Here is a 115,343-nt window from a genome sequence, read left to right on the forward strand (position 1 = left end):
AGGCGATGGGTATGAACGTGTTCTACTACGACGTGGAAACCAAACTGCCGCTGGGTAATGCCGTACAGGTCCGTACCCTGGAAGCACTGTTTGAAATGGCGGATATCATCTCCCTGCACGTGCCATCTACCAAGACCACGGCCAATATGATCAATAAAGAGACGCTGAAATATGCCAAGAAGGGCGCAATCTTCATTAACTACGCCCGCGGCGAAGTGGTGGAACTGAACGACCTGAAAGATGCATTGAGCAGCGGACAGCTGTCAGGTGCGGCCATTGACGTATTCCCGGTGGAGCCGGAAAAGAATGGCGCTGCTTTCTCTACGCCGCTGCAGAAGCTGCCTAACGTGATCCTGACACCGCATATCGGTGGTAGTACGGAAGAAGCACAGCACAATATCGGCCTGGACGTGAGCGCCAAAATGCTGAACTACCTGGAAAAAGGCGCCAGCTTCGGTTCTCATACCATTCCAGCTATCAGTGTACCGGCTGTTGACCATACACACCGTATCCTGCACATTCACCAGAACGTGCCTGGGGTACTGTCAGAGATCAATACGCTGTTATCTCAGAATAAGATCAACATTCTGGGGCAGTACCTGAAAACAAACGATGCCATTGGTTATGTGGTATTGGATGTGGACAGCAAATTGTCTAAGGAAGCATTCTCCTTACTGAAGGAAGTGAACCATACGATCAAGACGAGACTGTTGTACTAATCGGAACCGTCTTAAAAAAATATAAGGGTGTCCCGCTGTTCGGCGAGACACCCTTTCTTTTTGATGCTGTTTAAGGATTCACTTATTCAGCCTTCTGTACTTTTACTCGTTGATGATAGGTACCGCTGGAAATGTCCAGGATGTACATGCCTCTTGGCAGGCTGCTTACGTTCAGGGAATAGGTAGATTGTTTAGACTTTACCACAGCACGCAGTACTGGCCTTCCGGAAAGGTCATAGATCGCAACACTGTGGGAAGTGATCTTAGCCGGCAGGGTATAGTTGAGCTGTGTGCCGAAAGGATTCGGATACACAATTCCTGCGGTTGGCTGTGCTGATTCCACCGGAGCGGATACTGCCAGTGTAGCAGCGGAGGTCACAGGACCCACAATAGTGAAATTGAATTTCTCCCATCCGTCAATGGTAGGACGGTTACAGTTCATCGCCTGCTCTCCGTTTTCAGAAGATACATACATGCTGTTGTTACCTCTCAGTGAAATGGTGCCGTCAGCATTGGTGATCCAGTCGAATGCCTCATAGGTAGCCGCTGTCGCGCGGTTACAGTTCATTGCTTTGGTACCGTTTTCGGAAGAAACGAATTTACCCATGCTGCGCAGATTTACTTTACCGTTGCCGGCGTCCAGTACGGAAAACTGTTCCCAGGTCTGCGGAGCAGTTCTGGTGCAGGTCATGGCCTTAGTGCCGTTCTCACCACTTACATACATGCCGTTGCTACCTTTCAGGGTAATCACCTGGCCGATAGGAATAACTGATGGCGGATTGCTGGCAGAAGTGAAACGGATCCAGTTCAGATTAAAACCGGCAGTGGCCACCTGCACACGCAGTGTCTGTTCACCTGCTGCCAGGTCAACGGAGGTATTCACTGTGGTCCAGGTCTGCCATGCACCGGTAACCGGTACAGTGACATTGCCCAGTACAGCACCGTCTTTTCTCAGTTCGATAGCGCCACCGGCAGTCTGGCTGGCTACCCTGAATTCTACATTGTAAGTGCCCGCAGTCTGGACATTCACTTTGTAATCAAGCCAGTCGCCTGCATCGGTGTAGCCGATGTTTAATCCGCCGCCTGCATCGGTGGTCGCCTCGGTTTGGATACCGCTCATGGTGGTGTAGTTCTCCGCCTGTACCGTACCAGGGATCGGAATGGCAGGAGCAGGGCCTGCATCAACACCGCCCAGCCACAGCAATCCGTCAATGATAAACCTGTTCTGCATCTCACTGGCGAACGTAGAAGACGTAGCCGTGTTGGTAGAATAGTTCATCGCGTCATGACCGAAGTTGGCATACAGCATTTTGTAGTTCTTGTTGGTCCACATGATGGGATAGTAGCCGCTATACCATGACTGGTTAGGATCTGTTCCCAGCGGGAAGCTCACAGGATCTACAGATGTGAGGATCTTAATGTTGCTGTTGTTGCGCAAGTCATTTGACCAGCTATACCATTCGCTGACAGCGGAGGTATAGGTAGTTGGCAGACGCTTTGTGCTGGGATGCGTATTGTCTTCTACACGCAGCGTAGCGCTTGTAGGTCCCCAGGTGTTGGTCTGGAAATTACCGCTACCCAGGAAGGTGTTGTAATACCAGCTCCAGCCGGCAGCATTGTCTGTGTACGCAGAAACGTGGAAGCCCATCCAGCCGCCGCCATTCTGCATGTATTGCTGAAATGCGGAGCGCTGTGCGGGATCGGTAGGCGAATCATCCAGGAAGAGCACTACCTGGTACTGCGACAGGAAACTGGGGTTCAGATTACTCCAGTTTGTGGTGGCTTCGTAAGAGAAATTGTACTGGGCTGCGATAGCCGGAAACCATTGGTTTGCCTCTTTACAGAAGGCAATGTGAGCCGCATCATAGGTACCGTGGTAGAACGCGATGACCTTGAAACGGGGCGTTTGCGCCTGGACGTGGAATGCTGCAGACAGCAGCAACATGACGAATAATGCGAACATGCGCATTACCCGCTTGTAATGGAAATTGCAGGTTGTCATGAGGGACAATTTAATAGTTATTACGAGGGTGGTATAGGTACCTATCAGGTCCAAATTAACTAAAATTAACATATCAGACAAAAAGAAAGGCGCCCCGGAATAACCGGGACGCCTTTGCCTATTGTACTTTACACTTCTACTATCTGATAGCGGTTACTTCACCTTTCACGATATTCACTGCACCACCGAGTACCTTCTTGTAGCTCAGCAACCAAACGTAAGTACCATTTTCAACCAGGGCGCCTTTGTATCGGCCATCCCATCCGTTCTTCTGGTCTTTACTGAGGAAGATCAGTTCACCCCAACGGTTGAAGATACGTAAGTCGTAATCATACATCGGACCTCTCACGACTGGTTTGAAGACATCGTTATGTCCGTCACCATTCGGCGTGAAGCCGGTTGGGAAGTGTGGCTCAGCCTCACATGGTTTGTAGCTTACTACAATCTGGTCAGATACGGATCCGCATTCGTTAGACACTGTTACAGTGTAGGTTCCGGGACCGGTTACCTTGAAGGTAGATCCAGTAGAACCATCCTGCCAGCGGATTGTGTTACCAGCGCCGCCATTTACTTTCAGTGTCAGGTCTTCACCGATACACAGTGTGGTGTCACGACCCAGGAGTATGTCAGGAATACCAGCCACAGTTACATTCACACTATCCATGGTTATTCTTGAACAGAACCTGTCCATAACAGACACTACATATTTACCAGGCATTACTATTTCTCTGATCGGAGTGGTTTCACCATCATTCCAGAGGTAAGAGATCGCATCAGGGTTGCTGGCATCTACTACCACGCGTCCACCGGTACAGAACTCTCTGTCTGGTCCGAGATCAATATTCAGATCAGGTCTTTCAGTTACAGTCACCTTATCGTTCACCACACAACCATCGCGTGTTACGGTGACGTCATAGGTGCCTGCTTTCGTTACAACAATTGAAGTAGTGGTTTCACCAGTGCTCCAGCGTACGCTACCACCGTCTGGTTCAACGGTCAGCAGCAGGGTTTCATTCGGACAAATCTCTGTATCATCAGTCAGCGTGATCACAGGAGGCGTACCTACTGTTACAGTTGCTTCTTCATGAGTAGTACAGCCTTTCAGTGTAACGTCTACACTGTAAGTGCCCGACATGTTCACCACAATGGAAGCGGTGGTTTCACCAGTGCTCCATACATAGGTAGCACCCTGTACGTAAGCGTTGAGTTTCACGGACTGGCCTTCACAGATCGCAGTATCCGGGATGTTCACGACAGGAGGTATATTCACTGTTACATTGATCGCATCTGAAGTAGTACAGATACCATTTGAAACAGTTACGGTATAAGTGCCGGCCGTTGTTACGTCGATGGTCTGGGTAGTTGCACCTGTTGACCAGCGGATACCGTAAGCGGCGTTGGCGATACCAGCATCCAGGGTAATGCTGCTTCCTTGACAGATAGCGACATCAGCACCCAGATCAACCACTGGTTTGGTTACATACTGCAGGTCGTAAGTGATCGGATCAGAAACACAACCTGTTACACCGTCGGTTACGATGAAGGTAGCCTGTGTAGCACCGTTCAGGTCGAACACGTTGCTGGTTTGAGTCAGCGGTGTGCTTACTGCGGTAGCAGGAACTACGCTCACCAGGGTGAATTTAGGCTTGCTCACCTTGTTCTGCAGCATGATGGCAAACTTGGTGTTGTTAGAACAGTTAGCAGGCAGTTGAGGATCCAGTGCCGGTTTAGGACAAGGATTCACAGTGATTGTCTGCACACGCTCGATCGCCGCATTGCCACATGCATCGGAGATGGTCCATCTTCTTGTGATGGTATAACCGGCACACAGGTCAACTGTAAACGGATCCTGTGTCATAGTTGCCTTCTTAGGGAAGGTAGCATCACAGTTGTCACGTGCATACAGGGTAGCAGCAGCAGGGACAGCATCACCACAATTCAGTGTTACGTTTGCCGGAGCAGGATCGATCACTGGTTTGGTAGTATCCGTTACTGTTATTACCTGCTGGATGGTAGCGGTATTGTTACATTGGTCCTTAGCAGTCCAGATGCGGATCAGGCGGTAGTTGCTTGCGCATGCACCAGCGATGGTTTCGCGTGTCTGGGTGTAAGAGATCTTCACAGCGCTGCAATTGTCTGTAGCCTTCAGGTTTGTTGGCGGAGCAGGAACTGCATCACAGCTTACTGTGGTATCGGCAGGAGGTATTACGGTGAATACCGGCCTTGTTGTATCCTGTACAGTGATCACCTGTTGCATAGTGGCAGTGTTACCACAATTGTCGATGGCTGTCCAGGTACGTGTTAATCTATAGTTGCTGGTACATACAGAAGAGAGGAACTCTTTCTTCTCAGATACCTTCACTGCTACGGAAACAGTACAGTTGTCTGTGGCTGTTATAGCGGCTACTGCTGGTACTTTATCGCAATCAACAGTGATAGCCGGAGGCAGTGACATAGAGAATCTAGGCTTGATCGTATCCTGTACAGTGATGGTCTGCGTCAGTACGGCTTTGTTACCGCAAAGGTCAGTTGCTGTCCAGGTACGGATGATCTGGTAGTTGTCAGTACATCTGCTACCGGAGATATTCTTACGTACATCAACCGGTGTTACAGTGATAGTACCAGGCGTACAGTTGTCTGTAGCGGTCAGCGGTTGGCCTGCAGGTACCTTATCACAATCAACCGTGATATTGGCAGGAGCAGGGTTGGTGAACACAGGAGGTGTCATATCCCTTACGGTGATCACCTGTCTGAGTGTATCGCTGGCATTACCGCATGCATCCACAGCAACCCATTTACGGATCAGCTGATAATTGCTTGCACATGCACCTGGCTGATCAACTCTTACTTCGATCGGAACGATATTCAGTATACCGGTACAAGCATCGTTTGCTGTCAGGTTTACTGCCACAGGTACTTTATCACATTCTACAGTGACGTTGGCAGGAGCTGTACTTGTGAATACAGGTGCAGTTCTGTCTACCACTGTGATGGTCTGCTGTGCCTGAGTGGTCAGACCGCAACGGTCAGTTGCTGTCCATGTACGCATGATCGTGAACGTACAAGCGTCAACAGTTACAGTTACATCGTTATGCGTTACGCTCAGTGGCTCGTTGTTATAAGGAGCGTGACTGAATACCGGCGTACCGAATTTGGTAGTGTAGTCAGTACCCTGTACGCAATCCACTGTCAGCGGACCAGGTACGGATATCACAACAGGCGGAACGTTCATCAGGGTCAGCATGACTGCGTTGCTGATGTTGCCTGTACATGCACCTGACATTACCACACGTCTGTACCAGGTATTCTGTGTGATCATTGGAGGAGTAAAGGTTGCATTTGTGCCGTTGGTAGCCACATTTACGAAGCCGGTAGTAGCATTTGTGGTGCTTACCTGCCATTGGTAAGTGAAGGTACCGTTACCACCACTCAGGGTAGCGCCCTGCAGGGTAGCAGGAGTCTGGTTAGCACAAAGCAGCTGATCTGCGGTGATGGTGTTACCCAGGATTGCACCCTGGTTAGTCAGCACCACATCATCAGGAACTGAAGTACATGTTCCGTTAGTGATCGTCCAGCGGAGGGTTACTGTACCACCGGCAGGTACTGTCACTTTCGTAGATGCGCTGTGTATATCAGCGATAGTAGCCGTACCACTTACAATGGTCCATGTACCGGTAGCGGTAGCAGGAGAAGGCATATTAGCCGACATTGTAAAGTTTGGATCGTCACAATGAGTCTGATCTGCACCTGCAGCCGCGTTAGACGGCATCTGGTGGTTGGTCAGTATCACATTGTCCGTTGTGGTACAAGTACCGTTTTTGATAGTCCAGGTAGCTGTTACAGTTACACCCGCAGGTACTGTAATGACAGCATTCGGATTGTTCCAGTCGGTAGCAGCGATGCTTGCAGTTGTACCTGCAGGCAGGCTCCATGTACCGGTACCAACAGAAGGAGTGTTGGCAGCCATTACGAAACGGTCGTTATCACAATGTGTCATGTCACCACCAGCGTTAGCAGCAGTTGGCTGTGCGTAGTTGGTCAGCACAACATCATCGGAAGTTACACAGGTACCATTTCTGATAGTCCAGGTAGCTATTACCGTTACACCGGCAGGTACATTGATCGCAGCATTTGGATTAGTACTGTCGGATACAGCGAATGAAGCAGTAGTTCCGGCAGACAGGCTCCATTTACCCACACCTACAGATGGTGCGTTAGCAGCCATTCTGAAGGCTGGCGTGTTACATTGTTCCTGGTCAGGACCAGCAGCAGCAGCCGTTGGTTGCTGATAGTTGGTCAGTGTTACGTTATCGGTGGTTGTACATACTCCGTTGCGGATAGTCCATGTAGCTACTACGGTTACACCGGCAGGTACATTTATTACAGCATTCGGGTTAGTACTGTCTGCAACCGCGAAGGAAGCAGTAGAACCAGCAGGCAGGCTCCATTTACCTACACCTACAGATGGCGTGTTGGCAGCCATGGTGAAAGTAGGAGTGTTACACTGTGCCTGGTCAGGACCGGCAGCAGCAGGAGCTGGTGCAACGTAGTTGGTCAGTTTTACAGTATCAGCAGTGCTACATACGCCGTTGGTAATCGTCCAGATAGCCTGAGCTGATTGACCCGCAGGTACGTTGATCACCGCATTTCTGTTAGTGCTGTCAGCCACAGCGAAGGAAGCTGTAGATCCAGGTACCAGGCTCCATTTACCCACGCCTGCAGATGGTGCAGCAGCAGCCATCGTGAAGGTTGGTGTGGCACATTTTTCCTGGTCAGGACCAGCAGCAGCAGGAGCTGGTGCTACATAGTTGGTCAGTACTACATCGTCAGTAGCCACACATGTACCATTTGTGATAGTCCAGCGGAGTGTTACCGTAGTACCGCCATTTATGGTGATGGTAGCGCTTGGGTTGTTTATACCAGCCGCAGGGAAAGTGAATCCTGCAGGAGTAGAAGAAACAACGCTCCATGCACCTGTTCCTACAGTTGGCGCGTTAGCAGCCAGCGTGAAGGAAGGAGTATTACATTTTGCCTGATCCGGGCCGGCAGCCGGCGTTGTTGGCAGCGCATTGTTAGTCAGCACAACATCATCGGTAGAAGTACATATACCGTTAGTGGTAGTCCAACGCAGTGTTACCGTAGTACCGGCAGGTACTGTGATGGTCGCAGTCGGGTTGTTTACACTAGCAGCAGGGAATGTAAATCCGGCAGGAGAAGAAGAAACTACGCTCCATGCACCTGTTCCAACAGTTGGTGCGTTAGCAGCCAGTGTGAAGGAAGGCGTATTACATTTTATCTGATCAGCACCAGCAGCAGCAGTTGTTGGCGGCGCATCATTTTTCAGTACTACATCGTCAGAGAGAGAGCAGGTACCGTTAGTGATAGTCCAGCGCAATGTTACTGTTGCACCAACAGGTACAGTGATGGCAGCAGTTGGGTTATTCACGCTCGCCGCAGGGAAAGTAAATCCGGCAGGAGTAGAAGACACCACGCTCCATGCACCTGTTCCTACAGTTGGCACATTAGCAGCCAGTGTGAAGACAGGAGTGTTACATTTTGTCTGATCAACACCAGCGTTCGGAGTGGTTGGCGTCGCATCATTCTTCAGTATTACCGCATCGGAAACGCTACAAGTACCATTTACCACTGTCCATGTAGCAGTTACAGTTACACCGGCAGGAACATTAATTACTGCGGTTGGGCTGTTCTGCTGACCAGCAGTGATGGTAGCAGTAGAACCAGCAGGCAGTGTCCAGGTACCTGTCTGACCAGCAGCAGGCACATTGGCCGCCATGGTGAAGGCAGGTGTGTTACACTTGGTCTGGTCTGCACCAGCATTAGCAGTTGGCAGTGCGTCGTTCTGCAGGATCACCTGGTCAGAAACGCTACAAGTACCATTTACTACTGTCCATGTAGCTGTTACGTTTACACCGGCAGGAACATTGATTACAGCGGTTGGGCTGTTCTGCTGACCAGCGGTGATAGTAGCAGTAGTACCAGCAGGGAGTGTCCATGTACCAGTACCTACGGCAGGTGTATTAGCCGACATGGTAAAGGCAGTAGTGTTACACTTAGTCTGGTCTGCACCTGCGTTAGCAGTTGGAAGTGCATCGTTAGTTAATATCACTGCATCAGAAGTGGTACAAACACCGTTTGTGATCGTCCATGTAGCTGTTACGGTTACACCGGCAGGTACATTTATTACCGCATTCGGGTTAGTACTGTCTGCAACCGCGAAAGAAGCAGTAGAACCAGCAGGCAGGCTCCATTTACCTACACCTACAGATGGCGTGTTGGCAGCCATAGTGAAGGTGGTAGTGTTACACTGTGCCTGGTCAGGACCGGCAGCAGCAGGAGCTGGCGCAACATAGTTGGTCAGTTTTACAGTGTCGGCAGTGCTACATACGCCGTTGGTAATCGTCCAGATAGCCTGAGCTGATTGACCCGCAGGTACGTTGATCACTGCATTTCTGTTAGTACTGTCAGCCACAGCGAAGGAAGCTGTAGATCCAGGTACCAGGCTCCATTTACCCACGCCTACAGATGGTGCAGCAGCAGCCATGGTGAAGGCAGGTGTGTTACAGTTTTCCTGGTCAGGACCAGCAGCAGCAGGAGCTGGCGCCACGTAGTTAGTCAGTATTACATCATCAGAAGTTACGCATGAACCATTTGTGATAGTCCATGTAGCAGTTACAGTCACACCCGCAGGTACGTTGATCACTGCATTCGGATTAGTACTGTCAGCCACAGCGAAGGAAGCAGTGGTGCCTGCAGTCAGGCTCCATTTACCTACGCCTACAGATGGTACGTTGGCCGCCATAGTGAAGGCTGGCGTATTACATTTTTCCTGGTCAGGACCCGCAACAGCAGGTGATGGCATTTCATCATTTGTCAGCAGCACGGTGTCAACAGAAGGACAGGTACCATTGGTGATGGTCCAGATAGCTGTTACAGTAGCACCTGTTGGTACATTGATCACAGCATTTGGTTTGTTTTCATCACCCGGAGTGATAGTACCAGGAGATCCTGCAGCCAGTGTCCAGGTACCGGTAGCACCAGGAACATCAGGAGCGTTTGCTGTCATAATGAATGTAGGAATGTTACAATCACGCTGATCAGGGCCTGCATTAGCAGGAGATGGTGTCAGGAAGTTGGTCAGTGTAACTTCATCGAAGTTCTCACACAGACCGTTTTTCATAGTCCAGCGGAGGACAGCAGTAGCACCGTTTGCAACAGTGATATGCGCCGCAGCCAGGTTCTCTTCACCGGCCTTGATTGTAGCTGCACCGCTGATTACGGTCCAGGTACCTACAGCTCCAGGCACAGTTGGTGTATTTGCAGCCGTTACGAAGTCACTACCAGCACATTTAGACTGGTCAGGACCTGCATCAGCTACATCAGGTTCTGCGAAGTTGGTCAGCACCACATCATCGCTAGTAGTACATACCCCATTGGTGATAGTCCATCTCAGTGTCAGGACAGTACCCGCAGGGATGCTGAGACTTGCAGCAGGGTTATTCACCTGAGCTGCAGGGAAAGTAAAGCTGGCAGGGGATACTACAGTCCATGTGCCGGTTGCACCAGCTACAGACGGAGCATTGGCCGCCAGGGTAAAGGTCGATGTATTGTTACATTCCTGTTGGTCAGGACCTGCATTAGCGGCAGCCGGAGCAGCATCGTTAGTCAATATCACATCGTCGCTTAACGTACAGGTACCGTTGGTGATCGTCCAGCGCAATGTTACCGTTGTACCGGCAGGTACATTGATAGTTGCGGTTGGGTTGCTCACACTGGCAGCAGGGAAAGTAAATCCGGCAGGAGTGGAAGATACCACGCTCCATGCACCTGTTCCAACAGTTGGCGCGTTAGCAGCCAGTGTGAAGGAAGGTGTATTACATTTTTCCTGGTCAGGACCAGCAGCCGGAGTAGTTGGCTGCGCGTTGTTGATCAGGATAACATCATCTGTAGAAGTACAGCTTCCGTTGGTGATCGTCCAGCGCAGGGTCACAGTAGTACCGGCAGGTACGGTGATGGTAGCAGTAGGGTTGCTTACGCTCGCAGCAGGGAAAGTAAATCCTGCAGGAGTAGAAGATACCACGCTCCATGCACCTGTTCCAACAGTTGGTGCGTTAGCAGCCAGCGTGAAGGAAGGATTATTACAGTTTTCCTGGTCAACACCAGCAGCAGCCGTTGTTGGCGGAGCATCATTTGTCAGTACCACATCGTCTGTGAGAGAGCAGGTACCGTTAGTGATAGTCCAACGCAGCGTTACTGTTGAACCAACAGGAACAGTGATAGCAGCAGTAGGGTTGTTCACGCTCGCCGCAGGGAAAGTAAATCCTGCAGGAGTAGAAGATACTACGCTCCATGCGCCCGTTCCTACAGTTGGTGCATTAGCAGCCAGTGTGAAGGAAGTGTTGTTACATTTTGTCTGATCAGCGCCAGCATTCGGAGTTGTTGGCGGCGCATCGTTTGTCAGTGTTACAGTAGAAGAAACGCTACAAGTACCATTTACCACCGTCCATGTAGCTACTACAGAAGTACCAACAGGTACATTGATCACAGCAGCTGGGCTGTTAGCCTGACCAGCGGTGATGGTAGCAGTAGAACCGGCAGGCAGTGTCCATGTACCGGTCTGACCGGCAGCAGGCGTGTTAGCCGCCATGGTGAAGGTAGTCGTGTTACACTTAGCCTGGTCAGGACCAGCAGTAGCGGTTGGCAGTGCGTCGTTCTTCAGCACTACAGCAGAAGAAACGGAGCAGGTACCATTTACGACAGTCCATGTAGCAGTTACAGTTACACCAGCAGGAACGTTAATTACTGCGGTTGGGCTGTTCTGCTGACCAGCAGTGATTGTAGCAGTGGAACCACCAGGTAATGTCCAGGTACCAGTCTGGCCAGCAGCAGGTGTATTAGCTGCCATTGTGAAGGCAGTGGTATTACACTTGGTCTGGTTAGGACCAGCTGTAGCTGTTGGTAGTGCATTATTAGTTAATGTTACCTGAGATGAAGTGGTACAAACACCATTGGTGATGGTCCAGGTAGCCACGACGGAAGTACCGGCAGGAACATTGATTACTGCGGTAGGGCTGTTAGCCTGACCGGCAGTGATAGTAGCGGTAGAACCAGCAGGCAGTGTCCAGGTACCGGTACCTACGGAAGCAGCATTAGCCGCCATCGTGAAGGCTGTGGTGTTACACTTGGTCTGGTTAGGGCCTGCATTGGCTGCAGTTGGCGCTACATAGTTGGTGAGTATTACATCATCAGTAGATGTACAGCTACCGTTAGTGATGGTCCAACGCAATGTTACCGTAGTACCAGCAGGTACGGTGATAGCCGCTGTTGGGTTGTTTACACTAGCAGCAGGGAAAGTGAAACCAGCAGGAGAAGAAGAAACTACGCTCCATGCACCTGTTCCTACTGTTGGCGCATTAGCGGCCAGCGTGAAGGCAGGTGTGTTACACTGAGACTGGTCAGGACCAGCAGCAGCTGTAGTAGGAGGAGCATCATTTGTTAATACAACATCGTCAGTCAATACGCAGGTACCGTTAGTGATCGTCCAGCGGAGTGTCACAGTAGTACCGGCAGGTACGGTGATGGTAGCAGTTGGGTTGCTTACGCTCGCCGCAGGGAAAGTAAATCCTGCAGGAGAAGAAGAAACAACGCTCCATGCACCTGTTCCAACAGTTGGCGCGTTAGCAGCCAGTGTGAAGGAAGGTGTATTACATTTTTCCTGGTCAGGACCAGCAGCCGGAGTAGTTGGCTGCGCGTTGTTGATCAGGATAACATCATCTGTAGAAGTACAGCTTCCGTTGGTGATCGTCCAGCGCAGGGTCACAGTAGTACCGGCAGGTACGGTGATGGTAGCAGTTGGGTTGCTTACGCTCGCAGCAGGGAAAGTAAATCCTGCAGGAGTAGAAGATACCACGCTCCATGCACCGGTTCCAACAGTTGGTGCGTTAGCAGCCAGCGTGAAGGAAGGATTATTACAGTTTTCCTGGTCAACACCAGCAGCAGCCGTTGTTGGCGGAGCATCATTTGTCAGTACCACATCGTCTGTGAGAGAGCAGGTACCATTAGTGATAGTCCAACGCAGCGTTACTGTTGAACCAACAGGAACAGTGATAGCAGCAGTAGGGTTGTTCACGCTCGCCGCAGGGAAAGTAAATCCTGCAGGAGTAGAAGATACTACGCTCCATGCGCCCGTTCCTACAGTTGGTGCATTAGCAGCCAGTGTGAAGGAAGTGTTGTTACATTTTGTCTGATCAGCGCCAGCATTCGGAGTTGTTGGCGGCGCATCGTTTGTCAGTGTTACAGTAGAAGAAACGCTACAAGTACCATTTACCACCGTCCATGTAGCTACTACAGAAGTACCAACAGGTACATTGATCACAGCAGCTGGGCTGTTAGCCTGACCAGCGGTGATGGTAGCAGTAGAACCGGCAGGCAGTGTCCATGTACCGGTCTGACCGGCAGCAGGCGTGTTAGCCGCCATGGTGAAGGTAGTCGTGTTACACTTAGCCTGGTCAGGACCAGCAGTAGCGGTTGGCAGTGCGTCGTTCTTCAGCACTACAGCAGAAGAAACGGAGCAGGTACCATTTACGACAGTCCATGTAGCAGTTACAGTTACACCAGCAGGAACGTTAATTACTGCGGTTGGGCTGTTCTGCTGACCAGCAGTGATTGTAGCAGTGGAACCACCAGGTAATGTCCAGGTACCAGTCTGGCCAGCAGCAGGTGTATTAGCTGCCATTGTGAAGGCAGTGGTATTACACTTGGTCTGGTTAGGACCAGCTGTAGCTGTTGGTAGTGCATTATTAGTTAATGTTACCTGAGATGAAGTGGTACAAACACCATTGGTGATGGTCCAGGTAGCCACGACGGAAGTACCGGCAGGAACATTGATTACTGCGGTAGGGCTGTTAGCCTGACCGGCAGTGATAGTAGCGGTAGAACCAGCAGGCAGTGTCCAGGTACCGGTACCTACGGAAGCAGCATTAGCCGCCATCGTGAAGGCTGTGGTGTTACACTTGGTCTGGTTAGGGCCTGCATTGGCTGCAGTTGGCGCTACATAGTTGGTGAGTATTACATCATCAGTAGATGTACAGCTACCGTTAGTGATGGTCCAACGCAATGTTACCGTAGTACCAGCAGGTACGGTGATAGCCGCTGTTGGGTTGTTTACACTAGCAGCTGGGAAAGTGAATCCAGCAGGAGAAGAAGAAACTACGCTCCATGCACCTGTTCCTACTGTTGGCGCATTAGCGGCCAGTGTGAAGGCAGGTGTGTTACACTGAGACTGGTCAGGACCAGCAGCAGCTGTAGTAGGAGGAGCATCATTTGTTAATACAACATCGTCAGTCAATACGCAGGTACCGTTAGTGATCGTCCAGCGGAGTGTCACAGTAGTACCGGCAGGTACGGTGATGGTAGCAGTTGGGTTGCTTACGCTCGCCGCAGGGAAAGTAAATCCTGCAGGAGAAGAAGAAACAACGCTCCATGCACCAGTTCCCACAGTTGGCGCGTTAGCAGCCAGTGTGAAGGATGGAGTATTACACTTGGTCTGATCAGCACCAGCGTTCGGCGTCGTTGGCAGTGCATTGTTTGTCAGTACCACATCGTCAGTAGAAGTACATGTACCGTTAGTAGTAGTCCAACGCAGTGTTACCGTAGTACCGGCAGGTACAGTGATGGTAGCAGTTGGGTTGTTTACACTAGCAGCAGGGAATGTAAATCCGGCAGGAGCAGAAGAAACTACGCTCCATGCACCTGTGCCTACAGTTGGCGCGTTAGCAGCCAGTGTGAAGGAAGGTGTATTACATTTAGTCTGATCAGCACCAGCAGCAGCAGTTGTTGGTGGCGCATCATTTGTCAGTACCACATCGTCTGTGAGAGAGCAGGTACCGTTAGTGATGGTCCAACGCAATGTTACTGTTGTACCAGCAGGTACAGTGATGGCAGCAGTTGGGTTGTTCACGCTCGCCGCAGGGAAAGTGAATCCTGCAGGAGTAGAAGACACCACGCTCCATGCACCTGTTCCTACAGTTGGTGCGTTAGCAGCCAGTGTGAAGGCAGATGTGTTACATTTCGTCTGGTCTGCACCAGCGTTTGGCGTGGTTGGCGGAGCATCGTTCTTCAGTGTCACGACGTCAGAAACGCTACAAGTACCATTAACCACTGTCCATGTAGCTACTACAGAAGTACCAACTGGTACATTGATTACTGCGGTTGGGCTGTTCGCCTGACCGGCAGTGATAGTAGCAGTAGAACCACCAGGCAGTGTCCATGTACCGGTCTGACCGGCAGCAGGCGTGTTAGCCGCCATGGTGAAGGTAGTCGTGTTACACTTAGTCTGGTCAGGACCAGCAGTAGCAGTTGGCAGTGCATCGTTCTTCAGCACTACAGCATCAGAAACGGAGCAGGTACCATTTACGACAGTCCATGTAGCTGTTACGGTTACACCGGCAGGTACATTAATTACTGCGGCTGGGTTGTTCGCCTGACCAGCAGTAATAGTAGCTGTTGACCCACCAGGCAGTGTCCAGGTACCGGTACCTACAGCCGGCGTATTGGCTGCCATGGTGAAGGCAGTAGTGTTACACTTAGTCTGGTCAGGACCAGCAGCAGCTATTGGCAGTGCATTATTAGTTAACGTTACCTGAGATGAGGTAGTACAAACACCATTGGTGATGGTCCAGGTAGCTACCACAGTTACACCGGCAGGCACATTAATTACTGCGGCAGGGTTGTTCGCCTGACCGGCAGTGATAGTAGCGGTAGTACCACCAGGCAGCGTCCATGTACCGGTACCTACAGAAGCAGCATTAGCCGCCATTGTGAAGGCGGTAGTATTACACTTGGTCTGGTTAGGACCTGCATTGGCAGCAGTTGGCGCTACATAGTTGGTCAGAATAACATCATCAGTAGAAGTACAAGTACCGTTAGTGATGGTCCAACGCAGTGTTACGGTTGTACCGGCAGGTACAGTGATAGCAGCGGTTGGGTTGTTTACACTGGCCGCAGGGAAAGTGAAGCCAGCAGGAGTAGAAGAAACTACGCTCCATGCACCGGTTCCAACAGTTGGCGCGTTAGCAGCCAGCGTGAAGGCAGGTGTGTTACACTGAGACTGGTCAGGACCAGCAGCAGCTGTAGTTGGCGCAGCATCATTCTTTAATACAACATCGTCAGTTAATACGCAGGTACCGTTAGTGATGGTCCAGCGGAGCGTCACAGTAGTACCGGCAGGTACGGTGATGGTAGCAGTAGGGTTGCTTACGCTCGCCGCAGGGAAAGTAAATCCTGCAGGAGCAGAAGAAACAACGCTCCATGCACCAGTTCCCACAGTCGGCGCGTTAGCAGCCAGCGTGAAGGAAGGTGTATTACATTTAGTCTGATCTGCACCAGCGTTCGGCGTTGTTGGCAGCGCGCTGTTAGTCAGAATAACATCATCAGTAGAAGTACAAGTGCCGTTTGTGGTAGTCCAACGGAGTGTTACCGTAGTACCGGCAGGCACAGTGATGGTAGCGGTTGGGTTGCTTACGCTCGCAGCAGGGAAAGTAAATCCTGCAGGAGCAGAAGAAACAACGCTCCATGCACCTGTTCCAACAGTTGGCGCGTTAGCAGCCAGTGTGAAGGAAGGTGTATTACATTTAGCCTGATCAGCACCAGCAGCAGCAGTTGTTGGCGGCGCATCATTTGTCAGTACCACATCGTCTGTTAAAACACAGGTACCGTTAGTGATGGTCCAACGCAGTGTTACTGTTGTACCAGCTGGTACAGTGATGGCAGCAGTCGGGTTGTTCACGCTCGCCGCAGGGAAAGTGAATCCTGCAGGAGTAGAAGACACCACGCTCCATGCACCTGTTCCTACAGTTGGTGCGTTAGCAGCCAGTGTGAAGGCAGATGTATTACATTTAGTCTGGTCTGCACCAGCGTTCGGCGTAGTTGGCGGTGCATCGTTCTTCAGAGTTACGGTAGAAGAAACGCTACAAGTACCATTTACCACTGTCCATGTAGCTACTACGGAAATACCGGCAGGTACATTAATTACTGCGGTCGGGCTGTTCGCCTGACCAGCAGTGATGGTGGCAGTAGTACCACCAGGCAGTGTCCATGTACCGGTCTGACCGGCAGCAGGCGTGTTAGCCGCCATGGTGAAGGTAGTCGTGTTACACTTAGTCTGGTTAGGACCAGCGTTCGCCGTTGGCAGTGCATCGTTTTTCAGCACTACGGCATCTGAAACGGAGCAGGAACCATTTACCACAGTCCATGTAGCTGTTACGGTTACACCGGCAGGTACATTAATTACTGCGGCTGGGTTATTCGCCTGACCAGCAGTGATAGTAGCTGTTGACCCACCAGGCAGTGTCCATGTACCGGTACCTACAGCCGGCGTATTGGCTGCCATGGTGAAGGCAGTAGTGTTACACTTAGTCTGGTCAGGACCAGCAGCAGCTGTTGGCAGTGCGTCGTTTTTCAGTATTACCTGATCGGAAGTTGTACAAGCACCATTGGTGATGGTCCATGTAGCAGTTACCGTTACACCGGCAGGCACATTGATTACTGCGGTTGGGCTATTCGCCTGACCTGCAGTGATAGTGGCAGTAGTACCACCAGGCAGTGTCCAGGTACCAGTACCTACCGAAGCAGCATTAGCTGCCATGGTGAAGGCCGTGGTGTTACACTTGGTCTGGTCAGGACCTGCATTGGCAGCATTAGGTGCCTGGTATACGGTTACAGTAGCGCTCGCACAGGTTGTGTTAGAACATGATCCCGTAGTTTCCGCGCGTACATAATAAGTAGTGGTAGCACTCACCGCTACAGTAATGGTTGTACCGGTACCGATTGGGGCACCTACACCACAACCTCCGGCATACCATACCCATGTTCCGTTTGGTGTACCGTCAGCTTTCTGTCCCAGGCTTCCACCCACAACAGTCAGCGTGCTTGTACCGGAAGTACAGATATTAGGTGAACCTACTGTTATTCCCGTAGGAGCTACAGGAGGCGTTTCTACGCTCACAGAGAATGGAACGGTAGAATCACAACCTGCATTCAGGCTATTTTTGTAGCTCAGGTTGAAGTTATATACGCCAGCGGCAGTACCCACAGGATAGTTCACTACTATTGGCCATATAGTGATTGGCTGGTTGGTAACAGCAGTAAATCCTGGAAGGGCAGGAGTACCGGCAGCAATACTGTAAGTGTCGGGGTTACCTGTTGTAGACACGGTATCAATTGAGAAAGTACCGGATGAGTTACAGGTAACTACGGCAGGCTTAAGTACGACTGACGGACGAGCCGTTTTATGCAGTACAACAGTATCTATACTTGGCGTACAATTCGCAGCATTCGTGATAGACCATGTCAGCACGATATCCTGGGGATTTGCCAGAGAGGTTACAGTTGTATTATATGCATGAATGTTTGCGATGGTGGCACTACCGGAGATGAGTTTCCATGTACCGGTTTCCGCATACGGGCCGGTCAATGTTCCATCCGGTTTGCTGGCATTCATCGTAAAGACGTTGCTGGCACACATTGTAGTATCGCGACCTGCATCACTGAAGGTTGGATCATACAGCAGTGTTACTTCAACAAAATCGCTGCTTGAGCAGGAAGTGTTGGCTGTAGCCTTCACAGTCCACTTGAACCTTACTGTGATACCACCTTTTTTCAGTGTCACCCTTGTTTTCGCAAGGTTCGGGAACTGAATGGTCGCATAATCTTTGAAGTTAGCAGCAGTAAGCGCCGGATCAGCACCAGGTCCCCACAGGGTATCTATCGTCCATACACCGCTTTCGCCGGCATTCAGCGTTGCAGCCATGGTAAAGAGACCGGAAGGGTTCGTGCTGGCGCAGGCCAGTTGATCTGGTCCGGCATTAGCAACCGGCACAGGTGTTACATTAACAATGAATGGAGCAGATTGTACCTGGCAGACATTACCTGGGTCTTTTACAATTACAGTAAAGACGCCTTGTGCAGGTGTGTTGATCTGTACCTGTGTCAGCTCGGTCATACCATCGTACTGAGGCAGCGGTGTAAGTACACCTCCCGCATCAGGACCCTGGTACCAGTTAATTACCTGTCCGGCCAGTGCGTCATTGATACGGATATCAACAGAAGAACCGGCACAGATATTCTGTGAAGTGGAAATTACGTCTACAACAGGTTTATCAATAGAACTGATAAACGCTTTGTTTGAGTCCACACACGTATGTCCGTCCGCATAATCCACATAACCATACACCATAATAGTGGTGTCACCGGTTACCTGGATGGTACGGGTAGCGCCTACATATCCTGGCAAGTCTCTCCAGGTGAACCTGTCGAAACCTCCGGATGCCTGTAATTCAACAAATGCTCCCGCGCAGACCTGGCTCTTCGTGAGGTACAGCGTCGGCATCGGTAGTATCGTCAACCGGACGTATTCCGAGGGCGAGGCACACGTGACGGCGTCACTTCCCGCTTCGTAAATTCGGACACGGAAACGGTAAGACGTAGGAACGGTCCTGGTACCTTTCAGCTGACCCGGACCGATTACGAGATCTTTGGCAGTATTAGTACCAAAAGGTACGTTGACCCATGTGAGACCTTCGTCATCACTCATCTCCCACTGGTAGTTCGGATTTACGAAGTAGTTGGCGGGAGTATAATTGGAAGTAAGTGTGATCGGAGCGCCTTCGCAGACAACCTCCGCCAGGTTATCAGTTTTACCTTTAATGGAAGCTGTGATAGTCGGGCTACAATATGCAAATTCGATATCGTCAATCGCGATATCGTTACCACAACCACCAGGCTTGTTATTAATGATAAGTACTTTAACTGAGTCGATGCTGGGAGGAACGGTAAATGATCCTCCGTATTTCTGCCAGGACGACTGAGGAACACTCAGGTCCATTGACACGTTATAAGTAGGAAAGTTGGCCAGAATCTGGCTTGGGTTGGCGGCATTCACCACCTGGAAGGTTACCCCGGCATATTGATAACCGGATACGCAACCACTTTCAAAAACGCCGATGGGGTTGATATTTATCAACCACGCACTAAAATTATAAACCGAACCTTTACAAAGGCCGGTAACGGTTTTTTGATAAAATTTGCTTGGCTGGTAAGCGGAGTTGGCCACCAACATACCGCCCCGGGTATTACCGGTGTGGTCCGTGTTGTTGACCCAGTCGCCTTTGAGCTGTGTGTTATTGGATATTGAATAATAGTTATCCGCCAGGTCTCCGGTACCCTGATAGGCGTAGGTCACCACGCCATTAACTGGGTAGGGTTGACGAACAATACCAGAGCCGGGCATTGTTCCGAAGTTCTCGAAAAAGCCCGGTTTGTCATTCGCTTCGTTGGAACCGCATGTACTAATAGTACAATCCATTGCAACGATCTTCTTGACCTGAGTGGAGGTTTTGGCGACCCCGTTATCCGTGTAAGGAAGGGTGATCGTAAGGGTATAGGTACCCGGTACGAGAAACTGCAAGGTCAGCGACTTGGTCTTTGTCAGTTTATCCGACTTCAAGACTGCAGACGAATTCCCTGTATAAAGAACTTCATAGTCAGCTGCACTACCTGTCGGGCCGGCTATGGCCCACGAGGCTTGCTGCGTTACCTTATATCTATTAGAGGTAACGACCATTGCGTTGACGCTGAGATACTTGGTCTGCCCCGCCGTACTACTGGCGGTTGAGATACAGACCGTATCCGGTGTGTTAACATATATGGTCTGCGCCTGCACTATTCCGATAGCGCAGCACATCATCATATATAATAGGATTAGAATCTTTTTCATCAGTAGGTGTTTTGTGAAAAGAGTATCAGAAATGAGGTGATCAGACGTCACGCCAACTGACAGATTTACAATGTCTTACCGATCGATAGGATTTCCAATCCTGCACCGGAATGGCTTTTTGAGAAGTGTAAAGTGTTTCCATAGGCTTGATCATTTTTTTTACTTGATATGGCTAAGAAATGAGACTATTTTAAAATTAAAATTAGAACTAATATAGGAAATATAAAAAATGTGTATATATTCTAAAGCGATAATTGGAAGAATAATTGGAAATAAGAGGGTGGGGGGAATTTGATATTCAGTATCTTAACAGGGTGAAAAAAAAGTTTAATCAATCGTATAAAAGTTATCCACACCCTTAGGACGTTAATAATTATTTTATATCGGCCGTTTGTTGTTTAAAATAATTACCTACCTTTGCAGACCAAATTTGATGTAAGATGCCCAAAGTAAAGACTCATTCCCGGGCGAAAAAAACCTTTAAGGTGACCGGGAGCGGACAGATTAAGCGGTATAATGCCTTCAAAAGTCACCTGTTGACCAAGAAGTCTACCAAAAGAAAACGCCACCTGAGAGGTAGCAGCCTTGTTAGTTCAGCTAACCTGGACCTGGTAAAAAGAATGCTTGCTCTCAGATAATGAGATGTGGTGTTGTAATTAATTATTAACCTGATCAAAAAGCACTATAATGCCTCGTTCAGTAAATGCAGTTGCTTCCCGGGCCCGCAGGAAGAAAATATTAAAGCAGGCCAAAGGCTTCTACGGTAAAAGGAAAAATGTATATACCGTAGCCAAGAACGTATTGGAGAAAGGTCTTACATATAGCTATGTAGGCCGTAAACTCAAGAAAAGAAACTACCGTCAGCTGTGGATCGCTCGTATCAACGCTGCTGCAAGAGCAGAAGGTATGACTTACTCTGAGTTTATCCATAAATTGTCTGAGAAGAATATCGACCTGAACAGGAAGGTATTGGCTGATCTGGCAATGAATGAACCAGCAACTTTCAAGAGCCTGATCGCTTCCGTTAAATAAGCGATCAAGATTGTAAGATAAATACTTTGTAGCCGGTGTTGAGTGCAATGCCGGCTATCTTGTTTTTAGGAATCACCCCAGGCTACAAACAAATGATCCCGGGGTTATCACCCCAGGCTACAAACAAATGGACTCCTACGGAGTCCTATTGACGCGAGTGATTTAGTCATGATGATTGCATGATATTCTAGTCCTATAGTACGTATTGAAGCGCTTATAGCTTTCGTAAAATAATTCTATCGCGACTGGAAGATGAATATTCAAATGTCAGGGGCTTCCGTGAGATGGGGGCATAACGATTATAAGATAAATACTTTGTAGCCGGTGTTGAATATAATGCCGGCAATTTTATTTTTAGGAAAGATCCCTACAAATGCCGACCCGCTTCCACTCATGGTCGCATATACCGCACCTTCTGCATATAATTTATCTTTAATGGCTGCCAGCTCAGGATGAGCCTCCAGCACAGGCGCTTCAAAATCGTTTGTGATCGTATGCCGCCATGTTTCCACCGGTTGTAGTATGTTTTCCCGTAAAGATAACGCCGGCACCATCGGTGTAATACGGCTAAACGCCCAGCCCGTATTGATGTGGACGCCCGGATATACCAATACAAAAGACCAGCCGGACAGATCCAGGTCGATCGGTGTCATGATCTCACCTCTGCCAGTCGCGTAACAAGGTTTGTTCTGAATAAAGAAAGGACAATCGCTTCCTAGCTGCGCGGCATAACGTAGTAACTGCTCCTCCGTAATACCCAGCTGAAAGCGGCTGTTCAGCAATTGCAGCATAAACGCAGCATCTGCAGATCCTCCGCCTAATCCAGCCCCGATAGGGATATCTTTATGCAGATGAATGTCAACCTCCGGAAGGGCAGGGAAGTCCTGTTTTAGCAGGTGCCAGGCCTTCAGGCAGAGATTATCTGCACTGTTGCCGGGAACTGCAATACCGCTGGTGGCAAACTGCAGGTTACCGGGACTGATCACCTCCAGGGCATCTGTCAGCGGTAGCGGATAAAACACTGTTTCCAGCTCATGGAAGCCGTCAGGCCGTTTGCTGACTACATGCAGGCCCAGGTTGATCTTACAGTTCGGGAAGACGATCATGGTATAAAAAACCATAAACCATAGGAGCACTATGGTTTATGGATCGTTTATTTTGTAATAGTAAATGCAAGAATATTTATCAGCGGCTCTTACGGCTGTTGATCTCGTCGCGGATAGCGATGGCGCGGATGTAATCTTCCTGTTCCAGCACTTCCTGCAACAGCTGTGTAAGCTCGTCCAGGTTCAGAACTTTGAGGTCGTCTTCCGCTCCTTTTTCATGTTCTGAGATGGTGGGAGTAACGGGCTTTACACCGCTCTTCTTACCGGCAGGATCATCGAGCAGGATACCTGCGCTGTTAAGGATATTTTCGTAAGTAAAGATCGGACAGCCAAAACGTACAGCCAGTGCGAGGGCATCGGAGGTACGGGAGTCTATCTCTATGGTTTCTTCATTACTATAACAGATCAACTTAGAATAAAAAATTCCTTCCTGCAGGTTACTGATCACCACTTCATGCAGCTCTATATTAAAAGCATTCATAAAGTTTTTCATCAGATCATGTGTAAGTGGGCGGCTGGGTTGCATTTTTTCTAACGCCACAGCGATGGCTTGTGCTTCAAACCCGCCAATTACAATAGGGAGGCGGCGCAAACCGTTCACCTCTCCTAATACTACGGCGTAAGAATGTGTTTGCGTAATGCTGTGCGATAAAGCAACTATTTCCAGTTCTATTTTTCTCATATCTGTCCTGCGTTGTCGCTGAATATTTTATAAGAACGTGAAGTTAGAAAAAATATTCCTTATCTAAAAAACAGATAATAAGTAAGCGCTAGTTAGCACCTTACTTACTTCATTTGCTTTATGGCCGCAGTTAATTTCGGAACTACCTCGAAGGCATCCCCTACAATACCATAATCAGCTGCTTTAAAGAAAGGCGCTTCGGGGTCTTTATTGATGACCACGATCACTTTACTACCGTTTACGCCAGCCAGGTGTTGGATAGCGCCGGAGATACCGATCGCAATATATAGATTGGGGCGTACGGTTAACCCTGTTTGTCCTACGTGTTCATGATGCGGGCGCCAGCCGGTATCTGCAACGGGTCTGGAACATGCGGTAGCTGCACCCAGTGATTTTGCCAGGTCTTCTACCAGTCCCCAGTTTTCCGGTCCTTTAAGGCCCCGGCCGCCGCTTACTACAATGTCGGCTTCTGTGAGTGGCACCTCGCCGCTTACTGTTTCCACACTGCTTACTTTCACCTTGAAATCAGCATCGCTGATAGCAGGGGAGAAGGTTGCTACTGCCGCTTTTGCAGCTGTTGGTTCCAGTGCAAAGGTGTTGGGCATAACAGCGATCACCTTCACTGCGGTATTGATACTGACGTTGGCAAATGCCTTGCCGGAAAATACGCTTTTCTTTACCACAAAACCGTTGCTGGTATCGGGCAGTGAAACTGCTCCGGATACAAAGCCGGCCTTCAGGCGTGCAGCCACACGAGGTGCTACCGCTTTGCCATCAAAATTATGTCCGAATATCACTACCTGCGCAGCTTCCTGTGCTACTGCATCGGCGATGATCTTAGTAAATACGGTTCCTTCCACTTCATTCAGCCGGGCATCTGCAACATGTAATACTTTGGCTGCGCCATAATTACCCAATGCCTCCAACTCTTCGTTAGCTGCTGTACCCAGCACCAGCGCAGTAGCTGTAGTGCCCAGTTGCTGTGCTACTTTCGCGCCATATTGTACTGCTTCGAATGCTACTTTTTTTATCTTACCGTGAGCCTGATCTGCGAATATTAAAACTGACATGTGTTGACGTAGAATTTAAATACTTAAAAATAGAGCTTAAAAGAAAGGTTGTTGCATGCGGTTCAGCGATCAGATCACTTTTGCTTCGTCATGCAGTAATTTTACCAGTTCATCCACATTATCGGGGCTGATGAGCTTTACGCCTGCTTTTGCCGGTGGCAGTTCAAAACTGCTGACGGTAGTCAGTGTATCAGCTGCAACAGGTTCTACTACTGCCAGCGGTTTAGTGCGGGCCGCCATGATACCACGCATACCGGGAATGCGCTGCTCAGCCATTCCTTTCTGACAGGATACAACAACGGGCAGTGTTACTTTTACGACCTCTTCTCCGCCTTCTATTTCACGGTTGATCGTTGCTTCAGTACCATTCAGCTCGAATTTTGCTGCGATAGATACATAGGGAAGATCCAGCAGTTCAGCTACCATACCTCCGATGGCTGCGCCGTTATAATCGATGGTTTCCTTTCCTGTAAAGATCAGGTCATAGGCCTGTTTGCGGGCATGTTCCGCGATCTGTGTGGCGATATAGAAACTATCCTGGCTATCTGTATTGATACGGAATGCTTCGTCTCCGCCCAATGCCAGTGCCTTGCGGATGATTGGCTCCGTATCGGCTCCGCCGGCGGTTACCAGGTGTACGGTAGCTCCCAGGGTTTCTTTCAATTCCAAAGCACGGACCAGGGCATACCATTCATCGTAGGGGTTAATGATGAATTGTACACCCGCTTCATTGAATTTCGTGTTGTTGTCTGTGAAAGCTATTTTTGCAGTCGTGTCCGGAGTTTTACTGATACAAACTAAAATCTTCATGGCCTAAACTGTTTGGTTTTTAAAAGCGGTATGAGCAAATATATTTAAATAATGGATAGAATAGCCAGGATAAAGGAATTTCTTAAAGACAGCCCGAATGACAGCTTTCTTAAGCATGCGCTGGCCCTTGAATACATCAAGATCGGCGATGACAGCGCCGCCAGGTCGCTGTTTGAAGAGCTGCTGGCATATGAACCAGGCTACGTAGGCTCCTATTATCACCTGGGCCGCCTGCTGGAACGGGCGGGCCTTCCACAGGAGGCCATTGCCGTATTTGAGAAAGGCATGCAGATGGCGAAAGAAGCCAATGACAGGCATGCCTATAACGAATTACAAGCTGCATTGGATGATCTCATTTAACCACCCGTACATGGATTTACTCACAGGTTTTACTGCATATATAGAAAAGGAAGAGCTGTTTACGCGCGATCATTCCATGCTGCTGGCCGTCAGCGGGGGAGTGGACTCCGTGGTGATGGCCCACCTTTTCAGGGCCGCGGGCTTTACCTTCTCCATCGCTCATTGTAACTTTCAGCTGAGGGGAGAAGAGTCCCTCCGGGACGAAGCCTTTGTAGAAGACCTGGCAGCACGTCTGCAGGTGCCCTTCTATAAAGTACGCTTTGATACCCTGGCCCACACTACGACGCATCGTGTATCCATCCAGGTAGCCGCCCGTCAGCTGCGTTATGAATGGCTGGAACAGACCATGGTGAAGACTGGCTGCGACTTTATCGTAACAGCCCACCATATGCAGGACAGCGCAGAGACGGTACTGATGAACCTCAGTAAAGGCACCGGTATCGCTGGCCTGCACGGTATTTTGCCTAAACAGGCATACCTGGTGCGCCCCCTGTTGTTTGCCCAGAAAGCAGATCTGCAGGCCTATGCCGACGAACATGATATCAGCTTCGTTGAAGACAGTTCGAATATTACCGTCAAATATACACGCAATTTTTTCAGGCATAAGGTGATTCCCGTCATACAGGAAGCTTATCCTGGTGTGGTAGCTAACATCGCAGGCAGCATCATTCGTTTTCGCGAAGCAGAGATACTATATGCACAGGCGGTCGAAAAACATATCAAAAGACTGGTAGAGCAAAAAGGTAACATGTACATGATACCCGTGCTGAAACTACAGAAAACAATCCCTATGGAAACCGTTGCCTGGGAAATATTCAGGCAATATGGCTGCACACCCGCACAACTGCCACAGGTACTGGAACTGCTGCAAAGCAGCTCAGGAAAACTGGTGGAGACAGGTTCACACCGTATTATACGCGACAGGCAATGGCTGCTCGTTACACGGTTGGCAGAAGAAGAAGAAGCGTCGGTCATTGTGATCGAAAAAGACCGTACTGCCGTAGCTACAGCAAACGGTTTACTCAGGCTGAAGACGGGCGAAAGAAAAGAGACTGCGGGCATCCCCACAGCTTCCAATATCGCCTGCCTGGACAGGCATTCGCTGCAGTACCCTTTAATACTCAGAAAATGGAAACAGGGTGATTACTTCTATCCTTTAGGTATGCGGAAGAAGAAGAAGCTGAGCCGTTTTTTTATCGACCAGAAATTATCACTCCCCCAGAAAGAGCATACCTGGGTTTTGGAGTCGGCAAAGCGGGTAGTATGGATAGTAGGATTGCGGATAGACGATAGGTTTAAGATCACCGATCAGACAAAAGAATTGCTGACGATAGAATGGGAGGCCTTATAACGGCTTCTCTTTTTATTTGAAATTGTTAATGAGACTATTGAATTCCGGGAAGGAATGTTTCTTTAGACAGAAATCATAGAAATGCTGCGCTGACAAGAGGTACTCCTCATACGTAAATGGTTTTACCATATATGATAAAGCGCCCAGCTGTTTACACTCATGCATTTCTATTACATTCAAAGAAGACGAGAATATAATCACCGGAATGTCCTTATAAGCATCCTTGCTTTTCAGTTCCCGCAAGGTTTGCGTGCCACTGAGTCGTGGCATATTCAGATCAAGCACCACAAGAGAAGGCATAACGCCTGCGCTTGCATGGGTATCAGCAAGATACTCCAGTGCCTTTTCTCCATCTTCCACCAGAAGAGGAACCTCTGAGAGATTGATCGCAGCAAAGGCATCCTGCATGATGAAGCGGTCTTCCATATCATCATCTGCCAGTAATATCTTCACAATATTCTTCATAACTGATAAATTCTTCCTTTAGATAAAAACTAATGTTGCCGCTACGCTACCAATGGTAAGGTCAGAATGAACTTTGCACCTCTTCCCGGTTCACTGCTGGCGGTAATGAATCCATTGTGCAGATCAGCGATCTTCTTACACATCGCCAGTCCTATACCGGTACCGGCATATTTCTCGCGCGAATGCAGGCGTTGGAATAAGCTGAACATTTTATCCAGATATTTCTCTTCAAATCCCACTCCATTATCTTCAAATATCAATTGTATCTGTTTTCCTTCCATTGTTGCGTACACCTTCACTTCTGGTGGCCGCTGTTCATCAGAGAACTTGATCGCGTTGGACAGCAGGTTGTGGAACAACTGCCGCATCTGCATCGGATACACGGACAACATCGGCAGCGGTGCTACATCTATATGTACGCTTTTCGCTTTTATTGCTATCTCCAGGTCATTCATGGCTTCCTCCGCCAGTGCATTCATGTCTGTTTTTACGAGATGAAGGTTGTCACGGTAGATCGTTGAAAAGTTCAGCAGATCATGGATCAGTTGTGTCATTCGCTGACTGGCGCCTATCATATTGTTGAAATAAAGTTTACCCTTTTCATCTATTTCTTCTATATAATACCTGCTCAGATAGTCACTGTAGTAAACGATCTTCCGCAATGGCTCCTGTAAGTCGTGCGATGCCGCATAGGCAAACTGCTCCAGTTCCTGGTTGCTGCGGTTCAGCTCTTTGATCTTTTCCTCGAGCAGCAGCTTTGTTTCATGCAATTCCTTGTTGTCCCTCAATGCCTGCTCCATGACCTTTTGTGCATGAATATCCACCAGGGATCCTATCCAGTGCGTTGTTTCTCCATTTTCACTGACGATAGGGGCCAGGGAAAGCAAGTGCCAGATATATTCCTGCGTGACATGACTCTTCAGTTCCAGTTCCTTTTTTAAGGGCCTGTTTGTTATCCGGTGTAGTTGCCAGTATTCCCAGGCGCTGGTGAAGAGCTCTTTACGGATCACCGGGCGCCATTTGCTGTCGTTCAGTTCCTGGATATCATAACCGGTAAATGATTTCATCCAGCTATTGGCGTAGATGACCTTACCTTCATAGTTCACACTGAATATCATCAGCGGCAGAGCATTGGTTACTTCCCTGTATTGCGTTTCACTTTCCTTTAGCCTTTCCGCCAGTTCCTGCAACTGTCTGTTCTTACGTTTTATTTCATCATACGGAGAGGCTGGCAGCTCCATGCTGAAAGACGATATCCATTTCCGGATCTTGCTGCTATGGATCTTTTGAATGCCGGGGATCCTGTATTCCAGCATAATTTCGAGCCCCTTATCTCCACATTCGAGTGAGAAGCGGTCAACGAGTCTTCTGGCATATACCAGGTTCTCATTAATTTTCTCTGTAAGGTTAAGATTGCCGTCCAGCACTTTTGCAATGAGATACTGCTCTGGTTCCTTTATATCAGTGCTGACGGCGAGTATAAGAACGGCATTGTAGCCATATTCTAGGACATGTCGCGAAACCTCAGACACGGCTGTTGCAAAGGTGGTCTGTGATGCAAGTGATAGTTCTGCCAGTTCTCCCAGTTTCATAATACGTTTGTGCACCAGTACCAGGTCCATATCAGTTTCCAGCGTGATCCGGGTTATTTCCTGCATTGCGGCTATTTTACTTTAACAATTACTACCGACATATCATCTGTCTTACGCGCATTATCTTTATAGATGGCGGCAGCCAATACAGACATATCATACCTGAAAATGGCCGGATACTTCATCATGTCCCAACGGGTCTTTATGCCGTCGGAGCATAAAATGAGTACCTGTTCTTTCCCAGCTTCATGTACAACTTCCTGCTCGTTAATAGTGCGGGGAATGTTATGCCCGATAATCCCATTGTATGGAAGATGGGTCCTCGAAGTGGAAGCTGTCAGCATACGTGTATGTATATTTCCCACGCCACAGATCTTCCATGTCTGGGCCTTATTACTATATACAGCTATAGTGCCAACCAGACCACGGGTACGTTTTACGTCATCATGCATTTGCCGTAATACCTCGCCAAGGTCGGAGAGCATACAGTAACGAAAGGAATTGACAGCAGCCGCAGCTGCTTTGTTTGCTTCTACGCCGTGCCCGAGTCCGTCTCCCAGGAATATCCTTATGCCGGCTCTGTCAGCGTGGACATAAAAGGCATCACCGCACACCTTCTCACCTGGTTTTGGTACCAGCAAGGTCCTGATCTCGGGGCCAGGTTTGGGAGGATACTGTTCTGCTGGTTTGATAAAGAACCTTGCTAAGAGTATCGTGCCCCATCCTTTTACAGAATAGACCTGCAGGAAGTCAGAGAGGCGTTTTACAGCTCCCAATCCGTGGCCGAGTGTTCTGCTTGTTGATATTCCATCCTGCATCATTCTCGCGAGGTCTGTAATTCCGGGGCCGCTGTCTATCGCTATTATCTCAATAGCTGGTTGGGGATTATCTGTAAGCATGACCAGCACTTCTCCACCTCCTGCATGTTTGATGATATTGGATCCTATTTCGGCAACAACGATATCGATCTCTGCTACCTTCTTTTCCGTCAGTCCGCATTGTATAGAAAGACGATGCACTTCACGTTTCAGAATGGCCAGATAGCTTCTGTCATCCAAATTAAAACTAATATGCCGTCCGGTTACCCATTCTTCCATTTGATGATTGTGATGGTAGTTCCTTTGCCTACAGTGCTTTTAATGTCAAAATCGCTCACCAGGCGTTTAGCTCCCGGCAGGCCCAGTCCCAGACTTTTACCGGTAGAAAAGCCGTCTTTCATGGCTTTATCGATATCGGGTATGCCGGGACCTGTATCTGAAAAAGTGAGGCGTAATCCATTTTGTCGCTGAGCATTTACTATCTCAATGAGTACATTACCTCCTCCGGCGTAACGGAGCATATTCCTTGAAAGTTCACTGGCGGCAGTGATCAATTTCGTCTGATTCACAAGGCTCATGCCTATTTTGACGGCGAACTCTTTCAACCTATTTCTGAAAACCACCATGTCCAGTTCTTTCATTATAGGCATGCTATCACTGGAGAGTACTATCATCATCAATTTCTTCTTCTTCCGTGAACTGTATTTTTTTCTGCAGGAGTTCCATGCCTTTTTCAACATTTAGTGCGGTCTGCACACCTTTCAATGGCAAACCCAGTTCTACTAAAGTAATAGCTACAGCAGGCTGCATGCCAACTATCACCGTTTCTGCATCCAATACCTTGCTCATCCCGGCGATATTCCCCAGTATCCGCCCCATAAAGGAGTCTACTATTGAAACCGACGAAATATCTATTAATACGCCTTTGGCGCCCGTCTTACTTACCGCCTGTACCAGGTCAGATTCCAGGCTAAGGGCAAGCCGGTCATACAGATCTACCTGAATGGCCACCATGAGAAAATGGCCAATTTTAAGAATCGGTATTTTATCCATCAATGCCTGCTTTTATTTTTACAATTGATTTGTTTTTAGATTTAATTTCCTGACTTCCAGCTGTAGCAGCGAAAATGCATATCTTAACGCGCTGGCAAGGGTTGCTTTTGTAACGATACCAGAGAGATCTATACCGAGGTGTACCACAGTTTGAGCTATTTCAGGCCGGATTCCGCTGATAATGCATTCTGCTCCCATCAGGCGCGTAGCGCTTACAGTTTTTATGAGGTGCTGGGCAACAAGGGAATCTACTGCAGGTACGCCTGATATATCCAGGATAGCGATACTGCTGGATGTGGCAACAATCTCCTGTAACAGGTTTTCCATTACGACCTGCGTCCGGGAGCTGTCCAGTGTGCCGATGATCGGCAAGGCTACAATACCATCCCATACACGGATAACAGGGGTTGAGATCTCCGCTATTTCATCAGTCTGGCGCAGAATGACTTCTTCTCTTCCTTTAATAAAAGTTTCAAAGGTAACGATGCCAAGGCTATCAATCAGTTTACTCACTTTCAGGCTTTCTTCCAGCAACAGAACAGGGTCATTTTTGAACTCTTGCTGGAGAACGTTAAGCAGGGCATCTTTCAGACTAAAAACAAATGTGCCGGTTTCCCGGGGAGAATACCCCATTTTGGCCCTGGAGCGGGAAATAGTTTCCAGTACCTCATACAATGGCTCGAAGGATGCAGATTGTACATCCTCCAGGTTGCCATTGTTTAAGCTTTGTAATAAAATATTTACGAGTTCTTCTGACTGTACCGTCAGTTCCTCATTTGACATAAGGTCCTCTCGTAGAGAAAAATCCACTAATTGATTCTTCATCCACAATTCGAGAATTTGCTTTTTCCTTTTCTGTAAAAGTTTAGCTGTGTCTAGCTTCATGCTCGTGGCTTGTTTTGCAGTGTTTGGACGAATTGTCCATGGTGCATCTGGCAAAAAACAAACCGGAAAAGGATAAAGCTGTTATCTGTAACCGTGCAGCAGCTGATCAAGGAAAAATAAACCGATCCTCGGTTCAAATATCAGGGGGAAAAGAATGCCAAATACAGCGCCCCACAGATGCGCATCATGATTAATACCGTCATGACTTCCGCGGCGGGACAGATATATCGTATAGCCGAGATATACTATACCATAAAGAATGGCAGGCATGGGAATGATGAATACCAGGATCTTTGTCCAGGGAGCGAATAGAATAAACGCGAATACTACTGCAGAAACAGCGCCTGATGCACCGATGGTCCTGTAGCCATCATTATTTTTGTGCTTGAGATAAGTAGGAATATCTGATAAGACCAGTGCCAGTGTATAAAACAGCAGGTAGTACAGCTTACTATGGAAGATCATCAGGAACGCCTCTTCTATATGTCTTCCGAAGAAAAAAAGCGTCAGCATATTAAAGCCGAGGTGCATAAAATCCCCGTGTACAAATCCGGATGTGATGAACCGGTAATACTGTTTTTTTTCTTTCACCATGTAAGGCCACATGCTCAGATCATCTATACGCCGCTGATTGTTAAAGGATGTAATAGAAATGATGCAGGTGAGAATTATGATCGCTATGCTGATTGTCATGTCCATGCCAAACGATAATTTAATTGATGAGAATGTAATGATACTGATTTTTTACTGATGATGATATTTCTCCCTGTTCAATACTGTATACGCCCTGTAAAGTTGTTCTGTCATGATAAGCCGGACCAGTTGGTGTGGGAAGGTGAGGGGGGACAGGGACAGTTTGAACTGCGCTCTTTCCAGTACACTGGCATCCAGTCCGAAGGCGCCTCCGATCAGGAAAATAACCTGTCTTGTAGCGGCATTCGCCCGTTGCTGAAGAAAATCTGCCAGTTGCAGTGTTGTCTGCAGTTTACCATATTCATCAAGCGCAACAAGATAATCCTGCGGTTGCAGCATGTCCAGGATCATTTTTCCTTCCTGTTTTTTTAATTCAGGGATAGAGAGGCTGGCAGCCTGTTTTACGGTGGGGATCAGTTTCAGCTCAAAATCTACATAATGCTGCAAACGCTTTTGAAAAACAGCGATACCATCCTTTATATAAGGGTCGTTTTCCTTTCCGATACTCCAGAGTTGTATTTTCACCTTCAGGCTTGTTTTTGATAAATGCCCCGTCCACAAAGCGGCTCGTAAATGTACGTAACCCGCTGCTTATGAATCAAACAAAAAAAATATTTAAAATATTTGGTCATTACAGAAATATTCCTACCTTTGCAATCCCAATCAAGGGAATGGCTTCGTAGCTCAACTGAATAGAGCATCTGACTACGGATCAGAAGGTTTCTGGTTTGAATCCAGACGAGGTCACAAGGGCTACGCACAGCGTAGCCTTTTTTCATTTAAAGTCCTTTGCAACAGTGGATTTTTATAAATATCTATTCGGGTACCATTTTTTATCTTCCGGTAGTAGTACAGCTGATTACCTAAGTTGTTGTAGCAGGTGTTATAGAATTAATGAAGGTCTCTGAGCACTTCAGACCCTGAACCGTTGCGTAATACATCCAGGTCGGCTCCGAGGTGTGCCTGTTGTACGTGATCAATATAAAATTTTACATACCCACGGGTTGCCATAGGAAGGGGTGCCTGCCAGTGTACTTTGCGTGCAACCAGTTCCTCTTCGCTAATGTCAAGATGCAGTTTTCTGGCATTTACATCCAGCTCGATCATATCACCATCCCGTACCAACGCCAATACGCCACCTACAGATGATTCGGGCGATACATGTAACACCACTGTACCACCTGCTGTACCACTCATGCGGCCATCAGAAATGCGTACCATGTCTTTGATGCCTTTTTGCAGGAGTTTCATTGGCAAATCCAGATTTCCTACTTCAGGCATACCAGGGTAGCCTACAGGGCCAACGCCTTTCAAAACCATCACACATTGTTCATCAATATCCAGATCCGGGTCATCAATACGGGCAAGATAATCTTCTATACTTTCAAATACGATCGCCCGGCCCCGATGCTTTAGTAAATGAGCAGATGCAGCAGCAGGTTTAATAACAGCTCCCTGCTCGCATAAGTTGCCTTTCAGCACCACGATACCCGCTTCCGGCTGTAAGGGGGCTTGCAACGTGGTGATCACCTCTGTATTGTAACAGGGCGAAATAGTACAATTGGCGCTGAGGCTTTTCCCATTAACAGTTAAGACATCCGTTTGCAGATACGGTTCCATTTCGCGGATAACAACTGGTAGTCCGCCTGCATAATAAAAATCTTCCATAAGGAATTTGCCTGATGGTTTCAGGTTTACTAACAGGGGAATCCTGCTGCCGATGATGTCAAAATCCTCCAGTGAAAGCGGAACACCGATACGGCCGGCTATGGCCAGTAAATGAATAATAAAATTGGTAGAACCGCCGATGGCGGAATTAATAACAATCGCATTTTCAAAAGCATTCCGGGTAAGTATATGTGAGAGTTTCAGGTTTTCTTTTACCATCTCTACAATACGGCGGCCACTTAACTGAGCTATCAGTTTCTTACGTGCATCCACTGCAGGAATTGCAGCAGCACCGGGTAATGTCAGTCCAAGAGCTTCTGACATGCAAGCCATTGTACTGGCAGTACCCATGGTCATACAATGGCCCTGACTACGCGCTATGCCTGCTTCCACTTCATGAATGTCCTGCTCCGTGTAATTTTCCACACCTTGTTTTTCCTTTATAGCCCAGTTAAATGAACCACTGCCAATGCATTCGCCACGAAAATGTCCATTTAGCATAGCCCCTCCGGGTACTACAATAGTCGGGAGGTCCACGCTGCAGGCGCCCATAATGGTACTCGGAGTAGTTTTATCGCAACCTGTAAGCAGTACAACTCCATCGAGGGGATTGGCACGGATCGTTTCTTCCACATCCATGCTCGTCAGGTTACGAAAAAGCATGGTCGTTGGACGCATGACTGTTTCACCCAGTGAAGTAACCGGGAATTCAAATGGGACGCCTCCGGCTTCCAATACTCCACGCTTTACCACTTCCGCTATTTCACGGAGGTGGGCATTGCAGGGAGTAAGTTCACTCCAGGTATTACAGATACCGATCACCGGTCTGTTTATGAAATAGTCATCCGGATAACCCTGTGTGCGAAACCAGGACCTGTGTACAAAACCCATTTTATCCTGTTTGCCGAACCAGTCAGCGCTTCTTAACTTCATTGCCATTATTTTTTATTGCTTATCCCACCAGATCCTTGTACTCAACTTATCTGCTCCCTGCCTGGATATGGCCTCGTTCACATTTTCGCTGTTCACGCTTAGTTCCGAGGTAGGATATGTGAGCCGCCTGATAAAAGTGCCATTGGGCACATCGGGATTATTAGGTTGTCCGTATGGGTTTGGGATAAGGTTAGGAAAACCACTTCTCCTAAAATTAGCAAAAGCCTCCGGACCATTCAAAAAAGAGGCAATCCAGTATTGGGTATTGATCTGTTCCAGCTCATTACCAGCGGTAAGCGGATTGGCGGCTACGTAAATATCACGGGCTTCGGCAGTAACGGCGGAATTCACATCATAGATCACCATCTGGTCCATATGGGCGTTAATGCCATCAGTAAAATATTGAGCAGCGCTGCCGGTGGTGATCCAACCCCGGAAACGGGCTTCTGCCAGCAGCAAGTTGGTTTGTGCTGCAGTTACTAAGAACACCGGGGAAAAAGTTTTAAGCATTCTGCGGCGGTCAACCTGGCTGTAATCATAAAAGCTGGCCAGGCCATCAGCTGTGGCAGCAGCGCCAATGGTACCGTTATCTTTGCCTATGGGCATACCAATTTGTCTGGCAGGGTCAGTAGTGCCGACGGCTACGGTTTGTCCGTTCCCGCTGGTGGCACCTACATACCTGATGGCGATGGCTGATAATCGCGGGTCATTCGTGTTTTTTAGCTGATCTGCAAATGGTTTGGCAAGGTAGAAATTGGCAGCCTCGCCTCCATTCAATGTACTGCCAATGGGCTGGGTGTAATTGGCATCATGCCGAATATATGCGTTGTCGGCATTCGCTGTAATAACACCCCCTGCTACAGCAGCCTGCACGGTGCTTTGCGCTTTGGCTGCATCTATTTTACTCAATCGCATACCCGCCCGCAGCAGCAATGAATAGGCAAATTTTTTCCATTGGGCCACATTGCCGGCATACAATACATCACCGGTTTCAATAACAGCAGTGGTATTGAGCGCTGCGGCGGCTTCTGTGAGCTCCTTTATAAGCAATGGGTAGATATCCTGCTGGCGGTCGTATTTGGGAAACAGGGAGCCTTTAATCAAACCAGCGCCACCCTCCAGATAGGGGATGTCACCATATTCATCAGTCAGGATCATAAACACATATGTCTGGTAAATGCGCACCATGTTATACATGTTGCTCCTGTTCGGCAGGTCTTTCGAACGGGTAAGTGCATCATAGGTATTTTTGATCACGCTTTGATAGTAAGCAGTCCACAACGGTTGTGTGGTTATATCGCGGCTATCCTGGTTAAAATTGGCGCCAGCCAGCACACCGCCATTCGGCGAAACCATTTGTTGTACAACTCCCACATCGAACACCAGCGATTTTACGGGGAATGAAGTATTGATAATGGCCTGGTTCAGCAACAGGGCCGGGTCGAGTGAAGTGGAATTGGTTTCGTTTACATTCAGATCGCTCAATCCCTTTTCGCAGGAAGCGAAGAAAAACAGTATGATTGCTAAGAAGATTTTTTTCATGACGGGAGCTGTTAGAGTTTAATATTCAGATTCAATCCAAGGCTGCGGGTGGTCGGTAATCCGGGAGATTCAAGCCCTATCTGGTTGTCAGAACCAAAGCCAAATGTTTCCGGATCGATATTATCAACCCACTTCTTTAACAGCAATACATTGTTGGCTACCAGGTCGATCTTTAGGCCTTTGATGGGCCATTTGGCCGGAATATGTTTAGTAAGATCATAGCCCAGTGTCACCTGTCTCAATTTCCAGTAACCACCGTTGTATATAACAGGCGCAATGATCTGTTGTGAACGAAGGTGTTCCCAATAGGTTTGCACCGCTGCCACGGCATTGTTGGGATTACCACTGGCATCTACTCCCACTCCTTTCACACCGCCCTCACGCCCTTCCAGTGTCATTTTATGTAGTCCATGCCGCACCGCATTGAAGTTGGTGCCCGACAGTATTTTATTACCCAGTTTATAATCTATAAAAACACTAAGTCTGAATCCTTTGTAATTAACGGTATTCAAAAAACCGCCTACCCATTTGGGCAGGGCACTGCCGAATAACATGAAGTCGGGCGTACGCTGGGGTAAACCGTTTGACTGAAATATTTGTTGGCCCTTGGCATTATATGCATACCCATAGCCGGCAATCTGTCCTATTTCTTCACCCACCACATGCCTGGTTTCTCCATTAAATACGTGTGTGGCGGTGGTGATACGTTCGCCTGGTTTGTCGGTAATGATGCTGAGTACTTTGGTAATATTGTAAGAAGTATTAGCCGTGAATTCCCAGCTCCAGTCAGCGCTTCGCACGGGTACCAGGTTCAGCATGGCTTCAAACCCATGGTTACGGCTTTTACCACTGTTGATTGGCCTGTTCAGATAACCGGATGCATCTGAGATCTGTACCAGTACGATCTGGTCGCTGGTGACCTTGCGGTAAGCTGCCAGATCAATATTTACACGGCTGTTGAATAAACGCAATTCCAAACCAGCTTCTACTTCGGATACCCTGCTGGGCTTTAGTTTAGCATTGGGTAAGGTAGTGCCGGTAACATTATTACTGATGGCACTCGTGCCAACAGGTACTGCCTGTCCATTGGGGTTATTAATGAAATTGGCATTGGGAATATAGAACAACTGGTTGGAATATGGTGCTACATCACCATCGCTGCCCACTTCGGCATAACCTAACCTGACTTTGCCAAAATTCAGCCAGCTGGTATGAGGCAGGTGTTCAGAAAAAATATAACTGGCGGAAACAGATGGATACAAAATACTTCTGTTCTCGGGCGACAGGGTAGAGAACCAGTCGTTACGCAATGTACCTGTGAGGTAGAACGTTTGATTAAAGTTCAATTCAGCAGAACTATACAGCGAGTTGACTCCCTGCTCTGTAAGTGTATAAACGGGATCTTTGGAACGTCCGTTTTGTACGGTATAAATTCCCCGGGTAATAAAATCAGTTACGACTACATTGTTGGCGTCAGTCCGTTTGCGCATGCGGTTGCCACCGGCATTTAGATTCACTTCCACCACACCAAACTTTTTATTTGCATTGAAGAGGAAGTCCAGGTTGGTTTCCCGGAAACGGCGGGACTCCTGCGTATATAAACCATTTACAAAACCAGGAGGTGCAGCCGCCCTGGAGGCCTGACCGGTAGGGAAGTTGTTTACGTCTTCATCCCGCGACCAGTAGTCCTGCCCAAATCTGCCCTGCACGCTTAGCCATGGGCGTAAGTTGTATTTCAGGGTTACATTGCCGAAAATGCGGTCTCGTTTAATATTATGAAATTGTTCGGCCATTACCCAATATGGATTGGTGCGGTTGGTGAACCTTGACCAACCGTATTCGTTACCTGCTGCATTGTATTTGTTCTCATCCAGCACATGCAATGGCATGGAGGTAGACATTGCCATCAGCGTAGTGGGAATGGAATTGTCCTGGTTGGCAATATTAGGCGGGTTTTTATTGATCTCCCTTGAATAATTTACGTTACCTGATATCAAAAATTGTTCTGACAAATTATAGCTAAAACCCAGGTTCATTGATTTCCTGTTAAATGTATTGTTAGGCATGATGCCCTGATTCCGGGTGTTGTTTAATGACATCCGGAAACCACCTTTGTCGTTGCTGCTTTCAAAGGCAATGGTATTGGCAATATTTTGCCCATGGCGATAAAATTCTTTTATGCGACTGCCTTGTGGAGCATAGGGGACTGTTAAATTATTAAAGAGGACTTGCGTCATACCTGGTGCAAATTTTTCACCAAACGACCACTGGCCGGAAGTTGGGTTGGGTGCTGTGGGGCGAACGCCGTTTTCACCCTGACCGTATTCGTTCTGGTAATCAGTAAAGTCAAGCGGGGTATCGTTGGTATAATTCAGGTTATAAGTAACACCGATTCCTTTGGTTTTCCCTTTCGTTTTTGTCGTGATCATGATCACCCCATCTTTGGCACGGGAACCATAGAGGGCGGATGCCGGTGCACCTTTTAATATGGTCATGTTTTCAATGTCATCAGGATTGATGCTTGACAATCCGTCGCCACCATCTGCAAATACACCACCACCTTTTACGCCGGTGGTATTGTCGTTGAAGTTGGTATTGTCAACCGGAACACCGTTAATAACGATCAGCGGATTATTCTGTCCTGAAATAGATGACTGGCCACGGATGCGGATCTTGGAAGTACCGCCCGGCCCAGTGCCCAGTGAAGAGATGTTTACCCCGGCTACCTTGCCCTGCAGGGCATTCATTACATTACTGCTGCGATTTACGCTTAACTCTTCGGGTTTAACGCTGGTGGCTGCATAGCCCAGGCTACGGGACTGCTTTTTTATACCCAGGGCGGTTACGATCACTTCGCCCAGGTTCTGATTATCTGTGACCATTGATACATTAACCACTTTGCGGTCTCCGACATTTACTTCTGTTGTTTTAAAGCCTATCGAACTGAAAATGAGAACAACGCCTGCAGAAGCATGAATACTGTATTTGCCGGCGCTATCAGAAGTGGCTCCCAGTGAGCTGCCTTTTACTATTACAGAAACCCCCGGTAATTTCGAACCCTTCTCATCAGAAACCATTCCTGTAACGGTTTGAGCATGGGCAAAGGACACGGCTAAATTTAGACTGATAAGCAGCCAGAGCCCCGCAATGCGGGATACATTGTGATGGAAATATTTTTTCATAACGCTAGTTCGTGTGATGAGGAAATCTTAGGAGTACAAATTATAGGGTCTTACATATAAAAACTTCCAAAATAGAACGGAGTTGAATTTTGTACGTAAAGGTTGAACAAATTTCTTTTCTTTATACAAGCCTGTGCGATGGGTAAAATTCCGCGACAACTTGTTTATAACCTATATGAATCAATTTGTGTTACAATATGGTAAATCGCCAGAACTAATACTGTTCCCGCATATCCTGGAGTTGGGCATGAAGAAGAGTGGTTCTATTCAGCCCAATACTTTTCCTACTACGGTTACGGACGGATTGCGCATATATTATATAACAGAGGGCCGGTTCGAGTGGTGCATTAATTATCAACCGCATGTTTTTTATCCTGGCGATGTAGCGTTGATAATGCCAGGTATCCCATTTGGCTGTGATAACGACGTGCTGAAGATCGGTTCCTTTACCTGGATACAACTGGCCGTACAGAAGCAGGATAACGGGCATATACAACCAGGTAAATGGAGCGGGTTGTCCGAGACTGAGGCCACCGCCATTGGGAAGATATTATTATTGAACAATTTGCCTGCATTGAGCCGGTTCAACGAAGTGGGCAAGATTATTAAATGTATCCACACGGAATTATTTGGGATGGAAGTGGCTTACCAGGCACGCGTCAATCACCAGATAGATGAATTGCTGATACAGATTACCCGTAAAATGACCCAACAAACTCATTCTATCCGCGACTTCCCCAAAACTTTTACGCAGCTGGAAGTGGTATTACGTCAAGACCTGGCGCATCAGTGGACGGTGGAAGAAATGGCTGGTCTGGTAGGTATGGGTACTACTTTGTTCACGGAAAAGGTAAAAAGCTATTCGGGGTTTTCACCTATTAATTACCTGATCAACATCCGCATTTCAGAAGCTATTAAATTATTGAAGCGGGCAGATATCAAGCTAACTGATATAGCGTTGGATACGGGATTTTATTCATCGCAACATTTTTCAACCACGTTTAAAAAGCTAACCGGTTACCGGCCCAGTGAATTCAGAAAAAATCATTTGCGTAATATATAATTGTCATAGATATGAAATGCATCATAACGATTGAGTTAGGAACAAATGGAATACGGGTGTTTGCTTATGACCTCAGTGGCCGCATCATCGGCTCGATGAAGGGCCACTATCCTACATTTCATACAGAACCGGACCACAGTGAGCAAGACCCTGAACAGATCTTTATTACTACATTATATGTACTGAAGAATATCCTGAACGAATATATACACCCGAAAAAATATGAAGTGGCCAGTATCTGTTTCTCCGCATCCATGCACAGCGTGCTGGCTGTCGATAAGAACGGGAATCCACTCGGCTATGCTATTACCTGGGCCGATAACCGGGCCAAGAAAGAAGCGCAGGAGTTACGTAACTCGTCCCTTGGGAAAAAGCTGTATGAGGCAACGGGTACGCCTATACATCCTATGTCGCCCCTGGTAAAAATAGCGTGGATCAGACATAATAATAAAGAACGCTTCAGGCTCACCAGCAAGTTCCTGTCCATCAAAACTTATATCATTCATCAGCTCACCGGTGAGTATATAATAGATTACAGCATTGCTTCCGCCACAGGGTTGATGAACATTCATACAGTGAACTGGGAAGAAGACGCATTGCAATACGCTGGTATTACTGCGAATCAATTAGCTGTGCCGGCACCTGTGTTTACAGCGGCCGGCAAATTGAAAAAAGCGTATCAACAATCATTACGCTTGCCGGCAGAAACGAAGATCCTTATTGGTTCCAGCGATGGTTGTCTGGCCACATTAGGCGACGGCATAATAAAAGGGGCGGAGAAGGCCTCCATTACGATTGAAGACAGTGGCGCTGTGAGGGTAATGGGATCGACTGTATTGAAAGATGAACAAATGCGTTTCTTTAATTACCTGCTTACTGATAATTGTTATGTGTCCGGCGGGCCTACTAATAATGGCGGAAATATATTTGAATGGTTTACGCGGCAATTCGGTGAATTCACCAATCCATTCGATATGGAGAACAGCATGCAGCAACTGATGGAAGAAGTGGACAATGTGCCAGCGGGATCAGATGGATTGTTGTTCCTGCCTTATCTGTTGGGTGAACGTGCGCCCATCTGGAATGCGAATGCCCGTGGCGCTTATTTCGGCCTTAACATTAAACATGAACGCAGGCATTTCATACGGGCTACAATAGAAGGCATTTTGTATGAAATATACAGCATTGGTAAAACGCTGGGCGAACAGCGCTCCATCAACAGCCTTTCGGTAAATGGTAGTTTTGGCACCATTCCTTTTTGCAGCCAGCTGATTGCTGATATATTCAATAAGCCAGTGTGGGTAAGGCAACAATTTCATAGTGTAAGCTTTGGTGCCTGGTTATTAAGTGCTACTGAAATGGGAATTTATAAATCACTGGATGATGCCGCACAACCGGTTGAACTACCTAATGTTTTTAGACCGAATAAACAGCATCATGCCGTATATGCTGATTACTTCGGCATATTTGAAAAGTTAAGTACCAAACTGTTTGATGAATTTGAAGCGATCGGGAATCTGCAGAAAAAGTATGCTCATTCAAATAAAACACTTATATATGACAACCCATAACTCAAGGCGGTCCTTTATAACCAAGACCGCTATCGCAGCCGCTCTGGCTCCTTTATCCACTTTCGGACAAGGTTATGAAAAAGCAATTGACCGCGCGCCCAAAGCCTCGTCTCCTTCCAATCTGAAGATCACAGAGATAAAATGTGGTTATATCAGGGGCAGCCTGTTTGTAAAGGTCTACACCAACCAGGATATCTGGGGTTGTGGGGAAGGAGTAGATGCTATTGCCGGCACTTATCACCTGGTAAAGAATTTTGAGGAACGTATAAAAGGGAAAAGTCCGCTGAATGTGCATCGCTTGTTTGAAGACATTCGTAAGTCTGGCTTTTTTCAGGGTGCTCAGTCGGGTATGTATATAGCGGTATTGTCGGCTATAGAAACAGCGTTGTGGGACCTGGCTGGTAAAGCCCTGCAACTACCCGTATACCAGTTGTTAGGTGGTAAGTTCCGCGATAAGGTACGCGTATATTGCGATACGGCGCTCTACCAGCGCAATCTGCCTACGCCTGCTGATTTTTCAGAAGCAGCCCTCAACGCCAAAAAAATGGGATTCAATGCCATCAAGTTCGATCTCGATCAGGCGAACGATCCCAATAAGTATGATCAATATAACTGGACGGCCAGTCCGGCCGAACTGCAACGTATGTACGATCAATTGGCAGCTGCCCGGCAGGCAGTGGGTCCAGACATTGACATCTGCGCCGATATGCACGGCCGGTATGATACAGTAACTGGTCATGCCATTGCCAAACGACTGGAGCCCCTAAACCTGATGTGGCTGGAAGAACCGGTGCCGGCCGAAAATGTGGAAGCCTATAAATTGATTGCCGATTCTACCACCACCCCCATATGCGTTGGGGAAAATCAATACCTGGCTTATGGGTTTAGAAGAATGCTGGAGACAGGTGCGGTAGACATTGTTATGCCTGACCTGCAAAAATGTGGTGGGCTGGGCGAGGGACAAAGGATTGCCAACCTGGCGAACCTGTACTATGTGCCGTTTGCACCACATATGGTGGCGTCTTTCCTGGGCGCTATGGCGTCGGCGCATGTTTGTGCTGCAGTGCCAAATTTCATGATCCTTGAATGGCAGAGTTATTTTCATACGCAAACCATGTTCAGGGAAATCGTAACCTATGATGGCGAATGGGTAAACAACAGTTTTATCACTGTTTCAGAAAAACCTGGCATTGGTGTTGAAATCAATGAAGCCGGTATGAAAAAGTATGCAATACCCGGAATACCTTTTTTTGAGTAAGCCTTAGCTCCGCCTATTATTATGACTCATGTAAGCAGCAATTCCTTCACCGTTTGCCTCTGTGGCAGACTTACCACATCCACGATGACTTTACCGCCTGCTGGCAGCGTCTTTGCTTTATAATGCCAATCTACTCCGTTCCAGCCCAGAATGGCCTTCCCGCGCTCCTTAACAACACCGTCAGCGTCTACTACCGTTACCTCCACTTCTGCTACACGGAACTCATTTTTGGTAGTCACCACAACTTCCTCTTCTTCTAATCTGATACTTTGGATTTCAGGACTGCGGTAAGCATCTTTCACTGCTATATTATAGGCATTTTGTCCTGGTCCTGCCAGCGACGCATAGTAGGCTTTTACCTCCGGATCGGCCAGCGCCCGCTGCGCACGTGCCGAAGCAATACTCATCTTGAGCCTTGCTTCCAATTGCTTTTGTGTAGGCTTTTTCTTGGAAGGGCCGCGTTTCGTCGCCATAATAATCTGCCCATTCCGTTCGTAGATCGTGAGTTGTTTGCCCAGGGTACCCCGTACAAGTTTCAGGAGGATATTGTCTTTAACAATGGCCATAAAAAAGGTTTTTTGAGGTTATAGATTACAAGTTTACTGTCTCGTTACCTCTAATATACAGATAACTTACTAAATGGACACTAAAATAGTGTTTAAAGGTCACCTCAATATCGATTTGATATATAGGTACCCTTTTTATATCCTTTTAGTATCCTCTTAACGCCCTTTTGGTAAGTTCATAGTAAGCCATAGGTAGTACTCCGGCACAGGAGAACGGATTAACCAAGCCTGGGTGGTCTATCATTTTGATATATGGGATTCCGAATTGTTAAAGCCATTCGGTGTAGGATTGAGATGCGAGGGGTAGGGAAATTAGAACTTGATCGTATGAAGATTTTCTTTTTTATGTGTCATGTTTCTCATGTAAGCTGATCTTTTCAAGGCATTCCATACGACTCAAAATAGATTGAAAATCTTTTTGGTCGTTTCAATTTTTTCTCTACATTTGCAATCCCAATCACGGGAATGGCTCCGTAGCTCAACTGAATAGAGCATCTGACTACGGATCAGAAGGTTTCTGGTTTGAATCCAGACGGAGTCACAAAAGGGGATAACTACATATGTAGTTATCCCCTTTATATTTTATGCTAAAACTATTGCCTGGCCTGCATTTCCGTATGCTATATTCAACCCACACACAACGTGAGCAAGCCTGGCTTAGTTTATCGATGCAGGAGCCGCCTTATCCTATCGTTTTATCACCGTAACCACACGCCGAAATTTCCCACTAGCTCCCGTCACCTTCAAAAAGTACATACCTGCCGGTAGTCCGGACAAATCAATCCTATTTCCACTCACGACCGGTGAGACAGTCAACCTAACCTGTCCATCCATGCCATACAACTCTGCGGTATATACATCCGTAGTATCCGCCTGGATCATCACTGTAATAAAATCCAGGGTCGGATTAGGGATAACCTTCACCGCACCGTTCGACATCGTACCGGCGGGGCCATTGAACAAATAATGATATGTATCAGAGAACGGACTGACGCAGCCGTCCTGGGTAACCTGTACCAGATAGTAACCCTCCGTAATTGGCTTATATGCCGGGGCGATAGCGCCGCTAATAACAGTCCTTGGGGTATCTGTATACCATTGGTTGCCCACACCTGTGGATGAAACCATACCTGCCGTGGCGCTCCAGGAAATGGACGGCTTGTCCGGAACAGGACGAACCGTCACGAGCAAGGCATCCGATGGTTCCGATGTACTGGTAGCATTCGTGTAAGTACCTCCGTTGCGCACCATCAGCGAATCATTATTGGCGCCAGGAATGGCTATCCCATTTTCATACCATTGATTGGAATAAGGCAGGGAAGACACCAATAGAACGCTGTCTCCCTTACAAAAAGCGGCATCTCCAACTGCCTTTATCGAAGGACGTTGGCCTCCTTTGTTCAATGCCACCGAAAAACCTAAAGCGCTGCCATAGCCGCTCGTAACAAGGTCCGCTTTTCCATCTCCGTCCATATCCGCTGCATTCAGGACACCTGACCACATCCTTGAAGGATACCAGAAATTATCGGCAAAGGAGGTATTCCCGGGAGTGCCGGTGTTCCTTGCAACCCCGACTGTTAAATCATAGGCATTACTTACGACCATATCCGGTTTTCCATCCCCATCAATATCCCCGGCTATACCAGCTTGAATGACCTTTGGAAGTGCAGTCTCCTTTATCTCGAATGAAATAGTATTGCCCGTACCTGTATTAAGACAGGTAGTCCTAAAACCAAAGTTAGCGCCATCCCCATTTGCGATCAATAGATCCAGCTTTTCATCGCCGTCCAGATCAGCAACGGAAACCCGGATGGGATCATGCTCATACTCAGGGGTGAAAAGAGGTATTCTTGTAAAGCTGGGCATCCCGACCGAACTGGTGTTTTCCAGAATTGAAAAAGGATAGCTGGAAAAATAATTACCGTTGTTTACCAAATCGATTTTACCGTCGTTATTAAAGTCGCCACAGGCGGCAATTGACCCGAAAGGAAAATCCTGCTGGGGTAAAAAGGATGTTACCCCGATGCTGCTGTTGTTCAGCAGAACGCTGGAAGCGCCTTGTCCCTGAACAAGGATATCCGGCCGACCGTCTCCATCCACATCCGCAACGGTCAGGTCAAAGACATTGTACAACGCTTCGAATTTAACCTCATCTTCAAAACTGATCTGCCCGGGCGTACTCGTATTCCGCAGCACGCCGATATAACAGAGGTCATTCACAATATAGTCTACTGCAACGATATCCATCCGTCCATCCCCGTCTATATCCGCTGCGGTTAAAGGCCCCACAAAGCTGCCGCCGGCATAGGGAGACGTGATATGGTAATGCTGCTCCGGAGCAAATGAGAGATCTCCTGGCGAGCTCGTATTTCTCTTGATCGAAACAGTACTGTTGAGCGATTCTCCAGCCACATCCATTTTCCCATCTCCGTCAAAATCTGCCAGGCTGCTATTCCAGGATGCGTAGTCATCGTTAAAATGCTCCATAGACGCAAATGTATTGCTGTCAATGGCAACTGTCTTACTATACAGCGATGTAAAAAATCCCGGAGAAACAGCCTGAAGACCATTACCCATATTGATAACCGTTATCGGACCGAATTGGGCACCCGAAGGGACAATCACCGTCAGAGAGTTGGCTGAAGCAGCACTCACCTGAGCCTTGTAAGCCCCAAAATAAACGACATTATCGGCCGCTGTGGTATTAAAATTCGAGCCGTGAACGACAACCGTTGTTCCTGCTGAACCGGAAACCGGGCTAAATGAACTGATCACAGGCGGAGGACCGGTTATAAATTTGAAACCGTTCAGACTGGCCGACCCGCCGATTGTCCTGACCGTAACCGCACCGGTTGAACCTGCGGCGACCACGGCGCTGATCGAGGTGGGCGACACCACTGAAAAAGAGCCAGCCGGCAAAGGCCCGAAAGAAACATTCGTGGCGGTCGCCAGATTCGCACCTGTAATCATTACAGTGTCTCCATTCCTTGCAGAAGAAGGTGTAAACGACGAAATGACCGGTGGCGGGATGAAAATAAATCCTGCTTTTGTTCCGGTCCCATAAAGCGTCGACACTGCAACATCGCCCGTGGCGCCGCTATCTACAAGGGCTGTGATGCTGGTGGGTGACACGACAGTGAAGGATGCTGCCGGCCGGCCACCAAAACTGACACCGGTGCAGCCAGTGAAATTATAGCCCGTAATGGCTATAGAAGCACCCACAAAACCTATATTGGGAGTGAATGAACTTATGACGGGCGGGCCGGCAAAGACAAAGTTAGCGGCACTATCCGCCCCCACACCGTTAGTAATCGTAATATACCCCGATACCCCTCTTCCCACAACGGCTGTTATGTTTGTGTCACTGTCCACAACAAACGAGGTGCAAGGCACTCCCCCGAAATCGACCCGGGACGTTCCGGTAAAATTCGATCCTTTGATCGCTACGGTTTGTCCCTGGGCGGCCGTAGCCGGAGAGAACGAGCTGATATGAGGATAGGATATCCGGTTCCTAAAGATAGATATGCCGTTGGCAACCATATTGCTTGCTACGATATCGGGTAGATTGTCTCCGTCCATGTCTCCTATCTGTATGGAGCCAGGAGTATACACATAATAGAAGTAGGGGTTGACAAATGAGATCGTACCGCTGGTAGAATTGTTCTGGTAAAGATAAACGCCGAATTGGGTGGCACTGACCAGGTCCGGCTTCCCGTCGCCGCTGAGATCTCCTATGCTGACGAATTTTGTTGGATAAGGCTGATAAAGATCGATACCATCCGCCAGAGCAATGCTTCCGGAATTGCCCGTGCTTCGGTACAGGTGAAGCAAACTATTGGTATTGTCGGATACGGCAACGTCATTTTTACCGTCTCCATCGAGATCGCCAATGGCGACATTGTCGGGCGCTCCGCTTACACTCACATTTTGCATAGTGGCAAACGACAGGCTACCCTGGCTACTGGTATTTCGTAGAATGGAAATGGTCTTACTTAAATCATTGGCAGTCACCAGATCGGGACGATTGTCTCCATCGAGGTCACCGATCGACACGAATTTTGGACCAACATCCGTCCGTACATCGATCGCAGGTGCAAACGAAATCGACCCGGAGACACTGGTATTCCTTAAAAGCGAAACAGTACCGGCCAAATAGTTGCTGACGGCCAGATCAGGCCTGCCGTCTCCGTCCAGATCGCCCACGCTGACGCTATATGCGCCGTTTCCCGTGGCAAACTGAATACCTGCTGCAAAGGATATCGCTCCGGCGCTGCTGGTATTTCTGAATACAGAAGCAGTGTAACTTAAGTTATTAGCGACGATGAGCTCAGGTTTTCCATCTCCGTCAAGATCGGCAGCCGTAATGGAATAGGCACCCGAGTTCGCGGGCAACGGTAAGTTAAATTTAGCAGCAAAAGCCAGCTTGCCATTTCCACCGCTATTCGGCAATATCGTGACCGAAGAAGCATCGCCGGTACCATAGTTAGCCGTAGCCACATCCGTACGTCCATCCCCGTTAAAGTCGGCAATCACCACTGAATAGGGTATCGGCCCCGTTGGGTTATCGACTGCCGGGGCAAATGAGATCGCCGAGAAAACGTTTGCGTGAGAGGGAAAGGTTGCCATGAAAGGCTGTGCCGAAAAAGCGGTAAGGCCATTTGTCACAACAGCGATCGGCTGATAGGTGGCGCCACCAGGAACGCTAACGGAAAGCTGTGTGCTACTGGCATTCAACACCTGCGCCCTGACCGCACCAAAGCTGACAATATTTTCTGAGGCAACTGAACCAAAATTTGACCCCGTGATAGTGACTACTGTTCCCACCGGACCTGCCGAAGGTGAAAAGGAGGTAATAACCGGCGCCTGAGCCGAAGATTGTAATACACTTAAAATAGCAAAAGAAAAGAGGAGCAGGTTCTTTTTTGCTACAAGGCATCTAAACAAACGTATCATAGATAAGGGTTAGGGTTTAAAACGGAGCCAGTATCCTGACCTTTAAGCAAGTTATGGCATCTTGCTTAAATTAGCAAACCCATGTATGATTAGTCCCCCTATCAGTATAAATGTCTGGTATACAATTTATCTATACCAGCCTGCAAAGTACATCCAGGTCCTCCGTCAGGTAGTAACTGGCGCACATACGATGATACCCGTCTGCTATGATGAGACCAGACTCGTGTCGTACCAGCAGGAGGGGCGATAGTCTCTTTTCTTTGCTGAATTTTTTCAGATCGATCTGCACATGTACATTCTCTTTTGGCAGTAAAGGCAATTTACTGGCCCTGAGAATATCCTTTGACTTCTTACTGATGGTCTTCGCTTGTTTTAGTCTGGCAACGATCTTTGCGGCTTCGGCAGGCTCAAATAACAACTCCAGATAATCCTGTGCTGCGGGGTAATCATGTTCTTCAGGATCATCCAGCCATATACTGTTTTTCATAGTCTATCTGTTTATAGTATTTTAAACTGATATAAAATGATTTTGGGATTGTGTGGCCAGGGCGGCAACAAGATGAATGTAAGCTGTTTTGGGGTATTGCACAATTAATATCCCATTAAAAAGCTACGGCTGCCTCAAAGCTGACCTTTTCTTTCTTTTGGGGGTGTATAAACTCAATATGGGCAGCATGCAGGTACATCCTTTCAGCTGCAGTGCCGTATAGATCGTCGCCAACAATCGGAGCATTCAACCCAAGTTCATGAGCGGAGTGCATCCGTAACTGGTGCGTTCTGCCTGTAAGTGGCCAGAAATCAACCCTGGTCATCGATTCGTATCGTGTAACTACTTTCCACTTCGTAACGCTTTTCTTTCCGCTTGTAAAACAAACCAGTTGTCTTGGCCGGTTAAACAAATCGGGGCCTAGCGGAAGATCGATCTCACCTTCCGACTGATCAATCACTTTAGACAGCAGTGCCGTATAACGTTTGCTGACCGTACGCTTTAAAAACTGTCGCTGAATATGCTTGTGTGCCTCCTGCGTTTTAGCTACTACCAGCAATCCTGAAGTATCCATATCCAGGCGGTGAACAATAAGCGGCTCGGTATCGCCCATGATGTCTTTCAACCTGGTATAGACGGAATCCTGCACATTCACTCCCGGAACGGAACGTAAGCCGGATGGTTTATTGACTACAACAAGACTCTCGTCTTCATGAATTATTTCAAGCCTGCTGGCCTCTTTCGGCGCGTATAAAAGCGGGTTTTCGTCCACAGCCATTCCTTCAAGCATATGTTCCAGAATAGGTTTACACTTACCTGTACATGCCGGATAAAAATGCTTATGTTTTCTGATTTCAGATTTCGGTGCAGCACCCCACCAGAATTCACCCATGGCAATAGGTTCATAGCCATGCGTAAATGCAAATTGCAATAGTTTGGGAATGGCACATTCGCCTGCAGCGGAAGGTGGTTTACCAAAGGGAGTGAGGCTGAAAATTTCGTGTAAACTCTTGCTTTTACCGTCTTTGTTCAGAAATACATACTGATCAAAAAGCTGTTGTTGTAAAGCGGCTGATTTTTCCTTACGTTCATTTTTTAAGGCTTCGATATCGGCGTCATATTGCGCCAATCTTGTCCGCATTTCTTCCAGCTGCTGTTCCCATTTATTTGTAAGCATTTTAAGCTGATGCTTGTCATACAAACTCTGTTTAACAAGTTCAGCTGCTGCTATAGCATATTCGCCCTGATTCAGGCTGTGCTGCAGCTGTTCACGAAGCTGTTTCCGGCTGTCCTTATTGCGCTTCAGTTGTTTCCTGCAAGCGGCGATTTCCTGCAGCGATTCGGCCGAAAGTCTTTCAATGTCCTGACGCAGGCGCTGATAGCTTTCATCGGAGGATAATGCAGTCACCTGGGTATTAATGTTGTTGATGATCTCCACTTCTTTGAGAAAGAAGCTGTTTTCCACCAGCATATCGAAGACAGGCGGTACAAATTTCGGATGATCATTTGAACCTGCCAGTTTACCTGAGAAAGCTGACAGATAGCCCAGTTTTCCTTCGGGACAACGTATTACCAGCACACCAAACATTTTCCCAATAGCGAGCCCGTCCTGGCTGGCATCCAGTCCGAAGTTGTGCTCAAGGTCAGTCTGCGTCTCCAGGTAATGTTGCAGCTCAGCGGCTGCTATGCTTGTTAAAGGATGTGGCTCGTAATAAAATGGAAAGGTAAACCGTTCAGGTAATGTTATCTGTTTTATCGATTCCTCCAAAAAATAAGACACCTTACTTCCACTGTTGTCTCCCAAGTGCGTTGGCTTTATTTCGGGCGCAAAGGTACCACTTCTGCTGAAAAAACATCCACGTGTCTTTTTCTATCCAGCGTTAATCCATCGCAGCCGAAATAGAAAGAGGCTGGTTCATGAAGAATCAGCCTCTTTCTATTGTATTGAGAAACATTTTATTTTGTCAGCATCAGAAATAGCTCAACCACTTTTTCTGTCCCTGATTCGCCTGCTTATACTGGCTAAACCAATGACTTACCGGATATAATAGCAGCATCACTACTACCCATATCAGGTATACAACAGGCAGGGAGAATCCATATCCCTGTAACTGCGGATTCGCCGTCACCCATGTTGTAAGATTAACCATATCAGCAGGAGAGTGTCCCGACAAGCTGGCTGCAAGCACACCCAGGCCATGGATGAGCGGGATATGCAGCAGGTAAAAGAACATGGGCACCTTACCAAAAACAACCACTTTAGAAGTGAACTTGTTCAAGGGGCGTTCTGCATAGGCGAGGAACAGTACCGAAGGCCCAAGTGTCATCAGTATATACAGTAAGGACGGCGGATACTTTGTCACATTCACAAAAGAGAGTACCGTAAACAGGAAGTTCTTTTGTGCGGACCAATGTGCCGCATCGCCATAGATATTTATTCCGCGGAGGATAATAAAGAGCACAATAGCTCCGATGCCTATGTTGCGTAGTGACTTTTTGCGGGTTTCAGGAGCCGTATCCGGTGTATAGAGACTCCCCAGGCAATAGCCTAAGCTAATGATGCCGATATACGGAATAATAGGATACCCTATTACAAAATGGAAAGGCCCCGCAGTAAATCCGGCAAAATTAGGCTGATGTAATATATACCACAGAAATGCCGAAGGACTATCGCCGGCAACATGTACATTATCCAACGCATTATGTCCTGCTACCAGGATAATAGCGAGTGGCAGCAGTGCGGTCCGTGGTAAATGGATCAGGAGTGAGAGCGCCATCATACTAAGGCCGAATGCCCAGATCACCTGGAGAATAAATGCCGGGTAATGAGGATTAAAAGTCCAGAACAGTGTAATCAGGAATAATTCTACAAACACCAGCCAGATACCTCTGGTAAAGAGGAAACCGGAGAGTGCTTTACGGCCATTCTTCGCACCATACAGGCAAGCTGATACACCGGCCAGGAGCATAAAGGTGGGCGCGCAAAAGTGCGTGATCCATCGTGTGAAAAAGATAGGAAGGCTGGTATGCTGAAGGTCCGTCGGATCGTTGATATAGGAATACGCATGAAAATAGTCGCGTACGTGGTCTAGTGCCATAATGATCATGATAGTGCCTCTGAGCAGATCAATAGACTCTATACGGCGGCTTTTGACAGTTCTTAGTGGTGTGTCAGCGGATGCAATGTTGAGATTTCGGTTCATAAGAAGTCCAAATATCAGCAAATTCTCAGATCTTTTATAATGAGAATCATCGTTAATTTATCTTGTCAGCGCCTGGCTATTTAAGTAGCGGCAGCGTTGCCCGTACCCCATCTGCCAAATCGTTAAGACATGCCGCCAAAAGTATAATTCCTTCCACGCCCGCCGCCCGAAATTTGTTAAAAAATAACAACACAATGTCTAACACAATTTTCATCACAGGCGCCTCATCAGGATTGGGCAAAGCAACTGCAAAACTATTTCAAAGCAAAGGCTGGCATGTAATAGCTACCATGCGTAAACCACAGGAAGAAAAGGAACTGTCCTTACTGGAAAATGTGACCTTGTTACCCCTGGATGTGACCAGTCTTTCCAGTATAGAAGAATGCGTACGCACTGCTACCAGTCAGTTCACTATTGACGTAGTATTTAACAACGCGGGATATGGACTGGTAGGCCCACTGGAAACACTTTCCGACGAACAGATCACCAATTTGCTCAATACAGACCTGCTGGGTGTGATCAGGGTAACGAAAGCCTTTATGCCTCATTTCAGGGAGAAAGGAGCCGGATTGTTTATCAATACTTCCTCTATTGGTGGTATGATCACCTTCCCACTCAATGCGTTGTACCATGCAGCAAAATGGGGACTGGAAGGGCTGGCGGAAAGTCTGCATTTTGAGTTGTCAAAGCTGGGTATTGGTATCAAGAATATACTTCCCGGTGGTATCCGTACCGACTTTGTTGGCCGGTCTATGGCTTTCGGGACATTGAATACAGCACCGTATCAAGCGATCCTTGATAAAGCCAACGAGGCATTCAGCGAAGTAATGAAGCCTGAGCAGCTGACACCTCCTGAAATCATTGCTGAAACAGTATACGAAGCGGCTACCGATAGGAAAGACCAGCTGCGTTATATTGCAGGCGAAGATGGTAAACAGTTCTATGCCACCCGTACCCGCATCGGCGCGGATGCTTTCAGAGAACAGTTTGACCAGTTATTTTTTGGCAAGCAGTAAGGAGCCGACACGTAAACGTTTGAGTGAGCAGGAAACGCAGGCAAAAAGCACTACATTAGCAACATGGAAAGAAAAGTAGTCAATGTCAGAACAATCAGTGAATTACACCGGCTTTACCAGTGCGGAGCGCCGAAGCACCCGCTGGTGAGCATCATGGACCTTAGGACTATCGACCATAATGTACTGGACCCAGGCGTTGGTTACCAGATGGACCTTTACCTGGTTTCCTGCAAACGTTTCAAAGGGGAGATCATGTATGGCCGGTCGCCATATGACTTTGAAGAAGGATCTGTGATGTTCACTGCCCCGGGACAGGTGCTTAGCGTAGCGCAGGATGTAAAGATGGAAGAGGGTTGGGCCTTGTTCTTTCACCCTGATCTGATCAACACAGGCAACCTCGGCCGGCTGATACATCAATACTCTTTTTTCCTCTATGACCTCAATGAGGCCCTGCATGTTTCTGAAGAAGAGAAAGCCGTCCTGTACGACTGCGTCAACAAGATTGAACGTGAGTGCACAGGACGCATCGATAAACATACACAACACCTGATCGTCTCTAATATCGAACTGTTGCTCAGCTATTGTGAACGCTTCTACGACAGGCAATTCCTGACAAGGGAGAAGGTGAACAATGACATCGTGCAGCAGTTCGAATTTTTACTGAACGAGTATTTTACCCGGGAAATATTGCAACAAGACGGCCTGCCGGATGTGAAATACTTTGCTTCCAGGTTGAACCTGTCTGCCAAGTACCTCGCCGACCTGCTGCAGAAATTCACCGGGAAATCGACCCAGGAGCATATTCATCTCAGGCTTGTTCAGGAAGCCAAGAACCTGCTCTGGAGCACCAACAGGTCTATCAGTGAGATCTCTTATGACCTGGGTTTTGAGCACGCTTCTCATTTCAGCAGATTATTCAAAACTAAAACAGGACTTACGCCCGGAGCATTCCGCAACAACAAGCAGGAGCCGGATGGTATATGATCAGCAGCACCACACCAGCCACGACGGTAATCCTTCCTTTTAAACACCTGTTCAAAATTTATTTGGTGAAATAGACTACGCGGTCTAATTTTGTTCGATAAAATTCGATCTTTCGATTAATCAGTCTTCAACCAGTCCGAACAGCGCAGCTGTTTTTTTATGAGACAGTAATAGACTATGTAGTCTATTATTCCGGAGAACTGGCCAGAAGAACAACAATAATTACACAACGGAAAATTTTACACAGGCATGAAATTCATCAAGGAAAACCATCACGGTATCAGTACCATTCTCGCATTTGCATTAATCCCCCTGTCGGGATTTGCAACAGATATTTACATTCCCTCGCTACCATCTATGGCGGCAGATCTGAACGTGAGCAATGCAGCAGTGCAATTATCATTACTGATCTTCATGATCGCCTCTGGCAGCAGCCAGTGGTTTGTGGGTAGCCTGCTGGATAGCTTCGGCCGTTACCGGCTGGGTATGGCGGCTTTACTGGTATTTACACTCGCCAGTTTGTCCATTGGCTTGTCGCACAATATCCAGCTCATATATGTGATGCGTGTTATACAGGGGATCTGCGTATCGCTGATCGTAGTGGGCAAGCGCGCTTATTTCGTAGATATCTATTCCGGCGAAAAATTGAAGCATTATACCAGCATGTTTTCTATCATCTGGGCTACTGCACCCATTGCGGCGCCTTTCCTGGGCGGTTATTTGCAGACTGCCTTCGGATGGTCTTCCAATTTCTACTTCCTTGGTATCGCCACTTTGATCCTGTTCGTGCTGGAGCTAAAATACGGCGGGGAATCACTGAGAACGTTCCATCCCTTTAAAATGGAGCCGATCCTGAAAGTATATGGATCGATGATCAGAACACCCGACTTCGTGTTGGGACTGGTCATTATTGCGCTGTGTTATTCCATGGTGATCGTATACGGCATGACAAGCCCCTTCATTATTGAGCATGTGTTTCATCAATCGCCCGTTGTTACCGGTTATTGTTCCCTCTTATCAGGCTTGTCATTGATGGCAGGCGGCATCATTTCCAAATCACTGATCAATCGGCCGTTCTCCAAGAAGATCGTTACAGCGCTGGTCGTGCAGGGTGTGGCTATTGCAGGGATGCTGAGCACTTCAGGATATAGCGCCAATCTGTATACCCTGATGGCGTTTATTATTGTCATTCATATGGTGTCTGGTTTTATCTTCAATAACCTGTTTGCTTATTGTCTGGGACGTTTTCAAAAGAATGCCGGTATTGCAAGTGGTATTACTGGGGGGAGTCTGTATGTGATCACTTCTTTCATCAGTTATACTATGGCGAATGTGCTTACTATTAAAACACAGGCATTACTGGCAGAGGCATACATCGTAATGGCACTGGCACTGTGGGGCGCATTTGCATTGTTTACAAGAGCGAGAATGGCACATCAGCGTACCTTAGCACTGGCGCAGTAATACATACCGGCTTACGCCACTCAATTATAAATAAACAGTCGTCTGGAATTATTCCGGCGGCTGTTTTTGTGACTTTCCAGGGCCCGGCGCCCTTAGAAATATGAAAGAAATATTTTACTTTGCCGGCGAATGCTTATTCTCCTTAAAGTAAAACAATGAAAAATACATCCGTTACCACGGGCGCCGGTATTCCCTATCATACCTTTGCTGAACTGCTGTCTATGCTGGATGGGCTCCAGCATACCGAAGGGCTGTTCATGGTAACCGAGGAGGATGACGTCCGTATGAAGAACCTGGTGCAATACCCTTTCCGTTCCGATCATTTTATCATCATCATGCAGGTGGAGGGAATCTCGCAGGTACGTATTAATTCTACGGAGTTTAATATCCACGAAAAGCAGGTATTGTTAATCCCACCCAATGCCGTACGGCAGTTCCAGGATATAAAGCCCGGAAACCGCTTTGCAGGGCTGGTATTTACGGCCGACTTTGTGGCCAGAAGTGGTATCAGTAAGAAAGATGCCGAAATGCTCGACTTCTTCTCTGCCAGTCTTCCTGGATTTGAGCTGAAACCCGCTGAATTTGACAGGTTGTTAAGTATGTTATTGCTGCTACGGGAAAAATATACGGCTACCGATGGATTGCCTGCCGATCAGTATGTGATCTTTTACCTCTTCCTGGCATTCTTATATGAGCTGCGATCAGTGTACATGCGCAATAACAGCGATAAAAAGATACAGCTCACCCGGAAAGAAGAGATCACTATGCGCTTTATAAAGTTGTTAAATGAGTGCTGCAAAGAGGAACGCAGTGTATTGTTCTACGCCGGAAAAATGAATGTTACCCCCCGTTACCTGACCCAGATCGTGAAGGAGGTGACCGGCAGATCGGCCGGAGAGTTGATAGACGAAATGGTAATCATGGAGGCCAAGCTCCTGCTGAATGACATGTCTTTAACCCTCGCCCATGTGGCAGAACAGCTGTATTTCAGTGATCAGTTCTTCTTCAGTAAATTCTTTAAGCGTAATACCGGTATCACCCCCTCTGAATACAGGAGGTCTTCCTGACCTTCCCGACATCGACCTGTCGTTTTAGACATATACTCTCTACTTTCAGACATTCTCTGAGCGGTTACTTATGACCAACTTTGCCCCAGCATTTTAATCATTGTTAGGAGAGTAAGCAATTTCTAAATATACCAACTCATGAAGTTTTTTCTTGGAAGAGCTCCATTCGTGCTGGCTTTGCCGGTACTGGCTTCCTGCGGTCATAAACAACCGGGAAGCATCAGACAGGATGCAGTAAAAGTAATGGTACAAAAAATAACAGCCGATGCAAGACCTGAAGTATTGCATTATCCCGGGGCCATTGAAGCCGACAATACCGTAACACTGGGCTTTTCTGTTGCCGGAAGGGTAACGGCCGTCAGCATACAGGAAGGACAACAGGTGCGCGAAGGACAACTACTGGCCAGTATCGAATCAGATGATTATGTCAGCGCTTTACAAAGTGCGAAAGCCGTGGAAGACCAGGCTGCAGACAATTTCAAACGATTAAAGGAGCTGCATGACAAAGGTAGCTTGCCTGAAAGGGACTATATCGCCGCCAGGTCTTCACTATCACAGGCAGAAGCGAATGTGCGCATGGCTGCCAAAAGAGTGGCAGATACGAAGCTGTATGCGCCTTATACAGGTATCATCTCCGCAAAGCTGATAGATAAGGGTGCTACTGCATCTCCTGGCGTACCTGCCTTTACCATACTGAAGACTGACCAGGTATATGCAAAGGCCCCTGTTACCGAAAGCGATATCAGCAAACTGGCGGTAGGCAAAGAAGTACTGGTGATCATTCCTGTGTTGAATGATAGTATAAAAGGCACTGTTACAATTATCAATCCCCAGGCAGATAACAGTTCCCGGACTTATGGCGTAAAAGTGAGACTAACCAACAAGGCAGAAAAACTGTTACCCGGTATGCTGACAGAAATGTTGGTATACACCGGCAGGGAGCAGGAAAAGATTGTGATACCCGCTGCTTCCATTGTACGTGATGCCGATGATATTACCTATGTATTCATAGCCGACGATCAGCATAAAGCCATCCGCAGGCGTATTACGGCTGCCGGTGTTACGGGTAATAATGAAGTGATCGTTCAGCAGGGATTGCAGGCAGGCGACAGGCTCGTAGTTGAGGGTCAAACACGTCTTGAAGACGGTAGCAGCATTCAGTTCTGAGCCATTTCTGTCACCATTAAATCATTCAAAACAGATGAACAAGCCAAGAAAAATGCATTACCTGGAAGCCGCTATGAAGCATAAACAGGTAGTGATTATCGTAACATGTCTGCTACTGATACTCGGCGCATCGGCACTCATGAATATGCCACGCAGCGAGAATCCCCGAATAGATATGCCTACAGCGTTGGTATATGCTATATACCCAGGTGCTGATGAGAAACAGGTAGAACAGGAAGTAACAAAAAAGATAGAACAGTATCTCTTCTCTTTTGAAGAAGTAAAGAAGCGTAGTACCAAGTCGGAAACCCGCGAAGGACAGACCTTTGTGACTACCGAGATATTTACCGAGGTGAAAGACCGGAAGAAGTTCTGGCATACGCTGCAACTCGATATGGACGCCAGATTAAAGCCGCAGTTACCTGCAGGTGTGATCGGTCCTTTCGTGAACAGCAACTTCAGTAATGTGACTGCTATGATCATTGGGGTATCATCTCCCATCCGTAGCTATGAAGAGATTGAATCTTATCTTGATAAACTCGAAGACGGATTGAAGACGATCCCCGTGGTGTCGAAGATCAATCGCTCTGGTGTGCAGCAACGGCAGCTGTATATTAACGTGAATGATGAAAAGCTGCGTCAGTATGGCTTTGATATCAGCAGCCTGGTAGGTGTATTGCAGCAGCAGAACGTAACAAATTACACCGGAGAGCTTAGCATGGCTTCCAATTATATCGTGCCTGTTTACACCAACAGCCGCTATAAAACGGAGAATGAAGTGGCGAACCAGATCGTATTTAACAAACCTGATGGCACCATTGTACGCCTGAAAGATGTAGCCACCATTGAGCGCCGCTTTGAAGAACAGTCTTCTTATGTACGCATGGGTGAAAACAAGGCGATGGTATTGTCGATCGACATGCAGCCGGGACGTAACATCGTACAGTTTGGAAAGGAAGTGGAGGCAAAGATCAAAGAGATAGAACACACTTTTCCGGAGGACATAAAAATAACCACCATAGTGAATCAGCCGGAGGTAGTAGGAGAGAGCATCAGTCATTTTATGGTGGAATTTGGCCTGGCTATTGGCTCTGTGATTATCGTGGTGATGCTATTGCTGCCTTTCCGTGTAGCAGCTGTAGCCTCTGTGGCGGCACCGATCTCTATCCTGATCACATTTGGTATTATGAATATAGTAGGCCTGGAATTACACCAGGTAACACTCGCAGCGCTGATCATTGTGCTGGGGATGGTGGTAGACAATGCGATCGTAGTCGTAGACAATTACATTGAAAAACTGGATGAGGGCATCACGCCCTGGCAGGCAGCATGGCAGGCGGCGAAACAATTGACTCTGCCGATATTTACCGCTACACTGGCCATCATCTTCGCCTTCGCTCCGCTGGCGTTGTTTATGGATGGTATCGCGAAAGATTTCATGGCATCATTGCCGGTGACGATCGCTATTGCGTTGATCGCTTCCATGCTGGTGGCACTGCTCTTAACGCCTTACACCTGCTATGTGTTCATCAAAAAAGGACTTAAACACCGTATCAGCGACAGGCCTGTGAAAAAGAACCTGCTCGACAGATTACAACATGTATTTGACAAGGGAGTAGAGTTCTGTTTCCGCTGGCCGAAAGCGACGATGATGAGTGGAGTAGCCGCGGTTTTACTGGCGCTTGTCATTGCTGGTAAGGTAGACCCTGAGTTCTTCCCGATCAGCGAACGGAATCAGTTCAACATGGAAGTATGGCTGCCTTCCGGTTCTTCCCTGCAGCAAACAGAGGAAGCGGTAAAACGCCTGGAAGGTGTACTTAAAAAAGATAAACGCGTCGTACAGATCACCAGTTTCATGGGTATGAGCTCACCTCGTTTCCATACCTCCTACGCACCGGAAACACCCCGCAGGAATTATGCGCAGGTGTTTATCACGACCGTCAGCAGTCAAGCCAGTGAAGAGATGGTACATGAGTACCTGCAGTCCTTAAAAGGCTTCCTGCCTGATGGTAATATCAAGCTGAAACAACTGAGTTTCCAGGAAGGAGCGCCCATTGCTGTGCGTGTGATCGGCGACAACACGAGTGACCAGCAAAAAGTAGCAGCCCAGATCAAAAAAATACTGGAGAATGCCAAAGGCACCAACTGGGTGAGACTGGACTGTGAGGAAGACTACTTTGGCATCCGTTTACAGATCAATGAAGATAAAGCCAATCGCCTGGGCATCTCTAACCAGGCGATCACACAGACCCTGGGCGCCGGATTGAAAGGCTATGCCCTGTCTACCATGTGGGAAGGTGACAAACCGGTTGACATCTTCCTTCGCCTGGATTCTGCGAGTCGCAAGGATGCACAGGCACTGGAAAACCTGCATGTGAGCACCCGCTACGGCGATAAGATCCCACTGAAGGAAGTGGCATCATTGACACCTGCCTGGCATACCGGCATGATTGCACACAGGAACGGCCTGAGAACATTGTCTGTGTTATCCGAAGCACAGCTGGGACAGAAGCCTTCACGCATCCTGAAAGAGGTACAGCCACAGATAGACCAGTTGAAGCTGCCGCCTGGTATTCGTATTGCCTACGGTGGTGATGCAGAATCATCCGCAGATAACCAGCCTTCAATGATGGTATCGCTGGGCGTAAGTCTGATTCTCATCTTCCTGACATTATTATTCCAATTCAAGAATCTGGGTAAAACACTGATCATACTGGCCACTTTCCCGCTTAGCCTGTTGGGCGCCTTCTCTGGCCTCTATCTTACAGGCAATCCACTTGGTATGACCGCCTTTATGGGTATCATCAGCCTGATAGGGATTGTGGTCCGGAACGGGATCATCCTGGTGGATTATGCGGATGAACTGGTACATGATCACGGGTATAAACTGAAAGCCGCCGCCCTCGCAGCAGCAAAGCGCAGGATGCGTCCCATATTCCTGACGTCCTCTGCCGCCGCTGTCGGGGTAGTGCCTATGATCATCAGTAAATCGCCTATGTGGGCGCCGCTGGGTAGTGTACTGGCTTTCGGCCTCATCGTGTCCATGGCCTTAACGCTGTTCGTCGTGCCGGTGCTCTATGCCCAGTTCATTAAACCGCAACCGGTTACACCAGAGATGCCGCAGGCAGATGCGGATGCTCCTGTACAATACAAACCGGTACATGCGTAAAGCAACGTAGGCGTTTTCAAACCGTTCAATTTAATTAAGCAAATGAGTATAGTTCGATACATAACGCCGCTCCTTGTCAGTACTGCACTGTTAGCATCGCAGTACGCGACAGCGCAACGGGTGCTGACACTCGAAGAGGCAAGGAAGCTGGCGGTGACGAGGAATAACAACCTGCGTGCTGCGCAGGAAAAGATAGGGGCTGCCCGGGCACAAAAGGCCATAGCGGCAGCAAAGGACAAACCTACTATAGATGCTTCTGTAACTGGCTTTTACTTCGGTACTCCGCTGAATAAACTATTGCCTGAATATGGAGTAAGCCCAATGGTATCTGCTTCACAGGCGATCTATTCAGGGGGTAAAATAAAACTGGGTAAGGAAGCGGCAGACAAAGGCATTGAAATAGCGGAAACGCAAAAGGCACTGACAACAGCAGAAGTGGTATTGTCCGCCGAAAGCGCTTACTGGCAGGTAGTAGCCGCAAAGGAAAAGATCAAACTGGCGGAACAGTATTCACGACAACTGGATGGTTTGTATAAGGAACTCAATAACGCTTATACTGCCGGTCTGACTTATAAGAATGACCTCTTACAGGTGAAGGTACAACAGAACGACAACCAGCTCAATGTGCTCCGGGCCAACGATGCGTTGGTATTAGCGAAGTTGAACCTGGCACAGATCAGCGGTCTGGGAGATAGTACGGATTTCGTGCTCCCGGATACTGTACTGGGAGATTTCAATAATGCCACCTTACACCGTTCAATGGCGGAAATAACAGCTGACAGACCTGAGATCAAGATCCTGCAGCAGTCACTCGAAGCAGAAAAGATCCAGGAGAAATTATTGAAAGCAGACTTCAAACCCACCGTTGGATTGAATGCCGCCGGACTGGCTGGTTTCGGTAAACAAGGGATCAACCTGGGGAATCCTTCCAGTAACGCCTTCGCCAGTTACTACGGTCTCGTTCAGGTAAGTCTGCCGATATTGGACTGGGGGCAACGTAAACAGAAGATTAAGCAGCAACAGCATAACATCTCCGCGCAGCAATACCAGCTGCAGGAAACAAAGGAGAAGATATCACTCGAAGTACAGCAGGCGTATTTACTGCTGAATGAATCGGCTAAACGTATTGAGCTATCCGGCGCGTCACTGGAACAGGCAGAAGAGAATCTAAGACTGAGCAATGACCGATTAAAGGCTGGAACTATCACAGGCCAGGATGTGCTGGAGGCTCAAACTATCTGGCAACAGGCAAACAGTAATATCATTGATGCGAAGACGGCGTATCGGATCAGTGAAGCCAATCTGTACAAAACTTTAGGTATGACACGGTTTTAGTATTAGTTCTTTGGTGTTTTGATAGGCGGATCCGGGTTCGTATACTTCCCCGGATTATCAAAACCAAAGAGTAACAGTTGTAGGTTTAAGCAATACACCGGTGCAGTCGTGCACTGGTGTTTTTTTATGTGGTCAGCGCTACAGCTACCTGCCTGGTGACCACTGCCAGGCTGTTGCATGCCGCGTTAGAAAAAAACAAAAAGCATGATCATTTTCTAAAAGAAGCCCCAAAGCCTGCCAGCAGTGAGCAGTTTATCAATACCCAGTTATCAAAGCTTACCACTGAGCGTGAGGCCATTTGCGCAGCGCTGGATCGTTTACATTAAATAAAGGGTTGCAGTTGTGCACCGGTGTTTTTTTATGGAATCCCGCTTTTTATAGATACAACGCACTGAGTCTTCAACATAGAATTGATTCTCCTTAACTTCTCATTAACTGGTGTGACTGGTGAATTTTTTAAATTGAAACCTAAATCAATATTAAAATAATGCTGTATCCAGGCCAAAGTCATACCAGATGTTCCAAATGCGGGCATACAATTACGGCGATAGCTGCTACAGTTTAGTTCATCTTTAAATGTTAGAAAATAGAGATGCCCGATAATAGATTTGTATATCTCTCCAACCAATGGCAGAATAATGAATCCTTCAAGCGCCAGCGTGGTTTTACTACCTCAAACGAGCGGGAGGAAGAAGATGCGGAGCCTAAAACGATCCGGGAGTTTCAAAAAGATCGCTTACGCACAAGTTATGCTGAATTTTTTACCAAACAGCGTGTAAGGAATGAAAACAGAGCAATACACTTTGATGCCAATATTGATCTGATAAAGATTTCATTTTATGTAACTTTTAATGATGATTTAAAAAGAAAATTTTTTGAACGATATGGGCTGAGCTCCGTGGAGTTCAGTCGATTTAATAAGACTGTTACTTTTGAAGTAGTATCTGATATAACCTCTCAAAACTTTTTCAGGCATGTCCATACTATCATAAACAGCCCGGAAGGAACTGGTTACGTCAACCAACCATTTAATCTTATCGCGCTTGTAATGCATTTTGAATTTATTGACACCCGGGCTCGTTGGGTCTCTGCATCTCTAAGCGGCAGTTTGTTGACATTGATATCCTCTGCAAACCCCATTTATACAATCCAGAAAAACACACTGTTTCGTTTTCTGCAAGAACGTCAACTGACCTTTAGCTACGACCAGCAAGCACCTGATTTGATTGAAGTAGCTGTCAATGACCGGAACCAGCTACGCGAGATTGCAGATAATTTTGATATTGTCAAAGCCATTACAAGTACGCGGGCTCTTAGAGTTCGACCAGGACAATATGGGGAGCTTAGACGGGATTACGGATTTACCGTTATAGTGCCTGAACAATTGACTATAGTTGGCGTCATTGATACCGGTGTTACACGAATTACTCCACTGCAGGATATTCTTACAAATTTCTCTTATGATCATACCGGCAACGGTGCATTCTGGGATGAATCCGGGCACGGAACTTCAGTTGCAGGCCTTGTGGCATTAGGCGCTGAATTTTATGCATCTACGGATGAAGTATATACTGCGAAAGCCCGAATAGCGGTGATAAAAGCGTTGCAGTTTAATAATGATAATCTAAATATCTCAAGAATTTTAGCCGATATCCGAAGCGCCCGGCAGACACACAATGTTCGGCTTTTTAATTTATCCCTTAACATCAGCTCTGCTAAGGAGTATAATTCCACCTATAGTCACTTTGCTTATGAACTTGACAAACTTGCCCATGAACTTGATGTATTAGTATTTATTGCGGTGGGCAATATAGATCCTGATTATTTGGGTGATGCTTTAGCCGATCCGCTGCATCCTGACCATAAGTATCCTGTATTCTTTTACAAACCTGACAGCACCAGTGACGGACATAGATGCGAAAATACCAACATCTGCGAACCCGCTGAATCACTCAATAATATCTCTGTTGGCGCTCTTGCTGGTAATCTAGAGCAAAATGATCAGAGTGATGTGACTCCTAATGCGCTGTATCCTGCATATTATACCCGTAAATTTCACTTCGACTATAGTGTAAATATCAACTCCACCCCGCTACGGAAAAATCAACGGAATAAGCATCTTGTTAAACCAGATGTCGTATTTGATGGGGGGGATCTATTTGTTTATGAAGCAGGAATGGAGATACTACGCGCACACAACCATCCCGAAGGTGGGTATTTTGCCCGTACAGCGGGAACAAGCCTGGCAACACCACTTATCACATCTTATGCAGCTCAGATACTCAATGCATATCCGGAACTACGTACACAAACAGTTAAAGCAATTTTAATTAACGCTGCGACTTTTTACAAAAAAGACAATCTGCCGGCCTTTCGCAACAGCACAGAGGCACTCCTCAAAAACCTGGTGGGATTTGGAAAGCCGCAGAAGGAAAAACTGTTAAATACTGAAGATAATTCAATATTATTTTTGATCGAAGACGTCATTGCGATTGGCGAGATAATTACTATTCCCATTAACCTTCCGCCGTATCTTAAAGATGCTGGTAACAAACTCAAATTTGAAATCACCCTGTGCTATAGCTTCTTACCTGTAAAAGACAATCACCTAAATTACCTTCCATTGCACATCTCATTTAATCTGATTAAGTCTGTTGATGTGCAAGTTGCCGCAAACGCCGGGCAGGTTGTATATGGTATAAAAAATTCCTTCCGATGGAGTGAAGATCATTTTGGATTAGATAACAGGCTATTTTCGAATTCTCAATCGGCCACTTACATATTGCAACCACGGGATATAAGCGCAGCTGATAATGCGGTGGCGCTGGCTGTTCGTTGTCTATTGAAAAATGAAATTCCCGAGGAATATTCCAGGCAGGCTAAAAGGATAGCTCATAGGTTTTCTATGGTGATCCGGATAACAGAACAACAAACGCAATCTGTCAACAATTCGCTTTATCAGCAAATACTTGCCTGTAATGAGATTAAGAATATAGCGGCCGCTACTAATGAGGTTGATATTGATGTGGATGTAGACCTCTGATTATGGGATATGTAGGGCTATCTTTTCGGTGGTAATAAGGCTTTTCCATACTTTCACATCAACCACCGGTACTCGCAGCACTTGATTCTCTACATCTTCAAAAATGCTGCGTTTGATCGCGGTGATCAGTGTTTTTTGTATGCTAAAATAGCTCAGACCCAGCGCTTCTTTTGTGATTGATTTAATGGTCGACTTATCTGGCAAATTAAAATGACCATTTTTTAAAGTAAGATTAATTAGTTCTCCAATTTGTCGTTCATTGGGCAAATCGAGCTTTAGATTAACATCAAATCTTCGTAATAATGCATCATCCAACATGTCTTTCTGGTTAGTTGCAGCAATTAAAATACTATCCTGTGGCAAATAATCAAAGAGTTGCAACATGGTATTAACAACGCGCTTCATTTCACCATGATCCTGACTATAATCACGTACTTTCCCCAATGAATCAAATTCGTCGATAAATACAATGCAATTTTCAGCAGTTGCCTTTCTGAAGATCTTTGCCAGATTTTTGCTTGTCTCGCCAAGTTTAGAAGACACAATTGCACCAAGGTTTACTACGATCATCATCTTTTTCAACTCACCAGCAATTGCATACGAAGCCAATGTTTTGCCACAACCCGAAGGCCCATGTAATAAAATCTTATTGGATATAGGTAAATCAAACTTGCGTAGAATATCAGATGACTTATGCTCTTTAATAAACAAGGCTAATTCTTCTTTCACATTCTCATTGGCAACCAAATTATTCAGCGTATAGTCGGAGGTTAACTTTTCAAGGATCAAATCATTAAATTCCTTGTCCTCTAACCTGTTGTAATATGAATCAGATCCCACTTTCGTAAGTGAACTTGTGTTTTGTCGCAACCCTTCTTTTAGAATAGATTGTAATTGCAGGGCGAAGTTGATCTTCTTTGTTTTCTTGGAGTATTCAATCAACTCGTTGAGGACAGATAAAAGTCTATCCTGGTCATTTTCCAGGCCGAACTTGGCAATGTCTTTTATCAGGTCAAATTGACTCATACATTATATTTCATCTATGTTAATCTACACAAATCTAAACAATTACCATTGAAAAATACCAGGTAGTTGGTATTTTCCGCAGCAACACACCTTATCGCACCTGTTTCGACGACTGATATTCCGTAGGCGTCATCCCAAACTGCTTCAGGAAATTCCTGCCGAAATTCGTCTGCGAATGATACCCCACCATGTCAGATACTTCATATATCTTGTAGGTGCCTTGTCCCAATAAAGCTGCCGCCTTTTTCAGGCGGGTAACGTTTACCAGTTCATTAGGCGTAAGATCAGAAATGGATTTGATCTTTCTGTATAACGTAGGCCGGCTCATATTCATTAACCTGGCGAGTTTTTCTATATCGAGGTCCGGGTCTTCCAGGTTCTCATGAATAATAGCCGTCAGTTGTTCCAGGAACAATTCATCGGGCCGGCTGGAGGCAATGGTGTTGATATTGACCAGCGGCGAATGTGCAAAGTAATCTTTGATCTTAGACCGGTTGGCCAACAAGGAAGCAATTTGCGCCAGCAGGAATTCTGTAGAGAAAGGTTTGTCCACATAAGCATCCGCGCCTAATTCCAATCCCGCTATTTTGGCCTGTAAGGTGTTTTTAGCCGTCAGCAGGATAACGGGAATATGGCAATAGTCAAAAGTCGATTTGACGAGGCGGCACAGCTCAAAACCATCCATTACTGGCATCATGACATCACTGATGACCAGCTGTATCGGTTCAGTACCTAACAGTGCTAAAGCCTCCCGGCCATTTTGTGCAGTCAGTATCGTATACTTTTCACTGAGCTCGTCCCCAAGAAAGGCGAGGATTTCTTCATTATCATCAACAAGCAGTAGCAGTGGTTTCATGATGTCTGGTTTGTAGTGGTGATTGTTTTGGTTCTGCCTGGTTGCAGATTAAACTCTATTTCCTGATGTACCGGTATGCGCAATACAAATACATTCAGGTGATGATGGCCTGGTTGTAATGTCAGTGATCCTTTATGTAATGTGGCTAAGGAACGGGAAAGTGCCAGGCCTATGCCTGTACCTTTCTGCATCTCCGTTTCCTTGAGCCGGAAGAATGGTTCGAAGATCTTTTCTTTCATATCCTCTGGGATGAGGTGCCCATCATTACTGACCTCTATGATGAAATAATTCTCTTCTTCCGGGAAGACCAGCAGGCGTATACTGGCAACAGTGGCGGCATATTTTATAGCATTTCCAATCAGGTTGCCAAGTATTTTGTTGAATGCCTCGATATCTACATAGGCATATAGTTCCGTCGGCAATTCAATGGAAAGTTCCAGTTGCTTTTGTTCTGCCAGTGTTTTAAACCCGGTGTACATCTCTTCCAGCAAGTCCCGGATATTGGTCTTCACAAAGCTGAGGGAATAGCCATTCAGCTCCGTCTGGCGGAAGTCCAGCAGCTGAGTGGTGAGGCCTACCAGGCGGTTGGTATTGCGCTCCATGATGGAGAGGCTATCTTTGATCTCTGGTAGGTGACCGGCTTTCCGGATCACTTTTTCGAGCGGTGCTTTGATGAGTGTCAGTGGTGTCTTGATTTCATGTGCGACGTTGGTAAAGAACTCGATCTTGGCTTTGAACACTTCTTTCTCTTTGGCCGCTTCAAACAGCTCGATCTTCCGCCGGTTCTTTGCTTCAATTCGTTTGTGATAGTTCCGGATGATATACCAGATGATGCCTATCGCTAATACGGCATACAGTATCAATGCCCACCAGCTACGCCACCAGGGCGGCATGATTTCAATGACCAGGGTTGTTTCTGTTGCTGGCCACACACCGCCGCTATTACGGGCCTTTACCCTGAATATATAAGTGCCTGGCGCCAGTTCTGTGAAATAAGCCTTACGGTTCGTTTTCAGGTAAGTCCAGCTCTTATCCAGGTTCTCCATTTTGTAGGCGTATTCCGCAATCTCCGGCGCGGTATAACTGAGCAAGGCGAAGTCAATACTGAAGGTGGACTGGTGGTAGCTCAGGGTGATCTTATCAGTAGAGGTAACAGAGTGTTGCAAAGGAGAACCTTTTGCTGCGATGGCCAGCTCGCGGTTGTTAACCTGGAAGCCGGTAATGTACACCGGACCCGCAAAAGTATTCTGCACAAATTCGGCAGGATTGAAGCTGATAAACCCTTTGCCACTACCGAAATACATCCGGCCTTCTGCATCCTTGTAGGCGGAGTTGAAGTTGAACTGATCGCTCAGCAATCCATTCGCCCGGGTGTATGTCTTCACACTGCCATTCCGGGGATTGAAACAGCTTAACCCACGAGAGGTGCTGATCCACAGATTGGCCTGTTTATCTTCCAGTATGCTGAGTATGAAATTGCTGGGGAATCCATCTTGCGTGGTATATCGTGTAAAACTTTTTTGTGTGCTGTTATACCGGCAAAGACCACCTTCGGTAGCAAACCATAAGTGGCCACCGGAATCTTCAAAAATACTATTGACACGATCGCTGCTGAGGCTCTGTGTATCGTTCTCCGCATAGCGGAAGTTTCCTTTCGTTCCTGTGGATGGATCATAAAAATGCACCCCGCTGCCATAGGTGCCTGCCCAGAATACGCCGGACCTGTCCTGCAGCAGGCAGGAATACCAGTTCACAAGCGGCAGGCCGGAAAACAGAACAAAATCGTTCCGGACCTTGTCATATTGATAGGCGCCCCTGGTAGTGCCCAACATAATAGCGCCTCCCGGGGGATGGTAAATACAATAGATGAAATTGCTCTGCAAAGCGGTGAGGCCGGATTGCATGTTGAAGCGGCGTGTCACCTTACCGGTACGGATGTTCAGCACATCCAGGCCATGCTCGAAAGTACCGATCCAGAGGTCGTCGCCATCCAGCAGTAAACCGTGGATATTGGTATAGGAGATACTACCAGCAGCACCGGGCAGGAAGTGTGTGAATGTTTGTGTAGTGGGATCGAGTTTGTTCAGGCCTGCATCTTCGGTACCGATCCAAAGGTTGTTGTACCTGTCGGCATGGATCTCGCGAATCACGTTCCCGCTGAGGGAGTTTTCCCCTGTTTTAGGGAAGTACTTTCTGAAGGGGGTGTATTGTGTGGGATAGTAGTTAACGCCGCCGAAATAGGTGCCTGCCCAGATACCGCCTTCCTTGTCGCGGCAGAAGGTATATACCGCGTTGTCGGAGATGGAATAGGGATCATTATACATCTTCCGGAGATTTTTGGCTTTCCCCGTCAGGGTGTTATAAATGAAGATACCTGTCTCTGTAGCGATCCAGTATTCATGATCGGCCGTCTGTAGGAAGTTGCGGACGAAGATCTCGGTATGGTCATCATTATAAGAGAGAATATCTGTATAGGTACCGGAGACTATATCAAACTGTTTGGCGCCCTGGTTGGAGGTGCCAACCAGTATGCGGCCGTCCCGGGTGCTGGCTATTTTCTCTATCCAGCGGGACACCGACCGTGTGGAGTGGCTGAACATGTCGTAGGCCGTGAAAGTACCAGCATGGTGTTGCTGGAGATAGCCGTCAGTAGTGGCCACCCAGATGTTACCATCAGATGAAAGGCATAGGGAGCTGGCTTCAAAGAAACTGTTGGTATTGAAATACTGCAACTGGCGGGATGCCTGGTGATAGCGGAACAGGGATACGCCGGACACAAACCAGATATTCCCTGTGCTGTCGCCCTGTATGGCTCTTACCTGTCCCTTGGGTGCTACATCCAGCAAACGAAAGCTCTCGGTGGAATTGTCATATTGATAAAGGCCATTTTCCGTGCCTACCCAGAGGGTACCGTCAGCTCCTTCGTAGAGGGCATGGATAAAGTTGCTGCCAATGCTGGTGCTGTCTTGCGGATTGTGGCGGAAAACCTTGAAGGTATACCCGTCAAAGCGGTTCAATCCATCTTTGGTACCAAACCACATAAAACCTCTGCTGTCCTGCAGACTGCAGATGACAGCATTGTTCGACAGGCCGTTCTCCACCTGGTAATGCCGGAAATAATAGGATTGTCCCGATACGGGGCCTGTTGCACCAATAAAAAGGCAGATCAGCAGGCATATGCTTATCTGAAAATACAAACGTGGCGTGGCATTCCATTGTCCCTGTTCACTATAGCGCGGTTTACACATAGCGTCTCATAACGTAAAATCTAAAATGAGATGATTTGCTGAAGTTTTGATACAGATTGTAGAGCTTAAGAAAACTATTAATCGCAACTTCATACCATCATCCAAATCACAGATCGGAAAAAGGAGACAGCATCTTTAATTGTAACTGTCACACTAATAAAATTAGCTATTATATACATCCCGGACAAGAATTTCCGGACATATAAAAGAGTTTTATTTGAATTAATAATAATTACACGTTTATGAAACTGATCCGCATTTTGCTAAACAGCAGCGTATTCCCTATACTCGCCTGCGCACTGTTTCTGCTCATCGAGCCGGCATCTGCCCGGCAATCCGTCAGGAAAAAATACCGGGGAACCGTCATGACCCGGGAGAACGAACCTGTTATCGGCGCTTCTGTAAGTGTAAAGGGTGGCGCCGGCACCGTAACAGATGTTGCAGGAAACTTTACTATCGAGGCCGAAGAAGGCGCTTCCCTGACCATCAGCAGTATGGGTTTCGAGAACAAAGTCGTAGTGCTGAAAGGGGAGGAACCTGTTGCCGTAAGACTGGAAAAGTCGTACCGGAACCTGGAGGATGTTGTGGTAGTGGGCTATGGTACCGTAAAGAAAAAGGACCTGACCGGTTCCGTGGCACTGGTGAATGTGGGCGAAGCGAAGAAGAATGCGTCTTACGATGTGGCTAAAATGTTACAGGGACAGGCAGCCGGTATCAGTGTGCATGGCTCCGGAGAACCGGGCGGTTATGTACAGATCAAGATCCGCGGTACGACCACCTTCGGGAATAACAGTCCGCTGTTTGTAATAGACGGTGTGCCGGTAGATGCACCTTATGATTTTTCCCCCAATGACATCGAGAGTATCCAGGTACTGAAAGATGCATCCGCAGCCGCAATATATGGTTCCAGGGCCGCCACCGGCGTGATCATCATCACCACCAGGAAGGGAAAGCAGGGACCTGTGAGAGTGAACTTCAACAGTTATGCAGGCGTACAGGAAGTAGCGAGGAAGATCTCGCTGACTGACAGGGCACAATACCAGCAGATCGTATCTGCGGCAGAAACGAACGCGGGATTGACCCTGGCGCCAGCCAATGATCCATCCAATCCATCCTATGTGTCCAATATCAATACCGACTGGCAGAAAGAAGGCCTGAAACGGGGCGTGATACAGGACCACAATGTAGGACTTTCCGGTGGTACCGAAAGCATCTCCTACAATGCCTCATTGGGCTATTTCAACCAGACAGGTACACAGGTGGGGCCGCAGAAGTACGACCGATATACCCTGAATAGTAACCTGCAGGGTAAAAAAGGCCGTTTCAGCTATGGTGTAAAGGCGGCCTATACACAATCGCATAAAGGCAATTATGCCGCTACCAATGGTCATGCGGTATTCGGAGGGGTAGTGACCAGTATGCTGACGGCTATTCCTACCATGCCTGTATACGATGCTTCCCGCCTGGGCGGATATGGCGGCAGCGACCAGGTAAAGAACAGGGCTATCTCTGCTAACGTAGTGGGTATTAATAACCTGGTGAATGATTATAGCGACCGTAACCGCTTCCTGGGAAATGCATGGGGCGAACTGGAAATAGTGAAAAACCTCAAATACAGGATGAACGCCAGTTTTGACAGAACTGACTATGAGAATTCCCACTTCGAGCCACGGTTCGACATGGGATATTATTACCTGAATACACAATATTACATGTACCTGCAGACGGGGCATGCGAGCACCAGCCTGCTGGAGCATACATTGACCTACCAGCTGCAGAAAGGCAAACATAAAATTGATTTCCTGGCAGGTTTGACATACCAGGAAGATAAGAACGAATGGATGGCTGCTTCTGCACAGGATACGGCTGACCTGAACTTCCACACATTTGCGGCTGTAGCAAGAGCAAGCGCCAAAGGTGTGACCAGCTGGAAAGGTATGGCTGCGCTGTACTCCACGTTGGGAAGGATCAATTACAACTATGACGACCGTTACCTGCTGACGGCTAATTTCAGACGTGATGGCTCCTCTAAATTTGCACCGGCTAACCGCTATGGTAATTTCGCTGGCTTTGCTGCCGCCTGGAATATCAGTAATGAGAAATTCCTGCATTTGCCTTCCTTCATCAGTAGTATGAAACTAAGAGGTGGTTATGGTGTATTGGGTAATCAGACTTCCCTGGGCTGGTATGACTACCAATCGTATATTAACAATACAACCAACTACCTGTTCGGTGATCAACTGGCCACCGGTTCCACTACTGTGTCTGTAACAGACCCGACCCTGAAATGGGAGTCAACCACTACCACCAACGTAGCCCTGGATCTGGGTCTTTTTCATGAGAAATTGTCCTTTACGGCGGAATATTACAACCGCCTTTCAAAAGATATCATTACCGCTATTCCTATACCTTATTCAGTAGGTTCTTTCCCACAAACGCTGACTACCAACGCCGCATCTCTGAAGAACAGCGGTATCGAGTTCACGCTGACTTACAAGGACAATATCGGCGCATTGAACTACTCCATCAATGCCAATGCTTATACCCTGAAGAACAAGGTTGAAAAGCTGGGCGGAAAGAACAACCCGGTATATGGCGCAGGCAGCAAAACAGAGGTAGGTCGTGAAGTGGGTGAACTGTTCGGCTATCAGACAGATGGCATCTTCCAGAGCCAGGACGAGATCAGCAAACACGCTACCCAGGATCAGTCAGGTGGTATCAAGCCAGGCGATATCAAATACAAAGACATCAACAATGATGGCGCGATTACCGATGCTGACAGGACTTACCTGGGCTCAGTGATCCCTAAATTCTACTATGGCCTGAATGTATCTGCTTCTTACAAAAACTTTGATGTGTCTTTCTTCTGGCAGGGTAACATGGGCAGTAAAGTGAACAACGGTGTTTACTCCGCACTGATGGCTGGCCAGTATGGTAATGCACATACTGACGAACTGAATTACTGGACGCCTACTCACACCAATACCAATGTACCAAGGCCACTGATCAACGATATCAATAACAGCAGGTTCTCCGATCGTTTTGTACAAAGCGGCTCTTATGTGAAACTGCAGAATGCGCAGATCGGGTATACGATTCCTGAGTCTACACTGACCAGGACACATGTATTCAGAAGCCTGCGTGTGTATCTCTCAGGATTGAACCTGGTAACTATCACCAAATACAAAGGCTACGATCCGGATTTCATCAGCGACGGTTTGTTTAACAGGGGCTTCGACTACGGCTCCTTCCCGAACCCGAGAACCGTGATGTTTGGTGTACAGTTAGGCCTTTAATCTTTAAACAGCATTACAATGAAACGTACTATATCTCATTATATAATAACAATTGCGACGGCCAGTGTATTGATTGCCGGTTGTGGTAAAAGACTGGACCAGGTGAACCCGAATGCACAGACTTCCGAGACTTTCTGGGCATCAGCTAATGATGCAGTGCAGGGTATCAATGCGGCTTATGCCCCTTTATTGCTCGACGGCGCTTATATGCGCTTCACACCAATATTGCTGGATGTGAGAGGCGATGATATCAGGAGTAACAGTCCCTGGACGGCTATTTCAGGTGTCGGTAAGTTCGCCCTGGGCACCGGCAATGCCGACGGCTATGGATGGGCTTTCGATGAATATTATGAAGGCATCTTCCGTTGTAACCAGGTGCTCGACAATGTACCTAAGATCAATATGGCGGAAGACCTGAAGAACCGGGTGCTTGGACAGGCCTATTTCCTGAGAGGATTGTATTTCTTCCACCTGGTGGACCTCTTTGGTAATGTAGCACTACCTACGAGGTCTCCGCAGTCAAAAGCAGATTTCTATGGTAAGCAGATGACTGCACAGCAGGGCTGGGATCAGGTGATATCCGATTTTAAGGCTGCTGCTGACCTGTTACCGGTTTCTTACAAGAATGTAGTGGGCGCAGATGTGAACCAGGTAGGAAGGGCTACTAAAGGCGCAGCAATGGGCTATCTGGGTAAAGCCTACCTGTTTAACAAAAAGTATCCGGAAGCTGCTGAACAGTTCAAAAAAGTGATCGACCTGGGCGTGTATTCACTGATGCCGGATTATAAAGACAATTTTACCGAGAGCAAAGAGAATAATGCAGAATCCATCTTTGAGGTACAGTTCTCCACCACCGTTGGAGGAACTGACCTCGGATGGCAAGGTATTCCTACCTCCACCTGGGCGAAGACTTCTGCAAGAGCCATTACTTACGGTGCGCCGAATTTCGGATGGACCGATGTACAGCCGACAGTATTTGTGTTCAATGAATTCATGCAGGAGAAGACAGTGGATGGTGATACAGATCCCAGACTGGACGCTACCATCTTTTATAACAAGCCAGGTGAAATGATCTACGGACAGTCCTTTTCACAGGTGTATGCCAACAGTTCTTTCCTCAATGATGTTTTTTGCAGGAAGTACGAAAATGGTGACGGCAATAAGCCTAATGAATACGACTGGAAGTCTGGTATCAATGAGCGGCTGATGCGTTATTCAGATATCCTGCTGATGTATGCGGAGTGCCTGAATGAGCAATCGCAGACCGCGCAGGCGGCTCCTTATATCCAGCAGGTAAGGACCCGCGCCAAACTGCCTGATATCACGGCTACACTGGCAACGATGACACAGGCAAAAATGCGTGATCAGCTGTCGCACGAACGCTTACTGGAGTTCTGCCTGGAAGGTCACCGTTTTGATGATCTGCGTCGCTGGGGGTGGCTGGAAGACGAGGGCAAACTTGCCTTACTGAAATCCCGCGATCCGGAGTTTAATAACTACAAGGCCGGTAAAGAACTGTATCCAATCCCACAGGGAGAAATAGATAATAACCCGGGCTTCAAACAGAACTCTTCTTACTAATGTCAACACAGTATATGATCCATTTTCGTTTAGGGAGCGCGGCCTTGCTGCTTTTACTGACGACAGGAATCAGTTCCTGCAGTAAGAAAGATGCGGCGGCTCCGGCCCGTACAGATACGACCAAAGTGGAACCGCCGATAGTCGCTTTCGATATCAACAGCATTAACGATACCTATGAAGACGTAGCACCTTTTGTCTATTATCCGAAATGGGGCTCTTATAACGTGCATGATCCAATTATCAGGAAGTTTGGCGACACCTATTACTGTTACAGCACAGATGCCGGTTTCGGCATTTCAGTAAGGGCAGGTCTCCAGATACGTAAGTCGAAAGACCTGGTTCAGTGGACCTTTGTAGGATGGGTATTTGACCAGCTCCCTTCCCAGGGTGCATCCTTCATACAACAAAGAGGTACGCCGAACAACAGTCTCTGGGCGCCCAGTGTGGTCAAGGTAGGCAGTGAATACCGCCTGTATTATTCCCTTTCTTCCAATGTGGGACGCCTCAGTGTGATTGGCCTGGCAACAGCGACTTCACCTGAAGGACCCTGGACGGAAAAAGGCCTGGTGGTGACCTCTATCAATGACAATACCATACAGACAAATGCTATTGATCCGAGTGTATTGGTGACGCCTGCGGGAGAGCATTGGATGTATTACGGCTCTGCATGGGATGGTATCTATGTACTGAAGCTGGATCCTTCTACAGGACTGGCGCTGAATAACGGCGACAAAGGTAAGCGTATCGCTAACCGTGGGTTTACAGGTGGAAAGTATAACGGCAATATTGAAGGACCGGAAGTAGTCTATAACGCAGCGCAGCATAAATACTTCCTCTTCATTGCGTACGACTGGCTAGAGACGAAGTATAATACCCGTGTGATGCGTGGCGACAAGCCAGATGGCCCATTCTATGATTTCAAAGGTGCAGACGCTAATACAGATATCGATCATGGTCCGATGATCACGGCGCCTTATCAGTTCAGTGGTCATGGTGGCTGGCAGGGAGTGTCGCACTGTACGGTGTTTGACGATGGGAATGGACAATACTACATGGCGCATCAGGGCAGGCCGGGTATTAACAAATACTTTATGGACCTGCATCTGCGGAAGATGTTCTGGACAAGTGACGGATGGCCGGTAGTATCGCCGGAACGGTATGCCTGGGAGGACAATGCCATGGTGCCGGAGGATAGTATTACGGGTAGCTGGGAACAGATCATACTGGGTTATCGGGTGGTGCCAGGTTATGCCAATGAGCAGGTATCTCCGGATTTCCAGGTGTCTGTACCGTTGACTATATCCGCCAATGGAACACTGAACAATGATGCCGGCAGTAAATGGGTGTATACTGCTCCCTGGCTGGAACTGCACTGGAGCAATGGCTATACCGACAAGGTACTTGTGCAGCGTGGCCGGGATTGGGAGAAGAAAACAGCCACGCTGATATTCACTGGTCTGAATAATGACGGTGTGGCCATCTGGGGCAAGAAAAGTAAGTAATGATCTCAACAAAAGATAAAGGACGTAATGAAAAATAAGGTATTAAAAGTACTCGCACTTGGCTTGTTGTTGTCGCCGGGTATTACAGAAGCACAAAAGAACAACGTCATCCATGTTGAGACAAAAACCATCACGGGGAAAATAGCACCGACGATGTGGGGTGTCTTTTTTGAAGACATCAATATGGGCGCTGATGGTGGTATCTATGCAGAGTTGGTGAAGAACCGTTCCTTTGAATTCTTCCGCCCCCTGATGGGATGGACAGTGAACGGCGCAAAGGTAAAAGAAGGCGACCTGCTGATCCTGAACAGGGCGCCGGTGGCTACTGCCAATCCACGTTTCCTGCGGGCTACTGTCAGGAACACCGCACAAGGCGAGGCCGGGTTGAAGAATGAAGGCTTCCGCGGTATGGGTATTAAACAGGGATTGCGTTATGATTTTTCGGTACTATACAGGCAGCAACAGCCGGGTGTCAGTCTGCATATACAGTTGCTGAACAGCGGCGGTAAGGTGATCGGCGATACGGTACTGACACCTTCGCAGCAGGACACCGCCTGGCATAAACAGGCGGTTAGCTTCCACGCAACAGAGACAGAGCAGAAAGCCACCCTGCAGTTATGGCTGGAAGGCAATGGCACTATTGACCTGGATATGATCTCCCTGTTCCCGGAGGATACCTGGAAAAGGCGTCCGGGTGGTATGAGAGCTGATATGATACAGTTGCTCGCAGATATGAAGCCTGGCTTTATCCGCTTCCCTGGAGGCTGTATTGTGGAAGGATTTGACTTGTCACAACGTTATCAGTGGAAGAAGACCATTGGGCCGGTAGAGGAAAGGCAATTGATCATTAACCGCTGGAATTTTGAGTTTGCACATCGTCCGGCGCCAGATTATTTCCAGACGTTTGGATTGGGCTTCTTCGAATACTTCCAGCTGGCGGAAGATATCGGTGCAGAGCCGCTACCTATACTGAACTGTGGTATGGCCTGTCAGTTCAATTCTGCGGAGCTGGTACCACTGGATGAACTGGACCCTTATATACAGGATGCCCTTGACCTCATTGAATTCGCCAATGGTGATACCAACACCACCTGGGGTAAGGTGCGCGCCAATATGGGGCATCCGGCTCCTTTTCACCTGAAAATGATGGGCGTAGGTAATGAAAACTGGGGGCCTCAATACGTGGACCGCCTGAAGCGCTTCACTAAAGCGATCAAAGAAAAGTACCCGGAGATAAAACTGGTGAATAGCTCAGGCACCGATCCGGACGGAGAACGTTTTGACTACCTGAACAAGGAACTGCGTGATATGCATGCCGATATTATTGACGAACATTATTATCGTCCGCCACAATGGTTTATGCAAAATGCGCGACGTTATGATAATTACCCGCGGAATGGTTCCAAAGTATTCGCCGGAGAATATGCCGCGCAAAGCGACAAAACAGTAAGCATCTATAACAAGAATAACTGGCTCACTGCATTGTCAGAAGCGGCGTTCATGACCGGGTTGGAAAGGAATGCAGCCGTCGTAGACATGGCATCCTATGCGCCCTTATTTGCCCATACAGACGGCTGGCAATGGACGCCCGACCTGATCTGGGTAGACAACCTGCGTTCTTATGGTACACCGAATTACTACGTACAGCAATTGTTCTCGCTGAACAAGGGAACAGCGACTGTACCGGTGCATATGCATAATGAAGTGATAGCCGGACAGGATAGTTTATACGCCGCTGCGGCATTAGATGAGAAAAGTCATGAACTGATCATTAAACTGGTGAACGTATCAGACAAGGAGCAGGCCTATACCGTGGAACTGGATGCCAAGCCTGCGGCATCAGCAAAGCTCACAGTGCTGCAAAGTGAGGATGTGAACAGTGTGAACAGCTTTGATCAGCCGGGCCGTATATCGCCTGAAGACACGGAAATAAAGCTACCTGGGAAACGCTTCCCGCTGAAGGTCGCTCCCCGTTCCCTGAATGTGTTGCGTATCCGTTTATAGCGGTCACATAAAATAGCTGATAGTGAAACGTATATTCTTTCTTTTGTTGATACTGGTTGCACCGTTCCGGATGTGGGCACAATCTGTGCCCACCGGGACGGAATTTACGACGCGTAATACGCCGGTGCACGATCCTGTGATTATTAAGGAGAAGGACACGTATTACCTGTTCTGTACAGGTGACGGTATTAGTGTTTTTTCTTCCCGTGACAGGCTGCATTGGCGTAAGGAAGATCCTGTATTCGCCAGCCCTCCTGAGTGGGCTGTAAAGGCCGTTCCAGGCTTTAAAGGGCATATCTGGGCGCCTGATATCAGCTATTATGACGGACGTTATTACCTGTACTATGCAGTGTCTGCATTCGGAAAGAATACTTCCTGTATCGGGCTGGCCGTAAATAAGACGCTGGACCCTGCATCACCTGACTACAAGTGGGAGGACAAAGGAAAGGTAATACAGTCCGTTCCTGGCCGCGACATGTGGAATGCCATTGATCCTAACTTGATATTCGATGAAAACGGGACTCCCTGGTTGTCTTTCGGCTCTTTCTGGGAGGGGATCAAGCTGGTAAAAATGACCCGGGACCTGCAAACGGTGAGTGAACCCCAGGAATGGTATACCATTGCCAGAAGGCCAAGGGATTTTACTACTCCCGATACATCCGCAGGAAATGGCGCCATAGAAGCGCCTTTTATTTTCAGGAAAGGGAAGTATTATTACCTTTTTGTGTCCCGCGACTATTGCTGCCGTGCAGAGAAAAGCACCTATAAGGTGGTGGTAGGCAGAAGTGAAAAAGTCCAGGGGCCCTACCTTGACAGGCAGGGCGTTCCCCTGGAAGCTGATGGGGGAACCCTGGTCATTCAAGGGGATGGCGTTAATTGGTATGGCGCCGGACATAACGCCGTTTTCACCGACGCAGACAAAGACTATCTGCTCCTGCATGGCTATGACGCACATGACAGGGGACGTTCTAAACTGCTACTCAAAGAAATAACCTGGGACTCCGATGGATGGCCCCAGCCTATCCAATTAAGTGCAGATCTATAGGTAATTCAATACAGGAATGTCCCTGTTCTTTAAGGCAGAAGAATATATCTTCTGCCTTAAAGAAATCGCCTTCTATCCGCATGATCTTATCCTCATCTTCCAGGTCGAAGGTGACCTTCAGGTCTGGTTTTCTCTGCAGGATATCAGTGATAATAACCCTCACTTCTTCTGCATATAGGACATCTGTTTTAAAGACTTTTACCATAATTGATTACATCTAGTTTTTCGCTCCCAGCAGCGTAAACGGATTGAACGATACACCTATGTTGAAATAGAAAGCCGGGTCAGGCTTGGTTTCGTATACCGGATCTGCAAATGAATCTTCCTTCCTGAATATCCTTCCGGAGGGCGTTATTTTCATGCCCGTCTTAACGGTCAGCAACAGGTACTTTGTCAGGATATGCTCGTATACGAGTCCAGAATTAAGATCAAATTGTCTGTACTCATACTTCTGCGCCGTACTGTCTAAATTATACAGATAGAAGGAGGGCCTGTCGATCTCTGTACCCAGCGACAACCTACCATTGGTATGCACCAGTTTTCTGAGGTAGAGGCTTCGGGGAAAGGTGATATCGGCAATGTAGCCATTATTGAATTTGTGCTCATATGCGATAGTCGGCATGAAAGGTGTCTGTGCACTCGGGTCGATATTGACGAGTACTCCAACAATCAGTTTGGTGCGCTGGTTAGCCTTCAGTATCATGGAGGCGGTCACTAATCCTTTCACTCGTTCAAAATACCGTTCACTACCATCTACTAAAAGGCTGGACGTATAGATCGTCCGTTTATTAAACAGCTTAGAAAAATAAGTGAGGTTGACGGAGGAATAAAGATAATGGAACTCGTCGTTAACGTTTTTAATGCTGCCGGAAAGTGGCGCGATATCACCCTCTATAGACGTTCTCCTGTAACCAGCAGCAAGCCCCAGCATCCAGCTTTTTCTCTTTATAAAGTTGTAATTCGCACTCATTTTGAGCTGCGTATAACCGGTCACTTTGCTCTCCGGTAAAGATTTTCCCTGCTGCTCTGAAGTGAAGTTGTACGGAGTTGAATACGTAAATTCTATATTCAGTGGGCGGGTGACTGCAAACTTGTCGGCGGCGTAAGTTTCTACACGTCTGGGCAGATTCAGGCTATCCCTGCTCTGCGAAAAACATGCTACCGACAAGATCAGCATGCCGGATACTGATACTACTAATTTCTGTTTAATGTCCATTATTCTATATTTAAAGGTCCAGTTGATAGAAGGGGAAAAGTTGGCTGCAATCATTCATCTCATAAGGTCTGTTCCTGGCAATTAAATAAGTGGCACAGAGGAGATATTGAATAAATGCAGAACAAAGGAATGGATAATAGCGCCCCGGGTTTTCGTTTTTATACCAAACGGTTTACATTTTATACCAAATTTTGAGGACGAAATTTGGTATAACAGAGAAGGGGTTTCGTATAATTTCCCACGGCCACGGCATGTAATCGCTTTATCTTTGGGCTGAGTTCAATTCTTAATAAGTACTATGAAGCATAAGCATGATGATAAGATCATACAGCTGATCATTGATGACAAGTACAGGATATTACGCCACTCCCTGGTGGTGTTAGGTATCCTGACTATGCTTTCCTTTACTGATGAGATCCGAGGTTCAGCAGAAGGCAGGTATCTCAGATTATTGTCTGTGTCTGTCTTTCTGATAATCATGTGTTATGTCAATATGAATGTGCTGGTCCCGCGGTTCTTCTTTAAGGGCCGGTACGTGTTTTATCTGGCGCTTTTAGTGATAGTGGTCGTGATCGGCCGTGTGGCCATGTCCTGGTTTTTGAGCAGGTACGACGCTGCCACCCAATTACAAAACAACAAAGGTAAATTGGGCATATATGAGGGAACTATCATATTGATCGCTGTTGTATTGGTCACTACTATGGTAAAGCTCTTTCAACGGTGGATGAGAGATAATGAGAGAATGGCTGAGCTGAGGAATCTTACGTTGACAATGGAGCTGAACGAACTACGGAATCAGATCAATCCGCATTTCCTCTTTAATATGCTGAATGGCATTAAAGCCCTGATACGTAAAGATCCGGAGAAAGCAAACCTTGTGATCATGAAACTGTCTGAGTTCCTCCGCTACCAGCTGTATGAGAACAATGCTGAAAAGACTTCGTTACGATCAGAGATCAATTTCCTATCCAACTTCCTGGCCCTGGAAAAGCTAAGAAGGGATAATCTTTCCATTGACATCCACAGCGGGACTCCTCCCCGGATAATCAATTGGGTGTCTTTACCGCCTAACCTGTTTACTACCTTCCTGGAAAACGCCGTAAAGCATAGTGTCAATATCAATGGAGCGGAATCGTACATCAACGTTGACATAGAGGTAAGAGGAGACAAAATTTACTTCAGTTGTACTAATTCAAAAGATCCTGAGTTTAAAGCTTCAGATAAAAGGAACAGCGGACTCGGACTGGCTAACATCACAAGACGGCTGGAACTGTTATACGGCGATCGTTATAAGCTGGAGGTTAACTCCACAGAGAAAGAACATACTATCAAACTAGCTATACCATTATGAGATGTGTTATTGTAGATGATGAACCACTCGCAAGAGAAGAAATGCAGGAACTGATCAAAGAGGTGTCCCAGATGGAAGTAGTGGGTGTATTCTCCAATGCACTTACCACCATGGAATTCCTGAAAGAGCATCAGGCAGACCTCATTTTCCTGGATATCGAAATGCCGATGGTAACAGGGCTGGAATTTGCGGCACAGCTGCCGAAGCAGATCCTGACTATTTTCACAACGGCTTATTCGCAATATGCTTTTAAAAGTTATGAGCTGGATGCTATAGACTACCTGCTGAAGCCAATAGACAAGGCCCGGCTGGAGAAAGCGATCAGTAAAGCGGAAGCGTACAAAAGGTTGCTTTCTGATGATACAGAAAAGAACATTGTCCAGTCGAATACGAGCGATTTTCTAATCATCAAATCAGATCGCAGGTTTCACCGACTGAACTTTAATGATATCAGATATATAGAAGGACTGAAAGATTATGTGGTCATATACACCGGTAGTCAGAAGCTCATCACAGCGATGAATTTAAAGACGATCCATCAGAAGATGCCGCAGCATCTTTTTATACGGGTAAGTAAGTCGTACGTAGTGAACATAGACTATGTAGATTCATTTGACCATCACAATGTGTATGTGGGTGAGTCGGAAATTCCAATAGGAGAGGTGTATAAAAAGGACTTCTTTAAGATGTATTCAGGAGGCTCTCTTAATCCGGAGGAATAGGCCGGGGCCGTCAGTCTACCTAAAGCAGACTATGTACACTTCAACAGGCTTTTTGTCCGTTTCAGCAGGATCTCAACTGCAGGCATTACCAAAACAAATGATCTTAGCAGTATAATGTAGTAAAGTTTACGGAATGACAGTTAAAAGTTGTAGGTTTAACAGGGCCGGGATGTTTATCCCGGTCGTCTTTTTTTGAAACGAACGAAGATCTGTATAAATAAAAAAGCAGCTGCCCGGCATTCCGGAACAGCTGCTTTTATTTATCCGCTGAATGGTTATTGCTTCTTCTTCTTACCTTCTTTTTTATCTTTATCCAGCTCGTTTTTCAGCACCTTACCATCCGGACTGAAGGTCACGTCTCTCTTTTCAGTTTCTTTCTTCAGCTCCAGCTTGTAGGTAACTGTTGTTCCCTCCGTATGCTTGTCTGCATCATGTATCTTATAACCGGCAAACTGCTGCTGCACCGCCAGCTTGATGGTACCAGGCAGATCTGCGTCTTTGATGTCTTCCTTCTGTTTTACCACCTTGCCTGTGGCATCGTACCAGATATCGTGTTTTTCAAACTCAGCCTTGTACTGGCTGTCCTTCATTTTCCATTTAACACCTGTGGCCTTGGGATACTGTTGCTGGAAGCTTTTGGTGACTGCGGCAGGTACATTTACCGGCTGATCAGCTTTCTGTGCGTAGGCACTAACGGCGGTTCCCAGTAAAAGAAATAAAATAAGATGTTTCATGAACTTGCTTTTTAATTGAGGACTTAAAATTACGGAAAGTATCAGCAACCGGGAAAAAATCGGGGACATCAGCAATAAATTCCGTGAAACCACACAATATTAATATACTATCCGGATTGGGAGCTTATCCGTACCTTTATGATATTCGTTTCCCCACAATAATTCACTGTTATGATCCAGTTCCGTGCTATAAAAAGGTCGCTCGTTCCGGACAATACTATGGCCGACTACATTCAGAATCTGCCCAACAGGTACAACAATTCAAAAGCCGAAAGAATCGCTGCTTACCTCACCCATCAGTTCAGTAACGAGTCCTGCAGCCATCATCCTGATCACCTGGTAGAAATGAATATTGAGTCCAGATCGGAAGAGGGAGAGTTGGTTCTCTATAGTTACAGCAAACCATGTTGTGACACTTTTACGAAGCGTATCAGGGAAATCATCGGTAAAACCAAAGAGCTGTTCCCCTGATACGCTTTTTTATAAGGAGAATAGTCTAAGGCTTGTCATTCTTCGACAGTAATGGCCGAATCAGTATGCGCATGATCAGCATGCCCAGCAGCAATCCTATGCTAAAAATCAACAGGAGGTCGAGCATTGGAATGGTCACACATTTCGATTTAGCATTGGCACTGTCTGCATGGGTGATGCCAAAAGGTACATCCCGGTTCAGAAAGAGCGTGACAATACCAAAGAATGTGGTAATCAGTATCCAGGCAATCAGTATGCGTAATACTACTTTTCTCCAGGGCCACTCCATCCCAACCATTCGTACGTTATAGGCGTAGAAGAAGCCGATCAGCAATGCGATGATAAAGAAGAGTAATGTGACATAGCCGAAGAAACTATCATCTCTGTCTTTTTCCGCCTCCAGCTCACAGGGATCGGTGAATAGCAGTGTCAGGGTTCGTATCTCATGGCTGACCTTTTTGACCATCCTTGTCCACCAGGACTCGGTCGCTATTACAGGAGGTACCAGTCTGATGGTGTCGGTAAAGGTGGTATCTATGCTAATGAATTTATAACCCAGTTCGTCCCACAGTTCTCCGTAACCATCATCTGCACCCAGGGGCCAGATAGCTACACCACCCAGGCCATTGTTCAGCACATAATCATATTTCACGTCCAGGGTGTTCTCATCATCAAACCATATTTCGGAAGTGATTTCACCGTTGGCATCTTTCTCTTCCACATAGGCCGCCACAGCATCTTCATCATAGATGACAGCACTATCTGCAGGATACTTGTTCCTGATCTCACTGAAAGGAACATAACGGGTAAATACGTCTTTGCCGCCAGTAAGACTTTTTTTCCACTGCGTACCATAATAGGATAGGAGCAGGATGAACTTCGAGGGGGCGATCTGCAGGTTCAGGAAACGGGACATTACCGGTTCGATCGCTCTGCGGGCATCTCCTTTCATAGGCGCTAGTCCGCCGGCACGGGCACCACTAGCCTTTGTAAAGTCTATCAGGAAATGATCCGTCAGGGGATCAAGTGTTCTCAGGTCATATGCAGACTGCTCGTCGTAAGACGGTATGGTAATGGCAATATCATATTTCTGCTGACTGTTATGCTGGAAATAATTGGCGAGCAAAGTCACAAAGCGGGAGAAGGCATCTCGTCTTTTCGCGCTTAGTTGACTGAACCAAATATTTATACCCTCGGCCTGATACTGTTGTAATAATGGTAATAGTGAATCAATACAACGGAACTGGGCATCTTCATCTTTCAGCAGCTCCTCTATATGCGTAGGATCATTTTCATAATAAGTGAACATCCGGTTTTTACCAGCCGATGTTGCCAGGTTGAACATGTTGAGCGGCGCCGGCGGAATGTCCTTCGCCTTAATATCTTTTTCAGTAGTATACCCATAGAAGCTGATCGCACTCAGGGCGGTAAAGTTGTACTGGAGATATTTGTCGGTCATCCAATAGGGGTGAATACCTATTACATCAGCCTTATGTCCCAGGGTAATGGTATAGGTTGTACCCAGTGTATCGCTGAGTCGTAGGGTATCTATCTTACCGGGAGGGCGTCCGTACAGTGCGCGGACTGCCTGTAATTGTTTTTGCTGCGCTGCACTGTTCCTTTCTTCTTTCTCCTTTTGCTGTAAGATGGGCAGGATCTTGCTGATGAGGGAGGCCACATCTGTTTCAGGTACCGGAGCAGGAGGTACTACTGGTTCTACATCTGGCGGCAGGATGGTATCTTTCGCCTGACTGGCAATAATATTATTGATAAGTGCACGCAATGAGTCGAAGTGCTGGTTCTGCTGTAATGACAACTCCGCATTCAGCTTCTTAATGTCTGCTGCAGTGGCCACCATAGAATCTGCCATGACAGTTCTGATGATGGTGATCACACGCTGTTGTTCCCTTGCCCTTGCGTTTTTGGTGAACTTTAAAGCAGCAATGATCTTTTGCAATAGTTTAACTTTTCCGGTTGTATCTTTCTGAAAAGCGGGGAGGTTAATAGTCTTTATAATGCTGCCTGTATCATACGGGGATGAATATACATTGTTGGCGTGAACGTCATTTTTGAGAAACAAAAAGAGTATAAGGATAAAAAAGAAACCGGCGACGGTCCTGATTAGGGAATACATAAACGCTAAAATTTACGGCATAAGTTTGAGGCAAGAGTAATGATAATAATTAATAAAAAATAGGTAAATATTCATTTAAATAAAAATTTTATTGTTTTCATTTAACTACTATCTTGTGCTGAATATGAAAATCTTAGTTCTTTAGAGCCGCCTAATACCTTGATTTTCGTCGGATAAACACAACACAATTAAAGAGGACAAAAAAGCCGGATAAGTATTTAGATACAACATAACATCGTAAGCTGCCACTGCAGAGCATTGTGCAACGCCAGTCTTACTGAGTACTTCCTGAGAAGACATAAGCAGCCAGAGTACTTCCTGATAAAATAGTAGCCATATGATTTACGAAACCCTATCATGCATCACTGAAGTGGTCAATCAACACTTCGGCAGGCAATTGCATGTCAACGAGGAGAAAGTAGTGCTGTCCGGAATCGTAAATCAGGACGGTAGTATTGCTATACAGGGAGAGAATAAAGTACTTGTAACGCTGATCAACATTGAGAAAGAAGCGATCGGGAAAGGTGTGGCTGGTAGTAATTCAGGGCTGATGCAGGCGCGATCTATGCCGCCGGTGTGCATTAACCTGTACGTGTTATTTTCGGCATACTTCAATGGAAACAACTATGCGGAAGCATTGCGTTTCATATCCTTCGTCATGGCTTTCTTTCAGTCGCACAATGTATTCACTCCGGCAGATACGCCATCGCTTGACCGGCGGATAGACAAGCTGGTATTTGAGATGGAGAGTATGGGCACGGAGCGTTTAAACAATGTATGGGCTACACTTGGCGCCAAGTATATGCCTTCCGTTGTGTACAAAATGCGTATGCTATCATTTGACGACAGTATCATCAGGGAATACAGACCTTCCGTATCAGGCATTACTACAAACGATAAACTTCTGTAAACAGAATTACAGTAATGGGATTTGATTTGCTGACGGAAATTTATTTCCGCCACGGGTTCTTTGCTGACAATTGTTTAAGGGACATCCGCGTGCTGATACCACAGGATACCGCATTAGACATGCGACGTTATGAGATACTCTTCCGCAGAATGCCGGACCGGTTCGTGCTGCTCTTTAACAACAGCAGTGCGGATCAGCGAGGAGTGTTACTGCAGGAGCGGCTGACGTTAACGTTTGACCTGCAACTGTTAGACCCTTTCTTTTATAATTATACGGGACTGTCCCAGACAGACATTCCCGGTAGTATCTTATTGTTCAGTAATGCTGATGTGCATGCACCCGGAAAGTTGCATGCACAGGATGTAGTCACTGCCAGTGAGGTAGTGGCATTTGAGCATCAGGGAGCTGTTATATCCGCCAGGCCTTTTGGACGGATCATATTGCAGCTGACGCCGGACTTGTCCAACGGCTATGAGATCAGTTTCGCCGCGAGGGCAACCCGCTGGTGTTATTATCTGATGAGCGCCAATCTTGCCGCGCTCTCAGAACCTGCAATTATCGATACCAGCAGCAACTTTCATTTTACAGGTCCTCAGGCAGTAACGCTGCCCGATGGCGCGCGCGCCAGTGTGTTTGTTTCGGAAGAAACGATCGCCCTGGCGCAAAGACCTTTACATACATTTCAACTGGTGGATTCAGTGGGTATAGGCGGCCTGCACAGGACCGTCATTCCGGCGCTTCCATCGCCTGATATCCAGACTATTTCAGCGGCGGGCATACCTGGATATGACCGCACGCAAGCATATTCCGAAATCTTTTTATACTAATCTCAAACCCGTACAGCTATGGCTTCAACACTCATGACACCGGGCGTTTATATTGAAGAAAAAAACGCCTTCCCCAGTTCTGCCGTTGCCGTCGAAACAGCAGTTCCTGTCTTTATCGGCTACACAGAGAAAGCCGAGCGGTTTGGTAAATCACTCCTGAATAAGCCAACCCGTGTTACCTCTTTCGCGGAGTTCGTAGAGCTCTTCGGCGCAGGCTTCCAATCAAAGTTCACGATCGCTGATCCGGCGGCAGACTACAAAGGAGAAACATTCATCGTGAATGGCGCTCCCAAGGTAGTGACGATCATGCCTAAGAACACTTTCTACCTCTACAACAGCATCCGCCTGTTCTACGCAAATGGTGGCGCTAATTGCTACATCGTATCCGTAGGTACCTATGGCGGTAAGGCTGACGGCCTGGACATCGCTCTGGAAGACTTCACCGGTTCGGCCACCAAACCCGATATCCTGCTCGCTCTGGAAAAGGAGTTTGAACCTACCCTGGTAGTGATCCCCGACATCATCGCTCTCGGCGAAGGTGCTTACAACACCATGTACACAAAGGTGCTGGACCATTGCGCAAAGACACAGAGCCGCTTCGGTATCTTCGATCTGGCAAAACAAGGTGCTACCGATACGACGGACGCTATCGTTGCCGCCTTCCGTAGCAAGATCGGTATCAATGCCCTGAACTATGGTGCTGCCTATTATCCCTGGCTGAAAACTGCCATCGTACAGAGCAGCGAGGTCGATTTCGAAAACATCGATCCGGCTGTTGACCTGGCAACCATTCTGCCTGAAACACTGGCACAGCAGGTAGTGACCGCTTACAAAGCGATCGCAACGCCTGATGCCAACGCGAAGAAGAACTATCATCAGTCACTCAAGGCTTCCAGCCCTGTTTATAACAGCATCCTGGAAGAGATCAGGTCTAACCTGAATGAACTGCCTCCAAGTGGCGCTATGGCGGGTATCTACACAATGGTAGACAGCAGCCGTGGTGTTTGGAAAGCACCAGCCAACGTTTCCGTTAGCATGGTGAATGCGCCATCTGTAAACATCTCCCACGACGAACAGAAACAACTGAACGTGGATGTAATGGCGGGTAAATCCATCAACGTGATCCGTCCTTTCCCAGGTATCGGTACACTGGTATGGGGTGGCCGTACACTGGATGGTAACAGCCAGGACTGGCGTTATGTGAACGTACGCCGTACCCTCATCATGATCGAGCAATCTATCAAACTGGCGGCACGTACCTACGTATTCGAGCCTAACGACGCTACCACCTGGGTAACCGTGAAAGCGATGATCGACAACTTCCTGAACAACCTCTGGAAACAGGGCGCACTGGCAGGAGCTGCTCCTGAACAGGCTTTCGAAGTACAGTTGGGCCTTGGCTCAACGATGACACCGCAGGATATCCTGGACGGTAAAATGCTGATCACCGTGAGAGTAGCGATCGTAAGACCTGCCGAGTTCATCGTGATCACATTCCAGCAGATGATGCAACAATCTTAAAAGACAACAAACTCATTCACTTTATTATCTCACTCATTAAAAGCTTACAACTATGCCAGATGACGGATCTACCCAGGCCCAGACCACATGGCCTTTGGTCAAATTTTCCTTCAAGGTTATGTGGGATGGCGCTGAACTGATATTCCAGGAAGTAACTGGTTTATCATCAGAAACACAGATTATCGAATACCGCGGTGGCAGCAGCCCTGTATATTCTACAGTAAAAATGCCCGGTATCCAGAAGTTCTCCAACGTTACCCTGAAGAAAGGCATCTTCAAGGGCGATAAGGCGCTGTGGGACAAATACAAAGGCATCACAATGAACACTTACAAGCGTGTAAACATTGTAGTGAGCCTCCTGGACGAAAAACAGGATATCGCTATGAGCTGGACGCTGAAGAATGCCTTCCCAAGCAAGATCACTGTAACAGATATGAAATCGGACGCCAACGAAATAGCCGTTGAGACTATGGAAGTAGCGCACGAAGGTTTAACCATCAGCGAATAAGGCGTATGGATCCCGGATATCCAATGACAGGCTTTCATTACAAGGTGAACTTTATCAATTACCTGGGTAAGGAAGAAGGGAATTTCCAGGAGGTAAGCGGCATGTCCGTTAACATAGCCACAGAACCAGTAAAGGAAGGGGGAGAGAATCAGTTTGTTTACAAACTGCCTTCCCCTCCTCAATACAGTAACCTGGTGCTGAAGCGTGGCTTGTTAATTGGCTCTGCCGTTACCGATTGGGTAAGGACTACCTTATCCACCTTTACATTCAAGCCTACAACCGTTGTGGTTATGCTGCTGGATGAACTCCACCAACCGCTCTATGTCTGGAAGTTCTATGGCGTCTATCCCGTAAAGATGGAAGTCTCAGGCATCAAGGCAAAAGAAGGAGAAATTGCGATAGAGACCCTGGAGCTGGCCTACAAGTATTTTGAAAAGTTTAACTGATGAGCGATGCCACTTGAAGTAAGAGAATTAGTGATTAAGGTGACCGTCTCTACAGATACGGGCAAATCCAACACCGCGCTACCGGACGATAAAACCCTGCGCCAGTGGAAGGAAAGTATTATCAGGGAATGTGTAGACAAGATCCTGAGCAGGATGAAAACTGAAGCTGACAGATAGCTATGGGAGAGATCAAGAAATTACAGATTGCAGCTTATGGGGATGCCGCCTGTGTTGACAAACTGCTGAGTAAGATCAGCGCGATGATCAACCCGAGTACTTATTCCCTGACCTACAAAGCGGAGTACGGATCGGCGGATGAAACGAACGCCTCTGATCCTACCATGGTCTTTACAGGAATGGGCGACTCCGACCTGAACCTCGACCTGCTGGTGGATGGCACCGGTATCATTCCGATACCCGATAAACAGACGGTAGACGGTTATATAAACAAGTTGCGTGACGTGATGTTTTCCTATCAGGGAGATAAACACAGGCCTAATTTCCTGAAGATCTCCTGGGGGGATTTTGTATACAGGGGCGTGTGTACCAGCGTTACGACCAACTACAAACTGTTTAATCCGGACGGTAGTGCGCTAAGGGCAGAAGTAAAACTGGTGATAGCGAAATCCCTTGACTTCAAAACAAAGAAACAGAAGGAGAAGAAGAACTCGCCCGATATGACGCATATACGCACCGTAAAAGCCGGGGATACGTTGCCGATGATGGCCTACCGTATTTATGGCGATCCTTCCTATTACATGGAAGTCGCCAGGATCAACGGACTGAGTAGCGTGCATGCGATCAGGCCGGGAGATGAACTGTATTTTCCACCATTAAAGAAAGGATAATGGCTGCTCAGAGTGTTACTAATATTTCAGATCCTACGCTCCGGTTCACGGTGACGGCTAATGGCAATGCCGTCCAGGAGAAATTCGGAATAGTGTCTATCAATATTTCGCATGAGATCAATAAGATCTCTTATGCGGAGATCGTATTTGTGGAAGGCAGCGGGGATATCGGAGAAAACGGTGACGGGGGAATTTTTCCCACCAGTGAAGGTGCAGATCTGGTGCCAGGTAATACTATCTCGATCACGGCGGGTTATGGAGAGGATACAGAGCAATCGGTGTTCAAAGGTGTAATCGTTAAGCAGGCGGTACGCCTCAGTAGTGCCAAACTCTTCCAGGTAGTGGTGACCTGTAAACATGAAGCGGTGAAGATGACGCTGAACCAGAAAGAGGGAGAGTTTTCTGACTCCACCGACAGCGATGTGATACAGAAGATCGTGGGTACGTATGGTCTTTCTGTTACGGTAGACAGCACCAGCGCCCAACAGGAAGTGTTATTCCAGAAGACGGCTACTGACTGGGATTTTATCCTGGCCAGGGCGGGCTATAATGGTTATATCACAGCATTGGATGGTGATACCATAACGATCGGCAAGCCACAGTTCACTGCTGCAGCTGTACTGGCGGTAGGATATGGCGACGGGATGATCTCTTTTGATGCAGAGCTGAATGCGGAAAAGCAGCCGCCTGGTTTGGAAGCGGCGGCCTGGGACCCGCAAACAATGGCCCTGATCACATCAAGTGCAACAGAACCGAGCCTGAATGAACACGGTAATCTCACTGCTAAATCATTCTCCGGAAAACTGTCGCAAACGGACCTGAAACTCATCTCCAGCACGCCATTGCCACAGGCAGACCTGAAGTCATGGGCAGACAGCACCCTGCTGCGCCTACGCATGAATGCTATGAAAGGCACCGTTTCCTTCATTGGTAGCGCGCTTGCAAAAACAGGAAAAGTAATGGAGCTGTCTGGTGTGGGAGAGCGTTTCAATGGTAATGCCTTCATCATAGCGGTGCGACATACCATGGAAGAAGGAATCTGGACCACTACAGTACGCTTTGGTGCGCCCGATAAGCCTATTTTTGAAAAGGAGCAGTTCTCCTATGCACCAGCCAACGGTCAGATGCCTGCCATCCAGGGATTACAGCTGGCCAAGGTGGTAAAGATCTCTGAAGATCCGGCCTCCCAGTACCGTATACAGGTGAAGCCTGCTTCCAATGCCAGCGATCAGAAAGGGATCTGGGCAAGGCTGGCCAGTTATTATGCCACTTCTGGCGCCGGTTCGGTATTTTGTCCGGAGGTAGGCGATGAAGTAGTGATCGGATTCCTGGAAAGTGATCCGCGTTTCCCTGTTGTACTGGGCTCTTTATTCAGCAAAAGTAATGTGCCGCCGCTCACGCAGGCTGACGAGAAGAACAATGTGAAAGCATTGTATACCCGTAGCAAGCTGCAGCTGAACTTTGATGACGACAAAAAGATCATCAAGATCACGACACCCGGTAACAATATGATCACGCTGAGCGACGACGGGAAATCCATCGAAATAAAAGACCAGAACAACAACAGCGTTAAACTGGATGACAGTGGCATTACGCTGAACAGCCCGAAGGATATCACGCTGAAAGCAACAGGTAATATCAATCTGCAAGCTACCGGAAAGGTATCGATGCAGGCTACGCAGGACATGGAGCTGAAAGGTATGAACATCAACCAGACAGCGCAAATGGGCTTTACGGCCAAGGGCACGGCTACGGCGGAAGTATCTGCTTCCGGCCAGACGGTGATCAAGGGAGCTATGGTCATGATCAACTAAAACAATAATGAAATGGGAGCACCCGCAGCAAGATTAACAGATATGCATACCTGTCCCATGCAGACGCCGGGACTACCACCTATACCACATGTAGGCGGGCCTGTTATAGGCCCCGGTGTACCGACAGTACTGATCGGCAAGATGCCGGCAGCGGTGCTGGGCGATATGTGTGTATGTGTAGGTCCGCCGGATTCAATCATTAAAGGCTCTGCTACCGTGATGATAGGCGGCAAGCCTGCAGCCCGTATGGGCGATAGCACGGCCCATGGCGGCAGCATTGTGCTGGGTTGTCCGACGGTATTAATAGGCGGTTAAAATCAATATAAATGGCAATTAATTCTTTTCTGGGTACCGGATGGTCATTTCCTCCGGCATTCGACAAAGCAGGCGGCAGCGCGGTGATGAGCCACGCCGTTGCCGATATAGAGGAGAGCATACGCATTATACTGGGTACTGTACCCGGCGAAAGAATGATGCAACCTACTTTCGGATGCAATCTTCACAGGCTGGTTTTTGAGAAAGTAGACAGTGAAATGATCACAGAGATCAGTGACCTTATTGAGCATGCATTACTGGACTTCGAGCCGAGAGTAAACTTCGAGCGCCTCGATTTACTGTTGCGTGACGATGCACATGGTATCCTTCATTTACAAATACACTATTCAATTATATCTACCAACACCAGGCATAACATGGTTTACCCCTTCTATTTCCTGGAAGGCACCAATATCGTGTCTCCCAACCTTTTGCCCTAGCGTGTACGTGCTATGAATAAATTATTCGATTATATGAGGGATGGCGTCAGTCAGACGGAGCGAAAACTGGAAGCGCTGTTGCCATCCTATGTGAAGATTGATGAACGCAGCAAGGAAGACCTGTTATTATTTCTGTCGAACCTGTCTTCGCAGTTCAACTATTTTAACTTTCAACATGAGATTGAGGGCGACTGGAAAGATTTTATCCAGGCGGATGTCCTCATCATGATCATTGCTATTTCACGCCTGGATTTCACCCCCTGGCAGGAGAAGCAGCAGGAAATTGCGCAGATACTTGATGCTGCGGATAATGATACGCAGTTATACCCACCATTAACAGACTTTTTTAACCTCATTTACGGCATTGCCATACAACTGGCCAGTCACTTACAGCAGCTGCAGAAAGCCGACCTGCAAGGCCTTACATGGATCTATACCGAGCAGCTGCAGGATAGCCTGGAACTGGACGTACTCCATGCGTTACAGTTTGAAAGAGAGGCCGCAGGTCTTTTCCGGAATGTACGTTACTTCCGTTCGAAAGCTATCACAAAAGAGCTGCAGATACTCTTTCCGCGACTGATCAACAGGCAGAACGAAGAGACGCCGCTCTTCCTGGGTTACCAGTCGCTCAACGAAATTTATAATAACCTTCGTTCAAAATATTACCAGGTCACTTCTGCTGCACAGGCTTACCTGAGAAGGAGACCCGACGCCATGGAGCATCATCCGCATATCGGATTGCTGATGGCGTTCACACAACTCTATAGTCATTTACAGGACAAGATAAACGGCCTTACCGGCCAGCACCTGTCGTACTACTACCGGAACGTGCTGGGCTTACAGCAACGCCCTGCGGTGCCCGACAAGGTGCATGTATTCGTAGACACACTGCCGCAAAGCGTGCCTGTTGTAGTAAGACAGGGCACACCTATGATCGTGGAGCCGGGGAATGGTGCAGCACCTGTTACCTATCGGTTGGCAAGCGACCTGAGTCCGAGCCTGACGAGGCTTCGTGCATTGCAGTCGGTGTACGTAAACAGTTACAAACAGATCTCGGCGAATAGTCCGCTGCAGTCAGATATTATAGAGCAGCAGGTCTATACGGCGATTCATAAGGTAACTGCGCCGGCAGATCATTTGCCGGGCGCATTACCTCTTACGCCCTGGCCTTTGCTGGGAGAGGCACAGCAGGAACTGCCCCTTGATCAGCGGACGATGCAGGAAACAGATATGGGACTGATCATTGCTTCCCCGCTGTTCTATCTTACTGAGGGCCGCCGTACCGTCGATATTTCACTATACTTTGAGGCTTCCTCTTTTGAGAAGCTCCGGGCTTATGTCAGGAACTTCGCTGCCGTAACCGGCAAGAAAGAGGAGCTGGTGATGAATGAACTCTTATCATCAGCGCTGATCATTTCGTATACCACCGCAGAAGGCTGGTATACACTGGCTAAACACAGCATCCGTGCTGCGCCGCCGGAATGCGGGCCTAACTGCATCGTGATCAGTATGACCTACGATGCCAATGCGCCCGCGGCAGCTTTATACAATCCGCTGGTGCACCATGGAGAGTACCAGACCACCCTTCCGCTGGTAAGGTTGCTGCTGAACAATAACAGCTTTCATCATCCTTACTCATACCTGCCATTGTTATGGTTGGAAAGGATCGCTATTCGTGCAAACGTGAAAGGCTACCGCTCGGTAAGGTTGTTCAATAACGCAGGACCACTGAGTCCTGCGAACCCTTTTCAGCTGTTCGGCGCGCAGCCGGCAGTCGGATCTTTCCTGGATATAAAGGACAGTAATATATTCAATACCTATACAAAGGACTTCCGCTTTAAAATAGAATGGCTGGAACTACCGCATATCGACAATGGTTTTAATACCTATTACGACGCCTATGATGCCGGTATGCTGAACGAGTCATTCAAAGCCGGTATCAGTACTTATGAGGACGGGCAATTCCAGCCGGAAAGGAATAAACAGCAGTTATTGACGCTGTTTGAAACCTACCGCGATGATGAAGGTCGCCTGCTACTTTCCGACACCGTCACATTGAAAGATATTGATCTTAAAAAGGTCCGTTTCCATAACAAGCCATTACTGGACAAAGAACCCTTTGTAACAGATGGCTTTTATACTGATGGCGCCGTACGCCTGGAACTCGCGGCTCCGCAGGAGGCCTTTGGACATAAACTTTACCTGCGTTTATTCCCGGAGGTGGCCACACACAATGCCGGCAGATGGAATAAGAAGCGGCCTATTCCCAATATTCCTTATACACCACTGGTAAAATCTATCATGGTGGATTATACACTGGAGCAGGCGGAGATCATGAAACCGGATAAGGTCAACGATACAGAACAGGCATTACAACTGTTCCATTTGTATCCTTACGGCCACAGGCAGGCATATCCTTCCGCCTTTCAGGCGGATTTTACCCTGCTGCCATCCTTTGATGATAAGGCCAGCCTGTACCTTGGGTTCGACCAGATGTCGCCGCAGGAGGATATTTCTCTCCTGTTTCAGATGGACGAGAAGTTTTACAAGTATTCCACTGTGACGAAGTCGCCGAAGTTACACTGGAGTTATCTCTATAATGACCGCTGGATTCCGTTCAACAGTGACCAGATACAGACGGATACTACCCAGCAATTTATCGGCAGTGGTATTATCAGCATGCGGACGCCGTCTATGGATTGCTATGGTAATACCCGGCTGGATAAACAGCTGCAATGGATAAGGCTTTCTGCCACCGAAGAAATGCAGATAACACCGATGGTGAAGGGCATCTTCGTGAATGCCGGTCTTGCCGTGCGTGACCAGGCAGATACCGCAGGAGGTACGACACTGGCTCCTTTGTCGATCAAGTCGTTCCAGCAGGAAGTAAGGGGCATTCAGCGTGTATGGCAGTTATTCCCTTCTTTCGGTGGCCGACCGGCAGAATCATCCGAAGAATACAACCTGCGTGTCAGTGAACGCTTACGGCATAAAAAACGGCCGACATCCGGTATAGACCTTATACAGCTGGTACTGGAAGCATTCCCGGAAGTGCTGATCGTGAAATGTGTAAAGGGCATCACTAACTCAGATGTACAGCTGGTGATAGTGCCTAAACCACCCGAAGGCGGTATGTATGACAGCGAAGAGCCACTGATGGACATTGCGACCATGTATCGGATCAACCAGTTTGTGACAGCCCTGCTGCCGCCTTATGTGAAGATCACCATGCACCATCCTGAATATGAAAGGCTCAAGATCATCTGTGATGTGGGCTTTGTAAAGGGAACCAGTAGTAATGACAGGAATTATTACCTGATAAAACTACAGGAGGATATCCGCCACTATATGACACCATGGCTGTACGACAGTCATACCGATGTGAAGATGGGAGGGATACTGTATACAGCCGACATTCTGAATTTTATCAAGAAGCTGCCTTATATCGCCTATGTGACCGGGTTCTCTGTTGTACATTTCTTTGCGGAAAGAGATGCAGAAGGTAATCTTATTCATTGTATGCTGGACACTGCGGTGAGCGATACAGACTATGTCAGGGCCTCCACTGCCGAAGCGATATTGATACCGGCCTTACATCATTCTATCAGGGTGCTGGACGACTGGGAATACCGTGATCCGGAACCAATAGGCATCAGCGATGTGATTACCGGCGAAGAGATGATCATCGGGCAGCATGAAAGAACTGCCTACCGGGAGGAAGACGACTCCCACTATGCAGAAGGCGAAATTATCTCACTCACCATACAACCCAAATAACGGACTATGGCTACGAAAAACAACACGAAGATTTACGGCAGAGAGGAGCTGAAGGAGCATTTCCGGAATGGAAAGCTGCCTACAGAACATCACTTTGCCCATCTGATAGACTCCACCATCAACAAGCAGGAGGACGGTTTCTCGAAAGACGAGGAGAATGGTATGCTGGTAGCAGCGCTGGGCGCCTCCAAAAGGTTCGTGTCCTTCTACCGTACCAATGATGACCTGGAGCCTTTTTTCCTGATGGAAAAAGATGAGCGCGAGAATCCGGGTTTCCGTATGGGACCTACGCCTCCGGCTAACCAGGAAGTACCAACAGATGAAAAGAACTTCTATTTCCACCTGAACGGTAATATGGGGGTGGGCAAAAAATGCAATCCCTGTTATAAAATAGATGTTGCCGGATTCATTGCCATGGAAGGACGTGTGGGTACCTACATGATGGGAAAGGTACCGGCAGATGGGAGGTGGCATTCCATCATCAGCGGACTGGATAACTGTCATGCGTATGAGATCATGGCGCGGACCGGTAAGCGTAATTCGGGCCGTTTTGCTATTATCCATGCCATTGCAGTGGCCGCATTCGGCAACTCCCGTGGTAGCATACGCCGTACCACCGCACATTATGGTTTCTTCTGGAACCGGCTGCGGTTAAGGTGGAAAGGTAGTGCGCATAACTATGATCTGCAATTGCGTACCAACAGTAATTACGGACAGGATGTAGACATCTATTACCGCATCATGCGTTTATGGGATGATACTTCATTCATGCCGGAGGAATATTATCACTAAGTTTCGTTTATGGCAAAGATTCCTTTACAGATCAGCCGGGAGAAGGATAGGGATACTTCCCTGGAATACGCAAAGTTGCGGGCGGAAGCACTGACGCTTGTACAGGAGCTGTCCGGCCATGTATGGACAGACTATAACCTGCATGATCCGGGTGTTACCATGCTGGAGCAGTTGTGTTTTGCGCTGACAGATCTGGCCTATAAAACGGACTTCCCGGTTAACGAGTTGCTGGCCGATAAAAACGGGCGTATCAGTGCGAATGATAATGCATTCTACAGCAAAGCTGATATACTCAGTTCAGGACCGGTAACAGTAGCAGATTATCGTAAGCTGATACTGGACCAGCTGGAAGAGGTAGAGAACATCTGGATAGAACCTGTTTTGTCCAAATACACGCCCGGTGCCTCCAAAGGTACTTACCGGGTTTTTATACAACCGAATGATAAACTGACACGTGAGATTGAGGTGCACCAGTCTGCCGCCGAAAAGATCGTCTCTGACGTCAGGAATTGCCTGATGCGCTACCGGAGTGTGGGTGAAAACTTTGAAGAGATCTCCGTACTGAAAGCGCAGCATATTTCCATCAAGGCAACGATCATGGTGGATCCCCGCTATCCGGTGAGGGAGACACTGGCGTACATCTGCAATGCGATCGAGCAGGTGGTACATCCTTTTGTACGCTTCCTTTCAGAAGCGGAGCTGATGGAAGCGGGATATGCCACAGAAGATATTTACCTGGGCCCGCAACTTACCAGGGGCTTTGTGCCCGATGAAGACCTGCTGGAAAGAAAGCAGCAGATCGATCCTTCGGAGATGGTGAAAGCCGTTTCATCGGTGACTGGTGTATTGCAGGTGAAGTACCTGTATGTATCGTCGGACGGTACGAATTTTAGCAGTCGCCCGATAGTAGTACTGCCGGGTTATTATCCCTATGTAGACATTGCTGACAGCCGCAACGATATTGGTATTTACAGCGATCAGTTTGAACAGCATTCCCGCGATGCGGTATTCTGGAATGTGTACCAGAAGATCAAAGAAGTGAAGAAGCGCCATTATACAGGCCAGGAGAAAGGGCTGACAGATCATTCACTGGAAGCGCCCTATCGCGATGCTAAACAATACTACTCACTGCAACATTTTTTCCCTGCCATCTATGGCATAGGGAATGACGAGATATCCCGCCATGAAACGCCGCAGCGCAGGGCGCAGGCCAAACAGCTGAAGGCATATCTCTTATTCTTTGAACAGATCCTGGCCAATTACCTGGCGCAATTGGGTAACCTGTCGGCCGTCTTTTCGCCGGATATCAATAAGGTACCATCCAATACCTATTTTACACAACCGCTGTATGATGTGCCCCATGTGAAACATCTGCTGAAGGCGTTTACCTCGGGTAAACAGAGCTGGGAGGCATTTACAGCGAATGCAGACAATGCGTATGTACGGTCCCTGCAACAGATGACTGAGCAGGATGACCTATACCAGCAACGAAAGGTCCGCATCTTTGACCACCTGCTGGCCCGCTTCAACATGATCGTGCCAAGGTACCCGGTAAGCCTGTACGAAATGACCTATCAGCCACCGGATGAAAAGAACAGGATCAATTGTGAGCTGCGCTGGAAGGCCAGCATCCTGCAAAAGCTGCCGGCCTTGTTGTCAGAGCGTATACAGGCCTTCAACTATATGCAGGATACCGAAGGTCTCTTTTCGGGGTACCATCAGTGGCTATATAAACTGCTGCATATTGAACGCAACCTGCAGGAGCCTTTGACGGCGGTCTTCAACCGCGACCATGTGGATATGAAGGTAAGCGGATGGCAGCCGGTGCCACAGGCCAAACATATACATGTCAATGGTGAAACCATCTGGTATAGCGATGATATAGCCGACAGTGAAATCGGCACGGAGAAATACTACTTCGGGCATCAGCCCATTTCCCTGCTGAAACATGGTGTGGACCCTGCCAACTACCGGATCGTGGAAGATCCTTCGAATCATCACTTCCTCGTTTTATATAAAGCGCCCGGCCAGAACACCTGGCATGCGGTGGCCAAACATCATAGCAAGCAGGCTGCCACGCAGGCGCAGATCCGTATGATCAAACACCTGCAGGAGATCAGCATGGAGTCGGAAGGCTTCTACATTGTAGAGCATACGTTGTTAAAACCCTTGCTCAAAACAGCTGCTTATGGTTTTCGCTTGTTGGGCCGTGGAGGTAAACTGCTGCTGGAACAGCGTAGCTACCAGGTATTCGATGACCGGGAGCAAAAGGTGAACCTACTGATAGACACTGACTGGCAGGAACTAACGCCATCGGATATGTACCAGCAGTTACTGTCGTTCTGTTTTGTGTATACCGGGCAGTCCACCCTTGATGCCGATATGACGGAGATAGCGGTTAGCCTCCGGCAGATTGCCGCCGGTTCCATTGCTGATTACCCCAGGATGGAATATTACATCGACTCAGGGAATGGCTATGCGATGCCGGACGAGTTCTACCGGCCGGCCATCTGTATCGTACTGCCTTCCTGGCCTGCCAGGTTCCAGTATGCGGAGTTCAGGAAGTTCACGGAAGACCTTATCCGTGAGCAGACCCCTGTCTATTATAAGTTGACTTTCCACTGGCTGAGTATTGCCGATATGCGCCAGTTCGAAAGCATTTACTATCCCTGGTTAAAGGCACTGCCTGACTTTTATACGAAAGGTATTGTTCCTCCTCAGCGTGCAAAGCTGTTTGAATTCCTCACGAAAAACAGGCGGCCGTAAATGGGCAAAGGAGAACATATTATCCGCAAGTGGACGTTTGATGTGCAGTATACCGATAAGGATAATGCCAGGGGATTACAGGATAAATTCAGCAGCCTGTTTAACCTCCATTTATCAGCTGCAGCAGAAACCGTGATAGACAGGGTGTTGTCGCCCGCAGAGAGTGTCTGGATCTCGGAACTGGAGATAGACCTGGGTACTTTGCCCTACACCAATTTTGAACAGGACATCATCCGCTTATTGCCGGAGGCGCTGGAAAAGGCATTGCGCGAACGTATCGCCAAGGTGGACCAGCAGCAGGCTACAGGAGATGGTGGATTACACTTTCACACAGAAGCAGACCGTTATTATGCGATTGTAGCACATTACCTGCGTACGGGTAGCATGCCCTGGTGGGCATCGCCGGAAGAAGGAAGCGAACTGGAAGCGATGCTGCTGACATTGATAGCAGACAGTCCTTCGCGTTTCGCATCGTTCATTACCAACATTGCACAGCAGGATTATATCCTGAAAAGGATCGCCTGGCACTTCTCCCGGAATGTGGTGCAACAAATCATCACCTCACTGGAGGAGGCGCAGGCTACTTTCATTCTCGGGTATATTACCGGGGTGATCACCCTGCACAACCGGCAGCCGCTGGTACAGAATGCCCAGAGTGAGTTTGAGCGGGCGGTATGGCTGTTTGTGCTGACCTACCTGGTGACTGATAACAGTGGTCAGTTCAACAGGAAACAGTTCATCCGCCGTAACCTGGAAAGACTGGCGCGGCACTTCAACGTTGATTATTTTCACCTGTTATATATCTTCCGCAAGGCGATAGATACCTACCGCCAATACATCCCTTCAGATTCCTTCGTCACCTTCATACAGGTATTGTATGAAGAAAGTGAGGCGGCGGGCCTGCATTCGCAAGGGGGGCAGTCGCTGGTAGTGATGCCACATGATGCCTACGAGAATGTGGTAGCACCCCGCTTACTGCCATTGCCGGGAGGCATACATACTGACCTGCCACTACCTTTGCTATGGATCAATTATGATACGATCGTCAACAGGGAAGACCGGGAAGAAGTCTGGGAACAGGCGGTAGTATTGTTCCGTGCATTTATTACCGGTCAGCCATTGCCGGTCTGGTTTAGCAGATTACAGACGGGCCGCCAGGACGTGCTGCTAAAGCAGGCAGTGATCCTGTTGTTCAGGAAACGTCCGCTGGTGCTGGCGGCGATGTGGGAACACCCGGTGCATAAGCTGCAGGCCAGGCTGGAAGTACACCGCTTGTTTGACAGGCCGGTCACACCATTGGAAGAGAACATCCGTAAACAACTGCAGGTATATGCCGAGCAGGATACCATACAATTCCTGCAACAGGCATTGCCACATACCTTCATACAACACCGGGACAGTTTCCGCGAGATATGGTTACAATACCAGCATCGCTCCCATACAGAAAGGCTGACCTTTTACCGGAATGTACTGGCGCCTGTTGCAGTATTACAACAGGTAGCTTTACATACCACAGAAGACGATTTCTGGCAGATGATGCGTGATGCCTTGCCGCTGTTGTGGGGCAACCATACCATCACGGCATTGAAAGAGTGGCAGGGACTGATGGAGACCCTGCTGACAGACAACCTGGAGCGGGAGCGTATCCGTTTGTTGTTCCGCCAGTTCAATCTCTTATGGTTGTCGGGGAAAATGCAGATCAATAACAGTGATGACTATATCAATAACCTGGCGAAATATATTGGCAGCTATGATGAAACGACTATGCATAAGCTGCTGAAAGCGATTGTCAGTTTTGATATGGGGTCGGTGTCTTCGTTTACACAGATCCGTGCAGCAGTGCCGGTGTTACAGCAGGCCACAGCAGCAATATTAAAAACAGGTACGTCGCCGGCAGTGACAGTAACTGAAGAACAACAGGCGCTGGTACCTGTCCGTCGAAAAGAAGCAATAACGGAACCTGTTATGGAAGAAGAAAGACCTTACGAAAGCCTCTTCGGCAGAAGGCAGCCGATAGCCGGAACGCCGGAGCAGGCGGTGACGATAAAGAATGCGGGACTGGTGTTACTGCATCCTTTTTTCCATACTTATTTCTCGCGACTGGAATTGTTGTCGGGAGGAAAGTTTGTGGATGAGATGGCGCGGCACAGAGCTGTCCGGTTATTACAGCTGCTGGTAGACGATGGTGCCGAGCAGCGGGAGCATGCATTGGTATTGAATAAGGTACTGTGTAACATGCCCCTGGAGGAACCACTGTCTCCTGACGTCATAATAACAGACGTTGAAAAACAACTGGCTCGTTCACTAATAGGCGCTGCCATCCAGCAATGGCCGAAGATGCATAACAGTTCCGTGGAAGGTTTCCGCGGATCTTTCCTGCAAAGAGAAGGAAGGCTCTGGCAAACAGAGGAAGGCTGGTTCCTGTATGTAGAGAAACGCAGCTACGATATTATCTTACAGACAATACCCTGGAGTTACGGCATGATGCGATTTGCCTGGCTCCCTAAAATGTTATATACCGAATGGACAATCACCTGATCGCGGCCAATGCAAAGGCTTTGTATGATGATCTGCAATGGTTCAGTGAGATACTGCAATTGAGAATAAGACAGTATTTTGAGCAGGCGCATACTTTTGTAGCAGAAGAACCTCCTCCGCCACCGGGGGTAAAGGACTCGGTGTATTCCCAGATCGTCAGTCACTATAACATGAGCGTACAGGAAAGACTGGTGCTTCTGCTGGCGTTATGTCCGCATATACAACCGCAGCTGCTGGATGTCTTCTTTGTTAAGAACAGTACCTATGACCGTGGATTCACTGAATTTGGTGGTATCAAAGGGAACCAGCACGGGGGCTTTCTTCCTACCGGAGAAACGGCTGCATTCCTGCTGGCAGCCAATGACCTGCAGCAACGTTTTCAATTATTACAGTTATTCAGTCCGGGACACTTCTTTGCCCGGCATAATATGCTGAAACTGGTATCGGCGCATGTAGATGAGCCTTCGTTAAGTGGCGGTTTACAGATCTCTTCGGAGTACCTGAGCTTTTTTACACATGGTACGGCTTATCAGCCGCATTACAGTACACAGTTCCCCGCCAAACAGATCCGGACAGACCTGGACTGGAAAGACCTGGTGCTGGACCAGCATATCATGGCTGAAGTAGAAGAGATCCGTACCTGGATAGAACACGGTCCTACACTGATGAAGGAATGGCAGATGGAGAACAGGATCAAACCTGGTTACAGGGCGCTGTTCTATGGTCCTCCGGGAACGGGTAAATCATTTACCGCCTGTTTGCTGGGAAAGACCTTCCAGCTGGATGTATACCGTATAGACCTTTCTATGGTGGTCTCCAAATATATCGGTGAAACGGAAAAGAACCTGGCCGGGGTATTTGACCAGGCAGCGAACAAGAATTGGATCCTCTTCTTTGATGAAGCAGATGCCTTGTTTGGTAAACGTAGCGCTACCAACTCTTCGCACGACCGTTACGCCAACCAGGAAGTAGCGTACCTCTTACAAAGGATAGAAGATTTCCCGGGACTGGTTGTGCTTGCTACCAACCTGAAGGCGAATATAGATGAAGCCTTCGGCAGGAGGTTCCAGTCCATGATCTATTTCCCTGTTCCCGGACCAGCGCAACGGCAACGTATCTGGCAGCAGTCCTTTCCTTCACAGGTACAGTTGGATGCGAACGTAAGCCTGGAGGATATTGCGAAGAAATATGAGCTGGCGGGAGGGGCTATTATCAATGTGGTGCAATATAGTTGCCTGGCAGCACTGAGTAAGAATAGCAAGACTATTGCCCTGAAGGATATATTGACGGGGATACGTAAGGAGTTCAATAAAGAGGGGAAGACGTTGAATTTCTAGCGTTGCCGGATCTTCTGGGGCCACGGGTCCGTCCACGCGTCCCCGGGGTTGAAAACCCCGGGCTACAAACAATGTGGCTCCGCTGGAGCCAATTGTAGCGAATGATCCCATTTTGTGGTCTGGTTATTACCTCAAAGTCCACGGAGTTACCACGGCGGGGTACAAACCTTGAGTGAATGAAGTCATACGTCAGGGAGCTATAGGGCAGGGGCACGTCTTTTGCAAAGGTGTTGGCATGAGAACGATAAACTTATTGCTGCTGGCAGTGTGCGGACTACTCATATTTTCCTATAGCTGTAATAGCAGGATTGTAGAAAATAAAAAGGAAGAAACTATTCCCGTTACACCCAGAAATACGCAGATCACACCTGCAAATGCCTACAACGATCTTTTTCTTGACACCAGTGACGTAGCTGCATTCATCGCGAAGCAAAAGCTGGATGATACGCTTGCTAACCGTATACGCAGCTTTTATAATGCGCGCAATTACGAGTTTGCCTGGTTTGATAGTCAGGGGTTGAATGAACAGGCGTATGGCTTCCGCAGTCTCTATGACTATAGTGTAGATACAAGTGAGTCGAATAAGTCGCTGGAATACCGGCTGAATGCGATGATGACGGGCGATAGCGACTCTGCCGCTTCTCCGCGTGATCCCAACCTTGTGAAGACAGAGCTGCAACTGACACAGCGCCTCATCAATTATTACCTGAACATTGATCCCGATAAATCAATAGAAGCATTGGAGCATGCGGTGCCAGCCATGAAGGGAGAGATCATGAAAACGGCGGCAGCTGTGATTGACGACAAGCACAAAGATGAGGTGAATCCTACTTACAGTGCACTGGTAAAGTCGCTGAAACAGTATATGGATATAACAAAGAAAGGAGGCTGGGATACGATTGTCGTAGAGAAGAAGAAGCGGTATAAAAAAGGAGATAGTACAGCCCTTATCGGCTGGGTGAAAAGACGTTTACTGGCTACAGGGGAATATCCTGACAAGGACACGACGATTGTGTTCAATGATGGACTGGAGAATGCCGTGAGGGTATTTGAAGGTACCCATGGTCATACACCAAGGGGTATTATTACAGATACATTGTTACGTGAGATGAATATACCGGCCATTCAATTGGTAGAACGCATGCTTGTGAACCTGGAGCGGATGCGCTGGGCGCCACCAACTCCGGAAGGGCGTGTGATACTGGTAAACATTCCGGAGTTTGCACTACATGTACGGAATGGTAAGAACAGGGAATTTGATATGCCGGTAGTAGTGGGCAAAGAAGGTAAGAGCACCACGATGTTCTCAGGGAAGCTGAATCAGATCGTGTTCAGTCCTTACTGGAACCTGCCGAACAGTATTGTACGGGAAGAGATATTGCCGGCGATGGCACGTAACAGGAATTATCTCACTAAGAAGAATATGGAGGTTACGGGAGAGCGGAAGGGCCTGCCTGTTATCAGGCAATTACCCGGGAAGGACAATCCGCTGGGAAAGGTGAAGTTCCTGTTCCCCAATAGTTTCAACATTTACTTTCATGATACGAATCAGAAATATTTATTCGACAGGGATCAGCGGGCTTTCAGCCATGGCTGTATCCGGTTGGGCGATCCTGTGAGGCTGGCCGACTATCTGTTGGCAGATGACAGTAACTGGACGCCGGAAAAAATTGATAGTGCAATGAACACAGGGAAGGAAAAATACGTTAAGATAAAGGACCCTGTGCCAGTGTTGATCACTTATTACACTGTCTGGGTCGATGAAGGAGGAATATTGCAATTCAGAGAGGATATCTATGACCATGACGCCTATACAGTCCGTAAGCTCTTTACTGATCCAAAATAACCGTCACCTGATCACTATAACATCATATAAAATTCATCCCATCCCCCTGGCCCTTTTCGGTACACGCATTATCACCATGCAGAGGCCGGTAATGTTATTGCAGCGTGCAAGCATAGACGCTGTCATGTGAGTATCTGAAGAGGGGCCAGGGAGGATGAAGATGATGTGGATCTGATTATTGGAAAAGGATGTCAGATACGCATCTTTAAGCGACAGTAGTGTCTTTCTCCGCCGCCAGTATCTTTGAGTTAGCCATATATGATTTGTCAGGACTGTACAGGAACAGGCAGCTGCCATTTTTAATGACTTCGATGATCTGTTTATGTACCTGCTCGGGAATAGCCGGGCAACCCAGGCTACGGCCGATATACCCCTGTAGTTTTGCGATCTTCTCGCTGACATATGCCGCACTGTGCATCACGATCCCCCTGCTCATAGCATTGTCGTTAATACCCTCTTCTTCGCCTTCCAGACGCAGGGAATAGCCATGCTGACCTTTGTAGGTATCGCCAGTCACATAGAATCCCAGGCTGCTTTTAAAGCTCTCAGGCGCATTGGAAAAAGTAGTAGCCACCGCAGTACCGGAATTACGTCCATGGGATACGAACGTATTAAACAGCACTGCTTCATTTTTCAGGTCAATCACGAACAAGCGTTTCTTGTTGGACGGCTGACTGAAGTCGGCGATGGTCAGCAGGTCAGGGTTTTTCAGCTTACCCTCTTTCTCCAGCTTTTCCAGACCGGACAGTGCATAGTTAAAAGCCTCCTGGGAGAGTCCCAGGGAGTCCAATTTCAGTAGTGCAAATAAGGCGGCCTTGTTGTTTAACCTGCTTTCTGCAAGCGGGATCGTTTTGGTTTTGTTTCCCTCAGTGGGGGCTATGGTAAAGAGGATTCCGGCAAACAGGCCAGCGGTAAGGGTGTACTTGACAAAGTGCTTAACAGGTTTCTTCATTAACGGAAATGGTTTGGCAATTTAAAAATAAGCCGGGCTTATGTGAGTCCGGCTGCGTTTACGTAATGACTAATGCAAAATTACCGCGTAAAATGCTAAAGAAATGTGAAGAGGATAATTTAAGCTCTGCAGTAGCCTGATCTTTAACAATGTTATGACATTGCAGGCGGTTTCTCTATCTGAGATAAGTGGGGAGCGCGGCTTTGCCGGTAAGAGAAAAGCCTGCCAGGAGACTCATCCCCTATGCAGGCTTTAAATTAACATTTACAACCAGTTTAGATAGCAGGTTCCTGCTGGCTCAGGCAGTGAAAGCTGCCCAGGCCCCAGATGATCTCGGTAGAGTCAATACCCACTACTTCACGGTCTTTGAAGCATTCGGCGATGATCTGCAATGCCTTGTCGTCGTTTTTACAGTTGAAAACAGGAACGATCACGTGCTTATTGCTGATGTAGAAGTTGGCATAAGAGGCCGGCAGGCGCTGATCTTCATATACTACAGCATCCGGCATCGGCAATTCTACTATGTTCAGCTGTTTGCCATTCAACAGCCGCATCTGCTGTAACTGGCGGAGGTTACCCTGCAGCAGTTCATAGTTTTCGTCCTGTTTATTGCTTTCTACAACGGTGAGGACGGTGTCTTCATTCACGAAACGGATGGTATCGTCGATATGGCCGTCGGTATCGTCTCCGACGATGCCCTCATCCACCCATAACACCTGGTCAACACCATAGAACTCCTGCAGGAAATATTCGATATCGTCCCTTTTAAGGTGCGGATTACGGTTTTCGTTCAGCAGGCAGCAGCAGGAGGTCAGGAGAGTGCCTTTCCCGTTAAATTCAACAGACCCCCCTTCCATAATGATACCGGGATGGTATACAGGCAGGTTGAAATGTTCGGCAATACGGGTAGGTACTACATCGTCTTTGTCGAAAGGAGGGTATTTACCACCCCAGGCGTTATAGTTCCAGTCTACGATGAGTTTTTTCTGTGCTGTCGGATTGATGAGGAAAGCAGGGCCATGGTCGCGGCACCAGGCGTCGTTGGTGGGGTGGAAGAAGAATTCCACTTTATCCATATTGACACCAGCGTTGCGCAGGTGGCCGGTAGCGAAAGCCTTCATAGCTTCATCATTCACATTGATACGGACCAGTTCACTTTCCGCCAGGTATTTTACAAACTGGCTGTAGTAAGGATAGATCGTATGGATCTTTCCGGGCCAACTGGCTTCTTTATGGGGCCAGCTCAGCCAGGTAGCGACATGCGGATGGAATTCGGCAGGGAAAAAGTATCCCTGCTCTTTCGGCGTTGGTAGTCCGTTCATTATGCTTCGTCGATAAATCTTTTGGTGATAGGAGCGTAGGAGTCAATTCTTCTGTCGCGCAGAAATGGCCAGTGGGTACGGTACCTGTCGGTGGTGTTCAGGTCCAGTTCCTGTACATATACTTCTTCCTGGTCGTGGGAGGCCTGGTAGATAATAGTGCCGAAAGGATTGGAGATGAAGGAGCCACCCCAGAATTTCATGCGGCCTTCCTGTTCGAAGCCTACACGGTTTACACTGACTACGTGTATGCCATTGGCAATGGCATGGCTGCGCTGGATGGTCTGCCAGGCGTTGTACTGTTCTGTGTTGGTCGCATCATCCTGGGAGGTAGCCCAGCCGATAGCGGTTGGATAGAACAGTATTTCAGCACCCATGAGGGCCGTGATCCTGGCTGCTTCCGGATACCACTGGTCCCAGCAGATGAGGACACCAAGCGTCGCAAATTTTGTCTTGAAGACTTTATATCCCAGGTCGCCCGGGGTGAAGTAGAATTTCTCGTAATAAGCCGGATCGTCCGGGATATGCATTTTACGGTATTTACCCAGGTAGGTTCCGTCTGCGTCCAGTACAGCCGTGGTATTGTGGTAGATACCCTGTGTACGCTTTTCGAACAGGGAGGCGATGATCACCACACCCAGTTCTGCCGCTACCTGCTGGAGGGAGTCTGTAGACGGACCGGGAATAGGTTCTGCCAGGGAGAAATTATCATAATCCTCCACATCACAGAAATAAAGGGAAGTAAACAATTCCTGCAAACAAACGATCTGCGCACCTTTAGCGGCGGCGTCACGGATACCTTTGCTGGCTTTGGCAAGGTTTTCAGCCTTGTCTTTGCCGCAGGACATCTGCACAAAACCTACTTTAACTTTTGACATTACCTGAGTTTAATTTTTACCGTTAGAAAAATGAAGGCGCAAAATTACCAAATAATCTAGAAAAACCCGAGGCCGATATGCCAGCCAAACCAGCCCAGGACACCTGCGCCAAAATCGAAGGGGCTATAGTGCCTGGGGACCTTGATTTCATGCTCGGGGTCAGACACATCCAGTTTATCGCTATAATAAACCGTGAACGTTGGTCCGGCGAAGAAAGTAATGTTTTTTGCCAGTCGCCTGTTCCAGACTGCCTGTAACCTGACCATGGTATTGGTAGCATCCCAGTTGCCCAGGTAAACGTATTGTGAGGTAACGTCCGCAGTAATAAACGTTGAGGGAGATAATCTGAAATCGTGCCCGATACCATAACCGAAGGAATAGGCCTTCCTGTCGCCCAGGGTCATACCTGCCACCAGGAGGCTGTATAACTTTTTATTACCGGATTTATAGGCCACATTCAGGTCCATCACCTCGTTGGTATAGATCTGTACCTGGTGATAACCCCTTCTTACAAAGCTAAACAGGCCGATGCTGTAACCATCGGAGGAGTCGGCATAGTTTAATACCCCTATCTGTACGCCTTTGAGGAGGCCCGCATAGTTGACCAGTCCGGAGATCTGGGCACCACTGACGGTATCTATGGCCACATTCATCGCGCCAGCTATTTGTGCGCCCTTCACTCGTTTTGTATAGTTAATAAGGCCGGATATCTGGGCGCCATTAGTGGTGTCGATATTGACATTTAGGGCGCCGGATATCTGTGCACCTCCAATCCCCTGACTGTAGTTCGCAAGACCCGCCAGCTGTGCGCCGCTGACGGTTCCCCTGGCCAGACCGATAGCGCCGGCAGCCTGTAATCCCTGGAGATTTCCGCCGGAGTGACTGATGACGCCTGAAAGCTGTGCACCTTTTGAATCGGCGCCCGTCTGATTATATACGCCGCTCGCCTGTAAGCCCCGGAAACCGTATTTCACCATATTACTTATTCCCGCGGCCTGAAATCCTTTCAGTGAATCCAAGGTGTGATTATGTATGCCCGCCAGCTGCACACCGGTCATACGACCGCCGACGATATTAAATATGCCTGCCAGCTGTACCCACTTCACATCCTTCTGATCAATGTTAAACACCCCCGCAATTTCTACTCCGCTAAGTCCTGCTGTATAACCGCCGATGAAGTTCATGGAGAACTTATTGATTACCTGCGAGCCTATTTTCCCATGAGTACCAATAGCGGGTACGAGTGAGTACTGGTAGGGTTGTTTGGTAAAGAAGTCACTGAGGTTGAGACTCTGCATCCGCTGGCGGGAGGACAGGAAGAAACGGCCGAACATGGTCTGTTCAACGTGGGTATACTTATTTATATCTACTACGCTGAGTTGTATGGGCGGCGCTGGTTTAATACTGGCATCCAGTTCCTGGTCATGTCCGGAAGGTATCAGCATGATCGTATCCCGGTACAGTTCTTTACTCACGGTCAGCATAGCGGCGGTCCTTTCTTTTTCACGCAGGCGTATCCTGTAATAACCCTGGTCATTGGTCATGGTAGAGATCAGCTGCATTGTTTCATAGACGCTGGCATTGGTGATGGGAGATCCTGTAATGGCGTCTTTTACATGTCCGCTTACCACGAACCATTTCTCTTTTGAGGAGGTTCCGGGCTGTATGATGATCTGGTCGCCTATTTCGCGGAACTGGAAATTGCCCTGGAACAATATATCGAGTACCTGTTTGACAGATCTGTTACTTACATGTATGGTTACAAGGCTATCATCATGAATAAATTCCTTTACATAAGAGAAGTGAAATCCGCCCTGCATGCTGATGTTATCTAGTACTACAGCAAGAGGGCGTCGGTCGGCATCAACGGTAACCGTTTTATTAAGTGGGCTTTGGGCATAACTGGCGTAGCTTCCATAGAAGAATGCTATCAGTATCATTAGATGTTTCAACAGAACAGTTTTGATATTTTGAGGCAAGATACTATGTATTTTTCTTTTTGGATATTAACTACTCATACAGTAGGTTTGTGCCGCATTTGGTTTCACCTGGTGGTGAATTAATAGGGAATCCGGTGTAAATCCGGAGCTATCCCCGTAGCTGTAATCCTGTATCGTGCATGACGATCGGTTTTTCCGGACAATCAATCTCCCAATGCCACTGTTCGAATAAGACGGACGGGAAGGCCCGGAAAAAGCAGGAGAGCCAGAAGACCTGCCAATAGCAACCGACATTCCGTGCCTTCGGGTGAAAGACACTTGATGCAGTTACTGCCTGCTAAAGGCGCTGTTTCTTATTTATCAATTTAGTTGTGCCGGTAAGAAAGTCACTGTAGACAGGATTGCCTGCGATTTGTGTATTCAGTAAAAAGAGGGTCATGGTATTCATCAACCAAGATAAATGTTCGAATTATGTATAAAAATTTACGTTCCTGGTTACTGGCGGGCTTAGTATTAGCCGCTGCCTCCTGTAAGAATGATGATACTGTAGCACCTCCTCCGGGCAAGTACGACAATGGTTTTTATATTGTCAGTGAAGGAAATTTCGGTGTTGCTGCCGGTGATATCAACTACTACGATTACGATAAGGATTCTATCTACAAGTATGTTTATTCTGCAGAGAATCCCGGTAAAAAGCTGGGTACGTCCTCTACTACCATGCAGTTCGGCACCGTATACAATGGTAAGTTGTACCTGGTGGGCAAATATGATGGTCCGTTTGTAGCTGTTGATGCTGCCACACTGAAAGAGACCGGAAGGGTAGACAGCCTGCCCGGCCATGACGGACGCGCTTTCCTGGGCGTGGATGACAGCCGCGGATTGCTCAGTACCGCTGTTGGAATATATCCTGTAACCCTTTCTGGATTGACCCTGGGCACAAAGATCAGCAGCGTGGATGGTGAAGTGAAGGATATGATCAAAAGTGGTAATTATATATTTGTCATATCAGCGAAGGATGGTATCGTTGCCCTGAATGCCAATGATTACAGTCTGGCAAAGAAACTGGGAACAGCGGTATCTGGTTTTGTACAGAGCAAAGACGGTAATGTATGGGCAGCTTCCGCTACACAGCTCAAGAAGATCAATGCTGCTACGCTGGCGGTGGATAGTATTACTACCGGTTTCCCTGTTTATTTTAATGAATGGACTTATACCAATAGCTCTATAGTTGCCTCTACTACGGATAATGCTATATTTATTATCTCCGGTACCAACAAGGTATACCGTTACACTGGTGATGCAGCGTCTCTTGGTACGCCATTTATTACACTTCCTGCAGGACAGTATTTCTACGGAAAAGGTATCGGGTATGACAAAACGAAAAACTACCTGGTATTGAACAGCAATACAAATGTTTATGGTGCAGATGCCAACAATACGATCTATATACACAATGCGACTACGGGTGCCTTGCAGCACAGCAAGACCTACGAGGGATTCTATTTCCCTGGCATGGCTGTTTTCCGTTAATCCATTTTGAGACACACTTGGACAATCGCCACTACATACGATCTGTATTTCTTTTTATCCTGTGCGTGACAGTCTGCTACAGACTACATGCACAGGATAAAGTGGTGTTGCCTGCTAAAGACACGGCGGCTACCAGGATGTTGCAGGGAGTGACCATCTTCTCCGACAGAAGTAATCCGGTATCGCCGGTACAGACCCTGAGCGGCATCGCATTGGAAAAGATGAACAGTCTTTCTGTGGCAGATGCCATGCGTTTCTTTTCAGGTGTACAGCTGAAGGATTACGGCGGACTGGGAGGATTAAAAACACTGAATGTGCGTAGTATGGGGACGAATCATACAGGTGTTTTCTATGATGGTATACAGCTGGGCAATGCCCAGAACGGCACGGTGGACCTGGGAAGGTTTTCTTTGGATAATATAGAACAGATAGATCTCTACAATGCGCAGAAAGGTGTGCTGCTACAACCGGCGAAAGGATTTGCTGCAGCTTCGGCTATCTACCTGCAATCCCGTAAACCGGTGTTCCGGGAGGGAGAAAAGACCCACGGAAAAGTAGCTTTTAAGACAGGCGCTTTCGGGTTGGTCAATCCATCCCTGAGACTGGAACAACGCCTATCGGAGCGATTATCGGCTGTTGTGAGCAGTGAATGGCTGCATGGGAATGGCCGGTATAAATTCAGGTATACCAATGGCACTTATGACACTACCGCTATCAGGCAGAATGCAGCGATTGATGCCGCCCGTGTGGAGG

The 115,343-nt window shown here is 47.7% G+C and carries 76 protein-coding genes, 2 tRNA genes and 1 riboswitch (2 of these 79 cut by a window edge); of the genes, 45 read left to right on the plus strand and 33 right to left on the minus strand.

Annotated elements, in window-relative coordinates; all coding sequences use genetic code 11:
• A protein-coding gene (gene serA / locus CLV42_RS20765; protein ID WP_106603867.1) for a phosphoglycerate dehydrogenase crosses the window boundary here: on the plus strand, window positions 1-719 show its 3' portion. The gene continues 520 nt to the left of window position 1, outside the view; the window shows 719 of its 1,239 coding nt (coding positions 521-1,239); the start codon falls outside the window, past its left edge; it ends in the stop codon at window positions 717-719.
• Between the two features lie 82 nt (window positions 720-801).
• On the opposite strand, the gene CLV42_RS20770 is transcribed toward serA, so the two are convergent.
• Together CLV42_RS20770 and CLV42_RS20775 are read right to left on the minus strand one after the other, a co-directional pair.
• Window positions 802-2,721 (minus strand): carbohydrate-binding protein, encoded by a 1,920-nt coding sequence (locus CLV42_RS20770; RefSeq protein ID WP_211303501.1) that lies wholly within the window; start codon window positions 2,719-2,721, stop codon window positions 802-804.
• Between the two features lie 139 nt (window positions 2,722-2,860).
• Window positions 2,861-20,512, minus strand: a complete 17,652-nt coding sequence (locus CLV42_RS20775; protein WP_146154445.1) for an HYR-like domain-containing protein — start codon at window positions 20,510-20,512, stop codon at window positions 2,861-2,863.
• Window positions 20,513-20,952: 440 nt separating this feature from the next.
• On the opposite strand from CLV42_RS20775, the gene rpmI reads away from it, so the two are divergent.
• Window positions 20,953-21,150, plus strand: a complete 198-nt coding sequence (gene rpmI / locus CLV42_RS20780; protein ID WP_089788140.1) for a 50S ribosomal protein L35 — start codon at window positions 20,953-20,955, stop codon at window positions 21,148-21,150.
• A gap of 49 nt (window positions 21,151-21,199) precedes the next feature.
• Entirely contained in the window at window positions 21,200-21,544 is a 345-nt protein-coding gene (gene rplT / locus CLV42_RS20785) for a 50S ribosomal protein L20 (protein WP_089836384.1), read from the plus strand.
• Window positions 21,545-21,843: 299 nt separating this feature from the next.
• On the opposite strand, the gene ispE is transcribed toward rplT, so the two are convergent.
• The 4 genes from ispE to CLV42_RS20805 form a co-directional block, all read right to left on the minus strand.
• Entirely contained in the window at window positions 21,844-22,665 is an 822-nt protein-coding gene (gene ispE / locus CLV42_RS20790) for a 4-(cytidine 5'-diphospho)-2-C-methyl-D-erythritol kinase (protein WP_106603869.1), read from the minus strand.
• A 64-nt stretch (window positions 22,666-22,729) separates the two neighbouring features.
• The gene (locus CLV42_RS20795; RefSeq protein WP_106603870.1) at window positions 22,730-23,332 is read right to left on the minus strand and encodes a bifunctional nuclease family protein; all 603 of its coding nucleotides are present in this window, start codon (window positions 23,330-23,332) and stop codon (window positions 22,730-22,732) included.
• Window positions 23,333-23,436: 104 nt separating this feature from the next.
• Window positions 23,437-24,402, minus strand: coding sequence for an electron transfer flavoprotein subunit alpha/FixB family protein (locus CLV42_RS20800; RefSeq protein WP_106603871.1), 966 nt, complete (start codon window positions 24,400-24,402; stop codon window positions 23,437-23,439).
• Window positions 24,403-24,471: 69 nt separating this feature from the next.
• Window positions 24,472-25,212, minus strand: a complete 741-nt coding sequence (locus tag CLV42_RS20805; protein ID WP_106603872.1) for an electron transfer flavoprotein subunit beta/FixA family protein — start codon at window positions 25,210-25,212, stop codon at window positions 24,472-24,474.
• Between the two features lie 51 nt (window positions 25,213-25,263).
• Here CLV42_RS20805 and CLV42_RS20810 point away from each other — a divergent pair, with 51 nt between their 5' ends.
• Together CLV42_RS20810 and tilS are read left to right on the plus strand one after the other, a co-directional pair.
• Window positions 25,264-25,572 carry a tetratricopeptide repeat protein gene (locus CLV42_RS20810; RefSeq protein WP_089836394.1) on the plus strand — a complete coding sequence of 103 codons (309 nt, stop codon included), beginning with the start codon at window positions 25,264-25,266 and terminating at the stop codon, window positions 25,570-25,572.
• Between the two features lie 10 nt (window positions 25,573-25,582).
• The gene (tilS, locus tag CLV42_RS20815) at window positions 25,583-26,923 is read left to right on the plus strand and encodes a tRNA lysidine(34) synthetase TilS (RefSeq protein WP_106603873.1); all 1,341 of its coding nucleotides are present in this window, start codon (window positions 25,583-25,585) and stop codon (window positions 26,921-26,923) included.
• Between the two features lie 12 nt (window positions 26,924-26,935).
• Here tilS and CLV42_RS20820 read toward each other — a convergent pair whose 3' ends face one another.
• The 8 genes from CLV42_RS20820 to CLV42_RS20855 form a co-directional block, all read right to left on the minus strand.
• Complete coding sequence (locus tag CLV42_RS20820; protein ID WP_106603874.1) at window positions 26,936-27,388, minus strand: response regulator; 453 nt, start codon at window positions 27,386-27,388, stop codon at window positions 26,936-26,938.
• A gap of 41 nt (window positions 27,389-27,429) precedes the next feature.
• Complete coding sequence (locus tag CLV42_RS20825) at window positions 27,430-29,046, minus strand: ATP-binding protein (protein WP_106603875.1); 1,617 nt, start codon at window positions 29,044-29,046, stop codon at window positions 27,430-27,432.
• Window positions 29,047-29,051: 5 nt separating this feature from the next.
• A complete protein-coding gene (locus tag CLV42_RS20830; RefSeq protein WP_211303502.1) occupies window positions 29,052-30,038 on the minus strand; it encodes an ATP-binding SpoIIE family protein phosphatase in 987 nt (328 codons plus the stop codon).
• 23 nt (window positions 30,039-30,061) lie between these two features.
• A complete protein-coding gene (locus tag CLV42_RS20835) occupies window positions 30,062-30,475 on the minus strand; it encodes an anti-sigma regulatory factor (RefSeq protein ID WP_106603877.1) in 414 nt (137 codons plus the stop codon).
• Complete coding sequence (locus CLV42_RS20840; protein ID WP_106603878.1) at window positions 30,453-30,851, minus strand: STAS domain-containing protein; 399 nt, start codon at window positions 30,849-30,851, stop codon at window positions 30,453-30,455. Before CLV42_RS20840 ends, CLV42_RS20835 begins: the two co-directional genes overlap by 23 nt.
• 18 nt (window positions 30,852-30,869) lie before the next feature.
• Window positions 30,870-31,736 carry an STAS domain-containing protein gene (locus CLV42_RS20845; RefSeq protein WP_106603879.1) on the minus strand — a complete coding sequence of 289 codons (867 nt, stop codon included), beginning with the start codon at window positions 31,734-31,736 and terminating at the stop codon, window positions 30,870-30,872.
• 81 nt (window positions 31,737-31,817) lie between these two features.
• Window positions 31,818-32,435, minus strand: coding sequence for a rhomboid family intramembrane serine protease (locus tag CLV42_RS20850; protein WP_106603880.1), 618 nt, complete (start codon window positions 32,433-32,435; stop codon window positions 31,818-31,820).
• Window positions 32,436-32,480: 45 nt separating this feature from the next.
• Complete coding sequence (locus tag CLV42_RS20855; RefSeq protein WP_089836409.1) at window positions 32,481-32,954, minus strand: 23S rRNA (pseudouridine(1915)-N(3))-methyltransferase RlmH; 474 nt, start codon at window positions 32,952-32,954, stop codon at window positions 32,481-32,483.
• 148 nt (window positions 32,955-33,102) lie between these two features.
• On the opposite strand from CLV42_RS20855, the gene CLV42_RS20860 reads away from it, so the two are divergent.
• Window positions 33,103-33,176 (plus strand) — tRNA-Arg (locus CLV42_RS20860).
• Between the two features lie 144 nt (window positions 33,177-33,320).
• On the opposite strand, the gene CLV42_RS20865 is transcribed toward CLV42_RS20860, so the two are convergent.
• Genes CLV42_RS20865 through CLV42_RS20875 form a run of 3 tightly spaced genes read right to left on the minus strand, consistent with a single transcriptional unit; the run spans window position 33,321 to window position 39,754 of the window.
• Window positions 33,321-35,030 (minus strand): IlvD/Edd family dehydratase, encoded by a 1,710-nt coding sequence (locus tag CLV42_RS20865; protein ID WP_106603881.1) that lies wholly within the window; start codon window positions 35,028-35,030, stop codon window positions 33,321-33,323.
• Window positions 35,031-35,042: 12 nt separating this feature from the next.
• Window positions 35,043-36,572, minus strand: a complete 1,530-nt coding sequence (locus tag CLV42_RS20870) for a SusD/RagB family nutrient-binding outer membrane lipoprotein (RefSeq protein WP_106603882.1) — start codon at window positions 36,570-36,572, stop codon at window positions 35,043-35,045.
• Between the two features lie 11 nt (window positions 36,573-36,583).
• Window positions 36,584-39,754 (minus strand): SusC/RagA family TonB-linked outer membrane protein, encoded by a 3,171-nt coding sequence (locus CLV42_RS20875; RefSeq protein WP_106603883.1) that lies wholly within the window; start codon window positions 39,752-39,754, stop codon window positions 36,584-36,586.
• A 175-nt stretch (window positions 39,755-39,929) separates the two neighbouring features.
• Here CLV42_RS20875 and CLV42_RS20880 point away from each other — a divergent pair, with 175 nt between their 5' ends.
• The 3 genes from CLV42_RS20880 to CLV42_RS20890 are packed head-to-tail and all read left to right on the plus strand — an operon-like array spanning window position 39,930 to window position 43,646.
• The gene (locus tag CLV42_RS20880; RefSeq protein ID WP_106603884.1) at window positions 39,930-40,817 is read left to right on the plus strand and encodes an AraC family transcriptional regulator; all 888 of its coding nucleotides are present in this window, start codon (window positions 39,930-39,932) and stop codon (window positions 40,815-40,817) included.
• Window positions 40,818-40,828: 11 nt separating this feature from the next.
• Complete coding sequence (locus CLV42_RS20885; RefSeq protein ID WP_106603885.1) at window positions 40,829-42,388, plus strand: gluconokinase; 1,560 nt, start codon at window positions 40,829-40,831, stop codon at window positions 42,386-42,388.
• A complete protein-coding gene (locus CLV42_RS20890) occupies window positions 42,375-43,646 on the plus strand; it encodes a mandelate racemase/muconate lactonizing enzyme family protein (protein ID WP_106603886.1) in 1,272 nt (423 codons plus the stop codon). The genes CLV42_RS20885 and CLV42_RS20890 overlap by 14 nt, the downstream gene beginning before the upstream one ends.
• Window positions 43,647-43,672: 26 nt before the next feature.
• On the opposite strand, the gene CLV42_RS20895 is transcribed toward CLV42_RS20890, so the two are convergent.
• The gene (locus tag CLV42_RS20895; RefSeq protein WP_106603887.1) at window positions 43,673-44,212 is read right to left on the minus strand and encodes a hypothetical protein; all 540 of its coding nucleotides are present in this window, start codon (window positions 44,210-44,212) and stop codon (window positions 43,673-43,675) included.
• Window positions 44,213-44,679: 467 nt separating this feature from the next.
• Between CLV42_RS20895 and CLV42_RS20900 the strand changes: the two genes are divergently transcribed.
• Window positions 44,680-44,753 (plus strand) — tRNA-Arg (locus tag CLV42_RS20900).
• A gap of 146 nt (window positions 44,754-44,899) precedes the next feature.
• Here the strand turns inward: CLV42_RS20900 and CLV42_RS20905 are convergent.
• The 4 genes from CLV42_RS20905 to CLV42_RS20920 form a co-directional block, all read right to left on the minus strand.
• The gene (locus CLV42_RS20905) at window positions 44,900-49,165 is read right to left on the minus strand and encodes an FG-GAP-like repeat-containing protein (RefSeq protein ID WP_106603888.1); all 4,266 of its coding nucleotides are present in this window, start codon (window positions 49,163-49,165) and stop codon (window positions 44,900-44,902) included.
• A gap of 130 nt (window positions 49,166-49,295) precedes the next feature.
• A complete protein-coding gene (locus CLV42_RS20910; protein WP_106603889.1) occupies window positions 49,296-49,652 on the minus strand; it encodes a hypothetical protein in 357 nt (118 codons plus the stop codon).
• A 115-nt stretch (window positions 49,653-49,767) separates the two neighbouring features.
• Window positions 49,768-51,456, minus strand: coding sequence for an RluA family pseudouridine synthase (locus CLV42_RS20915; RefSeq protein ID WP_106603890.1), 1,689 nt, complete (start codon window positions 51,454-51,456; stop codon window positions 49,768-49,770).
• 166 nt (window positions 51,457-51,622) lie between these two features.
• Complete coding sequence (locus CLV42_RS20920) at window positions 51,623-52,855, minus strand: DUF1624 domain-containing protein (protein ID WP_106603891.1); 1,233 nt, start codon at window positions 52,853-52,855, stop codon at window positions 51,623-51,625.
• A 194-nt stretch (window positions 52,856-53,049) separates the two neighbouring features.
• Between CLV42_RS20920 and CLV42_RS20925 the strand changes: the two genes are divergently transcribed.
• From CLV42_RS20925 to CLV42_RS20970, 9 genes are all read left to right on the plus strand, one after another.
• A complete protein-coding gene (locus CLV42_RS20925) occupies window positions 53,050-53,871 on the plus strand; it encodes an SDR family oxidoreductase (protein WP_106603892.1) in 822 nt (273 codons plus the stop codon).
• 63 nt (window positions 53,872-53,934) lie between these two features.
• The gene (locus tag CLV42_RS20930; protein WP_106603893.1) at window positions 53,935-54,855 is read left to right on the plus strand and encodes a helix-turn-helix domain-containing protein; all 921 of its coding nucleotides are present in this window, start codon (window positions 53,935-53,937) and stop codon (window positions 54,853-54,855) included.
• A 249-nt stretch (window positions 54,856-55,104) separates the two neighbouring features.
• A complete protein-coding gene (locus CLV42_RS20935; RefSeq protein WP_106603894.1) occupies window positions 55,105-56,319 on the plus strand; it encodes an MFS transporter in 1,215 nt (404 codons plus the stop codon).
• Window positions 56,320-56,474: 155 nt separating this feature from the next.
• A complete protein-coding gene (locus tag CLV42_RS20940; RefSeq protein ID WP_106603895.1) occupies window positions 56,475-57,386 on the plus strand; it encodes a helix-turn-helix domain-containing protein in 912 nt (303 codons plus the stop codon).
• Between the two features lie 138 nt (window positions 57,387-57,524).
• Window positions 57,525-58,553, plus strand: coding sequence for an efflux RND transporter periplasmic adaptor subunit (locus CLV42_RS20945; protein WP_106603896.1), 1,029 nt, complete (start codon window positions 57,525-57,527; stop codon window positions 58,551-58,553).
• Window positions 58,554-58,587: 34 nt separating this feature from the next.
• Window positions 58,588-61,722, plus strand: a complete 3,135-nt coding sequence (locus tag CLV42_RS20950; protein ID WP_211303504.1) for an efflux RND transporter permease subunit — start codon at window positions 58,588-58,590, stop codon at window positions 61,720-61,722.
• Between the two features lie 42 nt (window positions 61,723-61,764).
• Window positions 61,765-63,057 carry a TolC family protein gene (locus CLV42_RS20955; protein WP_106603897.1) on the plus strand — a complete coding sequence of 431 codons (1,293 nt, stop codon included), beginning with the start codon at window positions 61,765-61,767 and terminating at the stop codon, window positions 63,055-63,057.
• Window positions 63,058-63,173: 116 nt separating this feature from the next.
• A complete protein-coding gene (locus CLV42_RS20960; protein WP_106603898.1) occupies window positions 63,174-63,383 on the plus strand; it encodes a hypothetical protein in 210 nt (69 codons plus the stop codon).
• Window positions 63,384-63,649: 266 nt separating this feature from the next.
• Window positions 63,650-66,100, plus strand: coding sequence for a S8 family peptidase (locus CLV42_RS20970; protein WP_106603899.1), 2,451 nt, complete (start codon window positions 63,650-63,652; stop codon window positions 66,098-66,100).
• On the opposite strand, the gene CLV42_RS20975 is transcribed toward CLV42_RS20970, so the two are convergent.
• The 3 genes from CLV42_RS20975 to CLV42_RS20985 form a co-directional block, all read right to left on the minus strand.
• Entirely contained in the window at window positions 66,101-67,126 is a 1,026-nt protein-coding gene (locus CLV42_RS20975) for an AAA family ATPase (RefSeq protein ID WP_106603900.1), read from the minus strand.
• A gap of 91 nt (window positions 67,127-67,217) precedes the next feature.
• The gene (locus CLV42_RS20980; RefSeq protein ID WP_106603901.1) at window positions 67,218-67,982 is read right to left on the minus strand and encodes a response regulator transcription factor; all 765 of its coding nucleotides are present in this window, start codon (window positions 67,980-67,982) and stop codon (window positions 67,218-67,220) included.
• Window positions 67,979-71,230, minus strand: a complete 3,252-nt coding sequence (locus CLV42_RS20985) for a ligand-binding sensor domain-containing protein (protein WP_106603902.1) — start codon at window positions 71,228-71,230, stop codon at window positions 67,979-67,981. The genes CLV42_RS20980 and CLV42_RS20985 overlap by 4 nt, the downstream gene beginning before the upstream one ends.
• 242 nt (window positions 71,231-71,472) lie before the next feature.
• Here CLV42_RS20985 and CLV42_RS20990 point away from each other — a divergent pair, with 242 nt between their 5' ends.
• Genes CLV42_RS20990 through CLV42_RS21010 form a run of 5 tightly spaced genes read left to right on the plus strand, consistent with a single transcriptional unit; the run spans window position 71,473 to window position 80,658 of the window.
• Window positions 71,473-74,526, plus strand: a complete 3,054-nt coding sequence (locus CLV42_RS20990; RefSeq protein WP_106603903.1) for a SusC/RagA family TonB-linked outer membrane protein — start codon at window positions 71,473-71,475, stop codon at window positions 74,524-74,526.
• Window positions 74,527-74,544: 18 nt separating this feature from the next.
• Window positions 74,545-76,107 (plus strand): RagB/SusD family nutrient uptake outer membrane protein, encoded by a 1,563-nt coding sequence (locus CLV42_RS20995; protein WP_106603904.1) that lies wholly within the window; start codon window positions 74,545-74,547, stop codon window positions 76,105-76,107.
• Window positions 76,107-77,609, plus strand: coding sequence for an arabinan endo-1,5-alpha-L-arabinosidase (locus CLV42_RS21000; RefSeq protein ID WP_211303505.1), 1,503 nt, complete (start codon window positions 76,107-76,109; stop codon window positions 77,607-77,609). Before CLV42_RS20995 ends, CLV42_RS21000 begins: the two co-directional genes overlap by 1 nt.
• 27 nt (window positions 77,610-77,636) lie before the next feature.
• Window positions 77,637-79,613 carry an alpha-L-arabinofuranosidase C-terminal domain-containing protein gene (locus CLV42_RS21005; RefSeq protein ID WP_106603905.1) on the plus strand — a complete coding sequence of 659 codons (1,977 nt, stop codon included), beginning with the start codon at window positions 77,637-77,639 and terminating at the stop codon, window positions 79,611-79,613.
• A 22-nt stretch (window positions 79,614-79,635) separates the two neighbouring features.
• The gene (locus CLV42_RS21010; protein ID WP_245901705.1) at window positions 79,636-80,658 is read left to right on the plus strand and encodes an arabinan endo-1,5-alpha-L-arabinosidase; all 1,023 of its coding nucleotides are present in this window, start codon (window positions 79,636-79,638) and stop codon (window positions 80,656-80,658) included.
• On the opposite strand, the gene CLV42_RS21015 is transcribed toward CLV42_RS21010, so the two are convergent.
• Window positions 80,633-80,863: a hypothetical protein gene (locus tag CLV42_RS21015; protein WP_106603906.1), complete on the minus strand. Its 231-nt coding sequence runs from the start codon at window positions 80,861-80,863 to the stop codon at window positions 80,633-80,635. The two genes, CLV42_RS21010 and CLV42_RS21015, sit on opposite strands and share 26 nt — an antisense overlap.
• A gap of 12 nt (window positions 80,864-80,875) precedes the next feature.
• A complete protein-coding gene (locus CLV42_RS21020) occupies window positions 80,876-81,874 on the minus strand; it encodes a DUF6268 family outer membrane beta-barrel protein (protein ID WP_106603907.1) in 999 nt (332 codons plus the stop codon).
• A gap of 298 nt (window positions 81,875-82,172) precedes the next feature.
• On the opposite strand from CLV42_RS21020, the gene CLV42_RS21025 reads away from it, so the two are divergent.
• Window positions 82,173-83,225: a sensor histidine kinase gene (locus tag CLV42_RS21025; RefSeq protein ID WP_106603908.1), complete on the plus strand. Its 1,053-nt coding sequence runs from the start codon at window positions 82,173-82,175 to the stop codon at window positions 83,223-83,225.
• Entirely contained in the window at window positions 83,222-83,947 is a 726-nt protein-coding gene (locus tag CLV42_RS21030) for a LytR/AlgR family response regulator transcription factor (RefSeq protein WP_106603909.1), read from the plus strand. Before CLV42_RS21025 ends, CLV42_RS21030 begins: the two co-directional genes overlap by 4 nt.
• Window positions 83,948-84,222: 275 nt before the next feature.
• Here the strand turns inward: CLV42_RS21030 and CLV42_RS21035 are convergent, their stop codons facing one another.
• Window positions 84,223-84,681 carry a PepSY-like domain-containing protein gene (locus tag CLV42_RS21035; RefSeq protein WP_170117588.1) on the minus strand — a complete coding sequence of 153 codons (459 nt, stop codon included), beginning with the start codon at window positions 84,679-84,681 and terminating at the stop codon, window positions 84,223-84,225.
• Between the two features lie 171 nt (window positions 84,682-84,852).
• Between CLV42_RS21035 and CLV42_RS21040 the strand changes: the two genes are divergently transcribed.
• Window positions 84,853-85,152 carry a hypothetical protein gene (locus tag CLV42_RS21040; protein WP_106603911.1) on the plus strand — a complete coding sequence of 100 codons (300 nt, stop codon included), beginning with the start codon at window positions 84,853-84,855 and terminating at the stop codon, window positions 85,150-85,152.
• 25 nt (window positions 85,153-85,177) lie between these two features.
• Here the strand turns inward: CLV42_RS21040 and CLV42_RS21045 are convergent, their stop codons facing one another.
• Complete coding sequence (locus CLV42_RS21045; RefSeq protein ID WP_170117589.1) at window positions 85,178-87,109, minus strand: glycosyl hydrolase family 18 protein; 1,932 nt, start codon at window positions 87,107-87,109, stop codon at window positions 85,178-85,180.
• Between the two features lie 514 nt (window positions 87,110-87,623).
• On the opposite strand from CLV42_RS21045, the gene CLV42_RS21050 reads away from it, so the two are divergent.
• The 16 genes from CLV42_RS21050 to CLV42_RS21120 all read left to right on the plus strand — a co-directional run bounded on the left by CLV42_RS21050 (window position 87,624) and on the right by CLV42_RS21120 (window position 107,971).
• Window positions 87,624-88,196, plus strand: coding sequence for a DUF4255 domain-containing protein (locus CLV42_RS21050; protein ID WP_106603913.1), 573 nt, complete (start codon window positions 87,624-87,626; stop codon window positions 88,194-88,196).
• A gap of 14 nt (window positions 88,197-88,210) precedes the next feature.
• Entirely contained in the window at window positions 88,211-89,023 is an 813-nt protein-coding gene (locus CLV42_RS21055) for a hypothetical protein (RefSeq protein ID WP_106603914.1), read from the plus strand.
• Window positions 89,024-89,041: 18 nt separating this feature from the next.
• The gene (locus CLV42_RS21060; RefSeq protein WP_106603915.1) at window positions 89,042-90,544 is read left to right on the plus strand and encodes a phage tail sheath family protein; all 1,503 of its coding nucleotides are present in this window, start codon (window positions 89,042-89,044) and stop codon (window positions 90,542-90,544) included.
• 52 nt (window positions 90,545-90,596) lie between these two features.
• A complete protein-coding gene (locus CLV42_RS21065) occupies window positions 90,597-91,052 on the plus strand; it encodes a phage tail protein (protein ID WP_089836468.1) in 456 nt (151 codons plus the stop codon).
• A gap of 23 nt (window positions 91,053-91,075) precedes the next feature.
• Complete coding sequence (locus tag CLV42_RS21070; RefSeq protein WP_170117590.1) at window positions 91,076-91,498, plus strand: phage tail protein; 423 nt, start codon at window positions 91,076-91,078, stop codon at window positions 91,496-91,498.
• Between the two features lie 6 nt (window positions 91,499-91,504).
• On the plus strand, window positions 91,505-91,675 hold the full coding sequence (locus CLV42_RS33980; RefSeq protein ID WP_170117591.1) for a DUF5908 family protein: 171 nt from the start codon (window positions 91,505-91,507) through the stop codon (window positions 91,673-91,675).
• A 2-nt stretch (window positions 91,676-91,677) separates the two neighbouring features.
• The gene (locus CLV42_RS21075; protein WP_106603917.1) at window positions 91,678-92,346 is read left to right on the plus strand and encodes a CIS tube protein; all 669 of its coding nucleotides are present in this window, start codon (window positions 91,678-91,680) and stop codon (window positions 92,344-92,346) included.
• On the plus strand, window positions 92,346-94,160 hold the full coding sequence (gene vgrG / locus CLV42_RS21080) for a type VI secretion system tip protein VgrG (protein WP_106603918.1): 1,815 nt from the start codon (window positions 92,346-92,348) through the stop codon (window positions 94,158-94,160). Before CLV42_RS21075 ends, vgrG begins: the two co-directional genes overlap by 1 nt.
• Window positions 94,161-94,172: 12 nt before the next feature.
• The gene (locus tag CLV42_RS21085; protein ID WP_106603919.1) at window positions 94,173-94,475 is read left to right on the plus strand and encodes a PAAR domain-containing protein; all 303 of its coding nucleotides are present in this window, start codon (window positions 94,173-94,175) and stop codon (window positions 94,473-94,475) included.
• An 11-nt stretch (window positions 94,476-94,486) separates the two neighbouring features.
• Window positions 94,487-94,915 (plus strand): GPW/gp25 family protein, encoded by a 429-nt coding sequence (locus CLV42_RS21090; protein WP_106603920.1) that lies wholly within the window; start codon window positions 94,487-94,489, stop codon window positions 94,913-94,915.
• A 12-nt stretch (window positions 94,916-94,927) separates the two neighbouring features.
• Complete coding sequence (locus CLV42_RS21095; RefSeq protein ID WP_146154446.1) at window positions 94,928-98,692, plus strand: hypothetical protein; 3,765 nt, start codon at window positions 94,928-94,930, stop codon at window positions 98,690-98,692.
• 6 nt (window positions 98,693-98,698) lie between these two features.
• Window positions 98,699-99,484 carry a hypothetical protein gene (locus CLV42_RS21100; RefSeq protein ID WP_106603922.1) on the plus strand — a complete coding sequence of 262 codons (786 nt, stop codon included), beginning with the start codon at window positions 98,699-98,701 and terminating at the stop codon, window positions 99,482-99,484.
• 9 nt (window positions 99,485-99,493) lie between these two features.
• A complete protein-coding gene (locus CLV42_RS21105) occupies window positions 99,494-102,250 on the plus strand; it encodes a hypothetical protein (RefSeq protein ID WP_106603923.1) in 2,757 nt (918 codons plus the stop codon).
• Complete coding sequence (locus CLV42_RS21110) at window positions 102,251-104,788, plus strand: contractile injection system tape measure protein (RefSeq protein WP_106603924.1); 2,538 nt, start codon at window positions 102,251-102,253, stop codon at window positions 104,786-104,788.
• Window positions 104,773-106,125, plus strand: coding sequence for an ATP-binding protein (locus tag CLV42_RS21115; protein WP_106603925.1), 1,353 nt, complete (start codon window positions 104,773-104,775; stop codon window positions 106,123-106,125). Before CLV42_RS21110 ends, CLV42_RS21115 begins: the two co-directional genes overlap by 16 nt.
• Before the next feature lie 235 nt (window positions 106,126-106,360).
• Window positions 106,361-107,971 carry a L,D-transpeptidase family protein gene (locus tag CLV42_RS21120; protein WP_106603926.1) on the plus strand — a complete coding sequence of 537 codons (1,611 nt, stop codon included), beginning with the start codon at window positions 106,361-106,363 and terminating at the stop codon, window positions 107,969-107,971.
• Between the two features lie 205 nt (window positions 107,972-108,176).
• Here the strand turns inward: CLV42_RS21120 and CLV42_RS21125 are convergent, their stop codons facing one another.
• The 4 genes from CLV42_RS21125 to CLV42_RS21140 all read right to left on the minus strand — a co-directional run bounded on the left by CLV42_RS21125 (window position 108,177) and on the right by CLV42_RS21140 (window position 113,072).
• Window positions 108,177-108,923, minus strand: coding sequence for a murein L,D-transpeptidase catalytic domain family protein (locus tag CLV42_RS21125; RefSeq protein WP_106603927.1), 747 nt, complete (start codon window positions 108,921-108,923; stop codon window positions 108,177-108,179).
• 275 nt (window positions 108,924-109,198) lie between these two features.
• Window positions 109,199-110,245, minus strand: a complete 1,047-nt coding sequence (locus CLV42_RS21130; RefSeq protein WP_106603928.1) for an agmatine deiminase family protein — start codon at window positions 110,243-110,245, stop codon at window positions 109,199-109,201.
• Entirely contained in the window at window positions 110,245-111,120 is an 876-nt protein-coding gene (locus CLV42_RS21135; protein WP_106603929.1) for a carbon-nitrogen hydrolase, read from the minus strand. Before CLV42_RS21135 ends, CLV42_RS21130 begins: the two co-directional genes overlap by 1 nt.
• A 56-nt stretch (window positions 111,121-111,176) precedes the next feature.
• A complete protein-coding gene (locus CLV42_RS21140) occupies window positions 111,177-113,072 on the minus strand; it encodes a peptidase associated/transthyretin-like domain-containing protein (RefSeq protein ID WP_146154447.1) in 1,896 nt (631 codons plus the stop codon).
• Window positions 113,073-113,142: 70 nt separating this feature from the next.
• Window positions 113,143-113,356, plus strand: a riboswitch (cobalamin riboswitch).
• A 175-nt stretch (window positions 113,357-113,531) separates the two neighbouring features.
• Here CLV42_RS21140 and CLV42_RS21145 point away from each other — a divergent pair.
• Together CLV42_RS21145 and CLV42_RS21150 are read left to right on the plus strand one after the other, a co-directional pair.
• On the plus strand, window positions 113,532-114,590 hold the full coding sequence (locus CLV42_RS21145) for a DUF5074 domain-containing protein (protein WP_106603931.1): 1,059 nt from the start codon (window positions 113,532-113,534) through the stop codon (window positions 114,588-114,590).
• 65 nt (window positions 114,591-114,655) lie between these two features.
• Window positions 114,656-115,343: the 5' end (the start) of a TonB-dependent receptor gene (locus tag CLV42_RS21150; protein WP_245901706.1), read on the plus strand. It continues 1,283 nt past the right edge of the window; the window shows 688 of its 1,971 coding nt (coding positions 1-688); the start codon lies at window positions 114,656-114,658; its stop codon lies off the right edge, out of view.

The sequence above is a fragment of the Chitinophaga ginsengisoli genome, from assembly GCF_003014595.1.
Classification (GTDB): Bacteria; Bacteroidota; Bacteroidia; order Chitinophagales; family Chitinophagaceae; genus Chitinophaga; species Chitinophaga ginsengisoli.

Excerpts from the sequence above, each read along its gene's own strand:
- CLV42_RS20925 (WP_106603892.1), top strand. The coding sequence starts at position 53,050 with ATGTCTAACACAATTTTCATCACAGGCGCCTCATCAGGATTGGGCAAA.
- CLV42_RS21145 (WP_106603931.1), top strand. The coding sequence starts at position 113,532 with ATGTATAAAAATTTACGTTCCTGGTTACTGGCGGGCTTAGTATTAGCC.
- CLV42_RS21055 (WP_106603914.1), top strand. The coding sequence starts at position 88,211 with ATGGGATTTGATTTGCTGACGGAAATTTATTTCCGCCACGGGTTCTTT.
- CLV42_RS21030 (WP_106603909.1), top strand. The coding sequence starts at position 83,222 with ATGAGATGTGTTATTGTAGATGATGAACCACTCGCAAGAGAAGAAATG.
- CLV42_RS20940 (WP_106603895.1), top strand. The coding sequence starts at position 56,475 with ATGAAAAATACATCCGTTACCACGGGCGCCGGTATTCCCTATCATACC.
- CLV42_RS20850 (WP_106603880.1), bottom strand. The coding sequence starts at position 32,435 with ATGGACATGACAATCAGCATAGCGATCATAATTCTCACCTGCATCATT.
- CLV42_RS20810 (WP_089836394.1), top strand. The coding sequence starts at position 25,264 with ATGGATAGAATAGCCAGGATAAAGGAATTTCTTAAAGACAGCCCGAAT.
- CLV42_RS20895 (WP_106603887.1), bottom strand. The coding sequence starts at position 44,212 with ATGGCCATTGTTAAAGACAATATCCTCCTGAAACTTGTACGGGGTACC.
- CLV42_RS21000 (WP_211303505.1), top strand. The coding sequence starts at position 76,107 with ATGTCAACACAGTATATGATCCATTTTCGTTTAGGGAGCGCGGCCTTG.
- ispE (WP_106603869.1), bottom strand. The coding sequence starts at position 22,665 with ATGGTTTTTTATACCATGATCGTCTTCCCGAACTGTAAGATCAACCTG.
- CLV42_RS20985 (WP_106603902.1), bottom strand. The coding sequence starts at position 71,230 with ATGTGTAAACCGCGCTATAGTGAACAGGGACAATGGAATGCCACGCCA.
- CLV42_RS20865 (WP_106603881.1), bottom strand. The coding sequence starts at position 35,030 with ATGAAGTTAAGAAGCGCTGACTGGTTCGGCAAACAGGATAAAATGGGT.
- CLV42_RS20890 (WP_106603886.1), top strand. The coding sequence starts at position 42,375 with ATGACAACCCATAACTCAAGGCGGTCCTTTATAACCAAGACCGCTATC.
- CLV42_RS20885 (WP_106603885.1), top strand. The coding sequence starts at position 40,829 with ATGAAATGCATCATAACGATTGAGTTAGGAACAAATGGAATACGGGTG.
- CLV42_RS20835 (WP_106603877.1), bottom strand. The coding sequence starts at position 30,475 with ATGATGATAGTACTCTCCAGTGATAGCATGCCTATAATGAAAGAACTG.
- CLV42_RS20955 (WP_106603897.1), top strand. The coding sequence starts at position 61,765 with ATGAGTATAGTTCGATACATAACGCCGCTCCTTGTCAGTACTGCACTG.
- CLV42_RS20945 (WP_106603896.1), top strand. The coding sequence starts at position 57,525 with ATGAAGTTTTTTCTTGGAAGAGCTCCATTCGTGCTGGCTTTGCCGGTA.
- rplT (WP_089836384.1), top strand. The coding sequence starts at position 21,200 with ATGCCTCGTTCAGTAAATGCAGTTGCTTCCCGGGCCCGCAGGAAGAAA.
- CLV42_RS21050 (WP_106603913.1), top strand. The coding sequence starts at position 87,624 with ATGATTTACGAAACCCTATCATGCATCACTGAAGTGGTCAATCAACAC.
- CLV42_RS20870 (WP_106603882.1), bottom strand. The coding sequence starts at position 36,572 with ATGAAAAAAATCTTCTTAGCAATCATACTGTTTTTCTTCGCTTCCTGC.
- CLV42_RS21060 (WP_106603915.1), top strand. The coding sequence starts at position 89,042 with ATGGCTTCAACACTCATGACACCGGGCGTTTATATTGAAGAAAAAAAC.
- CLV42_RS20875 (WP_106603883.1), bottom strand. The coding sequence starts at position 39,754 with ATGAAAAAATATTTCCATCACAATGTATCCCGCATTGCGGGGCTCTGG.
- CLV42_RS20845 (WP_106603879.1), bottom strand. The coding sequence starts at position 31,736 with ATGAAGCTAGACACAGCTAAACTTTTACAGAAAAGGAAAAAGCAAATT.
- CLV42_RS20935 (WP_106603894.1), top strand. The coding sequence starts at position 55,105 with ATGAAATTCATCAAGGAAAACCATCACGGTATCAGTACCATTCTCGCA.
- CLV42_RS21110 (WP_106603924.1), top strand. The coding sequence starts at position 102,251 with ATGGGCAAAGGAGAACATATTATCCGCAAGTGGACGTTTGATGTGCAG.
- CLV42_RS20990 (WP_106603903.1), top strand. The coding sequence starts at position 71,473 with ATGAAACTGATCCGCATTTTGCTAAACAGCAGCGTATTCCCTATACTC.
- CLV42_RS20795 (WP_106603870.1), bottom strand. The coding sequence starts at position 23,332 with ATGAGAAAAATAGAACTGGAAATAGTTGCTTTATCGCACAGCATTACG.
- CLV42_RS20805 (WP_106603872.1), bottom strand. The coding sequence starts at position 25,212 with ATGAAGATTTTAGTTTGTATCAGTAAAACTCCGGACACGACTGCAAAA.
- CLV42_RS20910 (WP_106603889.1), bottom strand. The coding sequence starts at position 49,652 with ATGAAAAACAGTATATGGCTGGATGATCCTGAAGAACATGATTACCCC.
- CLV42_RS21120 (WP_106603926.1), top strand. The coding sequence starts at position 106,361 with ATGAGAACGATAAACTTATTGCTGCTGGCAGTGTGCGGACTACTCATA.
- CLV42_RS20800 (WP_106603871.1), bottom strand. The coding sequence starts at position 24,402 with ATGTCAGTTTTAATATTCGCAGATCAGGCTCACGGTAAGATAAAAAAA.
- CLV42_RS21070 (WP_170117590.1), top strand. The coding sequence starts at position 91,076 with ATGACAGGCTTTCATTACAAGGTGAACTTTATCAATTACCTGGGTAAG.
- CLV42_RS20880 (WP_106603884.1), top strand. The coding sequence starts at position 39,930 with ATGAATCAATTTGTGTTACAATATGGTAAATCGCCAGAACTAATACTG.
- CLV42_RS21085 (WP_106603919.1), top strand. The coding sequence starts at position 94,173 with ATGGGAGCACCCGCAGCAAGATTAACAGATATGCATACCTGTCCCATG.
- CLV42_RS20950 (WP_211303504.1), top strand. The coding sequence starts at position 58,588 with ATGAACAAGCCAAGAAAAATGCATTACCTGGAAGCCGCTATGAAGCAT.
- rpmI (WP_089788140.1), top strand. The coding sequence starts at position 20,953 with ATGCCCAAAGTAAAGACTCATTCCCGGGCGAAAAAAACCTTTAAGGTG.
- CLV42_RS20825 (WP_106603875.1), bottom strand. The coding sequence starts at position 29,046 with ATGCAGGAAATAACCCGGATCACGCTGGAAACTGATATGGACCTGGTA.
- CLV42_RS20975 (WP_106603900.1), bottom strand. The coding sequence starts at position 67,126 with ATGAGTCAATTTGACCTGATAAAAGACATTGCCAAGTTCGGCCTGGAA.
- CLV42_RS20905 (WP_106603888.1), bottom strand. The coding sequence starts at position 49,165 with ATGATACGTTTGTTTAGATGCCTTGTAGCAAAAAAGAACCTGCTCCTC.
- CLV42_RS21020 (WP_106603907.1), bottom strand. The coding sequence starts at position 81,874 with ATGGACATTAAACAGAAATTAGTAGTATCAGTATCCGGCATGCTGATC.
- tilS (WP_106603873.1), top strand. The coding sequence starts at position 25,583 with ATGGATTTACTCACAGGTTTTACTGCATATATAGAAAAGGAAGAGCTG.
- CLV42_RS20775 (WP_146154445.1), bottom strand. The coding sequence starts at position 20,512 with ATGAAAAAGATTCTAATCCTATTATATATGATGATGTGCTGCGCTATC.
- CLV42_RS20995 (WP_106603904.1), top strand. The coding sequence starts at position 74,545 with ATGAAACGTACTATATCTCATTATATAATAACAATTGCGACGGCCAGT.
- CLV42_RS21035 (WP_170117588.1), bottom strand. The coding sequence starts at position 84,681 with ATGAAACATCTTATTTTATTTCTTTTACTGGGAACCGCCGTTAGTGCC.
- CLV42_RS20770 (WP_211303501.1), bottom strand. The coding sequence starts at position 2,721 with ATGACAACCTGCAATTTCCATTACAAGCGGGTAATGCGCATGTTCGCA.
- CLV42_RS21015 (WP_106603906.1), bottom strand. The coding sequence starts at position 80,863 with ATGGTAAAAGTCTTTAAAACAGATGTCCTATATGCAGAAGAAGTGAGG.
- CLV42_RS21005 (WP_106603905.1), top strand. The coding sequence starts at position 77,637 with ATGAAAAATAAGGTATTAAAAGTACTCGCACTTGGCTTGTTGTTGTCG.
- CLV42_RS21105 (WP_106603923.1), top strand. The coding sequence starts at position 99,494 with ATGGCAAAGATTCCTTTACAGATCAGCCGGGAGAAGGATAGGGATACT.
- CLV42_RS20930 (WP_106603893.1), top strand. The coding sequence starts at position 53,935 with ATGGAAAGAAAAGTAGTCAATGTCAGAACAATCAGTGAATTACACCGG.
- CLV42_RS21025 (WP_106603908.1), top strand. The coding sequence starts at position 82,173 with ATGAAGCATAAGCATGATGATAAGATCATACAGCTGATCATTGATGAC.
- CLV42_RS20820 (WP_106603874.1), bottom strand. The coding sequence starts at position 27,388 with ATGAAGAATATTGTGAAGATATTACTGGCAGATGATGATATGGAAGAC.
- CLV42_RS20970 (WP_106603899.1), top strand. The coding sequence starts at position 63,650 with ATGCCCGATAATAGATTTGTATATCTCTCCAACCAATGGCAGAATAAT.
- CLV42_RS21095 (WP_146154446.1), top strand. The coding sequence starts at position 94,928 with ATGAATAAATTATTCGATTATATGAGGGATGGCGTCAGTCAGACGGAG.
- CLV42_RS20980 (WP_106603901.1), bottom strand. The coding sequence starts at position 67,982 with ATGAAACCACTGCTACTGCTTGTTGATGATAATGAAGAAATCCTCGCC.
- CLV42_RS20840 (WP_106603878.1), bottom strand. The coding sequence starts at position 30,851 with ATGGATAAAATACCGATTCTTAAAATTGGCCATTTTCTCATGGTGGCC.
- CLV42_RS33980 (WP_170117591.1), top strand. The coding sequence starts at position 91,505 with ATGCCACTTGAAGTAAGAGAATTAGTGATTAAGGTGACCGTCTCTACA.
- CLV42_RS21135 (WP_106603929.1), bottom strand. The coding sequence starts at position 111,120 with ATGTCAAAAGTTAAAGTAGGTTTTGTGCAGATGTCCTGCGGCAAAGAC.
- CLV42_RS21065 (WP_089836468.1), top strand. The coding sequence starts at position 90,597 with ATGCCAGATGACGGATCTACCCAGGCCCAGACCACATGGCCTTTGGTC.
- CLV42_RS21040 (WP_106603911.1), top strand. The coding sequence starts at position 84,853 with ATGATCCAGTTCCGTGCTATAAAAAGGTCGCTCGTTCCGGACAATACT.
- CLV42_RS20920 (WP_106603891.1), bottom strand. The coding sequence starts at position 52,855 with ATGAACCGAAATCTCAACATTGCATCCGCTGACACACCACTAAGAACT.
- CLV42_RS21075 (WP_106603917.1), top strand. The coding sequence starts at position 91,678 with ATGGGAGAGATCAAGAAATTACAGATTGCAGCTTATGGGGATGCCGCC.
- CLV42_RS21130 (WP_106603928.1), bottom strand. The coding sequence starts at position 110,245 with ATGAACGGACTACCAACGCCGAAAGAGCAGGGATACTTTTTCCCTGCC.
- CLV42_RS21100 (WP_106603922.1), top strand. The coding sequence starts at position 98,699 with ATGGCTACGAAAAACAACACGAAGATTTACGGCAGAGAGGAGCTGAAG.
- CLV42_RS21090 (WP_106603920.1), top strand. The coding sequence starts at position 94,487 with ATGGCAATTAATTCTTTTCTGGGTACCGGATGGTCATTTCCTCCGGCA.
- CLV42_RS21115 (WP_106603925.1), top strand. The coding sequence starts at position 104,773 with ATGGACAATCACCTGATCGCGGCCAATGCAAAGGCTTTGTATGATGAT.
- CLV42_RS21125 (WP_106603927.1), bottom strand. The coding sequence starts at position 108,923 with ATGAAGAAACCTGTTAAGCACTTTGTCAAGTACACCCTTACCGCTGGC.
- vgrG (WP_106603918.1), top strand. The coding sequence starts at position 92,346 with ATGGCTGCTCAGAGTGTTACTAATATTTCAGATCCTACGCTCCGGTTC.